General features: G+C 44.4%; 100 protein-coding genes, 1 tRNA gene and 1 other RNA gene (2 of these 102 cut by a window edge). 68 read left to right on the plus strand and 34 right to left on the minus strand.

Annotated features, from left to right (window positions below; translation table 11 throughout):
- Nucleotides 1-1400, plus strand: partial view of an Ig-like domain-containing protein gene (locus CYQ88_RS02360; RefSeq protein WP_101839743.1) — the 3' portion only. The gene continues 502 nt to the left of window position 1, outside the view; 1400 of the gene's 1902 nt are visible here — the last part of the coding sequence; its start codon lies off the left edge, out of view; it ends in the stop codon at nt 1398-1400.
- Here CYQ88_RS02360 and argF read toward each other — a convergent pair.
- Both argF and CYQ88_RS02370 read right to left on the minus strand, forming a co-directional pair.
- Complete coding sequence (argF, locus tag CYQ88_RS02365) at nt 1390-2301, minus strand: ornithine carbamoyltransferase (protein ID WP_101839744.1); 912 nt, start codon at nt 2299-2301, stop codon at nt 1390-1392. The genes CYQ88_RS02360 and argF overlap by 11 nt on opposite strands.
- 34 nt (nt 2302-2335) lie before the next feature.
- Nucleotides 2336-3514 carry an aspartate aminotransferase family protein gene (locus CYQ88_RS02370; RefSeq protein WP_233188789.1) on the minus strand — a complete coding sequence of 393 codons (1179 nt, stop codon included), beginning with the start codon at nt 3512-3514 and terminating at the stop codon, nt 2336-2338.
- Nucleotides 3515-3790: 276 nt separating this feature from the next.
- On the opposite strand from CYQ88_RS02370, the gene CYQ88_RS02375 reads away from it, so the two are divergent.
- Together CYQ88_RS02375 and CYQ88_RS02380 are read left to right on the plus strand one after the other, a co-directional pair.
- Complete coding sequence (locus CYQ88_RS02375; RefSeq protein ID WP_199170147.1) at nt 3791-4717, plus strand: branched-chain amino acid transaminase; 927 nt, start codon at nt 3791-3793, stop codon at nt 4715-4717.
- 53 nt (nt 4718-4770) lie between these two features.
- Entirely contained in the window at nt 4771-4959 is a 189-nt protein-coding gene (locus CYQ88_RS02380; RefSeq protein ID WP_101839745.1) for a zinc-finger domain-containing protein, read from the plus strand.
- A 99-nt stretch (nt 4960-5058) separates the two neighbouring features.
- Here CYQ88_RS02380 and glnA read toward each other — a convergent pair whose 3' ends face one another.
- Entirely contained in the window at nt 5059-6465 is a 1407-nt protein-coding gene (gene glnA / locus CYQ88_RS02385) for a type I glutamate--ammonia ligase (RefSeq protein WP_101839746.1), read from the minus strand.
- A 447-nt stretch (nt 6466-6912) separates the two neighbouring features.
- Between glnA and CYQ88_RS02390 the strand changes: the two genes are divergently transcribed.
- From CYQ88_RS02390 to phoR, 6 genes are all read left to right on the plus strand, one after another.
- Entirely contained in the window at nt 6913-9180 is a 2268-nt protein-coding gene (locus CYQ88_RS02390; protein WP_101839747.1) for an ABC transporter permease subunit, read from the plus strand.
- Nucleotides 9181-9190: 10 nt separating this feature from the next.
- Nucleotides 9191-10834, plus strand: coding sequence for a phosphate ABC transporter permease PstA (gene pstA / locus CYQ88_RS02395; protein ID WP_101839748.1), 1644 nt, complete (start codon nt 9191-9193; stop codon nt 10832-10834).
- An 85-nt stretch (nt 10835-10919) separates the two neighbouring features.
- On the plus strand, nt 10920-11690 hold the full coding sequence (gene pstB, locus CYQ88_RS02400) for a phosphate ABC transporter ATP-binding protein PstB (RefSeq protein WP_255408739.1): 771 nt from the start codon (nt 10920-10922) through the stop codon (nt 11688-11690).
- A gap of 53 nt (nt 11691-11743) precedes the next feature.
- A complete protein-coding gene (gene phoU, locus CYQ88_RS02405) occupies nt 11744-12487 on the plus strand; it encodes a phosphate signaling complex protein PhoU (protein WP_101839750.1) in 744 nt (247 codons plus the stop codon).
- A 3-nt stretch (nt 12488-12490) separates the two neighbouring features.
- Entirely contained in the window at nt 12491-13186 is a 696-nt protein-coding gene (phoB, locus tag CYQ88_RS02410) for a phosphate regulon transcriptional regulator PhoB (RefSeq protein WP_101839751.1), read from the plus strand.
- Between the two features lie 12 nt (nt 13187-13198).
- Nucleotides 13199-14500, plus strand: a complete 1302-nt coding sequence (gene phoR / locus CYQ88_RS02415) for a phosphate regulon sensor histidine kinase PhoR (RefSeq protein ID WP_101839752.1) — start codon at nt 13199-13201, stop codon at nt 14498-14500.
- Here the strand turns inward: phoR and CYQ88_RS02420 are convergent.
- Nucleotides 14487-16058, minus strand: coding sequence for an inorganic phosphate transporter (locus CYQ88_RS02420; protein WP_101839753.1), 1572 nt, complete (start codon nt 16056-16058; stop codon nt 14487-14489). The genes phoR and CYQ88_RS02420 overlap by 14 nt on opposite strands.
- A gap of 244 nt (nt 16059-16302) precedes the next feature.
- Between CYQ88_RS02420 and CYQ88_RS02425 the strand changes: the two genes are divergently transcribed.
- On the plus strand, nt 16303-17274 hold the full coding sequence (locus CYQ88_RS02425) for a PstS family phosphate ABC transporter substrate-binding protein (RefSeq protein WP_101839754.1): 972 nt from the start codon (nt 16303-16305) through the stop codon (nt 17272-17274).
- Between the two features lie 81 nt (nt 17275-17355).
- Here CYQ88_RS02425 and CYQ88_RS02430 read toward each other — a convergent pair whose 3' ends face one another.
- A complete protein-coding gene (locus CYQ88_RS02430) occupies nt 17356-17607 on the minus strand; it encodes a 2Fe-2S iron-sulfur cluster binding domain-containing protein (RefSeq protein ID WP_101839755.1) in 252 nt (83 codons plus the stop codon).
- A gap of 135 nt (nt 17608-17742) precedes the next feature.
- Between CYQ88_RS02430 and CYQ88_RS02435 the strand changes: the two genes are divergently transcribed.
- Nucleotides 17743-18582 carry an ion transporter gene (locus CYQ88_RS02435; RefSeq protein WP_101839756.1) on the plus strand — a complete coding sequence of 280 codons (840 nt, stop codon included), beginning with the start codon at nt 17743-17745 and terminating at the stop codon, nt 18580-18582.
- A gap of 8 nt (nt 18583-18590) precedes the next feature.
- Here the strand turns inward: CYQ88_RS02435 and CYQ88_RS02440 are convergent, their stop codons facing one another.
- Nucleotides 18591-19118 carry a DsrE family protein gene (locus CYQ88_RS02440; protein ID WP_101839757.1) on the minus strand — a complete coding sequence of 176 codons (528 nt, stop codon included), beginning with the start codon at nt 19116-19118 and terminating at the stop codon, nt 18591-18593.
- Nucleotides 19119-19215: 97 nt separating this feature from the next.
- On the opposite strand from CYQ88_RS02440, the gene CYQ88_RS02445 reads away from it, so the two are divergent.
- Complete coding sequence (locus CYQ88_RS02445) at nt 19216-19533, plus strand: BolA family transcriptional regulator (RefSeq protein WP_101839758.1); 318 nt, start codon at nt 19216-19218, stop codon at nt 19531-19533.
- A 36-nt stretch (nt 19534-19569) separates the two neighbouring features.
- Here the strand turns inward: CYQ88_RS02445 and CYQ88_RS02450 are convergent, their stop codons facing one another.
- Nucleotides 19570-20289: an arylesterase gene (locus CYQ88_RS02450; RefSeq protein WP_233188790.1), complete on the minus strand. Its 720-nt coding sequence runs from the start codon at nt 20287-20289 to the stop codon at nt 19570-19572.
- Here CYQ88_RS02450 and CYQ88_RS02455 point away from each other — a divergent pair.
- The 6 genes from CYQ88_RS02455 (at nt 20281) to CYQ88_RS02480 (ending at nt 26842) form a co-directional block, all read left to right on the plus strand.
- On the plus strand, nt 20281-20988 hold the full coding sequence (locus tag CYQ88_RS02455; protein ID WP_101839759.1) for an ABC transporter ATP-binding protein: 708 nt from the start codon (nt 20281-20283) through the stop codon (nt 20986-20988). The two genes, CYQ88_RS02450 and CYQ88_RS02455, sit on opposite strands and share 9 nt — an antisense overlap.
- Nucleotides 20985-23468, plus strand: coding sequence for an ABC transporter permease (locus CYQ88_RS02460; RefSeq protein ID WP_101839760.1), 2484 nt, complete (start codon nt 20985-20987; stop codon nt 23466-23468). The genes CYQ88_RS02455 and CYQ88_RS02460 overlap by 4 nt, the downstream gene beginning before the upstream one ends.
- A 41-nt stretch (nt 23469-23509) precedes the next feature.
- Nucleotides 23510-23586 (plus strand) — tRNA-Pro (locus CYQ88_RS02465).
- Nucleotides 23587-23773: 187 nt separating this feature from the next.
- The gene (locus CYQ88_RS02470; RefSeq protein ID WP_101839761.1) at nt 23774-25243 is read left to right on the plus strand and encodes a lytic transglycosylase F; all 1470 of its coding nucleotides are present in this window, start codon (nt 23774-23776) and stop codon (nt 25241-25243) included.
- A complete protein-coding gene (locus CYQ88_RS02475) occupies nt 25240-26313 on the plus strand; it encodes a DUF1566 domain-containing protein (RefSeq protein WP_101839762.1) in 1074 nt (357 codons plus the stop codon). Before CYQ88_RS02470 ends, CYQ88_RS02475 begins: the two co-directional genes overlap by 4 nt.
- Nucleotides 26303-26842, plus strand: a complete 540-nt coding sequence (locus CYQ88_RS02480; RefSeq protein ID WP_158235991.1) for a DUF1566 domain-containing protein — start codon at nt 26303-26305, stop codon at nt 26840-26842. Before CYQ88_RS02475 ends, CYQ88_RS02480 begins: the two co-directional genes overlap by 11 nt.
- 50 nt (nt 26843-26892) lie before the next feature.
- Here the strand turns inward: CYQ88_RS02480 and CYQ88_RS02485 are convergent, their stop codons facing one another.
- Genes CYQ88_RS02485 through CYQ88_RS02505 form a run of 5 tightly spaced genes read right to left on the minus strand, consistent with a single transcriptional unit; the run spans nt 26893 to nt 31437 of the window.
- Entirely contained in the window at nt 26893-27792 is a 900-nt protein-coding gene (locus CYQ88_RS02485) for a 3'-5' exonuclease (protein WP_101839764.1), read from the minus strand.
- A gap of 35 nt (nt 27793-27827) precedes the next feature.
- A complete protein-coding gene (locus tag CYQ88_RS02490) occupies nt 27828-28298 on the minus strand; it encodes an HIRAN domain-containing protein (RefSeq protein ID WP_101839765.1) in 471 nt (156 codons plus the stop codon).
- 3 nt (nt 28299-28301) lie between these two features.
- Nucleotides 28302-28835 (minus strand): hypothetical protein, encoded by a 534-nt coding sequence (locus CYQ88_RS02495; protein WP_101839766.1) that lies wholly within the window; start codon nt 28833-28835, stop codon nt 28302-28304.
- Nucleotides 28832-29686 carry a 2-oxoacid:ferredoxin oxidoreductase subunit beta gene (locus CYQ88_RS02500; protein ID WP_101839767.1) on the minus strand — a complete coding sequence of 285 codons (855 nt, stop codon included), beginning with the start codon at nt 29684-29686 and terminating at the stop codon, nt 28832-28834. Before CYQ88_RS02500 ends, CYQ88_RS02495 begins: the two co-directional genes overlap by 4 nt.
- Nucleotides 29683-31437: a 2-oxoacid:acceptor oxidoreductase subunit alpha gene (locus CYQ88_RS02505; RefSeq protein ID WP_101839768.1), complete on the minus strand. Its 1755-nt coding sequence runs from the start codon at nt 31435-31437 to the stop codon at nt 29683-29685. Before CYQ88_RS02505 ends, CYQ88_RS02500 begins: the two co-directional genes overlap by 4 nt.
- A 141-nt stretch (nt 31438-31578) precedes the next feature.
- Here CYQ88_RS02505 and CYQ88_RS11485 point away from each other — a divergent pair, with 141 nt between their 5' ends.
- Nucleotides 31579-31752, plus strand: a complete 174-nt coding sequence (locus tag CYQ88_RS11485) for a hypothetical protein (RefSeq protein ID WP_158235992.1) — start codon at nt 31579-31581, stop codon at nt 31750-31752.
- A gap of 54 nt (nt 31753-31806) precedes the next feature.
- Here CYQ88_RS11485 and CYQ88_RS02515 read toward each other — a convergent pair whose 3' ends face one another.
- Nucleotides 31807-32709: an RNA pseudouridine synthase gene (locus CYQ88_RS02515; protein ID WP_101839770.1), complete on the minus strand. Its 903-nt coding sequence runs from the start codon at nt 32707-32709 to the stop codon at nt 31807-31809.
- Nucleotides 32710-32821: 112 nt separating this feature from the next.
- Here CYQ88_RS02515 and CYQ88_RS02520 point away from each other — a divergent pair, with 112 nt between their 5' ends.
- A complete protein-coding gene (locus tag CYQ88_RS02520; protein ID WP_101839771.1) occupies nt 32822-33541 on the plus strand; it encodes a M48 family metallopeptidase in 720 nt (239 codons plus the stop codon).
- On the opposite strand, the gene CYQ88_RS02525 is transcribed toward CYQ88_RS02520, so the two are convergent.
- From CYQ88_RS02525 to CYQ88_RS02535, 3 genes are read right to left on the minus strand one after another with little or no spacing between them, the layout of a single operon-like run.
- Entirely contained in the window at nt 33527-34843 is a 1317-nt protein-coding gene (locus CYQ88_RS02525) for a bifunctional diguanylate cyclase/phosphodiesterase (RefSeq protein WP_101839772.1), read from the minus strand. The genes CYQ88_RS02520 and CYQ88_RS02525 overlap by 15 nt on opposite strands.
- Nucleotides 34776-35804: a HAMP domain-containing protein gene (locus CYQ88_RS02530; protein ID WP_101839773.1), complete on the minus strand. Its 1029-nt coding sequence runs from the start codon at nt 35802-35804 to the stop codon at nt 34776-34778. Before CYQ88_RS02530 ends, CYQ88_RS02525 begins: the two co-directional genes overlap by 68 nt.
- Nucleotides 35805-35807: 3 nt before the next feature.
- Nucleotides 35808-37898 (minus strand): DctP family TRAP transporter solute-binding subunit, encoded by a 2091-nt coding sequence (locus tag CYQ88_RS02535; protein WP_101839774.1) that lies wholly within the window; start codon nt 37896-37898, stop codon nt 35808-35810.
- A gap of 305 nt (nt 37899-38203) precedes the next feature.
- Here CYQ88_RS02535 and CYQ88_RS02540 point away from each other — a divergent pair, with 305 nt between their 5' ends.
- From CYQ88_RS02540 to CYQ88_RS02550, 3 genes are all read left to right on the plus strand, one after another.
- A complete protein-coding gene (locus tag CYQ88_RS02540) occupies nt 38204-39064 on the plus strand; it encodes an HDOD domain-containing protein (RefSeq protein ID WP_101839775.1) in 861 nt (286 codons plus the stop codon).
- A gap of 126 nt (nt 39065-39190) precedes the next feature.
- Nucleotides 39191-40222, plus strand: coding sequence for an efflux RND transporter periplasmic adaptor subunit (locus CYQ88_RS02545; RefSeq protein ID WP_101839776.1), 1032 nt, complete (start codon nt 39191-39193; stop codon nt 40220-40222).
- Nucleotides 40219-43281, plus strand: a complete 3063-nt coding sequence (locus CYQ88_RS02550; protein ID WP_101839777.1) for an efflux RND transporter permease subunit — start codon at nt 40219-40221, stop codon at nt 43279-43281. Before CYQ88_RS02545 ends, CYQ88_RS02550 begins: the two co-directional genes overlap by 4 nt.
- A gap of 67 nt (nt 43282-43348) precedes the next feature.
- Here CYQ88_RS02550 and CYQ88_RS02555 read toward each other — a convergent pair whose 3' ends face one another.
- Entirely contained in the window at nt 43349-44215 is an 867-nt protein-coding gene (locus CYQ88_RS02555) for a universal stress protein (protein ID WP_101839778.1), read from the minus strand.
- On the minus strand, nt 44215-45708 hold the full coding sequence (locus tag CYQ88_RS02560) for a SulP family inorganic anion transporter (protein WP_101839779.1): 1494 nt from the start codon (nt 45706-45708) through the stop codon (nt 44215-44217). Before CYQ88_RS02560 ends, CYQ88_RS02555 begins: the two co-directional genes overlap by 1 nt.
- A gap of 213 nt (nt 45709-45921) precedes the next feature.
- Between CYQ88_RS02560 and CYQ88_RS02565 the strand changes: the two genes are divergently transcribed.
- Nucleotides 45922-48738: a PD-(D/E)XK nuclease family protein gene (locus CYQ88_RS02565; RefSeq protein ID WP_101839780.1), complete on the plus strand. Its 2817-nt coding sequence runs from the start codon at nt 45922-45924 to the stop codon at nt 48736-48738.
- A complete protein-coding gene (locus tag CYQ88_RS02570) occupies nt 48702-52379 on the plus strand; it encodes an exodeoxyribonuclease V subunit beta (protein WP_101839781.1) in 3678 nt (1225 codons plus the stop codon). The genes CYQ88_RS02565 and CYQ88_RS02570 overlap by 37 nt, the downstream gene beginning before the upstream one ends.
- Here the strand turns inward: CYQ88_RS02570 and CYQ88_RS02575 are convergent.
- Together CYQ88_RS02575 and CYQ88_RS02580 are read right to left on the minus strand one after the other, a co-directional pair.
- Nucleotides 52376-52747 carry a YraN family protein gene (locus tag CYQ88_RS02575; RefSeq protein WP_101839782.1) on the minus strand — a complete coding sequence of 124 codons (372 nt, stop codon included), beginning with the start codon at nt 52745-52747 and terminating at the stop codon, nt 52376-52378. The genes CYQ88_RS02570 and CYQ88_RS02575 overlap by 4 nt on opposite strands.
- 5 nt (nt 52748-52752) lie before the next feature.
- Nucleotides 52753-54294 carry a penicillin-binding protein activator gene (locus CYQ88_RS02580; protein WP_101839783.1) on the minus strand — a complete coding sequence of 514 codons (1542 nt, stop codon included), beginning with the start codon at nt 54292-54294 and terminating at the stop codon, nt 52753-52755.
- A gap of 94 nt (nt 54295-54388) precedes the next feature.
- On the opposite strand from CYQ88_RS02580, the gene rsmI reads away from it, so the two are divergent.
- The 3 genes from rsmI (at nt 54389) to CYQ88_RS02595 (ending at nt 58481) form a co-directional block, all read left to right on the plus strand.
- Complete coding sequence (rsmI, locus tag CYQ88_RS02585) at nt 54389-55312, plus strand: 16S rRNA (cytidine(1402)-2'-O)-methyltransferase (protein ID WP_101839784.1); 924 nt, start codon at nt 54389-54391, stop codon at nt 55310-55312.
- Nucleotides 55313-55412: 100 nt separating this feature from the next.
- Nucleotides 55413-57299: a glutamine--fructose-6-phosphate transaminase (isomerizing) gene (gene glmS / locus CYQ88_RS02590; RefSeq protein WP_101839785.1), complete on the plus strand. Its 1887-nt coding sequence runs from the start codon at nt 55413-55415 to the stop codon at nt 57297-57299.
- A gap of 72 nt (nt 57300-57371) precedes the next feature.
- Entirely contained in the window at nt 57372-58481 is a 1110-nt protein-coding gene (locus CYQ88_RS02595; RefSeq protein WP_101839786.1) for a Wzz/FepE/Etk N-terminal domain-containing protein, read from the plus strand.
- Between the two features lie 58 nt (nt 58482-58539).
- Here the strand turns inward: CYQ88_RS02595 and CYQ88_RS02600 are convergent, their stop codons facing one another.
- The gene (locus CYQ88_RS02600) at nt 58540-58974 is read right to left on the minus strand and encodes a DUF3010 family protein (protein WP_101839787.1); all 435 of its coding nucleotides are present in this window, start codon (nt 58972-58974) and stop codon (nt 58540-58542) included.
- A 25-nt stretch (nt 58975-58999) separates the two neighbouring features.
- The gene (locus CYQ88_RS02605; protein WP_233188791.1) at nt 59000-59458 is read right to left on the minus strand and encodes a DUF2062 domain-containing protein; all 459 of its coding nucleotides are present in this window, start codon (nt 59456-59458) and stop codon (nt 59000-59002) included.
- Nucleotides 59459-59591: 133 nt separating this feature from the next.
- Between CYQ88_RS02605 and rnpB the strand changes: the two genes are divergently transcribed.
- The 17 genes from rnpB (at nt 59592) to folA (ending at nt 77960) form a co-directional block, all read left to right on the plus strand.
- An RNA gene (gene rnpB, locus CYQ88_RS02610) (RNase P RNA component class A) lies at nt 59592-59960 on the plus strand.
- A gap of 279 nt (nt 59961-60239) precedes the next feature.
- Nucleotides 60240-60698, plus strand: a complete 459-nt coding sequence (mraZ, locus tag CYQ88_RS02615) for a division/cell wall cluster transcriptional repressor MraZ (RefSeq protein ID WP_101839789.1) — start codon at nt 60240-60242, stop codon at nt 60696-60698.
- 1 nt (nt 60699) lies between these two features.
- Nucleotides 60700-61647, plus strand: coding sequence for a 16S rRNA (cytosine(1402)-N(4))-methyltransferase RsmH (gene rsmH, locus CYQ88_RS02620; protein ID WP_101839790.1), 948 nt, complete (start codon nt 60700-60702; stop codon nt 61645-61647).
- A 44-nt stretch (nt 61648-61691) separates the two neighbouring features.
- Entirely contained in the window at nt 61692-62864 is a 1173-nt protein-coding gene (gene ftsZ, locus CYQ88_RS02625) for a cell division protein FtsZ (RefSeq protein ID WP_101839791.1), read from the plus strand.
- 50 nt (nt 62865-62914) lie between these two features.
- Nucleotides 62915-63274 (plus strand): cell division protein FtsL, encoded by a 360-nt coding sequence (ftsL, locus tag CYQ88_RS02630; RefSeq protein ID WP_101839792.1) that lies wholly within the window; start codon nt 62915-62917, stop codon nt 63272-63274.
- Nucleotides 63243-65018 carry a penicillin-binding protein 2 gene (locus CYQ88_RS02635; protein WP_233188792.1) on the plus strand — a complete coding sequence of 592 codons (1776 nt, stop codon included), beginning with the start codon at nt 63243-63245 and terminating at the stop codon, nt 65016-65018. The genes ftsL and CYQ88_RS02635 overlap by 32 nt, the downstream gene beginning before the upstream one ends.
- Complete coding sequence (locus CYQ88_RS02640; protein WP_101839793.1) at nt 64996-66555, plus strand: UDP-N-acetylmuramoyl-L-alanyl-D-glutamate--2,6-diaminopimelate ligase; 1560 nt, start codon at nt 64996-64998, stop codon at nt 66553-66555. Before CYQ88_RS02635 ends, CYQ88_RS02640 begins: the two co-directional genes overlap by 23 nt.
- Nucleotides 66552-67946, plus strand: a complete 1395-nt coding sequence (murF, locus tag CYQ88_RS02645; protein WP_101839794.1) for a UDP-N-acetylmuramoyl-tripeptide--D-alanyl-D-alanine ligase — start codon at nt 66552-66554, stop codon at nt 67944-67946. Before CYQ88_RS02640 ends, murF begins: the two co-directional genes overlap by 4 nt.
- Before the next feature lie 10 nt (nt 67947-67956).
- Complete coding sequence (mraY, locus tag CYQ88_RS02650; protein WP_101839795.1) at nt 67957-69042, plus strand: phospho-N-acetylmuramoyl-pentapeptide-transferase; 1086 nt, start codon at nt 67957-67959, stop codon at nt 69040-69042.
- A gap of 30 nt (nt 69043-69072) precedes the next feature.
- The gene (murD, locus tag CYQ88_RS02655) at nt 69073-70416 is read left to right on the plus strand and encodes a UDP-N-acetylmuramoyl-L-alanine--D-glutamate ligase (RefSeq protein WP_101839796.1); all 1344 of its coding nucleotides are present in this window, start codon (nt 69073-69075) and stop codon (nt 70414-70416) included.
- Nucleotides 70413-71573 carry a putative lipid II flippase FtsW gene (gene ftsW / locus CYQ88_RS02660; protein WP_101839797.1) on the plus strand — a complete coding sequence of 387 codons (1161 nt, stop codon included), beginning with the start codon at nt 70413-70415 and terminating at the stop codon, nt 71571-71573. Before murD ends, ftsW begins: the two co-directional genes overlap by 4 nt.
- A 16-nt stretch (nt 71574-71589) precedes the next feature.
- Nucleotides 71590-72648, plus strand: a complete 1059-nt coding sequence (gene murG, locus CYQ88_RS02665) for an undecaprenyldiphospho-muramoylpentapeptide beta-N-acetylglucosaminyltransferase (RefSeq protein ID WP_101839798.1) — start codon at nt 71590-71592, stop codon at nt 72646-72648.
- Nucleotides 72649-72723: 75 nt separating this feature from the next.
- Nucleotides 72724-73527 carry an SDR family NAD(P)-dependent oxidoreductase gene (locus CYQ88_RS02670; RefSeq protein WP_101839799.1) on the plus strand — a complete coding sequence of 268 codons (804 nt, stop codon included), beginning with the start codon at nt 72724-72726 and terminating at the stop codon, nt 73525-73527.
- A gap of 112 nt (nt 73528-73639) precedes the next feature.
- Nucleotides 73640-75664, plus strand: a complete 2025-nt coding sequence (locus CYQ88_RS02675) for a methyl-accepting chemotaxis protein (protein ID WP_101839800.1) — start codon at nt 73640-73642, stop codon at nt 75662-75664.
- 83 nt (nt 75665-75747) lie between these two features.
- On the plus strand, nt 75748-76548 hold the full coding sequence (lgt, locus tag CYQ88_RS02680; RefSeq protein ID WP_101839801.1) for a prolipoprotein diacylglyceryl transferase: 801 nt from the start codon (nt 75748-75750) through the stop codon (nt 76546-76548).
- 33 nt (nt 76549-76581) lie between these two features.
- On the plus strand, nt 76582-77415 hold the full coding sequence (locus tag CYQ88_RS02685; RefSeq protein WP_101839802.1) for a thymidylate synthase: 834 nt from the start codon (nt 76582-76584) through the stop codon (nt 77413-77415).
- Nucleotides 77412-77960, plus strand: a complete 549-nt coding sequence (gene folA, locus CYQ88_RS02690) for a type 3 dihydrofolate reductase (RefSeq protein WP_199170148.1) — start codon at nt 77412-77414, stop codon at nt 77958-77960. Before CYQ88_RS02685 ends, folA begins: the two co-directional genes overlap by 4 nt.
- A gap of 27 nt (nt 77961-77987) precedes the next feature.
- Here folA and CYQ88_RS02695 read toward each other — a convergent pair whose 3' ends face one another.
- The gene (locus tag CYQ88_RS02695; protein ID WP_233188793.1) at nt 77988-78845 is read right to left on the minus strand and encodes a metal ABC transporter permease; all 858 of its coding nucleotides are present in this window, start codon (nt 78843-78845) and stop codon (nt 77988-77990) included.
- Entirely contained in the window at nt 78781-79530 is a 750-nt protein-coding gene (locus tag CYQ88_RS02700) for an ATP-binding cassette domain-containing protein (RefSeq protein WP_101839804.1), read from the minus strand. The genes CYQ88_RS02695 and CYQ88_RS02700 overlap by 65 nt, the downstream gene beginning before the upstream one ends.
- A gap of 25 nt (nt 79531-79555) precedes the next feature.
- Here CYQ88_RS02700 and CYQ88_RS02705 point away from each other — a divergent pair, with 25 nt between their 5' ends.
- The 14 genes from CYQ88_RS02705 to argJ all read left to right on the plus strand — a co-directional run bounded on the left by CYQ88_RS02705 (nt 79556) and on the right by argJ (nt 96159).
- Nucleotides 79556-80500 (plus strand): zinc ABC transporter substrate-binding protein, encoded by a 945-nt coding sequence (locus CYQ88_RS02705; protein WP_158235993.1) that lies wholly within the window; start codon nt 79556-79558, stop codon nt 80498-80500.
- Nucleotides 80501-80510: 10 nt separating this feature from the next.
- Nucleotides 80511-81242, plus strand: coding sequence for a GTP-binding protein (locus CYQ88_RS02710; RefSeq protein ID WP_101839806.1), 732 nt, complete (start codon nt 80511-80513; stop codon nt 81240-81242).
- A 106-nt stretch (nt 81243-81348) separates the two neighbouring features.
- Nucleotides 81349-82836: a Fe-S cluster assembly protein SufB gene (gene sufB, locus CYQ88_RS02715; protein ID WP_101839807.1), complete on the plus strand. Its 1488-nt coding sequence runs from the start codon at nt 81349-81351 to the stop codon at nt 82834-82836.
- A gap of 46 nt (nt 82837-82882) precedes the next feature.
- On the plus strand, nt 82883-83662 hold the full coding sequence (sufC, locus tag CYQ88_RS02720) for a Fe-S cluster assembly ATPase SufC (protein WP_101839808.1): 780 nt from the start codon (nt 82883-82885) through the stop codon (nt 83660-83662).
- Between the two features lie 7 nt (nt 83663-83669).
- On the plus strand, nt 83670-84977 hold the full coding sequence (sufD, locus tag CYQ88_RS02725) for a Fe-S cluster assembly protein SufD (protein WP_101839809.1): 1308 nt from the start codon (nt 83670-83672) through the stop codon (nt 84975-84977).
- Nucleotides 84978-85033: 56 nt separating this feature from the next.
- Nucleotides 85034-86248, plus strand: coding sequence for an aminotransferase class V-fold PLP-dependent enzyme (locus CYQ88_RS02730; protein ID WP_101839863.1), 1215 nt, complete (start codon nt 85034-85036; stop codon nt 86246-86248).
- A gap of 69 nt (nt 86249-86317) precedes the next feature.
- Nucleotides 86318-86632 carry a hypothetical protein gene (locus CYQ88_RS02735; RefSeq protein ID WP_101839810.1) on the plus strand — a complete coding sequence of 105 codons (315 nt, stop codon included), beginning with the start codon at nt 86318-86320 and terminating at the stop codon, nt 86630-86632.
- Nucleotides 86633-86735: 103 nt separating this feature from the next.
- Nucleotides 86736-88139, plus strand: coding sequence for a UDP-N-acetylmuramate--L-alanine ligase (gene murC / locus CYQ88_RS02740; RefSeq protein ID WP_101839811.1), 1404 nt, complete (start codon nt 86736-86738; stop codon nt 88137-88139).
- Nucleotides 88123-89070 (plus strand): D-alanine--D-alanine ligase, encoded by a 948-nt coding sequence (locus CYQ88_RS02745; RefSeq protein WP_101839812.1) that lies wholly within the window; start codon nt 88123-88125, stop codon nt 89068-89070. Before murC ends, CYQ88_RS02745 begins: the two co-directional genes overlap by 17 nt.
- A 10-nt stretch (nt 89071-89080) precedes the next feature.
- Entirely contained in the window at nt 89081-89812 is a 732-nt protein-coding gene (locus CYQ88_RS02750; RefSeq protein ID WP_143483751.1) for a cell division protein FtsQ/DivIB, read from the plus strand.
- 14 nt (nt 89813-89826) lie between these two features.
- A complete protein-coding gene (ftsA, locus tag CYQ88_RS02755) occupies nt 89827-91080 on the plus strand; it encodes a cell division protein FtsA (protein WP_101839814.1) in 1254 nt (417 codons plus the stop codon).
- 65 nt (nt 91081-91145) lie between these two features.
- A complete protein-coding gene (gene lpxC / locus CYQ88_RS02760) occupies nt 91146-92066 on the plus strand; it encodes a UDP-3-O-acyl-N-acetylglucosamine deacetylase (RefSeq protein WP_101839815.1) in 921 nt (306 codons plus the stop codon).
- 126 nt (nt 92067-92192) lie between these two features.
- On the plus strand, nt 92193-94934 hold the full coding sequence (gene secA, locus CYQ88_RS02765) for a preprotein translocase subunit SecA (protein WP_101839816.1): 2742 nt from the start codon (nt 92193-92195) through the stop codon (nt 94932-94934).
- 19 nt (nt 94935-94953) lie between these two features.
- A complete protein-coding gene (argJ, locus tag CYQ88_RS02770) occupies nt 94954-96159 on the plus strand; it encodes a bifunctional glutamate N-acetyltransferase/amino-acid acetyltransferase ArgJ (protein WP_101839817.1) in 1206 nt (401 codons plus the stop codon).
- A gap of 52 nt (nt 96160-96211) precedes the next feature.
- On the opposite strand, the gene hisC is transcribed toward argJ, so the two are convergent.
- A complete protein-coding gene (hisC, locus tag CYQ88_RS02775) occupies nt 96212-97279 on the minus strand; it encodes a histidinol-phosphate transaminase (RefSeq protein WP_101839818.1) in 1068 nt (355 codons plus the stop codon).
- A gap of 141 nt (nt 97280-97420) precedes the next feature.
- Between hisC and CYQ88_RS02780 the strand changes: the two genes are divergently transcribed.
- A complete protein-coding gene (locus tag CYQ88_RS02780; protein WP_101839819.1) occupies nt 97421-98371 on the plus strand; it encodes a Nudix family hydrolase in 951 nt (316 codons plus the stop codon).
- A gap of 15 nt (nt 98372-98386) precedes the next feature.
- On the opposite strand, the gene CYQ88_RS02785 is transcribed toward CYQ88_RS02780, so the two are convergent.
- Both CYQ88_RS02785 and coaE read right to left on the minus strand, forming a co-directional pair.
- Entirely contained in the window at nt 98387-98788 is a 402-nt protein-coding gene (locus tag CYQ88_RS02785) for a hypothetical protein (protein WP_101839820.1), read from the minus strand.
- A gap of 122 nt (nt 98789-98910) precedes the next feature.
- A complete protein-coding gene (gene coaE / locus CYQ88_RS02790; RefSeq protein ID WP_101839821.1) occupies nt 98911-99498 on the minus strand; it encodes a dephospho-CoA kinase in 588 nt (195 codons plus the stop codon).
- A gap of 115 nt (nt 99499-99613) precedes the next feature.
- On the opposite strand from coaE, the gene CYQ88_RS02795 reads away from it, so the two are divergent.
- Together CYQ88_RS02795 and grxD are read left to right on the plus strand one after the other, a co-directional pair.
- Entirely contained in the window at nt 99614-101446 is a 1833-nt protein-coding gene (locus tag CYQ88_RS02795; RefSeq protein ID WP_101839822.1) for an N-acetylglutaminylglutamine amidotransferase, read from the plus strand.
- Between the two features lie 93 nt (nt 101447-101539).
- Nucleotides 101540-101887: a Grx4 family monothiol glutaredoxin gene (grxD, locus tag CYQ88_RS02800; protein WP_101839823.1), complete on the plus strand. Its 348-nt coding sequence runs from the start codon at nt 101540-101542 to the stop codon at nt 101885-101887.
- A gap of 54 nt (nt 101888-101941) precedes the next feature.
- Here the strand turns inward: grxD and CYQ88_RS02805 are convergent, their stop codons facing one another.
- From CYQ88_RS02805 to argA, 3 genes are all read right to left on the minus strand, one after another.
- On the minus strand, nt 101942-104434 hold the full coding sequence (locus CYQ88_RS02805) for a methyl-accepting chemotaxis protein (protein WP_101839824.1): 2493 nt from the start codon (nt 104432-104434) through the stop codon (nt 101942-101944).
- Between the two features lie 88 nt (nt 104435-104522).
- Entirely contained in the window at nt 104523-105143 is a 621-nt protein-coding gene (gene rnt / locus CYQ88_RS02810; protein WP_101839825.1) for a ribonuclease T, read from the minus strand.
- Nucleotides 105144-106430: an amino-acid N-acetyltransferase gene (gene argA, locus CYQ88_RS02815; RefSeq protein WP_101839826.1), complete on the minus strand. Its 1287-nt coding sequence runs from the start codon at nt 106428-106430 to the stop codon at nt 105144-105146.
- Nucleotides 106431-106614: 184 nt separating this feature from the next.
- Here argA and ilvD point away from each other — a divergent pair, with 184 nt between their 5' ends.
- Complete coding sequence (ilvD, locus tag CYQ88_RS02820; RefSeq protein ID WP_101839827.1) at nt 106615-108483, plus strand: dihydroxy-acid dehydratase; 1869 nt, start codon at nt 106615-106617, stop codon at nt 108481-108483.
- A gap of 16 nt (nt 108484-108499) precedes the next feature.
- On the plus strand, nt 108500-108898 hold the full coding sequence (locus CYQ88_RS02825) for a TerB family tellurite resistance protein (protein ID WP_101839828.1): 399 nt from the start codon (nt 108500-108502) through the stop codon (nt 108896-108898).
- Between the two features lie 124 nt (nt 108899-109022).
- Here the strand turns inward: CYQ88_RS02825 and soxA are convergent, their stop codons facing one another.
- The 4 genes from soxA to soxX form a co-directional block, all read right to left on the minus strand.
- Nucleotides 109023-109853: a sulfur oxidation c-type cytochrome SoxA gene (soxA, locus tag CYQ88_RS02830; RefSeq protein ID WP_101839829.1), complete on the minus strand. Its 831-nt coding sequence runs from the start codon at nt 109851-109853 to the stop codon at nt 109023-109025.
- A gap of 113 nt (nt 109854-109966) precedes the next feature.
- The gene (gene soxZ, locus CYQ88_RS02835; protein WP_101839830.1) at nt 109967-110278 is read right to left on the minus strand and encodes a thiosulfate oxidation carrier complex protein SoxZ; all 312 of its coding nucleotides are present in this window, start codon (nt 110276-110278) and stop codon (nt 109967-109969) included.
- Nucleotides 110279-110337: 59 nt separating this feature from the next.
- Nucleotides 110338-110805: a thiosulfate oxidation carrier protein SoxY gene (gene soxY / locus CYQ88_RS02840; protein ID WP_101839831.1), complete on the minus strand. Its 468-nt coding sequence runs from the start codon at nt 110803-110805 to the stop codon at nt 110338-110340.
- Between the two features lie 33 nt (nt 110806-110838).
- Nucleotides 110839-111213, minus strand: coding sequence for a sulfur oxidation c-type cytochrome SoxX (soxX, locus tag CYQ88_RS02845; RefSeq protein ID WP_101839832.1), 375 nt, complete (start codon nt 111211-111213; stop codon nt 110839-110841).
- Between the two features lie 438 nt (nt 111214-111651).
- Between soxX and pcnB the strand changes: the two genes are divergently transcribed.
- The 4 genes from pcnB to panC form a co-directional block, all read left to right on the plus strand.
- Entirely contained in the window at nt 111652-113112 is a 1461-nt protein-coding gene (gene pcnB, locus CYQ88_RS02850; protein WP_101839833.1) for a polynucleotide adenylyltransferase PcnB, read from the plus strand.
- 1 nt (nt 113113) lies between these two features.
- Complete coding sequence (folK, locus tag CYQ88_RS02855; RefSeq protein ID WP_101839834.1) at nt 113114-113608, plus strand: 2-amino-4-hydroxy-6-hydroxymethyldihydropteridine diphosphokinase; 495 nt, start codon at nt 113114-113116, stop codon at nt 113606-113608.
- A 104-nt stretch (nt 113609-113712) separates the two neighbouring features.
- Complete coding sequence (gene panB, locus CYQ88_RS02860) at nt 113713-114501, plus strand: 3-methyl-2-oxobutanoate hydroxymethyltransferase (protein ID WP_101839835.1); 789 nt, start codon at nt 113713-113715, stop codon at nt 114499-114501.
- A protein-coding gene (gene panC / locus CYQ88_RS02865) for a pantoate--beta-alanine ligase (protein ID WP_101839836.1) crosses the window boundary here: on the plus strand, nt 114502-115343 show its 5' portion. The gene runs 40 nt beyond the window's last position; the window shows 842 of its 882 coding nt (coding positions 1-842); it begins with the start codon at nt 114502-114504; the stop codon falls past the right edge of the window.

The raw sequence follows: 115343 nt of genomic DNA on the forward strand, positions 1-115343 counted from the left end.
CGGATCCAACCTATATCGGTTTAAAAGATATTGGCGGCCTAGATTTGTCCCAACAGTCTAATGTGACCTTTGCGGTTAAAGATATAGATGGTAATCCGGTGAATAATCATTTGGTCAATTTTAAATTAGCTACTGAAATTGGTGGTTTGAGTCTCTCAGTAACGGAAGGTTATACCAATCAAAATGGTGAGGTTTCAACACGCGTTCTATCTGGAACGGTTCCGACAACGGTTCGAGTCATTGCTTATTTCACATCAGGCGAGGTGGAAATCTCTGCCCCCTCAGATCAATTAACCATTGGCACTGGGCTGCCTGACCAGAATAGTTTTGAAATCACTGCCGATACTCTTGCACCTCAAGGCCTTAACTACAGTGGTGAAGTTGTGAATATTACTGCGCGATTAGCCGATCGGAATAATAATCCAGTTCCAGATGGAACCAGTGTCTATTTCACGACAGAAGGGGGCGCGATTGATTCAAGTTGCGAAACCACGAAAGGCAGTTGCTCGGTTGAATGGCGGAGTCAGGCGCCTCGTCCTAGCGATCATCGAGTCACCGTACAAGCTTATGCAGTAGGGCATGAGTCCTTTTATGATCGTGTTAATGCTGCTAATCCATCGAATGGTCAGGATGGGGTGTTTGATGGAGTGGATGTATTTGATGATTTGGCTGAATCCTTTCGAGATGACGATGAAAATGGCACCTATAATCCAAGTGCAACAACGGGTTTTACATATAATTTTGCGCTAGATGAGCGGTATCAGGATTACAACAGCGATGGTCGCTATAGTGCCGCTGATGGGGTTTTTAATGGGGTGCCCTGTCAACACACAACAAAATGTGCGGCTAATCCATCCTTAACCGATGTCAAAACCACCTTAGTACATGTCCGCGCCAGTAAAGTGCTAATTTTGACATCAAATTATCCAAAGATTCATCTATATCAGTTGAATTCTGGGAATAGTTGTTTAGATTCAAATGGAAAAATTTCAACGTTAAATTGTACTAATATAGCCAATGGCATCGTTAATTTTGCCGCAGGGGTTCAAACATTGCAATTTTGGATTATGATTGAGGATACGGCTGCAAAATGCCAGGCCAGTGTCAACGATGCAAGTCGAGTCGATGAAATTAATCCTGACAGTGCGGCTTGTTTAGTAGCTGTTAGACAGTCAGCCGCAACTGGTTCAACGATTGGGGTGACGTCAGAGGTCGGCGCGGTTTCAGGCGTGCCCGAAGCAGGTATAGCTAATACCTTAAGTCACCGTGAGTTTGTGTTGTCAGTGACTTCAGATGATGCCAATACCGCACCAGTTTCGGGACCATTGGAGATTAAGGTGACCGCCCCTAAAGGTGAGATTCAATCTGTGTCAACGACACTGGTTGACCCTAGTGGTTAGCCATTAAGGCTTCAAGTAACGCTTTTTGTGCATGGAGTCGGTTTTCAGCTTCATCCCAGACCACGCTGTTAGGGTCATCCATTAATTCAGCCGACACTTCTTCGCCACGGTGTGCTGGTAAACAATGCATAAATAAAGCCTCATTGTCTGCTTGCGCCATTAAATCACGGGTGACTTGGTAGTCCTTGAACGCTTTTTCACGTTTCTTCTGCTCTTCTTCTTGTCCCATGCTCGCCCAAACATCGGTCACCACCAAATCAACGCCTTCTGCGGCTTCCATTGGGTTGCGAATCAGTTCAATCCGGTCTTCATTGCCGCTGATAAAGCGCGGATTGGCTTCATAGCCTTCAGGGGTGGCGACTCTTAGTTTGAAGTCATACTGTTTGGCGGCATTAATATAGGAGTGGCACATATTATTGCCATCTCCGACCCATAACACTGTTTTACCGGCGATACTGCCGCGGTGTTCATAATAAGTCTGCATGTCGGCTAACAACTGGCATGGATGAAAATCATCCGTCAGGGCATTGATAACTGGCACACGTGAATGGGCAGAAAGCGTTTCAACTGTTTCATGAGCAAAGGTACGAATCATAATGCCATCAGCCATACTAGAAATAACCTTGGCGGTGTCCTCTATAGGTTCGCCTCGACCAATCTGAGTTCCCTCTGGACTTAAAAACAGCGCATGCCCCCCTAATTGGGTCATTCCGATTTCAAATGAAATCCGGGTGCGGGTTGATGATTTTTCAAAGATCATTGCTAGGGTTTTGTTTTTTAAGGGCTCAAATATTTCCCCGGCGTGTTGCATTTTCTTCAACTCGATTCCACGAAGTAATAGCTGATGGAGCTGCTCGGGGCTAAAGTCTTGTAAGGTTAAAAAATGTTTTGGTTGTTTCATAGGTAATCTTCTTTCATTTAGCAATCGTTTAGACTTAATTCGGTTGAGTGAAGCTTTGAATTAAGGAAGAAAGTGTGTCAATCAGTTGATCGGTTTGATCATTTGACATCACAAAAGGAGGCAATAGACGAATGGTATTACCTTGGGTGACATTAATTAAAAGGTGTTGCTCTAGCGCAAGTTTGACGAGTTCGACACAGGGACGATCCAGTTCAATGCCAATCATATAGCCTTGGCCTCGAATGGAGACAACTGCATCAAAGCTTGAAAGGGCTTGATTCAGTCTGTCTAATAGCAATTCCCCTCTGTCAGCAATATAAGCAATATAGTCGTGATATGTCAGTGTTTTTAGCACAGCAAGGCCTGCGGCACAGGCCAAAGGGTTTCCACCAAAAGTGGTGCCATGGTTGCCCGGAACTAATAAGCCAGCTGTTTTATTCCCAGCTAGACAGGCGCCAATCGGAACACCATTGCCTAAGGCTTTTGCAAGGGTCATAACATCCGGTAAGATGCCTTCATGCTGGTGCGCAAACCATTCACCGGTCCGGCCGATACCTGTTTGAATTTCGTCAATCATGAGTAGCCAATCATTTTGGTCACAAATTGCTCGAAGCGATCTTAAATAGCCTTTATCTGGAATGTTGACCCCGCCTTCACCTTGAATGGGCTCAACCAAAATCGCAACGATTTCTTGATCATCATTTAATGCTGTGATCGCGTCAATATCGTTAAAGGGGACTCGAACGAATCCTTCCACTAATGGGGCGAACCCTTCCTGAACTTTTGGGTTACCCGTGGCGGAGAGCGTTGCTAAAGTTCGTCCGTGAAAACTGTTTTCCATCACAATGATTTTGGGGTGGCTAATTTTTTTTTGGTGAGCAAATTTACGAGCGATTTTAATAGCGGTTTCATTGGCCTCAGCGCCAGAGTTACAAAAGAACACTTTTTCTAAATGTGACCGTTCAATTAAAGCATCGGCAAGCTGAGTTTGTTTTTCAATATTGTAAAGGTTTGAAGTGTGTATGAGTTGCTGACTTTGCTCACAGATGGCATTGGAAATTTCCGGGTGAGCATGTCCCAAACTACAAACCGCAATACCGCTGACGGCATCTAAATAGGCTTGACCTTTAGCATCATAGAGCAATGCGCCTTTTCCAGAGTGGAAGCTAACAGGCAATCTTGCATAGGTGTTCATTAAGTGATCTTGTGCCATGGTAAAACCGAAATCCTATCTTCTCTTATATTAGGGCTATAAATAAAAAAGCAATCGAAAGCTGAACTTGCGATTGCTTTTTTGAATGGTGTTGTTATTTGAAGTCGTATTCAAAAGAATGATTTTAAACAACCCTCATAGAATTTCAAGCAAAATGTTGTATTTACCCTGGTCTTTCAATCGGTCGTGGCCGTTAATTATTATGTTTTACGAAATAATATAGGATAAAATATCCAAAATATTTTTTTAATGAAATGGAAACAAAAGGCTTTTGCAATGCAAACAATGAATGATCGCGATGGCGTAATTTGGTTAGATGGAAAAATGGTGGACTGGCGTGATGCAAAGGTGCATGTTTTAACCCATACCCTACATTATGGAATGGGGGTCTTTGAAGGTGTTCGCGCATATCATGCTGAACAGGGGACCTCAATTTTCCGATTGGAAGCGCATACTGACCGATTGTTTAATTCTGCCAAAATCATGAATATCTCCATGCCTTTTTCAAAAGCAGAAATTAATGAAGCTCAAAGAGCTGCGGTTCGAGAAAATGGTTTAGATTCGGCATATATTCGTCCAATGGTCTTTTACGGGTCTGAAGGAATGGGATTACGTGCCGACAATTTAAAAACCCACGTGATGGTTGCTGCTTGGGAGTGGGGCGCTTATATGGGAGAAGAAAATTTGCAAAAGGGCATTAAGATTGCCACTTCATCTTTTACCCGTCATCACGTAAATGTCACTATGACTAAAGCCAAATCGAATGGCGCTTATATGAACTCGATGCTGGCATTGCAAGAAGCGGTTAGTCATGGTTGTGATGAAGCTTTGTTATTAGACACTGAAGGCTATGTTTCGGAAGGCTCTGGCGAAAACTTTTTTATGGTTAAAGACGGTATTATTTATACACCTGAACTGACTTCTGCCTTGGATGGCATTACCCGTAAAACGATTATGAAGTTAGCCAATGAAGCAGGGTATGAAGTGCGAGAAAAACGTATTACACGTGATGAAGTCTATATTGCAGATGAAGCCTTTTTTACGGGCACAGCAGCAGAGGTAACGCCGATTCGTGAACTGGATAATCGCGTGATTGGTGAAGGGTGTCGTGGCCCTATAACTGAAGTATTGCAAACAAAATACTTTGATGTGGTTCACGGCCGTTCTGCGGCTCATTTGGATTGGTTAAACACGGTTGCCTAATATATCAATCTGTTTGGCGGATTGTACGATAGTGATTAGAATAAGGAAGGATTATGACACAAGAAACTATTGACGTGACTTATGATGATTTGCCGCTCACCTGTCCGATGCCAGGGGAGGCTCAATGGAATGCGCATCCAAGAGTGGCTTTGCCAATTGAAGAACAAGGTAACGCAAAGTGCCCCTATTGTGGCAAAGAGTATGTATTAAAAGACTGGGATCCAAATCATTCGGCACATTGAGTCGCGTGAGATGAAAACAACCAGGCCTGGTTGTTTTCATCGATTGTAGATATAAAAAAACCCGCAAAAGCGGGTTTTTTTATGGAATGCAACTTTGCCTTATGCAGAGTAGTACATATCAAACTCAATTGGGTGAGTTGTCGCACGCATACGAGTAACTTCTTCCATTTTAAGGTTGATGTAGGCATCAATCGCTTCATCTGTAAAGACACCACCTGCTTTAAGGAAGTCGCGGTCTTTATCTAATTCATCAAGTGCTTCTTCAAGTGATGCACAAACAGTTTTATACGTAGCTTCTTCTTCAGGAGGAAGATCGTATAAATCTTTCTCAGCAGGCTCGCCTGGATCAATTTTATTTAAGATTCCGTCAAGGCCGGCCATTAATGAAGCTGAGAAGGCTAGGTATGGGTTGGCTGTTGGATCAGGGAAGCGTAATTCAACACGACGAGATCTTTCTGAAGGCGCATACGGAATACGAATAGACGCAGAACGGTTTGAACCAGAGTAAGCTAATAAGATAGGCGCTTCGAATCCTGGGACAAGGCGCTTATAAGAGTTAGTTCCTGGGTTGGTGAATGCGTTTAGTGCGCGTGCATGCTTCATTAGACCACCAATATACCAAAGTGCTTCTTGGGATAGGCCTGAGTACACATCACCCGCAAAAATATTCTTGCCATCTTTAGAAAGAGACTGGTTAATGTGCATCCCAGAACCATTGTCACCTACGATAGGCTTAGGCATGAACGTTGCTGTTTTACCCAATGCATGACAAGTATTATGTACGGCATATTTAAGAATTTGTACTTCATCAGATTTTGCAGTCAAGGTGTTACCGGCAACAGCTAGTTCACACTGACCACCTGAAGCTACTTCGTGGTGATGGGCTTCTAGTTTTAAGCCCATTGCTTCTGCCATCGCGCAGATGTCAGCACGGACTTCATGAAGTTGGTCAACAGGCGGAACTGGGAAGTAACCTCCTTTAACCTTAGGACGGTGTCCAATGTTCCCGCCTTCAAATACTTTCTCTGAGTTCCAAGAGGCTTCGTTACCGTCAAGTTTTACAAAACAACCAGACATGTCGGCACCCCAGCGTACATCATCAAAGATGAAAAATTCAGGCTCTGGACCAAAGAAGGCGCTATCGGCAATACCCGTTGAGGCTAGGTAAGCTTCTGCTTTTTTAGCGATACCACGAGGATCTTTTTCATAAGGTTCCATGGTTGAAGGTTCAACAATCATGCAACGGATAATTAAGGTTGGATCGTTAGTGAAAGGATCAAGGACAAACCCGTCTGTTTGTGGCATTAAAATCATGTCAGAATTGTGGATGTTTTTCCAGCCTTGGATAGAAGAGCCATCGAAAGTTTCACCATCTGAGAAAAAATCCTCATCAACGGATTCAGCAGGGATGGTAACGTGTTGTTCTTTACCTATGGTGTCGGTAAAGCGTAAGTCTACCCATTTAACGTCATTTTCTTTGATTAGATCAAAAATTTCTTGCGACATAATAGTGTCCTTTTCGATAGTTTCAGAATTCAGTGGAGTTAAGTGTTTTGAGTGCAAAAAAACAATTCAATGTTTAAATAAACTTGTTTGAAAGTCAATAGCAAAGAATTGTTGCTCATTATCTTCCTAAGATGTGTTTTTATTTTGGCTAACATAATAGGAGACAGGCCACTTTTAAACCCTATGATAATAGCTTGAACCGTGCCAAAATACCAATATTTTTTAAAACAAATGTAACTAATTGAAACGGTTTATTTTTTTGTTAGATAGTTTAGCAGTGACACTGGCGCGACATTTCATTAATGCTTTATTATGGTGCAATATCGCTTTTTTTTAGTGAATAGGTACTCGTGTATTTTGCCATTTTAATTGGTTTATGAGTTTCATTTAACTGTCATATTGTTGCTGTATGATTGCCAGCAATCAGTATATATTGGATGGAATTGAATGGAACAGCAAACGCAGAAGGCGCTCGATCAAGCTCTCAAAGGGCCTCGATTTGAGAAGCGTATTAAGCGCCGTAACTTGGTGGATAGAAGTTGGGCTTCCAGTATCTCCGTTGGCGGTGTCGGGGTTATTTTTTCAGTATTACTGATCATGTTCTTTTTAGTCTATGTGGTGGCACCTTTATTCGTTTCAGCTAAAGTTGAGCCCACAAAAGTTTATGCTTTGCCAGGGAGTCCACAAGCCCAAACTTTATTTTATGGTATGGATGAATATAAAGAAACGGCAATGCGGATTACCGATGAAGGTGATTTAGTCGGGTTTACGATTGAAGATGGCTCCTTGTTAAAACAAGATGGGCTGCCGCTAAATGGTGCTCGCATTACCAGTTTTGCAAAGGTGAGTGAGAAAGATAACATTCTGGCATTCGGACTGTCAGATGGCCGCTTACTTTTAACTCAGTATGATTATGATGTTTCCTATCAAAATAATGTGAGAACGATACACCCTAAATTAAGCTATCCTTTTGGAAAACAGGGCGTTGAGCTTGCAGAAGAAGCCATTTGCCAATTAGCAGCTAGGGTCGATGATTCACAGTTGGTTATAGTGTATCGACTTGAAGGCCAGGATGAAATTCAAATTCGTCAGTTTGATAAGGTAGAATCGATGTTTTCGGATGAAACGGTTCTAGAAGAATACGCAGCAGGTCAAATCCCGGTTACCGACTCAGTTGAATGGTTGAAGTTGGGCGGCTATATGCGTAACTTGTATTTAGTATCAAAATCTGGCGAGGCAAATTATTACGATATTCGAAATGCCAGTACGCCGATTCATTTACAAACTGTTCAGTTGGTTCCAGATGGGCAAAACATTAGGTCACTCAACTTTTTGCTGGGCGAGTATTCTCTGATGGTTGGAACGGATGACAGCCGTGTTTTGCAGTGGTTTCCCGTTCGAGATGAGCAGAATGAATTTAGTCTACAACTCATCAGGTCGTTCGAAGTCGAAGGTGAGAGCGTCAGCTTTGTCGGGATTGAGCATAATCGCAAAGGGTTTGTGACATTAGATGATTCAAATCAGTTTAATTTATTTCATTCGACAGCAGAGCGTCATTTGGCGTCAGTGAACTTTTCAGACCCTTTAACATATATTGAAATGGCACCACGAGGCAATGGCGCTTTGGTGGAAACGGCCTCTGGCCAATTGCATGTGTTAGAGATTGAAAATGAACACCCTGATGTATCGTTTTCAAGCTTATGGGGTGAGGTTTGGTATGAGGGCTATGAAGCGCCCGATTATGTTTGGCAATCTTCATCTGCCAGTACCGATTTTGAACCCAAATTTTCGATGGTGCCTTTGACGTTTGGTACCATTAAAGCCGCTTTTTATGCCATGTTATTTGCTGTGCCGATCGCGGTAATGGCGGCCATATATACTGCCTTTTTTATGGAAGGGAAAGCCCGACAAACGGTTAAGCCTGCCATTGAGTTAATTGAAGCTTTGCCAACGGTGATATTAGGGTTTTTGGCGGGGCTTTGGCTTGCACCCTATATGGAATCACATTTGGCGGGCTTTTTTTCCATTCTACTGGTCTTGCCGGTGGGTATCCTATTGTTTGGTTATGGTTGGTCAAGGTTGCCTGAACCGATTAGGTTGTTAGTGCCAACAGGGCAAAGAGCGATTTTAATGTTGCCAGTTGTGGTTATATTAGGTTGGATGGCGCTATCAATGAGTGGCCCGATTGAACATCTGTTCTTTAATGGTGATATGCGTCATTGGTTAACCTTTAATGCTGGAATTGACTTTGATCAGCGTAATGCCTTGGTGATTGGCTTTGCTATGGGGTTTGCACTCATTCCAACCATTTTTTCTGTTTCAGAGGATGCCATTTATAACGTTCCAAGCTATCTAGTGAATGGATCCTTGGCATTAGGGGCCAGTGGTTGGCAAACATTAGTCGGTGTGGTCTTGCCAACCGCCAGCCCAGGTATTTTTTCGGCGATTATGCTTGGTTTCGGCCGGGGGATTGGTGAAACTATGATCGTGTTAATGGCGTCTGGAAACACTCCATTAATGGATGGCAACCTTTTTCAAGGGATGCGCACCTTATCGGCTAATTTGGCTGTTGAAATGCCAGAAGCCGAAATCTATAGCTCGCATTACCGTGTGCTGTTTTTGTCTGGATTAATCTTGTTTATTTTTACGTTTGTGCTCAATACCTTAGCGGAAGTTGTCCGTGAGCGTATGCGCCGTAAATACGGATCACTATAAGGAATTTGACATGAAAGCATGGTTTAAAGAAGGCGAACATTGGGTTTGGTTTAGTGCAGCATCGGTCAGTATTAGCGTGGTACTCGTAGTTGGGTTGCTATTAATGATCTCGATTCGCGGGCTAGTCCATTTTTGGCCACATGAAGTCTATGACTATCAGCTTCAATCTGAAAATGGTCAGACAGAGCAGATAGTTGGTGAATTACACGATACCAAGTTGAAAGAGATTAAAAACTCAGAGTCAGGAATGATTGAAAAGATTCCTCAGTTCCTGATGAAGGTTGGCAACCGTGATATTTATGGAATTGATTTTCGGTGGATTAATACGGCAGATATTATTGGAAGACAGGATCGCCTTGATAACGGAGTCACTGTTATTGAGCGCTTTGAATATGGAAATGTGTATGGCCATCTTCAAACAATTATTCAAGAAGGTCAAGTAGTCGCTGAACAGAAGCAGGTTTTGCCAATGATGCATCAACTGGTAGAGGCCTCTCAAACACTTTACCAACGAATTAACCATATTGAAAAAGTTACTTTAGGCGGTATCAACTATCAACTAGAACAATTGCGCCTTGAACAAAAGAAACTCCAAGCAGAAGATCAATACGATACAGAAGCCGAGTCGGCACTCAACCAACAACGAGATGAACTCAATGCAGAGTTTAGAGAACAGCAAGCCGTATTAAAGGGTCTCTACAGTCAGCTCAACCGGATGGGAGAAGTTTCGTTGAGTTTAGCTGGCGGACAGGTTATTCAGGTTCCTTTTAAGTCGATTGTACGCTTTTGGCAACCCAACAATATGTCGGTTTTTGAGAAGACAGGGTTTTTCTTTAATTCCATTGGTCACTTCTTATTTGGCGAACCGCGTGAGGCCAATACTGAAGGAGGTGTTTTCCCTGCAATTGTCGGAACCATCACTATGGTTATATTAATGGCTATTTTTGTTACACCGATGGGCGTGATTGCGGCAGTATACATGAGCGAATATGCCAAGGAAGGTTTGGTGCTTAAGATCGTGCGTATCTCTATTAATAATCTTGCGGGGGTTCCTTCCATTGTTTTTGGTATCTTTGGTTTAGGTTTTTTTGTATATATTATCGGCGGTTCAATTGATGATCTGTTTTATGAATATGCCTTGCCAAGCCCAACCTTCGGAACGCCAGCATTATTGTGGGCGTCTTTAACCATGGCATTATTGACTTTACCGGTTGTGATTGTCTCAACGCAAGAAGGGCTTTCTAGAATCCCGACCGCATTGCGGGAAGGTGGTCTAGCCCTTGGCGCTACACAATCAGAAACCATTATGAAAATTGTATTACCCATGTCAATGCCAGCAATTATGACAGGATTGATTTTAGCCGTTGCACGAGCGGCCGGGGAAGTCGCTCCCTTAATGTTGGTTGGGGTCGTTAAGTTGGCGCCAGAGTTACCCATTGATTTTAATGCGCCATTTATTCATTTAGATCGAAAGTTTATGCACCTAGGGTTTCATATTTATGATGTTGGCTTTCAAAGCCCCAATGTGGAGGCATCGCAACCACTTGTTTATGCAACCTCATTATTGTTGGTATTGATTATTGTCGGTTTGAACTTGGGTGCGATTACCATTCGTAATAGATTGCGTGAAAAATATAAAGCGCTTGGAAATTAAGCAGCTGCCATCGGATTAACAGAAATAGGAATCAAGTATGAGTGAACAAAATATGAGTGTCGCTTTAGATCGAGATCATAGAGGAATGACGCTTGAAGGTGAAGAAATCGCCATGGAGGTGAAGGATTGGAACCTCTATTACGGTAGTAAACAAGCATTGCAGAATATTAATATGCAACTGCCCAAAAACCGAGTCACAGCGTTTATTGGTCCCTCTGGTTGTGGTAAATCGACTTTATTACGCTGCTTTAACCGTATGAATGATCTGATTAGCATTGTTCGTGTCGATGGCGAAATGACACTCTATGGTGAGGATATGTACGCCAAGCAAATGGATGTTGCCGCCTTGAGACGTCGAGTTGGGATGGTTTTTCAAAAGCCAAATCCTTTTCCAAAGTCGATTTATGAAAATGTCTGTTACGGGCTGAGGCTACAAGGGCTGAATGATAAAGCGGTGTTGGACGAAACGGTTGAATGGGCTTTAAAAGGCGCTGGCCTTTGGGAAGAAGTGAAAGACCGGTTGGATGAAAACGCGTTAGGTATGTCTGGGGGCCAGCAGCAGCGTTTATGTATTGCACGGGCGATTGCGATTAAACCGGAAGTGTTGTTATTGGACGAGCCAACATCGGCTTTAGACCCAATTTCAACCTTAGCGATTGAAGAATTGATTTTTGAACTTAAAAAAGAATTTACGATTTTAATCGTCACGCACAATATGCAACAAGCAGCACGTGTATCAGATTATACTGCTTTTATGTACATGGGAGATTTGATCGAATATACCGATACTGACTCTCTGTTTACCAATCCACAGTTCAAACGAACTGAAGATTATATTTCAGGGCGCTATGGCTAGAGCAAAGCTGAGCAGTTGATTGGATTAAATTAAAAATTTAGGGAGTGGGTAGTATGGAAAAAAAGGAATTTGGAACACATATTTCTGAGATGTTGAATCAGAATCTTGAAGCACTGTTTAACCATATTCTTGCAATGGGCGGCATGGTTGAGCGTCAAATGGATAATGCTTTGCAGGCACTGGGTACATCGGATGTGGCAAAAGCAAAAGAAATCATTCTATTCGATAAGATGATTAATGATGCCGAAATGGAAATTGATCGCTTATGTGCTCGTGTCCTTGCTCGACAGCAACCGACTGCTTCGGATTTACGACTTATTTTGGTTGCCATTCGGGTCGCTATTGATCTAGAGCGAATGGGCGATGAAGTGGTTAAGTTGGCTAAAATGGTTATTGCTTTTGACCAGATCAATCAAGTCAAATGCTCAGATGTTGAAGGGTATATTGAGCTGGTTGATATTTCGAATCGTTCTAACCAGATGCTGAAAGGTACACTGGATGCCTTTGCTCGGGTTTCAACCGATGGCGCGAGTCAAATAGTTGCTGAAGAAGAATCGATTGATCGAGTTTTTTCCAACATTATGGATCAATTGAAACGATCAATGCAGAGTCAACCTGATTGCTTTGAGTGTCTAATGGAAATGATTATTGCGCTGAGAGCGGCAGAACGGGTTTCGGATCATGCCAGAAATATCGTAGAAAGCATTGTATACTTAGTCAATGGTCAGGATGTGCGAAATATGGATGAAGATCGATTGCAGGCCTTATTAACAAAGTTGCAAGCTGAAGAAGGATAACTGATGGAAGACGCACAGTGCATATTGGTGATAGAGGATGAAGCAGCCATTCGAGATATGCTGAGCTTTACGTTAGCGGCAGCGCATTATACCGTTATTGAAGCGCCCAATGCTGAACAAGGCTGGCAGTTGCTTTTGGAACATCAGCCAGACTGCGTGTTGTTGGATTGGATGTTGCCCGGTGTATCGGGCGTTTCTTTAGCTCGGCGGATTCGTCAACATGAGCAAACTCGTACAACCCCAATCATCATGTTAACGGCAAAAGGGGAAGAAAATGATCAAGTCCAAGGCTTTGAAGCCGGTGCGGACGATTATGTTGTAAAGCCCTTTTCGCCGCGAGCGCTGGTGGCAAGGGTTCAAGCCATTTTAAGGCGGCAGTCGCCAGATAAAATGCAGTCAGAACTTATTCAAACTGGCAAACTAAAACTGGATTTGTCCAGCTATCGTTTCACGGTTGATGGTCAGGAGGTTAAGCTAGGGCCTACTGAATTTAAACTGGTCCATTTTTTTATGACACATCCGAACCGAGTGTATACTCGGCTACAGTTATTAGACCAAGTCTGGGGGGAATCGGTCGTGGTTGAAGAACGAACGGTTGATGTTCATATTCGCCGTCTTAGAAAACTGTTGGATCCGGTTAATGCTGCAGACGTCATTCAAACGGTAAGAGGTGCAGGTTACCGGTTCTCGGCAGAATAGGGAAAACAATTCGTGTCGAATGGCGTTTCCCGAGAATTAACCTGGATTGTGACCAGTTTATGGGTCGCCCTATTTCTAGGCTGGATAACAGAACAGTGGATCTGGGTATTGGTTGGATACCTTGTTTTTTATATAACGCGCCAATTATTCAGTATGGTTCGCTTTGAACAGTGGATGCGTGGAAGTGCAAAAGTTCCTTATCCGCCCACATCAGGGTTATGGGGCGAGCTCGGTTATTTAGTCTCTTATAAACAGAGGTTGCTGCAAAAACATGCCGATATGCAACTGGCAAAATCTGAGCAGTTTTTGGCGGCTTCAATGGTGGTGCCGGATGCGATTATCTCAATCGATGGCGACCATCAAATTGAGTGGTTTAATGCGTCTGCCAAAAAACTGTTTAAGCTAAAACAAAGCGATACAGGACGTAAGCTCGAGACCTTACTGCGCCATCCGGATTTTATTCAATATCTTAAAACTTTTCAGCCGAGAAAAGGGCTGATCCTCACGACACTGAAGGGCAATTCAAGGGCCTATCAGCTTAGACTGTTTCGTTATTTCGAAGACCATAGTTTACTCATTGTTAAAGATATTCATGAGCTCTATAGTTTGGCACAAATTCGCCGTGATTTTATCGCCAATGCCTCTCATGAATTACGTACTCCTCTAACGGTTCTGAATGGCTATATTGAAGTCATGCAAGACTCTTTGACAGAGATGTCTCTCTGGACAAAGCCCTTGAAGCAAATGGCGCAGCAGTCTCATCGTATGCGTTCGATTATTGATGATTTATTAACCCTTTCTGCCATGGAATCCGAAACGCTGACCGAAAAACCACAAAAAGTCAGGATTGCAGAGGTGTTGCAAATGCTACAACAAGATGTCGCACAGATGAGTCAAGATAATCATCAATTTGTATTTAATATAGATACGAATTTGGTCATTAAAGGCTATCTAGAGCCTTTAAAGAGTGTCCTAACGAACTTGGTTTCAAATGCAGTTCGTTATACGCCGGATGGGGGCAAAATTGAAGTTAATTGGTATCAAGACGAAAAAGGTGCCCACTTCAAGGTAACCGATACCGGAATTGGCATCGCCTCGGAACATCTTAGCCGTCTCACTGAGCGATTTTATCGAGTGGATACGGCGCGTTCACGGGATACAGGCGGAACAGGGCTTGGGCTGGCCATTGTCAAGCATGTTCTTGAACGGCATCAAGCGAAGCTTTATGTTTCCAGTCAACTCGGGAAGGGGTCTACCTTCCGTTGTGACTTTCCCAAAAGCATTGTTGTTTCAGACTTGATTAAGCCATCATAAAGCTGTGAATAAGCGTGTAAAGCAATGCGGCTAATAACGCAGATGCGGGTACGGTAATGATCCAAGCCGCGACAATTTTGAGGAAGGCGGAGCGTTTTACCAGCTCTTTTTGGTACACTTTATTTAAAGATTTACGATCCTTTTTACTCAGCTCAATTTCTGCTTTGTTTTGCTTAAGTTCCGATAGCATGGTTTTTTTCTGGTGAAGACTGGCTTGGCTAAATTTTTGGATAAATTGTTCAATTTCTTCCGAGTCAGACCCTTTGTGATGTTCGCGAATTTTTTGCAAGGTTTTGGCGTAGTTTCGTTTTAAATATTCTCTTAAAAAGCCAACCCCAAAAATTCCCCCAACGGCTATGTGCGTTGAGCTGACAGGTAAGCCTAATTGTGAGGCAATAATGACGGTGATCGCTGCTGCCATGGCAATTGAGAAGGCGCGCATTTGGTCAAGTTCTGTAATTTCAGAACCGACGGTGCGAATAATTTTCGGACCATATAGCAACAATCCAATGCTGATACCCAGTGCCCCAATTAAAAGAATCCAAAAAGGAATCGTCGCTTTTGTGGAAACGCCATGAGATTGAATAGCATCATTAATAGCAGCTAAAGGCCCAACGGCATTGGCAACGTCGTTAGCACCATGTGCAAAACTCAATAAGGCAGCGGCAAAAATAAGCGGAATAGTGAACAGGGTATTGATACTAGATTTATCATTATCAAGTTGTTCTGCTTGTCGACTTATACGAGGACGAATCAGTAGGTACAGTGCGAAAGCAATCAAAAATCCAATGGTTAGAGCCGTTAAAAAATCTGTTTTCCAAATATGTTTGAGACCCTTTAAGATTAAATAGGTCGAAAAAGCCCATGCCATAATGGCAATCAAAATCGGAACCATGGTTTTCGCGGCGCGAATCATGTCACTTTGATAGGTGATACTGCGTTTAATCCAAAAGAGGAAGGCGGCTGCGATGGCTCCCCCAATGAGTGGCGAGATTACCCAACTTGCAGCAATGGCGCCCATTTGATCCCAGTTAGCGACTTGCCAGCCAGCCGCCGCAATCCCGGCGCCTAAAACGCCACCGACTATCGAGTGAGTAGTTGAAACAGGTGCTCCTAACGCCGTTGCTAGGTTCAGCCAAAGTGCTCCTGCTAGCAGTGCGGACATCATTAGCCACATAAAAACTTCACTGTCATCAATTAAGGCTGGGTCAATAATGCCCTTCTTGATGGTGCTAATGACTTCACCGCCTGCAATAATGGCTCCGGATGATTCAAAAATGGCAGCCAGAATAATCGCACCTGTTAAGGTTAGGGCTTTAGAGCCGACCGCTGGTCCGACATTATTGGCGACATCATTGGCACCAATGTTCATTGCCATGTAACCACCAATCATTGCTGCAATGACTAGTTCAACACTGAAATCAGCTGTATCGGGTTGCAGTTGTGTTGAAAAGAGCATTATTGCAATGATGAAAAGCAATGCGGTTCCAAACCGAAACATCTCTTTGCGGCTTTTGGTGGTCGCCGTTTCAATGTCATTGATATCTCTAAATTCCATAAGTGTCTCTCTAAATATTTACTCACTATTGCAGGAGCTGGAATTGTATAAAAAATGGCAGCAATATTGTGATTATATGTCACTTTCATTGCAATGAAGAGGGGCAAAATTGAGTGAGTTCAAGAAATCAAGCAGATGAGTACTGTCATATAACTGTCATTTTTGTTTCACTTGGTTGTTACAGCTGGGCGGCATAATATGCCGAGTCGATAACGATCCTTTTAATTTTTTGGAGAAGAACGTAATGAAAAGCAAACTTTTAATGGCAATGGGTCTCGCAGCGACCGTCGTCTCTACACCGGTGTTGTCCGCAGCGCAAGTTGATGCAGCCATTCCTGCATACGAGAAAGTTTCAGGGGTATCCGGTAAGCTATCTTCGGTTGGTTCTGATACTTTAGCAAACTTAATGACACTATGGGCTGAAGAGTTTAAGCGTACCTATCCGAATGTAAATATCCAAATTCAGGCAGCAGGGTCTTCAACTGCGCCACCAGCACTTTCAGAATCTGTTTCAAACGTAGGGCCTATGAGCCGTAAAATGAAAGCCAAAGAATTGGCTATGTTTGAAAAAGCACAAGGATACAAGCCAACTGCTATAGGCGTGGCGATTGATGCACTTGCTGTTTATGTTCACAAAGATAACCCAATTAAAGGTTTAACGATTCCACAAGTGGACGCAATTTTTTCAAGCACACGTAAGTGTGGTGCCAAAGATGATATTACCAAGTGGGGGGAAGCTGGCTTAACGGGTGACTGGAAAAACAAGACGATCCAGCTTTATGGTCGTAACTCTGTTTCTGGGACCTATGGCTACTATAAGAAAAAAGCCCTATGTAAAGGGGATTACAAGTCTTCTGTGAATGAACAACCCGGTTCAGCGTCTGTGGTGCAATCGGTTTCTTCTTCATTGAACGGGATTGGTTACTCAGGGATTGGTTATAAAACAGCGGGTGTAAAAGCCGTTGCGTTAACGAAAAAAGCCGGAAGAGCTTTTGTTGAAGCCACGCCTGAAAATGCGCTGAATGGAACCTATCCATTAGCACGTGTACTTTATGTTTATGTAAATAAAGCGCCGAATAAGCCATTAGAGCCAGTCGTAAAAGAGTTTATGAACTTAGTTCTGTCACAAAAAGGTCAGCAAGATGTAGTCAAGGACGGTTATATTCCGCTACCAGCGAAAATGGTTGAAAAATACCGTAAGATGATCAATGACTAATTGATGATTAAAATGTAGTACCCTCGTTAATAAAAAAAACCAGGCCTGGCCTGGTTTTTTTATAGCTGAAATAAGGCTTTATTAAACCAGTTCAATCACAATATCTTCTAAAGGAATGACGCTACACGTCAAAATATTGCCTTTTTCGGCTTCAAACACGGGCTCCTGGATCGCTTCAACTTGACCAGAAATCAATTTGACTTCACAAGCACCGCAATTTCCGCCTCGGCAGCTATAAGGCATATCAAATCCAGCATCATCTAACGCATCTAATAATGAGAATTGGTCATCAAAATCACATTCGCCTTGACCCACCACATGAACTTTTGGCATTTTTAGTCCTTTTTTTAAATTAATAATCTTGATTATTTTAACAATTCAATTGGAATATTATGCAGTAAAATATCGCCACATTATAAAATCCATTTATTTGTTAGTTATTTTTTTATTTATATAAGAGTGATTGTCATGGCAACATCTCCATTCCAAGTGAAATTTCAGGCTATTCGCGATAATAAGGCGTTTGAACTGTTTGTCATTACCATTATTATTTTGTCATCTTTGATGATAGGAGCGAAAACCTACGCGTTACCCGAAACGTTTGTGTCGGTATTGTGGGTCATGGATTATGGGGTGACCCTGTTTTTCTTAATCGAAATTCTTATTCGAATGGCTGCAGAAGATCGTCTAACCGAATTCTTTAAAAAGGGCTGGAATGTTTTCGATTTTGTCATCGTTGTGGTGAGTCTTATTCCATTAGACGATGCCGAATATGCCTTAATTGCTCGGATGTTACGTCTGTTCCGGGTGATGCGTTTGATTTCGTTTATCCCAGAGTTAAGAGTCTTGGTAACGGCGCTCATTAGCGCTCTGCCGAGAATGGGGTATGTGGCACTGCTGATGTTTATTATTTTTTACCTCTATGCCGTGGTTGGCAGTCTGCTGTTTGGTCATATTAATCCGGTATTATGGGGAGATCTTGGTATTTCACTGCTAACCTTGTTCCGTGTGGCAACCTTTGAAGATTGGACTGATGTGATGTATGAAACCATGGCGGTTTATAGCCTCAGTTGGATTTATTACATCACCTTTATCTTTTTTTCGGCGTTTGTATTTTTGAATATGATGATTGGCATCGTGGTAGAGGTGTTGGATGAAGAGCATAAAAAAATGCAGATAGAACAGGAAGGCGATTTACAGGCTGAATCGATGGCGAATCAGGATGAATTGGCACATCAAGTCGCTGATTTGCACCGTAAACTCGATGTGTTGCTTGCCGCCCAACAAACGTCAGACAGCAAGCGCTAAGTAACAGGCTACCAAACCAACAGTTTAAAGCCTTCTTCCTGTAACTCCATTAAGGCGGCAGCGCCCACTTCGGTGTACTCCGCAAAGGGGCGCATGTCTTGATCCGTCCAGTGCAGACTGTTCATGGTGTTGCCACAGGCAATCCAGCGGACATTATAATCCTTCGCAAAGCTGGCAATGCGTTCGTAGGTGAGCGACTCGACGGGTCTTTGGGGCTTTTGACTGAGCACATGAATACCAGGGCCAATGGCCACCACAGCAATTTCCACATTATCGCCATACTTGCGAATCATCGCTTGGATAGAATTCAATATACTGGTGTGATAAGCGGCATCTGCTTGGTTCCACATATAAACGGCTTTATGTTCAGCAGGATCTCCCGGGAAACGGTCAGAAGGCGGATCTTGTAATTCGGGCACCCGTTTCAATTGAATGGTTGAATCGGTGGTGCTATTTGCAGTAGCCGCCAATAAAGCGGGGCTGACAAATAAGCTAACCAATGCTATGAAAAAGGGTGGAATCAAAAATCGAGACATGCTGTTCTCCTTCGCGAGCGCTTCGAACCAAATGGGTTACACTGAAATGTAAGTGATGAACGTGTGGCAATCATTATAACGAGTTTAAAGGAAGTTTATGAACGACAATCAAGCATCCATTGCACAGCAGATAGAAACAGCAATACATCAAATATTTGAGGTGACCGAGTTTCAACTGCAAAATGAGAGCCATATGCACTCAGGGCCAGCCATCGAATCCCATTTTAAATTGACTTTAGTGAGTGATGACTTTGACGGGGTGCGAAAGGTCAAACGACATCAATTGGTTTATCAAGCTTTAGCTGATTTAATGCCACAGTTTCATGCATTGGCACTGCATACCTATAGTCCAGCAGAGTGGTCGCAATCGCCGCAAGTTGTTGAGTCGCCACTTTGCCAAGGCGGCGGAAAATAGGGCGAAAGTCGTCTAAGGTGCCCAGGCCTGGTTATTTTAAGGCGCAAGCAGATCCTTGCCAATCAGCATTTGAATGCGAGGCCAAAGTCGTTGCAAAATTTTAGGTTGTGCTTGAGCATTCGGATGAAGGCCATCGGCTTGTATCCATTGCGGATCAAGCGCCAATTCGGCTAAAAAGAAAGGGTCAAACAACAGTTGGTAGCGATCTGCTAAGTCTTGATACAGTTGGCTTAATGCCTCGTCATAGGCCGGTCCATAATTGGTCGGTAAACGAATACCTAGCAACAGCACTTCAGCGCCCGCTTGTTGGCCCTGTTCGATGATGGTCGTCAGATTCTTTCGTAAGCTTCGGAGTGATTGGCCGCGCAAAGCATCATTCGCGCCCAGTTCTAAAATCAGCCAATTGGGTTGATGTTGTTTTAACAAGGCAGGCAATCGATTTTTACCCCCGGAGCTGGTTTCGCCGCTAATGCTGGCATTGACGATGGTAATCGAAGGGTGTAGTTTTTGAGAGAGTAGGGCAACCCAACCCTGTTCCACGGCCATGCCATAAGCGGCACTGAGACTGTCACCGAGCACTAAGAGTTTGGCGGGGGAATTTGTGTCTTTAGCCGTTATTTCAGTCGATTGCGCCTGTGTTACACTGAGCGGGTTTAATAAAGCCGCCATTGACACCAGTAGAACCCATTTTTTGAAGGGGTGGTTGGTTAACCGTAAAAACTTTAAACTCAAGATGAGACCTTTAAAATGATTCATGACGCGCCTGTTTTGTCTTTAAATAACGTACATTATCGCATTGCCTCGGATGAAGAGACCTTGTCTATCATAAAGGGCTGTGATTTAACTGTCCAGTCGGGTGAGTCGTTGGCCATAGTCGGTCGATCCGGTTCGGGTAAATCCACTTTATTGTCGTTAATGGCGGGGCTTGAACGCCCGACAGACGGCGATATTCTATTATTAGGTCAGTCGTTAAAATCGCTCAACGAAGATGCCCGAGCACAAATTCGTGCCAAAGCAGTTGGCTTTGTGTTTCAAAACTTTCAACTTATGCCCAGTATGACCGCTTTGGAAAATGTGTTGATGCCTTTAGAACTGTTTCAATTTCCCAATGCGCTTGAAGCCGCCACCGAAGCCCTGCATAAGGTGGGACTGGATCATCGGTTAAATCATTGTCCTGCGGAACTGTCTGGGGGAGAACAACAAAGGGTTGCTTTGGCGCGCGCCTTTGTCACGGAACCTAAAATCCTATTTGCCGATGAACCGACGGGCAATTTAGATGAAACCACTGCGCAACAGGTTCAACACTTGCTTTTTGAATTAAATAAAGCCTACCGCACTACCTTGATCTTAGTCACGCATGATAGTCAATTGGCTCAACAGTGTGATCGAACGCTCACCCTTCAGCATGGACGGTTAGAGCACCTAGAAACAGAAAATGAGCATCGGTCAGAATGAAAGCGTTTAATGAAATGGTGACCGCGCAACGCTGGTTTTTCCGAGCCTTAAAAAAGGGGGATTGGTTGTGGTTATTATTGGCTATTCTAATTGCCAGTGCGACGGTCACCTTTGTTGAAACGCTGGGTAGTACTTTGAAAACCAGTATGCTGCGACAAGCGGCCAATCATCTTGGTGCCGACTTGGTGATTCGCAGTTCTCGCGAAATCCCGGCAAAATGGCAGACTTTAGCGAAAAGCTTAAATCTTGAAACCGCTCAGGCCCAAAGTCTGACGACCATGGCCGGTCACCAAGGGCAGTTTCAACTAGTACAACTCAAAGCCCTGTCGGAGACGATGCCACTCCGACAGTCACCGACCCAACAATCACTCGATTTTACCCCCTCAGGGCAACCAGGCCTGCCAGTCGTCTGGGTTGAAGATGCGTTGATGCCACTAATGAATCTTAGCGATAACAGTGTGATTACTTTAGGTAAATCACAGTTTCGTCTTGCAGGCGCCTTTAAAGCAGCAGGGGGCTTTTCCGGCATGGGCGGTTTTGCCTATCAAATGCAAATCCGGCTGAGTGAGTTGGCAGCAACAGCATTAAAAGGGCCTGGTAGTCGTATTCGATATGAACTGGCCGTGGCGGGCAATGCTGCTGCATTACAACAGTTCTCCCAACAACTGGCGGCAGAAAACAGTCCCCATCTTCAAGTGATTTCGGCGCAGGCGCCTTCACAAGATTTGGCAAAATCGTTGGACACGGCTTGGTTGTTTTTAGAATTAGCAGGCTTGTCTGCGGTATTGGTAGCCGGACTTTCCATATTGATTGCCAGCCGCTTTTATTTGCAGCGTTGGCAAAATACCATCGCCTTAATGCGAGCATTTGGTGCGACTCAAGCGCAAATGAGTCGATTGTTTGGCTATCAAATGACGTTATTGGCCATTTTGGGCAGTGGCCTAGGCGTATTGTTAGGGGCGGTGCTTTTACAGTTGAGTGTGCCCTTTCTCCATCAGTACTTTGAGGACTTGGTGTTGCCCAGTTTTCATTCGGCTTACCTTCAAGGATTTTTGATGGGTGGGTTGGTCTTGTGGAGTTTTGCTTGGCAAGCCTTCCGTCAAGCGGTGCAAACTTCTCCAATGCAATTGCTTAAAAACACGGTGATTGCCCCGAAAATGCAACCTTGGCTCATCAGTCTCGGACTGATTTTGTTGTTGGTGATTTCGATGACCAGTGCGGTGACATGGATTTTGTTAGGGCTAGTAGTGGCGGCAGGCGTGCTTTATGGTGCATCACAGCTATTGATTCATTTTCTGCAAGTGTGGCAAACTCAAAGTCGGGGCTGGCTGAAATTGTCGTTGGCCGCACTGACAAAGTCACCAGGCCTGGTCAAAATTCAACTGATTTCCATTGGCTTAGTGTTATTTGTGTTGATGGTGATGACCTTTGTGCGTCAAGATTTGATGCAAAGTTGGCAAGCCGCTTTACCGGCGGATACACCGGATACCTTTTTAATCAATATTCAACCAGATCAAAAAGCGGCTGTTGAAACGCTCTTGGAAAACCATCAGATTGAAACCGAATTGGTGCCAATGGTTCGAGGGCGTCTAGTTGCCATTAATGACACGCCCATCCAAGCGCAACAACAAACCGAAGATCGGGCGCGTCGCTTACTGGAAAGAGAAGCCAATATCGCTGTGCTCCCCAAACCGCCTAATTACAATGAAATTGTCGAGCAGGCAACTGTGTCCAGTTTAACGGATTCAATGCAAGTGCTGCCGACGGTTTCGGTGGAGCAGAGTATTGCAAAATTATTTAATTTACAGCTCAATGACCGTCTAACGTTTAGTTTGAGTGGTCAGCAAAGGCACTATCGATTGGATACCATTCGCCAAGTGGAATGGCAAAGCCTGCGACTGAATTTCTTTTTTGTGATACAGCCAGAAGCGGATGTGGCTTTGCCTATTTCTTATATTGGTAATTTTGCGCTCAAGCCGCGCGCCATTCAAGCCAATGAACTGACCCAACAATTGGCCGAAACAGCACCTGGCGTGCTATTGATTGACGCCGAAAAAATTCTGGCGCAGATTCAAACCATTATGACCCAAGCCAGTTGGGGCGTCTCTGCGCTCTATGGTTTTACGCTGATGGCCAGCCTAATTGTATTGTTTACTGCGACGCTCGCTAGTCAGCAAAGTCGGGTGCAGAGCTGGATGTTGCTGAGAACTTTAGGTGCTAATCAGGCTACCTTGGTGAAGGTTGGGTTGACAGAATTTATGATCCTTGGGGCCTTGGCAGGGTTTTTAGCCGCAACGTTAGCACAGTTCGCCAGTTTTTTGATTAGCCAATGGCTATTAGATTTGCCGCTGCATTTTAACCCATTGCTGTGGTTGACCAGTCTGCTGGCAGGTGTTTTGATCTTATTGACGATCGGCTGGCTGACTCAGCGGCGCTATTTAAAACACTCTTCTCGTCACATGGCGCAAAAATGGACTTGATAAAAAACAGAATCCCCCTATAATACGCCTTTCAATGGTTTCGGGGCATGGCTCAGCTTGGTAGAGCACCGTCATGGGGTGGCGGGGGTCGTAGGTTCAAATCCTACTGTCCCGACCAATCTTTCAAATGCTCGGCTAGAGCGTTATCTTTTGATTATCCTGCTTTTTCAAAAATAATTTTTGATCTGGTTTTTACACAGATTAATATCGATTTTGACTGTCCAATTTTGTTCTATACTTTTAAGCATTCGTTCAGAAAATTGCTTTACAATTTGAACTCGAAAATACTGCATGAAGGGTTGGGTTTGAAAAACGTTTTGACAAAAGTTTGGCTACTAATCTGTCTTGCTTTTTTAAGTGTGTCGTCTGTCTGGGCGAATGCGACAGTGCCGCAAAATACTTCAATAAACAGTCGCATTTTAGATAAGTTTCAAGGCGACCTGCCAGAGCTTAGAAAGCGTAATATGATTCGAGTGTTAGTCAGCTATACTCGCACCAATTTTTTCCTATCGGGTAAGGGCTTTCGCGGGTTGGAATATGATCTGTTAAAAGCCTATGTGGACTATTTAAATCGTGGTCCCCGCAAAACTCGTTATCAAACGCATCTGACTTTTATTCCTGTGCCCTTTGGCGAAATTCTTGAAAAACTCGATGCCGGTTATGGCGATTTGGCTGCGGCAGGATTGACCATTACCCCTGAGCGAGAAAACCTAACCGACTTTACCAAACCGTATATTGAGCATGTGAACGAGATTCTGGTCTCTAGTCGACAGGCCAAACCGATTCGTCGTCTTGAAGATTTTTCAGGAAAACGGGTTGTGGTAGTAAATAACAGTAGTTATGTGATTCATTTGGTGGCCATTAATCAGTCATTGGGACAACTGGGGTTGCCGCCAATGGAAATTGTACGTGCCGATCCGATTATGGAAGCGGAAGATATTTTAGAGTTGGTGAATGAAAATATGATTGCCTACACCGTGGTGGATGATCATATTGCGCATATTTGGAAGCGGGTATTAGACAATATTGTCTTGAATGAAGAAATCGTGGTGCATCATGGCGGTTCCATTGGTTGGGCGGTTCGTAAAGGCATGCCTAGATTTAGGCAATCACTCAACCGTTTTATCCACGATTATGCCAGGCCGGGTCATTTTTTAGGCAATATGGTCTATAAAAAATATTTTGAGGATGACTATTGGATTAGAAACCCACCTGCACATGATTTGCTCAATAATGTCAGTACCTTGAAAACCTATTTTAAAAAATATGCCGATCTGTATGATTTTGACTGGAAGCTCATTGCTGCATTGGCCTATCAGGAATCACGCTTTAATCATAAAAAACGCAGTCCGGCAGGGGCGATGGGCGTTATGCAGATTAAACCGTCCACTGCACGAGATCGTCAAGTCAATTTACCGAATATTAAAGATTTGGAAACTAATATCCATGCAGGCGTAAAATATTTGGCCTTTTTACGAGATCGCTATTTTAGTGATCCGAAATTAACCCGTGAAGAACAAGAAAATTTAACCTTAGCAGCTTATAACGCAGGGCCAGCAAAAGTGCGAAAGCTTCAGAAAAAAGCGGAAAAGATGGGATTAAATCCACATAAGTGGCTTTACAATGTGGAAGTTGCTGCTCGTCAAATTATCGGATCTGAAACGGTTAATTATGTCACCAGTATCCAGAAGATGCGTATCTTTTTGGACGCGTCTAAACGGTTTGATAAAACGAAACGCCAATTTCTTCAAAATACGGTAGCGACTAATCCATGAGTGTTGTGATGTATCGTGTTGTGAACAAGCCTTTGCTAAAAAACATAACCGCTTGGATCGGGTTTTTGTGGCTAGCAGGGTTGTTATCATCCTGTAGTCTGCTCGAAAAAGCACCTGAAGCCCCTAAAACACTTCCTGATAAAGATACCGAAGCACCGAAAATTCAATTGAATGGCGGGGATTTGGTCATAGAACGCCATCAATATTTTACTGATCCGGGTGCAACCGCAACCGATGATTTTGATGGTCAGGTGGCGGTGAAGGTGTCAGGTAAGGTGAAGTCCCATGCTTTGGGAAGCTACACCTTGACCTATACTGCAACTGATCAAGCTGGGAACCGTGCTGAACGGCAACGTCAGGTGAAAATTGTCCCCTATTCAACGGTGCCCCCTTTAAATGATACCGGTATCGCTTGGGCAGCCAACTATCCTCAAGGCAATGAAGAAAAGTGTCGTGGCGAATTGGCAGCTATGCAAGATTGTGCTCATGGCCGTGATGGGTTTAATTTTACAAAATTAGACGCGGAGGGGCGACCTTTGCCTCGCTCTGCAAAACGTTGGTCTTGTGTCAAAGATAATCATACCGGCTTAATCTGGGAGGTGAAGACCAGGCAAAGCAAAAGAGCGGGTTTGCATTCCCGAGAAGATCAATACAATTTGCGCAATCTCATTTGGGCTAGTAATGGTGGTGCAACGGGATATCGCAATCATGATGGACATATTTGTACTGGTTTTATCGCGCGCAAACAAGATACTTACTGTAACACCCATGCGTTTGTTCAGCGAGTGAATAAAAAGGGACTGTGTGGTGCGCATGACTGGCGCTTACCCAATATTCAGGAATTAACATCACTCTTAAAGCTGAGAGAAAGAGGCGCTAAAATTGATCGACGGTATTTTCCTAATACTCGTCGGGGCGGTTATTGGTCAAGCACGCCAGTTGCCTTTGATAAAAGTATGAACTGGCAGTTAGACTTTAGCAATGGCCGAGATACCGTAACGGCACGAAGAGATGAACTTTATGTGCGGCTGGTGCGCACAGCCTTGCCTGGAGGGGCAGATGCAAATTAGGCCAATCATTTCAGTCTGGATGCCGTTAGTATGGGCTGTGAGCCTCGTCCCCAGTGTCGAGGCACAAACCTGTAAGCACAAAAACACTTTGCCGCTGACGCCGACGAAGGATTTTAAATCGCATCAAGATGGCACGGTGACGCATCTTAAGACGGGATTGATGTGGCAAGTGTGTAGCCTTGGTCAAAATTGGCAAAAAGGCAAATGTGTCGGTAAAGCCAAGGCTATGACTTGGCAGCAAGCCATGTTGACAACGCAACAACAGAATCAACAAGGCGGTTATGCAGGGCATTCAGATTGGCGGTTGCCAAATTTTAAAGAACTGAAGTCGATTGTTGAGTATCAATGTTTTGATCCGGCGATTAATCAGCGCGTTTTTCCCAATACCCCCAGTGAGTATTATTGGTCGTCAACGCCGGATGTGGATAGCCGATACGGTGCCTTCGGGATTGGCTTTGATCGCGGTGAGAGTTTCAGTGATTACCGGGATGATTATTATTTCATTCGCCTCGTCAGAGAAACCCATTAGTTGAGTGTTTTAAAATGACCAGGCCTGGTCATTTTGACAGCCGATTTTTGTTATTGCGCTCGAATCGAAAAACTATCGGTGGCTTTGAGTTTGATGACTTCTGGTGATGGCACATTTTGATCCTGAAGCCAGGCCAGTTCTGATTGTTGTTCTGAGGCGTCAAACACCTTTTGCCAAACCCTCAGTTTGGCTTGCCAGCGATAGCCTCGTTGTTTTAACGCATCTTTTAGATCGAAAGGCGCGCCTGTCGCTTTGATTAATACCTTTTGCTGACGCACGGTTTGCAATAAAAAATGCAATGCAGGTTGGGCTGTCTCAGAAATCGGTTGGCTTAAAAGGTGCGTCAGAGCCTGTACATCATCTAAAGCACGGTGCGCTTCATAATAAAAATGCCCAACTTTCCAGCACAAAAATTCCTGGCTACGTGAGCCAACTTTAGCCAAATGAAACCAGTCAATTTGGCTGGCTGAGCAACCCCAGACCTTATCGACAAAACACGAATGGTAACGTTCTAAAATCGGTCGATCAAACCCTGCATTATGGGCGATGCAGAGCTGAACTTGGCTGATATCGGCAACCACTTCATCCCAGGGAATGCGGTGACCTTTGACATCATCAAAGGTCAGTCCTGTCACTTGGGTAACTTCAGCGGAGATGTCTCCTTCCGGTTCATTCAAGAAGTTTTTGGCACAAACCACTTTGTAGAAGTGGCCGTTCGAATCAAACTCAACCAATTGATAACCCAATTCAATTATTTCACAACTGTCGGTATTGAGCCCAGTCGTTTCAGTATCAATAATACAAACTAAGTGGTGTGCAATCTGCGGATCGTCCGGGAGATATTGGGAGATGGGTTGAAACTTCTTTAAGACTTGATATTGGCCAGAGGCTTCGAGTTGCTGTGCAAGCTGCTCCAACTCCGCAGGCGCGGCCGATTGCGATAAAGGCATTTTTTCTCCAAGGATTGATGTGGAATAAAGCTATTTTAACGGTTTTTTGACCGATGTTTGGGGCGTTTTAATAAGGATAGACGAAGCCTTTGCCAAAGATTAAGGTGCGTTTGAATGAGGATAAATAAATGTAAACGTTGGTATTGCCGATAACCATTAAACAGTTTGATTGTCATGGGGGCTGTTAGATGCGTCTCGTTTAGCAACCAAGTGAGCGCTCGGCTATGGGTATATGGAATATAGCCGATTAATGCGGGTGGATTGCCCTGGGCAAGCGGTAAGTATATTTGGATGGCCTGGGAATCATATGGGTTGTCCGATTCAGGACTCAGCCGCAGTTCCTGACCAATAACCAGCCAACCCGCGGCTTCAGCCAGTTCAGCATCATAATAAAAGTGGCCTTTAATCGGTAATATCCAATGCCAAGGCTTTGGTTGAAAAAGGGATGTGAATCGTTGAAAGAACGCATTAATCTTTTGAGTGAATGTCATTCGACCATTTCGCATGGTTTAGCTCTGTGCAACAGGCGCATCTAAATCATCAATGGGATCTTGTGGGTCATCGCTTTTTGTTGGCACTCTTTTGGTCGCGCAAATCTTTTCACACTTTAAGCAGTGTGTTTGCAAAGACGTAATCAGATCAATCACTTCTTTTTGTGAGCTATTCGCAATTAAATCGCGATAGAAACAATGGTGCACTTGGATCATATCGGTCACGATTTGCCAGGCTTCATGCTCTGTCATTAAATAATGTGCCTGCATCAAGGCATTGGCCGGATGCTCATAGTCTTGGTGCGGAATTTCCCATGGGGGAATGGCCGGTAGATTTTGTTCGGGTAGTTTCGCCAACACGATTTCTTGCTCGGATTTAAAATAAGGACTTAACGCTGAAAAAATAGCCGCGGCCGTTTCATTATGGTGAGCTTGTAAGGTGTGAGCAAAGGTATCGCAGTAATAGATCGATTCTTCAATCATTTCATTAACCGCCGCTAATACCCAAGCCAAGTGTTTGTTATGGGTTTTTAAAAAAGGATGTGTTTTCATACCAAAAGCGCCTTTTCAATGATGTCCATTTGTTCTGAGGCAGTGCCGTTTTTTTTGCTAGAAGCTTCTGATCTATAAACCGGTGAGTCCGCCTGGTAGTAAATACCTGTGTCAAACCCATCACTGCCATAAATGGCCTGTGCAGCTTCCATCGGATTGGCGAAAGGCGTTACATTCATCAAACGCATCGATTTATGCCAATCCTTTTGCTCAGGCCGAAAGGTCACACAGGGGCTTTTGATTTCGACCAGTGAAAAGCCTTGGTGTTGAATGGCTTCTGTTAAGATTTTAGTGAGTCCATTGGGGTCACCGGAAAAGCCGCGGGCAATAAAACTGGCACCAGAAGCTAAAGCGATGCCCATTGGGTTAAAACTGGATAACCCCGTGCCATTCGGAGCCAATTTGCTGTGCCATTCCGGATCGGTCGTCGGAGAGGGCTGGCCTTTGGTCATGCCATAGACTTCGTTGTCCATCACAATATAGGTGATGTCCATATTGCGTCGACAAGCATGAATAAAGTGATTGCCGCCAATTGAATAGCCATCGCCATCACCTCCCGCGGCAATAACCGTTAAATCAGGCCTGGCCAACTTTAAGCCGCTGGCCAGTGCCAAAGCTCGGCCATGAATGCCATGAAAACCATAGACATCTAAATAAGCAGGTAATCGCGATGAACAGCCAATGCCGGATACCAATCCAATATCCTGTTTAGATATGTTCAGCCAGGCCAGTGCTTTGGTCAGTGCGCGTAAAATAAAGAAATGGCCGCACCCAGGACACCAAACCGGATGCTCATTGGAGGTGTAATCATTGGGGCGTGCTTTTTTAACGGGAATTTGTTCAAGGCTCATAACTGACCCTCCATCCAAGTTTGAATACGGGGCATTAAATCCGTGGGCTTAAACAATAAGGGGCCGGGTTCTGCCAAGGCATCACTGTCAATGGGGATGGCTTTTTGCGACAGTAGATAATGGTATAGCTGCGCGGAATCGTTTTGTTCGATGACCAATACCTTTTGTTGTTGGGTTAATTCTATCAAGGTCTCAGTGCGTAACGGCATAATTAATCTGAGCCCAATTAGGCTAATGGCGGCTCCTTGTCGGTTTAACGTTTCGACCGCTTCCTTAACAGCTTCGAAACTGGACCCCCAAGTGATAATGGTGAATTTTGCCTTGGCTGTTGGTATCGTGCAGGCCCATCGATCGCCATATTCAAATTGGCTGAGTTTATCGGCACGCTTATGGAGTTGTTGTGCATGATCCTCAGCCCGTGAAGAGGGTAGCCCCGATTCAGAATGAGTGAGTCCATCGGCGGTGTATTGAAGCGCCGTCATTCCGGGAATAGACATGGGGGAAATCGCAGTCTCCGTGAGTTGGTAACGCTGATAGGATGTCTCTTCGTTCGCGGCACTCGGTTGTGAGCGCTGTAAATTCAAATCCAAGGCTTCAACAGGATTCATAATCATCCGTGTTTGTCCCAGATGTTGGTCTGTCACTAAAATAACGAGCGTTTGAAGTGCTTCTGACAGCCTCAACGACCATTGGCTAACCGTTGCCGATTCTTGGATATTGAGGGGAGCAATGACCAGATGCGGGGCATCGCCATGCAAGGCATAAAGTGCTTGGTTCAAGTCGGATTGTTCTGATTTAGTGGGGATGCCGGTAGAGGGGCCGCCACGCATAACCGTTACCACCAATGCTGGAATTTCGGCGGCAACAGCCAATCCCATCGCTTCGGTCATGAGTGATAAACCAGGGCCGGAGGTCGAGGTCATGCTGGGGACGCCACCAAAGGACGCACCAATTACCATATTCATCGCTGCCAGCTCATCTTCGGCAATGAGCAAGTTGCCACCGGTTTGTGCCAGTGGCTTGGCCAAATATTCGACAATATCGGTGGCAGGGGTGATCGGATAAGCGGCCGCGAACTTTAAGCCGCCACGAAGTGCTCCTAGCCCACAAGCCTCATTTCCACTAATGTTCCAGCGAGGCGTTTGAGTAGGATGCCAGTCAGCTAATCCAGGTAAGGGGGTGTCTGTCAGCAATGTCATGCCTGCTGACACGGCGGCCATTGAGGTTGTCACCACTTCTGGGCCTTTTCGTCCCAAAGTTTTTTGTAGGGCAGCTTCAATAAAGTGACTGGCTAAACCGATTTGTTGAGCAACAACGCCCAATGCCACCATATTGAGGCGACTGCCTTTCAAGGTTTTGACGATGGCCTGCAAATCGAGTCCAATGAGCGTTGCCCCTGACTCTTTGACTAGGCCTGGTGGTTTTTCACGGCTATTATCATAAATAACCAAGCTTGACGAAGTGAGTGGAATTTCGTCTTCAAATCGATCAAATTTTACCCAGTCTAAAGCGAGATGTAGTTCAGAAAACTCAGCCAGTGTTTCGATGGGCTGATCAGAAAAATGCAGCATGACGGCCGATTCACCACCGCGAATCTGAGGGCCAAAGGCACGGGTCATATTGCCATAAAACCCCGCTTTGGCAACTGCATCTAATAAAATGAGTCCGACTGTGACCGCACCGGTTCCACCCGATCCAGAAATAGAAAGTGCTAAACGGTGTTGATCCGTTTCAAGCAAGCTGTTAGCCATGAACTGTCCTTGTTTTTGAGAAAGGTTTACCGTATTCTAGAACAACTTTTAAAAGGGAACAAACCTTTCCGTTGCAAGGGGCGCAGGCGGTACTTAGGATCCTTGGCAGAAGAGCGTTTTTTAATTAAGTTGGATGACGATATGAAAAAATTAATTTTAGTAAGTTGGGTGGCAGCAGCCATCAGCCTAATGGGATGTAGCTCGGCAGAGAAACAGGCTGAAAAAGCAGCCCAACAACGCGCGGCACAAAAAGAATATCAAAAACAGGCGGCGGATAAAGCCCACCGAGAACTGGATCGAGAAGTTGCACAATAATCCAGGGGGCGTCTTTTGTCCTATCCCTAATGGACAGTCTTCCAGAGACTAAGGCTATCCAAGTCGTAGCGACTCAGGCAGTTGGTAAGTCTTGAGTGGCTGGTCCGCGTTTGGCAATAGCGTCAGTTTGACTGCCGTTAATTGTAAATCTATATCCTCTGAACTGGCCTGACCATAAAGGCGATCACCGATAATGGCAAAGCCCGCTTCAGCTAGGTGGATGCGAATTTGGTGTTTGCGGCCTGTATGGAGCTTGATGTTCAATAAACTTCGATTTTGCTCAGCATCATAGTGGCAACCCTGAACTTCAGTGTGTGCTGGTTTATCCTGAACGGGAGTTTGGATGTGGTGCGGCCATGCCGGAAAGGCGGCGCAAAAATTTCCTGACACCCACGCCTGATAGACTTTTTGAAGGTATCGTGATTCGAACTGCTGTGCTAATTGCTGTGCGCGCTTTTTGCTATGGGAAATTAACATCAGACCATCGGTGGCCTTATCGAGCCGATGCACTGGCCAACAGGGCCTTTGTGGTTGGATTTCAAATGGTTGGTTGCGTTCTATCCAGCGGTAAAGTGTGGTGTGGTCACCCCATTTTGAGCCTTGTGACAACATCCCTTTCGGTTTGTACCAAACGCTAAAATCGCCTTCATCCGCAATTAATAACGGGGTGGCAACCGTTGCATTTAACACCTGACTATTGATGTAAACTGACACTTCCGAATTGATGGGTAAGCGCTTTTTAGCACGCCGAAATCGACCAGGCCTGGTTGTTTTTCCTGTTTTTGGATGCGGTTGTGCAACCCAAACCGCGCCCATTTCACAAAGTTGCTTGAATTGTTGATTGGAGAATGACACCGAACTGGGGCAATGGTTTTGCAGTGCTGTCAATAAAACGGTATTGGCTTCCGTTATTTTGAAATGATATTCAATGGCTTGGGTGTCAGGAAAAGGTGTCATGGCTCTATTTTAGGCGATTTTCGTTTGGGACGTTTTGTAGATTTCGACTTGAGTACAATGGAACTGCCCTATAATAGTCGCTTAATTTTAAATCGGTACGAGTCAGTAATAGATGGCACAACAAATACAACTGGGTGAACACCAACTAACGATTGTTAAAACCTCTCGACGGGGGTCGATTGCATTAAAGGTATCGCCTGATGGTGCTAGTTTGAGAGTGCCCAAGCAGTTTTCCGATCAAACCATTGCTGAATTGGTGGCTTCGGAAGCTGAATGGTTATTAGCAAGTATCAAGCAGCAACAGGCTGAACTGCCTGACTCGATGACACGCGAATCCGGTGGTACCGTGCCGCTATTCGGTGAGCCGATTCGTTATATAGAAGACCACACCACACCCGTGCGCAGCTTACAAGTGCGGCTAGACAATAATCAAGTGTGTGCCTTTTTAAAAACGCACCGCCAGTTGAAATCCCCCAAAGCAACCTTGCAAAAAAAATGGGCCGCTTTTTACACTGAGCAATTAGCCGAGTATCTTCTGCCACGATTGGCTGTTTTAGCCGCTGAAATTGGGGTGACACCTGCCGATGTCACCATTCGCAACTATCGGTCTCGGTGGGGTAGTTGTTACAGTGATGGGCGACTACAGTTTAATTGGCGTTTAGCAATGGCACCTAAGCCGGTTATTGATTATGTGATTCAACATGAATTATGTCATCTTATTCACCCGAATCATTCCCCCGCATTTTGGCAGTTGGTTCAGCAATATTGCCCTGATCTGGCTGAACATAAAGCTTGGCTCAAACAGCAGGGCCCAGCGTTAATGGCTTTTTAAAAAGACTTCAAAGTCGGTTTTAGTCAGTGGTTTACTATAATAAAATCCTTGCGCTTCATAGCAACCATAATTAATCAGCATCTCAACTTGATCCTGGGTTTCGACCCCTTCGGCAATCACGTCCATCTCTAAGCTTTTGGCGATATTAATAATGGCTTTCACCAAGTTCGCATCGTCTTTATCTGTGGTCATATCATGGACGAAGGATTGATCAATTTTGAGTTTATCAATGGGGAAGTTTTTAAGATAGGATAAAGATGAATGGCCTGTGCCAAAGTCATCAATCGCTAACGAGAGCCCGAGTTCTTTCAAATGGGTCAAGGTTCGAGTAGCCTGTTCCGGGTTGCGCATAATTTGGGTTTCGGTGATTTCAAAGATGAGATCTTGCGGTACCATTAAGCTTTGAGCAATCGCATGTTGAACCGATGCCAGAAAATCAACTTGATTGAGTTGAATCAGCGATAAATTCAGGGACAACTTACCGGGTCTTAGGCCTTGCTGCTGCCAACGATAGACTTGTTTCATCGCCACTTCCATTGCCCAGCGATCCATTTCGACGATGAGACCAATTTCTTCTGCAAAAGGAATAAATTGATCAGGCGAGATGAGTCCTCTTTGAGGATGGTTCCAGCGCATCAAGATTTCTAACCCTAAAACCTTCTGCGTGCTCATGTCAATTTGTGGCTGGTAATAAACTTCCAGTTCATTATGAGTTAGCGCATAGCGCAGTTCACGTTCTAAATTGACACGTTCATAGGCTTGCTTAGTCATGTCATGGTTGTAAAATTCATAGCGATTTTGGCCATTTTTCTTCGCTTTGTACATGGCTGCATCGGCATTTTTCATTAATGTAGATGCATCCGCGCCATTTTCTGGGAAAGTGGCGATGCCAATCCCACAAGTAGAAAAGAGCTGGATTTCATCAAAAATAAAAGCTTGTCTAAATACGGATAATATTTTTTCAACCACAATAATCAAATCATGGGGGTGATGATATTGGTGAATGAGTATTGCGAATTCATCACCGCCAAAGCGGGCAATGGTATCTTCGTCTCGTAATTGATGTCGAATTTCGATGGCGACTTTTTGAATGAGTTTATCGCCCATTTCATGGCCAAAAGAGTCATTGACCTCTTTAAACCGATCTAAGTCTAGAAACAAAACGGCCAGCTTTTGATGCAGTCGTTTACGAATGGATAAGGTATGTTCTACACGGTCAACGAATAATAGTCGATTAGGCAGTTGGGTTAAGGCATCGTGTTGTGCTTGGTGCTTGGTGCTGGATGTGGTAAGTTTTTTCATCAAACGCTTGAGCAAGCTCGTCTAATTCATCATACGTGCCTAAAGGACTACATAAAGCAGTCGCATCATTAGTGGTTTCTTTAACACGTCTGAATAATTCTAAAATCGGTTGAGTAACCGAATTAGCCACATAATGAGCGGCAAAAAGGGTAATAATCAAGATCATTAGCCCGATAAATATGATCTTGGAAGTGGCTTCAATAATGGGTTGAAAGAAGTGTACTTTACGAATGCCAATGCCGACGGAAAGCCCTAATTGTTGGACAATATTTTCAGAGTGATGGTCATTAGCATGGCTTAAATAGAGGTAATCCTTCTCAGGGTCGATAGTTTTTTCATATAGCAAATCCTCATTATGCGTAATGTGAGTAAAAGCGTATTTTAGTTTGGATGTATTATTTTTGATAATAGTGAATAAATCGTATTTCACCATTATAGCCCCTTGAGTGGTGTTGTAATATTCAATAGGTGATATGACAAAGAGAAACCCTTTTTCAATAAAATAAGACGTCTGAGTCATGATCAGTGCCGTACGTAGGTGCGGTGATTGATTGTATTGAATGTCGCTTTGTTTCGTTGGGAAAATCGGATGGCCATCATAATCCAGTAAACTGACGGCAAGGGTATCTTGATGATGCGTAAAGTTGTTAATTAATGGCGGTAGATATTGATCGCGACCCACGCTGTCGGTTAGAGCATTTACGATCAATTTATTTTTTGCTAGTTGGTGGGCATATTCAATTAAATGGTTAAAATTCTGTTCCAGACGATGATGGAGGGTATCTGCCTGGTTGAGATAGTAAGCTTTGCCTTGAGAATTCATCTGTTGATAGGTTTGCAGAGTGGCTGTGGTGGTGATAATTAATATACCGAATAGCACCAGCAGGTTAATCATCCACACAATACGGCTATGAATGCCTTTTTGATGCGTCGTTTTTTTAAAAAAAGGAATAGAGGGCATTGGCTATTGACCTTCCGTTTCAGTTTTAACCAAACGGCCATCCGGAAGGAGTTTCACCATGAAAATATCCTTTTCATTAAGGGCATCATGATCTTTGGCCGAAAATGCTTGTTGATAATATTTAAGCACGCCTTGATACGGTGGCAAATTTTCAAGCGCTTGTTGGATGGCCTGTCTGTCAGTAGATTTTGCAGTCGTGACGGCTAAAGCCAACAGCTTGACGAGGTCATAGGCTTGAACCATCCCATTAACTGCATAGGGTGAGTCAATGGTTTTATAAGCCTGTAAATAGCGCTGCCATATCGGAGCCTTTTGTGTTTGGTTGGAAAAAATCCAAGTTTGAATTAAATGAAGGTTGAGTTTGGAAAACAAGGACTTCGTTTGATTAAAGAAGTCACCACTGGCGATCCCCCAATGGGAAATAATGGGAAGCAGTGTTTGAGATTGGCTGAGGGATTTGACCAGGCCTGTTGCTTCTTTAGAGTTTGCCACTAGAATGATCGAATCAGCCCCTGATTGTGTTAGCTGGTGAATAATCGAATCAAAGTGTTGCTGACCTCGATTTAAGGTGACTTCCACGGCAATGGGAATTGATTTTTTAGCGAGATGATTTTTGATTTGTTCCAGATTGCCGCGACCCCAAATCGAGTTTTCCACAATGACGGCGGGTGAAGCGCATCGCAGCTCGGCACTAAAGTCTGCTAATTTTTTAGCCCCAATGTCATCATCGATGGATAATCGAAATAGAAAGTCATGACTTCCATCCAGCTTTGTGATTTCTGATGCGGCAGCCCAAGGGATTAAATAGGGTATTTTCAATTGATTGATTAAAGGGCGCTCCGCCATAACAACAGCACTATGTACCCCCCCCATGACCGCAATCACCGGTTTTTCATTGGCGAGGTGCTTTAAGTTTTCTTGCCCTCGGCTAGCGAGGGTTCGGTGATCCATCGGTAGTAACACCAGCTCTTTACCTAATAGGCCGCCTTGAGCATTGATTTCGGCAATGGCCAGCTCCATGCCGCGTTTTATAGCAAGGCCTGCTTGGGGCGCTTCCGCAGAAAGATCCGCATTTAGGCCAATGGCTAGTTTGTCGGGTGTTGTCAATGCATATTTCTGATTCAGGTAGGTTTGGGTATAGCTAATAATGTCGCTACCAATGATCGGTTCAAATTGCTGAATGAGGTGAGTTGTTTTTTGAGCCAATGTTTGGCGTTGTGCGGGTGTGAGTTGGGTAATTTGTACGCCTTCCGCTTGAATCTGTTGTAAGAAGGTGTTTTCGCGCCGTTGGGTTTCTTGGCGTTCCCAGCGGGTTAAATCGCGAGCCGTTTTTATTAACAGCGTTTTTAAATCTTGTGGTAATTCGGGAAAAGTATGTTGGCTAAAGGCAAATACATAACTGAGATAGCCATGGTCACTGAGAGTTAAATGAGATTGCTCTTTGTGAAACCCCATGCTGGCAATCGAAACCAAGGGGTTTTCCTGGCCATCGACTACACCATCTTTTAAGGCTTGATAAGTGCTGTGAAAATCAATAGGGATAGCTTCAGCCCCTAAGGCGTTGAATTGGGATTCAAGCAGTCGGCTTTTCATAATGCGAAATTTTTTGCCCACAAAATCATCGGGGTGGGTATAAAATTGATTGCCAGTAAAGTGCTTGAAACCATTCTCCCAAAAAGTGATGCCCAGTAATCCGATGCTATTCAATTTCTGTAGCAGTAATTGACCTGGTTCGCCATCCAAGAGTTGATAAGCATCTTCTCGCGTCGGGAATAGAAATGGTATGTCCGGGTATTGCATCGAGGGGATGGAAATACTCAATTTAGCGGAAGGAATCAATAAAATATCAAGTTGGCCCTTGCGGGTCATTTCAATCATTTGATAAACATTCCCCAATACTTGATTGGGAAAAATCTCTACTTGTATTCGACCGTGGCTTTCTGTTTGAACCCGTTCAGCAAATCGTAAAACGGCTTGATGAAGCGCAGTGTTTTCCGGGGCGTCGAGTCCCAATTTCAAATGAAAAACAGAGGGTGTTATGGCAGTCAGCGGGGCTGGCTGGCTGGCTGGTTTGATACCAGCTAGAAAACTCATACAACGTCAGTGCAAATATCGCGAACACACTCATCGCAGCACTGATGGCTAAAATGGGCACTTTATATAATAGGGCTTTTATGCGGAGCATATCCATACCTGATATTTATAGACGCTACAAAGTATTCTAGTATACCCTTGGAGATGCAACAAGCAAGCAAGAAGCTGTTTATGGGGGTGATTATATTTCAGGAGTTGCGTTCGATTAAGATGCGATAGAGTGGTCGCATAATTGGATCACTTGTGATTGTTTTTGCTTAGTTTTAGCGCTATGCTATAGCTTGTTTAAATTTGGGGATAGGGTGATGCAGTCCTTAATTGAAAAGGCTTCTGAAATTTTAAAGAGTCAATCCGTGCCGAATGTGCCGGAAGAAGTGCTGTTATTGCAAGCCGAACTCAATTTTAAATATCCTAATACGGTTAAGGTGGCGAACTTGATTAGCCATAATCCTGAATTGTTGGCAGGGTTTTTAAAATTGGTTAATACCAACATTACCTCAGAAGATCGTAAAGTACAGGATGCTAAAGCGGCCGTTAATGTTTTAGGCTTGGATGAGATTAATAATATCTTTTTATCCTCTGGGATGGTGACTGTTCTGGACGCCACGCCATCAGAAAAGCCTATTTTAGTACAGGGTGCGAAATGCGGCATTGCAGCAGCCGAACTGTCTTACTGGGTGTTTGATGTCTCTCGTTCTGAGGCTTATATGGCTGGTTTAATGCAGAATGTGGGTGCTATCTATATGGGGCGCCACGACTCTGAAAAATACATGGAAATTTTTAAGTCACAACAAGCCTATCCGTTCAGTGGTTATGAAAAAGAAATTGAAACCTATCATACCAATCATGCTTTTATAGGCTGCCTAGCTTGCAAAAAATGGCATATGGATCCGGATATTTATAAGGCCATTTTGTTTCATCATGATCAGGATTTTGCTAAAAAAAATCAAAACAATGACCGCGTCCGTCACTTAACGGCGCTGATTATGCTGAGTAACTATATTGTGGTTGAAGCCGAGGATGATAACTATATTACTCAGCAGTTGAAAACCTGCCGTGATTTAGCTTTAAAGGAATTGGCGTTGCCAGAAAATGCACTAAACTCTGCCCGCGCGGCGGTTAACAAGTGGGGCAATGGTATGGGATTGGCCATGGGCTCCCACTAGATCTTTAATTCTCTGTCGTTTCAACCAGGCCTGGTTGGATTTTCCTTACGATCTCTTCCCTTTAGCGTGACATTAATCGGTAATTCTTTTATTATGATTTGCTGATATTTAAGTAAGGATGTGTCTATGCGTTTTATTTGGGGTGTCTTGGTTTTGCTTGGGTGTTCGGTGACGGTATTTGCGGCTGAACAACGGGCTGTGGTTTCCACCGTTTCGGTACAGCCTGCTAAAGCAAAGACATGGCAAGTCACCGGGCAGGTCGTGTCGCGTTATCAGCTGCCAGTTAGCTTTCGAGTGGGGGGCCAAGTAGCCCAACGTTTTGTCGAAGTGGGTGAACCGGTTAAGGCGAATCAGTTATTGGCCACTTTGGATGCGGCTGATTTGCAATTGGCTGTTGAGCAACATAGAGCCAATTTAGCCTCCGCTCAATCCCGTCTTGAAAATGCTCGTCGAGAGCGCAAACGCCTTGGTAAGTTGTATGACAATAAACTGATCAGTTTGCAGGATTTGCAACGTGCTGAAACCTTTGAAGTGGAAAGTCAGCAAGCCGTGATTGCCGCTGAATCGGCTTTAAAATTGGCGATTAATCAACATCGTTATAGTGAATTACGTGCCCCTGAATCTGGGGTAGTGTCACAGGTGAATATTGAAGCTGGGCAAATGGTTTCCGCTGGACACCCCGCCTTTCAACTATTGGCTGGTGCAACGGAAGCAGAAGTGTATTTACCTGCGACTGCTTTGCAACAATCTTATCAAACCGCAACCTTAACCAGTATCGATCAACCGATTCAATGCCAAGCACAACTGCGTTTAAAAAGCCCGATGAGTGATCAAATAACCCAGCAGACCCAGGCGAGATATCGGTTATCAGACTGCAATGGTACCTTAACCTATGGTAGCGTGATACAGTTAGACTTTACGGAACCCGTTGTGTCAGAGCAACGGCAAGTGCCGATCACAGCGATTTTCAATCAAGGCCATCAAGCTTATGTTTGGAAACTGATTGATGGACATGTGAAGGCGACACCGGTCACAGTCGTGCGCATGAATCATGCTTCAGCGGTTGTGCTCTCAGATGTATTAGCGGTGGGTACTCAAATCGTATTACAAGGGACACATCGTCTGGTCGCTGGACAGTCAGTGAGTGTCTTAAAATGATGCAGCGCTGGAATTTATCGGAACTGGCCGTCAAGCATCAAGCCATTACCTTGTATTTTATTATATTATCGTTGCTGATCGGCACTTTTGCGTTTATCAATTTGGGGCGAGCGGAAGATCCTAGTTTTACGATTAAGGTGATGGTGGTCTCGGCAAAGTGGCCAGGGGCGACGGCTGAACAAATGCAACGCCAAGTTGCTGACCCGATTGAGAAAAAACTCCAAGAAGTTGAGTATTTTGATTTTGTGGAAACCACGTCACGCCCGGGTGAAGTGAATTTGTTAATTACCTTTAAAGAATTTACGCCCGCCGATGAAGTCGAAAATCAATTTTATCAGGTACGAAAACGCATGTTGGATATCCAAGGGTCTTTGCCTTCTGGGGTGTTAGGGCCGTTTGTGAATGATGATTTTTCGGATGTCTATTTTACGCTCTATGCATTAAACCCCGGTGAATTGCGGTATCCCGAATGGGTGGCGTTAGCCGAACAAACGCGCGATGCCATTTTACGCGTCGACGGCGTTCAAAAAGTGAAGCTATTGGGTGAACAGCAGCAGCAAATTCAAATCCAATTTAATGAAGATAAATTGACGCAACTGGGGTTAACCCAAGCACAGCTATTACAGACATTAAATGCTTATCAAGCTATTTCACCAGCGGGGTTTATCGAAACCGATGGACCGCGCGTTTATATCAGAAGCCACCAACAAGTAACCAGCCTAGAAGCCATTCGCAATATACCTGTTGCTAGCCAGAACCAAGTGATTCATTTGGGCGATGTCGCTCGAATTGAACGTGGGTTTGTATCCCCCAGCAACTTTATGATTCGTAATCAAGGTGAAGAAACTCTCCTTTTGGGGGTGGTCATGAAAGCCGGACAAAATGGTTTGAATTTGTCAGAACGGCTGAATCAGTTTAGTCAACAGTGGCAAACACAATTACCTGAGGGTGTGGCTTTGGAAAAGGTAACCAATCAAGGCGATGCCATTGAACTGGCCGTGAATACCTTTCAAATGAAGTTTTTAATGGCGGTGGCGGTGGTGATGCTGGTCAGTTTTATCGCCTTGGGGTTGCGAGCAGGTATTGTCGTGGCACTGGCCATTCCCTTGACCTTAGCTTTAACCTTTTGGCTGATGCAGATGACCGGTAAAAATCTGGATAGGATTACGTTGGGAGCCTTGATTTTAGCATTAGGGTTGCTGGTGGATGATGCCATTATTGCCATTGAAATGATGCTCGTTAAAATGGAAGAGGGTCTAGATCGAACGAAAGCGGCAGCCTATGCTTGGACGGTGACGGCTTCTCCTATGTTATTTGGAACCCTAGTCACAGTGGTCGGGTTTGTGCCGATTGGCTTTGCGGCTTCCAATGTGGGTGAGTATGCCGGTAATATCTTTTGGATACTGGCGTTTGCACTATTAATTTCCTGGTTAGTGGCGGTGACGTTTACCCCGTATTTAGGGTTTAAACTATTACCGAATGTGGCAGCCAATCAGCAACATGCATCCGATTTCGTTCCAGAAAATGTTTTTACTCGCTCTCTATCAAAATGGGTGCATGGTTGTGTCCGGTATCGAAAAACAGTGGTGTTGGCGACACTGGCACTATTTGTGGTATCGGTGGTCGGCATGGCTAAGTTGGTCGAAAAGCAGTTTTTTCCCAGTTCAGATCGCCCCGAACTCATGGTGGATATTTATTTGCCTGAGGGCTCAAGCCAGCAAGTGACTAATCAATTGGCGCACCGTATTGAAAATTATGTGCGTCAACAGCCCGAAGTCAAAACACTGACCAGTTATATTGGCCAAGGCGCGCCGCGCTTCTTTATGGCGTTGAACCCAGAGTTGCCCAATGCCGGTTACGCTAAGCTGATTATTGTGACCGATAATGCCGAGCAAAGGGATCAATTAAAAAGTCGGTTACAAGCGCAAATTGATAATGGGCAATTTAATGAGGCCAGAGTCAGGGTGCATGGCTTGCTTTATGGACCACCTGTAGTTTGGCCGGTGACCTTTCGTGTGGAAGCACCGACTGTTGATTTATTAACCGAATATGCGGAAAAGGTGCGTCAAGTGATGGCGCAAAACCCTCATATTCGAGACCCGCATTTGGAATGGGGTGAGCAATCGCCTGAAATTCAACTCAGCTATGATCAAGATCGGTTAGCCTTATTGGGCGTGAGCCCGGTTAGTTTGTCACAACAATTGCAAACGGCGTTAAGAGGGCAAACTCAGGCGGTGGTGAGAGAAGGCACACGACAAATTTCGGTAACGCATTTTAGTCAAATTCAAGCGCAGGACCTAATGGCTAATTTGGCACAACTGCCCATTGAAATCCAAACAGGGCAAAAGGTTCCCTTACAGCAACTCGCTACTCTAGACGTGGTGTTTTCCGATCCGGTGTTGAAACGTCGTAATCGAACGCCTTTCATCAATGTAAATGCGGAGGTGGAGGGCGCGCAGCCGCCGGATGTCACTATGGCAATTTGGCAGCAAATGCAGCCGTTATTGAACGAATTACCGAAAACGGTTCAATTAAAAATTGGTGGATCAGTAGAGCAGTCAGGCAAAGCTCAGGGCTCGATTAAAGTCTTAATGCCGGTGATGGTGTTGTTAATGATTACCATGGTGATGCTAAATATGCAGAGTTTCTCCGGCACCTTTATGGTGTTGGTGACGGCTCCATTGGGAATGATTGGCGCCGTGGCGGCACTGCTATTATTTTCGCAACCCTTTGGCTTTGTGGCCACGCTAGGATTAATTGGTTTAGCGGGCATTTTAATGCGCAATACGCTGATTCTAGTGGGACAGATTAACGATAATCAGAAGCAAGGGATGCAGGGGCAAACGGCTTTGATTGATGCGACCTTACGACGTGCTAGGCCGGTGTTATTAACCGCCTTAGCCGCGATGTTGGCATTTATTCCATTAACCACCAATACCTTTTGGGGGCCTTTGGCCTATGTGTTGATTGGAGGGATTGGCGTCGGAACCTTACTGACCTTACTGTTTTTACCAGCGCTTTATGCACTGTGGTTTAGGCTACCAAAAGCAGTTGGCTAGTTTTATTCGAGCGAATTCCCCCAGGCCTGGGGGAATTTGGCATAAAAAACCGGATAACTAATCTTGATTAACGAATCAGTAAAACCGGTTTTTGATTGTTTTTCAGCATTTTCAAGGTGAAACTGCCAAAGAATAAGCTACGAAGCTTGCCATGATTAAAGGCTCCCATCACCGTCATATCCAAGTTATGTTTAGCTTGATAAGCTAATAACTCGGTTTGCGGATCACCAGTTAGCACAGCCGTTTCGAAGTGTCGACCCGATAGCGATAGCTGTTCACTGGCTTGTTGGAGAATGCCATTGTCTGTGCCGCCTTCTTTGACCGCATGAACACAGTGAATGGTCATGTCTGCAAATAAAGGACTGCGACAGATCATATCGAGCGCTTTGCGCGCGCCATCGGTATCGTTATAGGCCAGCATTAAAGATTTTGGCGCTGTAAACTCACCATTGACGATAAAGATCGGTTTATGCAGAGCGCGAATTGACTCTTCCAGCTGATCACTGATGCCGGCTTCATCTTCAGCGGTGGCTTTGCCACGAAATCCAACCACTAACACCCGAATCTCATCTTCCAAATCCATTAAGCACTCACTTAAGCTGCCATGTCGTTGTTTGGTCGTGATCTCTTTGATTGGACGGTCGGTCAGCCGGGTTTTGGCTTCAGCCAATAAGGCTTTGCCTTCTTGAATATGTTGTTTGTTTTCTTTGGCTTCTTCTTCTGATAAGACCACCATTAAGTTGTCTGCCATATTTGGCACCAGATTACCGGTTTGATCGATATTAGCTAACAGCAGACTGTGTTCAATGGAGTGAAAAAGTTCTAACGGTGAATTCACTTTTTCAGCAATCCAAGCGGCGTAATCGACGATACCGTTGGTTAGGTTTGAACCATCGAGACAAGCCGTGACCCATTGTTTTTCTAAGGACTGCATTAGTGACCTCCCATAACTTTTTCAATTTTTTCTGGTTTGTCGTGTACTGCGAATTTATCCACCAGCGTTTCACTGGCTTCATTTAAGCCAACGATTTCAACATCCGCGCCTTCGCGACGCAATTTAATGACGACCTTATCGAGGGCGTGGATGGCGCTGATATCCCAAAAGTGTGCACGATGGACATCAATGATAATCTTGTCGACCGCTTCTTTAAAATCAAAATAATTTATAAACTTCTCAGAAGAATTAAAGAATACTTGGCCGACGACGCGATAGGTACGGGTTTGAGAAGCTTCGTCAAATTCGCTGCTGATATACATGTATTCGCGCAAACGACTGGCCATAAACAGTGCCGCCAATACCACACCGGTAATCACACCAAAGGCAAGATTATGCGTCCAAACGGTGACGATAACGGTACTGAGCATGACAATGGTTGCATGAGCCGGGTTAGTACGAATATCGCGAATGGATCCCCAGTTAAAAGTCCCGATTGAGACCATAATCATGACCGCAACCAGCGCCGCCATAGGCACAACTTTTAAATAATCGGAGATAAACACGACCAGGATCAGTAGAAAACCGCCAGCAACAAAGGTGGAGAGTCGTCCACGGCCACCGGATTTGACATTAATGATCGATTGGCCAATCATGGCGCAACCGGCCATACCCCCAATAAGTCCGGAACCAATATTGGCAATCCCTTGACCTTTACATTCACGACGTTTATCACTGTCAGTATCGGTCATTTCATCCAGTACCTGCGCGGTCATTAAAGATTCCAATAGGCCAACAATGGCAATAGCAGCGGAATAAGGCAAAATAATCCATAGGGTTTCAAGTGTGAAAGGGACATCTGGCCAAAGGAAGATGGGTAGGGTATCAGGCAACTGCCCCATATCGCCAATGGTGCGCACATCTATGCCTAATGCAACCACTAGAATCGTTAACACGATAATCGTGACTAAGGGTGAAGGAATGAGTGTGCCGATTTTAGGGACATAGGGAAATAGATAAATAATCGCTAACCCTAATGCCGTGAGGGCATAAACATGCCAAGTGACATTGGTTAATTCCGGTAGTTGCGCCATAAAGATTAAGATGGCTAATGCATTCAAAAAGCCAACCATGACTGAGCGCGAAATAAAGCTAATGAGGTTGTGGATATTTAAATAGCCAGCGAGTATCTGTAATACCCCAGCAAGAATACTGGCCACTAATAAATATTGTAAACCATGGTCCTTAACCAGGGTGACCATCAATAATGCCGTGGCGGCAGTAGCGGCTGAAATCATGCCAGGACGTCCGCCAACAATGGCAATAATCACGGCAATGGCAAAAGAAGCATAAAGCCCGACTTTGGGATCGACCCCGGCAATAATGGAGAAGGCAATGGCTTCTGGAACCAAGGCTAAGGCAACAACAATCCCAGCAAGGATGTCGCCGCGAATATTGCCAAACCAATCTTGTTTACGTTGAGATAACAGCATAAAACCCTTTAAAATCCTTTGTTTTTGACTGGATAACTATTTGATTATTCGAAAAAAATGAGCGCGTATTATGCCGATTTGGATGGCTGAATGCAAGTTGAACCGTTGCGAATCATTATGAGAGACACCCCAAGTTTGCATTGAATTGAGCTGGGTTTATTAAAGAATTGCATTAGAATAGTTGACTTCAAGGCGTTTAAAAAAGGAAGGTTTATGGCGCAACACCTGCATATTGCGGTCAACAGTCGGTTGAGTCAATTGCTCAAACAGCAGCTGCTAGCAGAGGATTGGCAAACCCAAACCGTTGCCAAAACACCCGCTGTGATGACGATGTCTCAGTGGTGGCAGCAGTGGGAACAGCAATTAGTGTTGCAAGCAGACCTGACTGATTTGACGGCACTGCTGTCGCCAACAAGACTGTCTGTTTTTGAGGCGGAGATGCTTTGGCAGGATTTATTGGCAGAGAAGATGCAACAGCAACCTGAATTGCGATTATTAAATACCAGGGCGACTGCCAAACAACTTTACCAGGCCTGGTGCTTTTTGCTGGAATATGAAGCCGAAGAGGCTTTGCATAATCATTTTAAAACAGCCGAAGTCAGTTTGTTTTTGGATTTGAAGCACCGTTATCAGGAACGTTTACAGCAACTTCAATTGCTTGATCCGCCATTGTTACAAAGTCGGCGGCTTGATTTGTTAGAACGTTTGGCAACCCATTGTGAGCAGGTGCATATCTGTTTACATGGGTTTGATGAGTTGTCGCCGTCCGTTCAGCAGTGGCAAACAATCCTGACTAAGTCGGGGGCTAAGATTGAAGTAATGGCGGCCTTGCCGTTGGCGAATGAACCTAAACAACAGTTTTGCCAAGCTGAAACGCCTGAGCAAGAGGCACAGCAAGTCGCGCTTTGGTGTGCTGACTGGTTAGATGGTTGGTTAAAGCAGTCTCAGTCAGCGACGCAGACGTCTTCGGTTCCTTGCTTGGGTGTTGTGGCACCGAATATTGAATCAGTTCAATCTGCTTTAACCTGGGCATTTGATGAAACTTTCTATCAGCGTTTCGGGCAGCCATTGCCGTTAGCGTCAGGACGACAGACGCTTTACAATATTTCATTGGGGCAGCCATTGACACAATCGGCCCTGGTTCAAAATGCTCTTCAAACCTTACAATTGGCGTTGATGCCGCAACAAATCTTACAGTATGAAGCCTGGTCTGATTGGTTAACCTCACCTTATACTTTGGGGGATTTGCAATATCGGCAACAAGCCGATAATCGGCTCAGAAAATTACAATGGGCCAGTTTTAAATGGCCGACCTTGCTGGCACATTTGCAAAAGCGTGCTGAAGAACAGGATGACATGCAAGCAGGCGATAATCTAATTTCAAATCCGTTACCGAAAAAATTAACGAAGGTGTTGCTCAGCCAATCACAAACACGCTTACCGACTAAGGTCAGTTTGGCGCAATTTGTCCAGCAAGCACTCACTATCTTAAAAACCTTTCAATGGGGGCAGACTTTACAACTGGGGGATGCTTCTCGAGCACTGAATACGGTTGAAATGCAGCAGAAAGAGGCCTTTTTGCAGGCGTTAACGCAGTTTGAAAATTGCTTTTTTCAAGCCAATCAGGCCAGCTATGCCGATTGGCTGGGGCGGTTTCAACAGCAGTTGCAGGCCACTGTGCATCAACCGCAAACGCAGGGTTGGGTGCCGATTCAAGTGATGGGTATGTTAGAAGCGTCTGGTCAACAGTTTGATGCTTTGTGGGTGATGGGTTTGACTGATGAGGCCTGGCCGAGAATGCCCAATCCAAACCCCTTTTTACCCATTGCCCTACAACGTGATCTGGCCATGCCACGCTGTGATGCTCAACGTGAATTGCACTATGCTGAGCAGGTGACACATCGGCTAATCGAGGCGGCACCCATTCAAGTCTGGTCGTATGCCCGTCAGTTAGAGGATAAAGAAATGTTGCCGAGCCCGTTATTATCGAAGGGCTTAAGCGTGGCCATGGAAGTAGCCGATTTTTCAAACCAACCTTACTGTGCTTTGGCTGAAAAGCTGAAGCAACAGGCCAGCCCGCTAGTTTGGGTTGAGGATGCGCAAGCCCCTGCTTTGCCACTCAATACCCGAGTACCCGGTGGAACAGGGATTTTAAATGCACAAAATAGTTGCCCGTTAATGGCGTTTATTGACTATCGTTTGGGTGCGCGTTATCAGTTGGAGCCCGTTGAAGAGGGATTGCAGGCCAATCATTTAGGCACTTTGGTGCATCACGTTTTAGAAGTTTTCTGGCAAGAAACGGTGACTCAGACCCAATTATTAGCATTGGATAAAAATGCGCTGGTGATAAAACTATCCGATTTACTTGAGACGGCAATGACGCCTATGCAATCTCAATATGATGCGCATTATTTGGCGCTGGAAAAGCAGCGCATTTTGCAGCTGATCTTAGATTGGTTAGTGCTGGAAAAAGCTCGCCCGCCCTTTAAAGTCATTCAAACGGAAGCAGAACATCAATTGGCCATCGGTGGGTTATTATTTAATACCAAAATTGACCGGGTGGATCAACTTCCGGAGTTTGCTAATCAGAAACTGATTGTTGATTATAAAACCGGACGAGCCAATGTAGCGGATTTGCTGAAAGAGCCGATTGAAGCACCGCAGCTAGCGGTGTATCTACAGGCCTACACCACATCAGACATCGCCGGACTAGGCTATGGCATTTTGCACAGTGATGATGGAGTTAAGCTGGATATGCTCGTGGCAGAATCGGAGGTATTACCCAGTAGTCGACACGCTTTTAGCAAGCTCGCTGAAAAGTCGGGCGGAGACTATGAAGGTCAGGCCTGGGAGGATTTCTTACAGGCGTTGCAATCTGAAGTGGATACGTTAGCGCGCAGTTTGCAGCAAGGCGATGCTGCGATGCGGTATCGGGATGAAGCTGCATTAGCCTATGCGGCGGGTCAATTGGCGTTGCGCTTGCCGGAAGTAAAATGGCAGAAAGCCTTGAATTTAGAGGCTTCGCTATGAATCTAACGCCTTCTCAGTATCAAATGATTGACCCGTTGCAGCAATGTCAGCCAGATCGTGATTTGGCAGATGGCCCAGCGCGTTTTCAAGCTATCTCACCAGCAGACTCCTTTATTGTGCAAGCGCCGGCCGGATCGGGAAAAACCGCGTTATTAACACAACGGTTTTTGGCTCTACTGTCTCAAGTTGAGCAACCGGAGCAGGTGGTGGCGATGACCTTTACTAAAAAAGCCGCTGCTGAAATGCGTAATCGGATTCTGCAGGCCTTGCAATTTGGATTGCAGTCACCGCCATCGGCAGCGGCCAGTTTGTTTGAACGCAATAGTTGGCAGCTAGCACAAGCGGCCTTGCACAATAATCAACAGCGCGGATGGCAACTGCTCGATAACCCGAATCGATTACGCATTCGGACATTGGACAGTATGAATGGTTATTTGGTGCAACAGATGCCATTGCTATCGCGTTTGGGTGCCCAGCCACAATTAGCCAGTATGCAGGATCGGCTTTATATTCAAGCAGCACGTAGTGCGTTACAAGATACCGAAACAGCAGAAGCCAGTACCGAACTGCTGAGATTAGTGAATGGCAAGTTGCGCCGAGCAGAAGCACTGTTGGTGTCGATGTTGAAAAAACGCGATCAATGGATGAGCAGTTTATTGGGTTATGGTGCCGATACACTGGAAGAGTCGGCGATGGCGAGAGAAGTTCTGGAAGCCGCAGTGGCAGATTTGGTTGCGCAAGAGCAACAGGCTGCTTGGAAGCACATCTCACCTATTGCCGATCGTTTATCGAAGATGTGTGCGTTTTCAGAGTTTGCGGAAGCCAATGTTGAGGAACCGTTAAAATCAAACTTACAGCAGTTAATAGCTTTTGATCAGTCGGGTCAGTCATTGTGTGTCGATACCGATTTGGCGGTATGGCGTGCCTTGACAGATTGGCTTCAGACCAAGCAAGGCACTTGGTTAAAAACAGCCAATAAAAATAAAGGCTTTCCGCCAGGGAAAGGTGACAATAAAGCGCAAAAGGATGCGTTTTTAGCGGAACTGGAAGCCATTCGTACTGCAGACTTTCAAGATAAGGCGGCTACAGCGTTTGCACAATTGAGTCAATTGCCCGACGCTACCTATTCGGATGCAGATTGGCACAGTTTGCAACAATTGATTCGATTGTTAAATCGGTCAGTAGGGCATTTAAAAGTCTGTTTTCAGCAGGCGGGTGAAACCGATTTTATTGAAGTTGCACAAGCGGCTGCGTTGGCATTAGGAGAGGACTCCGCCCCGACCGATTTGGCGCAGCAGTTAGATTATCAGATTCGCCATTTATTGATTGATGAATTTCAAGATACCAGTGTCGCTCAATTTCGGTTGATTGAAAAACTGGTGACTGCCTGGACACCAGGGGATGGCCATACGTTGTTTATTGTGGGGGATCCCATGCAGTCCATTTATCGCTTTAGAGAAGCGGAGGTGGGGAATTTTTTGCAGGCATGGGAAGATGGCATTGCTCAGGTCGATCTGATTCCGTTACAGCTTTCGGTGAATTTTCGTTCCAGTGCGGGAGTGGTGGATTGGGTCAATCAAACCTTTCAATCGGTTTTCCCGTCAGACAATCAATTGGAGCTGGGTGCGGTTTGTTATTCGTCAGCGGAAGCTTCGCCTTCGGCTATCAAATCTCATTCGACCAATCAGGCAGTCTTTAACCATTGGCAATTAGAAGCCTCACAATCAGAGGAAGTGAATGATGTGTTGTCAGTTATTCAGTCTCGCTTGGCTGACAGTGATTTTTTAGCGACGGAATCGATTGGGGTTTTAGGGCGCAGCCGCTCGCACTTAATGCCGATTGCTTTTGGGTTAAAACAAGCAGGGATTGCTTTTAAGGCTGTTGAATTGGAAGGCTTAAAAGACCGTCAGGAAATTCAAGATTGCCAAGCTTTAACTCGAGCTTTGATCCACTTAGGGGATCGGCCAGCTTGGATTGCTTTATTGCGTTCACCTTTGATTGGGTTAAGTTTAGCCGATTTAAACACCCTATTAACCGAAGACGGACGTCCTAAAGTAGGCACTGCTTGGCAACAGTTGATGGCTTTTCCTACTGATGAAACAGATCAAAATGACCAGGCCTGGGCGGATTTTAAACCGGGACTCAGTGAGGCCGGTCAAATGCGCTTGGCAGAAACCTTGCCTGTTTTACAGCAGGCTTTGCAAAGTCGCGGTTCGCTTGAAGTTTCGGTTTGGTTACGACAAATTTGGCTAGCATTGGATGGGCCTCAGACCGTTTTAGACGATAATGCATTGCAAAATGTCGAGGCTTATTGGCAAATGCTTACCGGTTTGGCTGCTCGTTCATCCTCGTCATCCGGAGGCACCTCCTTATCGATTGCGGTTTTGGAGGAAACATTAGAACAACTGTTCGCGCAGCCAGATGCCTCACCTGATGCAAAACGGGTGGAATTAATGACCATGCATAAATCCAAAGGACTGGAGTTTGATACCGTTATCTTACCGAGTTTAGGGCGTAAGCCGAGAGTGAATGAACCCCCATTGGTATCTTGGTTGTCGTTTAGAGGTGAACAGAAAGAACAGTTGGTGATTGCGCCATTGGTACAAAAAGGCAAAGCCAATGGCCAAAAATCACCGTTGGTAGAGTTAATTAAGCGTTATGACGCGCAAAAACAGACTTATGAAGACGGGCGGTTGTTATATGTGGCCTGCACACGAGCGAAACGTCAATTGCATTGTTTTGGATCAGTGGCGGTGAGTGATAAGGTATTGGCGGGAGATGTTGCACTAGCGGCGACCAACAATAGTTTATTGAGTTGTTTATGGCCATTGGTGGCAACTTCTTTTGAAGGCTTGTTACAGGGCTATCAACCCAAGGAAGCGGAGGGGGGCGAAAATGACTTTGTCGCTAAAGTAAGTCGATTGCCGCCAACTCGAAAAGGTTTTCATCAGATGCAGCCAGAGTCGTTCATGTCAGCGCTCTTGCCGAAGAAAGAAGCGGCTCAGGCTGTGACGCAATTGCCTGCAGAACCTTTGTCAAAGTCAGCGATGGATGTAAGTCAGCAAACGCCTTCCCAAACAGCCGAAATGGCGAAATTGGTGGGTGTTTGGGTGCATCAAGTACTTGAACAGTGGTCGAAAAATAACCCAATAATCCCTAGTGTCGAAGCCTTAGCATCGCAATCAGAAAGGCATGCGTTGGGGTTAATGCAATTGGGTTTACGAGGACAGTGGCTGACAGAAGGGATGCGTCGGGTGATGGTGTCGTTACAGAATAGTTTGCAAAATGAGCTGGTATTGTGGGCCTTGCGCTCTGATCATGCTGAAGCCGCAGCTGAATTGCCGTTAAGTTCACTTGAGTTGCTGCCGCTGGGACAGGTGCAACAGAACCATATCGTTGATCGAACCTTTGTCGATGAGGAGGGCACTCGTTGGATTGTGGACTATAAAACCAGTTATGTGGAATTGAATGATGCCAAAGAAGTCGATGCATTTATTGAGGGACAAGTTTCAATTTATCGGCCACAGTTACAACGTTATGGTCAGCTATTTTCAGTTCTAGAAAATCGGCCGCAAAAATGGGTGCTGTATTTTAGTCATTTAGATCGTTGGGTTGAAGTCGCTGATCAGCTTAGCGACTAAAAAGCGTCTACGCCAAATGCATTTTGAATCCAGGTGGGTTCGGTTTGCTGTGCTTCAAAGGTTATGACATCAAACCGTTGTGCATGGTTTTGATACTGGGGATGCTTGAGTAAAAAAACTTGCGCGCTTTTGATGAGGCGGTTTTGTTTTTGTACTGAGACAAATTCGCTGGCATGGCCATACGCCACTGATTTCCGGTATTTCACTTCAAAGAAAATGAGTGTTTGCTGAGGGTCTAAGCCAATTAAATCGATTTCACCGCCTTTAATGCGAAAGTTTTGCTCGAGCAGTTGAATCCCTTGTTGTTGAAGCCACTGAGCGGCAAGCTGTTCCTTTTGCTGTCCGGTTTGGTGGCTGGTTGTGGTCATAAAAGCTAAGGAGTGCTTGGCGAGCTAACGGCAGTGGAAAGCGGAATGGCCTGGCCTCGTTCATTATAGCGGGCCCAACTAAAGAGATGGTCGACTTGGTGATCGTGTACTTTGAGTTGTCCCATTAAGCCAGTGTTTAAGCAAAGCCCAGAGTCAAGGCGATTGAGGTTTTGTACCAGCGTTAAGCTGTCCCAACCATAAGCTTCAAATGGCGTCTCAACACGGGTAGGATGAGTCACCGCAGGAAAAGTTGGAAAAATGAGCCCAGCTAAGTCCGGATTTCGGGGTGTTTGAGCTAATTGAGGCGGGGTAATTTTGGATGACCCATAAGTGGGTAAATTCAAGTCAAAAAACTCAAATTGCGGTTTGAAAACTGCCAATCGACGTTCATTGCCAACCAGGACGATGGCATCCAAATCTTGGCGTAGTCGGGGTGTAAAATGCAGGTTCTGACCGAATAGCCAGCGTAAATTGTTATTGCGTGCTTGGCTCTGTTTTTCATTAATTAAACTGCCTAGCGCATTGCGTAAATTCGGATTGCGTGTTGGATAGGTTTTTAATATCGCTGTTTGGCTTCGGTTTTGGCTCTGTTGGCGCCAATCAAATAGGATTTCTTGTGCCAGTCGGGTATCGGCATCCATGGTACTGCTTAAAATACCGATTCGCTGATAGTTTTGTTGGCAGAGTTGTTGTGTGATTTGGTATGCTTCCGATTCTGATTTGAAGTTGAATTGCCAAATGGAGGCTAAATCAACTTGATTGAGTGCCAACACATTGGAGGGTGCTAGTGGCGTGAGTTGTTCTATGGCGGCCTTACGCAAGGGTCCTAGCACCCATTCAGCTCCTTGACTCATCGCGGTTTGATAAATTGATTGGATTTGCGTGAGGTCTGAGCTGTCATAAAAAGTGAGTTCTAGCTCTGAACTTTCTTGCTGACGTTGTTTGAAATAGTTTTTAATAATGCCATCGCGGATTTGTTGGCTGATGCTGGCATATTGCCCTGTAAACGGGAGCATAACCGCAATATGACGAACAGGCTGGCGATGTGCTAGCTTATTTAATAATGCGGGTAAAAGGTGGTGATTGTATAGCGCCTGGGGGTTGTCAGTGCTAAAGTCATGCCAATCTTGCAGGCGTTGTTTTTGCCAAATAGGGTGTTGTTGTGTGACTTCAGTAAAGGTTACCCAATCGGCAACTTCCGGTGTTTGTTCTGCTAGGTTGGTTAATGTCTCCGCAGGCAGTTGTTTTAGTGTAAACCAAATTTGATATTCAATCGCAGCTTGATTGTCTGAATCGCTGAGTTGCCATAATTGTTGGCTAAACTGGATAAATTCTGCCCAGGCCTGGTTGTTTTTTGCAAGTCGTGCTTTATGCTCCAAAGTTACCATTTGACTTTGCTGAGACTCTGCAACGGGTTGCTCTGGCGGTTGTACTTCTCGTTGTGGTTTTTCTGGTGCGGGTCTAGGTGGTGTGCTACAGGCGGATAACCCAAGAAAACCACTTAGGATGACAACAGAGATAATCGTTGAAACAATGGATTGATACATTTGAAACCATTTCTATAGAATAGGAAACTTATTGATGCGGGTCATTATAACGATAAATGGCTCGAGGTTGGTATTGAATTTATGAGAGAAAATAATGCAAAACAAGAACTTTAAGTCGGGCTCGGATGAGTTGCCGATAGCGGGCGACTCTAATAACGGCGCTGAAGGTGGTGTGCTTTATATCGTTGCGACCCCGATTGGTAATTTAAAAGATATTACCTTACGCGCACTGGATGTTTTGGCAACTGTGGACTGGGTTGCAGCAGAAGATACGCGCCACTCTAAACGTTTGTTACAGCATTATGCGCTACATAAGCCAATGGTGAGTTTGCATGAACATAATGAATTCGACAGGCGGCATGAATTGTTGCAAAAACTGAAAAAGGGTGAAAAAGGCGCATTGATTTCCGATGCAGGGACGCCCCTAATCAGTGACCCGGGTTATCACTTGGTGAATTTATTGCGACAAGAAGGCATTCGGGTGGTCCCCATTCCTGGTGCTTCTGCCTTTGTCAGTGCATTATGCGCGGCAGGGTTGCCGACGGATCGGTTTGCGTTTGAAGGATTTTTGCCTGCCAAAAAGAACAAACGTTTGTTGGCGCTGCAAGCGTTGTGTAATGAAACGAGAACATTGATATTTTATGAATCTCCTCATCGGTTACTCGACAGTTTGGCCAGTTTTCAGGCGGCTTTTGGTGGCGATCAGGAAATGGTGGTCGCGAAGGAGATTACAAAACAGTTTGAGCAGTTTCAGAGTGGAACCGTGAGCGAAATACTACAGTATTTTGAAGTGCATCCTGACAAGGTTCGGGGCGAATTTGTGTTAATGGTAAATGGCACGTTAGCTGAGTCATCGGAAAAATCGAAAAGCGAGTTAGGTGAAAAGGTCGATTCAGCTATCTTAGTCTTGTTAAAACAAGAGTTACCCGTCAAGCAAATCGCGGAAATTGTTTCACAATGGCAAGACGTTAAAAAGAAAGCAGTTTATGAACGAACCTTGCAACTTAAATCGGATTGAATAAAGCAGGATCTCGATAAATTATTCAGGCTAAAGAGCTTCAAATGCGGTAAGATACCCGCTGAATTTTTTTGTAATAAACTAAAAGAGCCCTCTTTTTATGTGCGGAATTGTTGGCGGCATTGCAGAACGAAATATTGTTCCAGTTTTATTGGAAGGTTTAAGACGACTGGAGTATCGGGGCTACGATTCTTCTGGTGTGGCGGTTCTGGATGCAGGGCATACAATTCAACGAACGCGTGCGCTCGGCAAGATTAAAAATTTAGCGGAAAAAATTGATCTCAATCCGCAAACCCTTTCTGGAACTATTGGTATCGCTCATACTCGTTGGGCTACTCATGGTGTTCCCGCTGAAAATAATGCCCATCCTCATATTTGTAATAATCAAGTGGCCGTGGTTCATAATGGCATTATCGAAAATTATCAAGCTTTAAAACAACAGCAATTGGCTGCTGGTTATCGGTTTACTTCTGAAACGGATACAGAGGTGGTTGCGCATGCCTTGCATGAGTCGTTACAGCATTTGATTGACGCTAAAGATCATACGTCACATCTACTGTTAAATGCAGTGAAGAATGCGATTCAACAGTTTGAAGGCGCTTATGCCTTGGGGGTGGTGTCGATTCATGATCCTGATACTTTGGTCGCAGCACGTAAAGGTAGTCCGTTGGTGATTGGTGTTGGGATTGGAGAATATTTTATCGCTTCGGATGTTTCTGCTTTGTTACCCGTTACTCAAAGTTTTATCTTTTTAGAAGAAGGGGATGTCGCCGAAATTAAACGTTCCAGTTTGGTTGTTTATGATTCGGCAGGTAATCAGGTTGAAAGGCCGGTTAAAGAGTCCAGTGTAAGTATGCACTCAATTGAATTAGGTGACCATCGACACTATATGCATAAAGAGATTTTTGAACAGCCGCAAGCGGTTGTTGATACTTTGGAAGGTCGAATTACCCAAGAGCATGTTTTAGTTTCCAGTTTTGGGTATGAAGCTGAAGCGTTATTTTCGGAGATTGAACAAGTGCAAATTATTGCCTGTGGAACCAGTTTTCACGCAGGTTTAGTTGCTAAATATTGGTTTGAAGATATTGTTGGATTACCTTGTATGGTTGAGGTGGCCAGTGAATATCGCTACCGCAATCCAGTGGTTCGTAACCATACGTTATTTGTGACAATTAGTCAGTCAGGTGAAACCGCCGATACGTTAGCGGCATTACAGAAAATTAAGCAGGTTCGAAAAAACGCTACTGGTCAGAGTTTACCAACCTTGACAATTTGTAATGTACCGGAATCTAGTCTAACGCGAGAATCAGATTTAACTTTCTTGACTCAGGCTGGGCCAGAAATTGGGGTGGCTTCAACCAAAGCATTTACTACTCAATTGGTTGGGTTGTCATTGTTAGTGACGGCCTTGGGAAAATCTTTAGGCCGAATGTCAGAAGCCCAAGAACGTCGCATTGTGTTAGGGTTGCAAAAACTACCCGGTCTGATAAAAAATGCTTTATCGCATGAGGATGAAATTAAATCTATTGCGAATGAATTTGCAGATAAAACCAGTGCTTTGTTCTTAGGGCGAGGCACCATGTATCCAATTGCTATGGAGGGCGCATTAAAACTCAAAGAAATAAGCTATATTCATGCTGAAGCCTATCCTGCAGGGGAGTTAAAACATGGTCCTCTAGCATTGATTGACGAGCATATGCCTGTTATTGCGATTGCGCCTCATGATGATTTGCTGGAAAAACTCAAATCAAATTTGCAAGAGGTGAAGGCCAGAGGTGGCAAAATGATTGTATTTGAAGATGAAGTAGCGAGTGTCGGGTCCGGTGAAGGGTTTGATGTGGTTAAGGCGACATCAAATGTTGGCAGAATTACAGCACCTATTGTGTTTAATATCCCTCTACAACTTTTAAGTTATCACGTAGCTTTAACAAAAGGAACCGATGTGGATCAACCTCGGAATCTAGCGAAATCTGTTACTGTAGAGTAGTCATTTTATATAAATAACGGATTGTGTATATATTTATTTTAACAAGAATAGTAATAGGGAGTAAATGGGGGTATGGGGTCTAATGACAATGGTGAGTTGTATTCAACAAAAGGCACTAGTATCGTTCATAGCGATGAAATTGATTTACTTGAAATATGGAATAATCTCGTCAGTGAAAAGATGGTTGTTGGCTTAACGACAGTCGGTTTAATCTTGTTGTCTACCATTTATGCGTTCTCGATGAAACCGATTTATAAGTCGGAAGCATACTTTTTCCCCGTCGAAAAGGAGTCAATTCAAGGGTTGGTGGATTGGGACTTGATATTAGACCGGCAGAGTAGTTATACGTCATTAGAGTTATTTAATATTTTCAAACAAAATATCATGTCACGAGCTAATTTATGGACTTTTTTTACAAAAAATAAATTGTATAAAGTCTATGATGAATCGTTATCGGGACTCGAAAAAATTGTGACATTAAAGGACAGACAAAAAGTTCAAAAAGCTTTTGATCAATTTTATCAAAATTTTTTAGTTCAAGAGTCTAAAGAAAATGAAATTGGCCAATATCTTTCAGTTGCGCTTGAAATGGCCTTATCTGAAAAGGATGTGCAATTACTTTTAAGTGAGTATCTTGTTCAGGTTAGGAATAATACACGTCATGAAATATTGGCTTCAATTACTAACGAACAGAAATCAAGACTTCTGCAAGCTCAGAAAAAAATACGTTCAATGAAAGAAATTGCTGAAGTACAGAGATCTGACCGACTTGCACAACTTGATGAGGCTATTAGCATTGCTCGTAGTCTAGATTTAAAAGAACCTCCTACAATTGGTGCAAAGGCAACAATTCAGGGGGTTTCAAATCAGGGCTTGCCTTTGTATTATTTAGGGTATCGTCTGCTGGAAGCCGAAAGAGATGCGTTGGATGATCGTAAGTCAAATGATCCATTTATTAATGGGCTAAGAGCGATGCAAGAAAAGGTGGCTTTATTAAGTTCTTATAAGCTATCCATGCAAGATTTTGCAATCGTTCGATTGGATCAGGATGCAAATATTGGTGAAAAAATTAAACCTAATAAAGTTCAAATTGTAGCTGTATCAGGAGTATTAGGTTTTATACTAGGGGTGTTTATTGCTTTGATTAAAGTTTCTGTTGTTAGGCGTAAAGAAAGAAATTAAAGCACTCCCTTTTATTGGAGTTGGACGGTCTACGTTAATGAATATCTAGGTTGATTTTTTACCACTCATGTTGTTCTGCAATGACTGCGAAGGCAGCAATGAAGGCGGGCTCTTGAAATTTCTTTAGGCCTGTTTCGTTAAAGGAAATGGGTAGTGGATATTTTTTGAGGGCGGCTTTCTGAGTAGACGCATCTATTAAGCGCACTTTGATTGGAGTGAGCAGTTGCAATGCAGCTTCAAGTTTAAACCCATTGGCTCCGCCCGCAAATTTTCCTTTCTTTTGGCGTGCACGTATCACGACTTCATCCACTTGATAATCTTCAATTAGTTTGGTAAATGTTTTCTGAAAATACTGAAGTTCATGAGCTGAATCAGGATTAATGCAGCTAATCTTCCGAACGCGGCAATCTGGTAGGTTGAAGATATCGGCATCGAAGTGAACCAGACTAATAATGGCGTCATTGCCAGAGAGTTCTACGCCACAAATCATCATGGTTTGTTTCCTTTATATTTTCGGTTTAATTACGGTTTGGTTTTTTAGAGGTATGAGTTAAGAAGTTGAGTCGGAAATAGCCGATGATGACGTAAAACACTGATCCAATGATAATACCTAATAAAAAGTTTCCAAGAAAGAAGGGTTGCCATATATAGGGGAATATTTCTATAAACCATTGCTGAGAGGCAATCGGAATATTGGCATTAAGGTTTTCAATGGGTGGGGTTGCAAGTACCCAGGTGCCGAACTGATAGCCGCCGTACCAGATAAATCCCATGGTTAATGGGTTGGTAATCCAAGCCAACGCGGTTGCTAGTGGGATATTGGCACGCGCATAATAGGCGATAATAGAACCCAGTACCATTTGAAAAGGCACTGGTAGCATCATACAAAAAGCGCCAATAAACCCTGCTCGAGCAAATGAGAGTCGGTCGCCTGCCCAGTAGATCCGATCTTGAAATTTTGGGAAGTATCTATTCAAAAAGGCAGATCTTTTTGCTTTGCGACCGATTTGATGGATTTGGAGTTTTATAAATCTTAACATCTTCTAATTTTAGCAGGATTTATCGATAATGATTGGACATTTGTTAAGGGTTAGAGTACATTGCGCACTGCAAGAAGATTGGGCAATCGCGAGGGTTTCGACTTTCGAGGAAAGTCCGGGCACTATAGAGCAGAATGCCAGCTAACGGCTGGGCGGTGAGAGCCGACGGAAAGTGCAGCAGAGAGTAGACCGCCAATTTAATTGGTAAGGGTGAAAGGGTGCGGTAAGAGCGCACCGCGCAACGGGTAACCGTTTGTGGCAAGGTAAACCCCATTCAGTGCAAGACCAAATAGGGAAACAGGTTTAAGCTTGCTTAAGCAAGGTGTGGCTCGCACCTGGTTTTCGGGTAGGTTGCTTGAGGGGAGTAGTGATGCTTCTCCTAGATGAATGATTGTCACCCGTAAGGGTACAGAACCCGGCTTATAGATCTTCTTGCATTTTTTCATTTAATTAATAGTCAGCGTTCTGCTGTTTTTTCTTAAAAATTATTATTGAGTTATTGTCATAACTTAAATTCAATTCCCTGTTTTATCGATATCATATTGATTAATATCTCTTTAATTTCCAATTTGTTTCTTTGTGTACTTTTTAAGCCTTATCTAAGTTGTTCATCTGTAACTATAAGTTCATAAAAATTCATCTTAAGACGGCTTGACAGACTCTACAAAAGTTAATATAGTGGCGACAAGTGGGGTAAAGTGGTGAAAAGTGGTAAATAATGTTGTTCTTTCGTGGCATCAACTCAATCAATATGGATACAAAGGGACGTTTGGCAATTCCCAAGCGCTACCGTGAATCTATTTCAGAGGCCAGTGATAACCAGTTAGTCGCCACGATTGATTTACAAAGCCCATGCCTGTTGGTTTACACAATGGATGAGTGGGAAGTTATTGAGCGAAAATTAATGGCATTGCCCAATATGGACAGCAAAGCGCGCTTGGTACAGCGATTGTTACTCGGCCATGCATCTGAAATGGAAATGGATGGTAGTGGCCGGGTTCTATTGCCCCCTTTGTTAAGAGAACATGCAAAGTTAGAAAAAGAAGCAATTTTACTCGGGCAAGGCAATAAGTTTGAATTGTGGTCTAAATCGGCTTGGGATGCCAGTCGTCCAGATATGTTGGATATAGCTTCGGTTGGTGATGTCTCAGAATCTCTAGCCAGCTTGAGCTTGTAGGATGACGCACTCAAAGGAAATTGAGCAAACAAGTCACTATCCAGTGATGTTGCAAGAGGCTGTTTCAGGTCTGTCAATTTCTGATAAGGGAGTTTACATTGATTGTACCTTCGGGCGTGGTGGACACAGTCAACTGATTCTATCGCAACTGAGTAAGAATGGTCGCTTGCTAGCCATTGATCAAGATCCAGAAGCCGTTGCTTTTGCCAAAGAATACTTTTTGGCGGATCAGTTTGAAATACAGCAAGGCAGTTTTGAAGCGCTAGAATCCTATTGTCAGTCACGGAATTGGCTAGGACAAGTCGATGGCATTTTAATAGATTTAGGGGTGTCATCTCCACAGCTTGATGAGGCCGAGCGAGGATTTAGTTTTATGCGATCCGGCCCGCTCGATATGCGGATGAATCCGCAAAGTGGATTGAGTGCTAAAGAATGGCTAGTGCAAACGGATGAAAAAACTTTAGCAAAGGTTCTTCGGCAATATGGTGAAGAGAAATTTTCAGGGCGAATCGCTCGACATATTAAAGAGGCTTTAGCAGAAGGTATTTTGAATACCACATTGGATTTAGCAGCTGTTGTTAAAAAGGCATCACCAAAAACTGAAAAACATAAGCATCCAGCCACGCGAACCTTTCAAGCTATACGGATTGCGGTCAACCGAGAGCTGGATGTATTAAAAACCGTATTAGAAGCTTCAGTGCGTGTATTAAAACCGGGTGGACGGCTTTCCGTTATTAGCTTTCACTCGTTAGAAGATCGCATTGTTAAGCAATTTATTCGAGATCAATCTCGAATAAAAGATTTGTTTCCGGATTCACCGATAGAGTTGGAAGTCGTTAAGCCTGTATTGAAAAAAGTAGGAAAACCGATATTTCCAAGTGCTAAAGAGTGTGAAGAAAATCCGCGTTCTCGAAGCGCGGTGCTGAGAGTCGCAGAGCGACTTGGCTGAATCATTATTATTAATTAAATTGTGTTGACTAAGGGGAGTATCACATGAAGTTTAATTTACAGGAAACCATTTCCGATGAGGCAGGTATGCCAAAGATTATGGTCATTGGTCTGGGTGGCGGTGGAGGTAATGCCGTCGACTATATGGTGCGCTCACAGGTAGAAGGTGTTGAGTTTATTTGTGCTAATACCGATGTTCAGGCGCTAAAAAAATCAAAAGTTGCAACTTGCATTCAATTGGGCGCAAATGGTTTAGGTGCAGGCGCTAACCCCGAAAAAGGGATGGAAGCTGCTAAGGAAAATATTGAACAGGTCAAGGAAACCCTTAGAGGTGCAGATATGGTCTTTATCACTGCTGGCATGGGTGGAGGGACTGGCACCGGCTCTGCTCCTGTTGTGGCACAAGCCGCGCGCGAGATGGGTATTTTGACAGTGGGGGTTGTGAGTCGTCCATTTAATTTTGAACGACGTGGAAAAATTGCGGATGCAGGTATTGAGCAGCTTGCAGAACATGTTGATTCCCTCATTACCGTCCCTAACGACAAGTTGTTAAAAGTGCTAGGACGTGATTTTGTGTTAGCTAAAGCTTTTGATTATGCAAATGAAGTACTTCATGGCGCTGTTCAGGGGATTTCTGAGTTGGTGACTCGTCCAGGCATGATTAACGTCGACTTTGAAGACTTAAGAACCGTTATGACGGAAAGAGGCGTTGCAATGATGGGTGTTGGTCATGCAACGGGTGAAGACAGAGCGATCAAAGCTGCTGAAAAAGCGATTGCAAATCCGTTACTTGAAGATATCTCCGTATCTGGTGCGCGTGGATTATTAGTGAATATTACCTCTGGATTAGATTTTACTTTAGGTGAGTTTAATGAAGTGGGCGATGTCATTGATCAGGTTGCCTCGGAAGATGCAAAAGTCATTATCGGAACGTCCATTGATGAAAGTATGACTGATGAAATTCGCGTGACAGTGGTTGCGACGGGCTTATCTGAAGCGGGTGCAGCAAAACGACCAGAAGTTGTTAAACCCAATTTGCAAGCCGTTGAAGCCAGTAAGGCCGAAGAAAAAGCCAGTTTAAATAACCAAGCTGAGCCTAAGCCTGAACCTGAAGTGGTTCGCCCGAAGATGGTCGTTAATGGCGGTGTTACCGGGAGCGTGGACTCAAATTCAAACTATTTGGATATCCCGGCCTTTCTTCGTCGACAAGTCGATTAATGCCAGTGCAGCGCTGTTATTAATTCCGAACTTGAGCACTTGAGTTAAACGTGTCGGTGCAAAAACTCCCCAGCCTTCGCCAGTTTAGACAGTTCAACTGGCAAGGTTTCTTTGTACCTATGTTAGTGGTTATTTTAGTCGCCTCCCTGATTGCAATTGTAGAGGTCCAGCATCAAGTCAGGCATCTAGAGACTCAAGTCGCTCAATCTCTAAAAAAACAAGTTGCGCTGCATCAAGAATTCGGGAAACTTACCCTAGAAAAACACCATCTTACTGCCCTAGCAAGGGTTGAATATTTAGCGAAGACTCAGTTGAATATGACGCTGGAGAAATCGCCAGAACTTCAAAACTTTCAAATCATTTTCTTGGAAAAACGCAATGCCAACGATGCATCAGAATCCAATCATTAGACGAGATTCGATTGTTTTAATCGTGGTGTTGATGTTATTTTTGGCGCTCATTGCCAAAGCCTTTCATGTCCAAATTGTCCAAGCAGAATTTTTACAAAATGAAGGGAATAAACGTCAAATTCGAACGTTGGATATTCCCGCACCTAGAGGCGAAATATTAGACCGAAACGGCAATGTCTTGGCCTTGAGTACTCCCATTGATTCTATTTGGGTGGATCCTAAAACATTATCTTTTTATCTTGATCCAGTTGCTCAGCAAACGCAATTGCTTTCAGAAAACCTGACCCCAGCCCAGTTGCAAAAGAGACAGCAAACGATAGAAAAGAAATATCGTGCATATCAACAGATGCTGTCAATATTGGAATTAAGTCCTTCAACCTTTACGCCGCAAGTCCTTGCGAAGCGTGAACGACGATTTATGTATGTCAAACGTGGTGTACTGCCTGAACTCACCGAAAAGATTGAATCCTTAGATGTGCCTGGATTGTATGTTCAAAACCAATATAAACGCTATTATCCGGCTGGAGAGGTGGTGAGTCATTTGATTGGCTTTACCAATATTGATGATGTTGGGATCGCAGGAATCGAAAAAACCTATGATGCTTGGCTATCGGGACAAGCCGGGAAAAAACAGATTGTAAAGGACAGAGCAGGTCGAGTGGTCGAGTTTGTAAAAGATCTTCAGCCGGCTAAACCTGGGAAACAAATTCATTTAAGTATCGATAAAGACATCCAGTTTTTCTTATATCATGCGATGAAGAAGAGCTTTATTCAACACCAAGCCACTAGCATGATGTCGGTGATTCTAGATGCTAAGACGGCAGAAGTCATCGCCATGGTGTCGCTACCCGCATTTAATCCAAATGATCGCAGTCAACTCCAAGGTGCGCGTTTACGGAATCGAGTGGTAACCGATGTCATGGAGCCGGGTTCGCCCACTAAGCCATTTATTATTGCAAAGGCATTGGATTTAGGGGTACTAGATATTCAAGACAAAATTAATACTGCACCCGGCTCGATGTTGATTCAAGGTCAGCGTATTACCGATACTCGAAATCACGGGACGATTACCCCCGCTGAAGTTATTCAGTATTCCAGTAATATTGGTGCCAGTAAAATTGCGTTTAGATTGACCCCACAACAGCAATGGCAAATGTTCCATGACGTTGGCTTTGGGCAGGACTTAGGTCTGTTTTTACCCGGCGAAACCATGGGGTATATTCGACCTGCGGCAGAATGGCAAAAAATTGATCAAGCCTCATCGTCATTTGGTTATGGTTTTAATATTAATTTAATGCAATTAGCCCATGCCTATATGGTGATCAGTAACCAAGGTCAGCTTCGCCCTTTGTCAGTCATTCAACGTCAATCAGACCAAGAAAATATGGGTAAGCAAATCATCTCCGCAGAGGTAGCGCAGCAGGTTCTAGAAATGATGGAGGCGGTGGTGGCCAGGGGCGGGACCGCTCCACAGGCGAAGGTTGAAGGGTATCGGGTTGCGGGTAAAACCGGTACAGTCCATTTAACCAAGGCCGGAGGCTATGAAGCGAATCAATATTTATCGCTATTTGCTGGAATCGTTCCCGTTTCTGATCCTCAATATATTATGGTGACCGCTGTCAATAAACCCAGTAGAGGAATTTATTATGGGGGGAAAGTCGCGGCTCCTATTTTTAAAGAAGTCATGACCGATGTTTTGCGCCTAAAAAACATCGTGCCAGATGATGTTTGGCAGGGGGGCTAAAGTGACGCTGGCAGAGATATTAAATGCACTAGGAGGGGTGAAATCGCCTCAACTCAGCCACGTGGATTGGCAATACAGCCCAACGCAACTGGCTGTTGATTCGCGTGATGTCACTGAGGGTGCTATTTTCATTGCGTTAGCAGGGAGTCAGGCTCATGGAATAAGGTTTGCAGCGCAGGCGATTGATCAGGGTGTAAAGTATATTCTGGCTGAAAAATCACCAGGCCTGGTTGAAATGGACATGGTTTTTAGTGAATCAGATCATGATCAATTGAATGCCGTTCCGGTCATCTGGGTGGATCAGCTCAGTAGGCAATGTAAGAGTTTGGCAAGCCAGTTTTATCAGAATCCGAGCCAAAGGGTGAAGGTGATCGGGGTTACCGGAACCAATGGTAAGACGTCTACGGCACACTATATCGCCCAGTTGCTTTCAGCCACTGGAGTGAAGGTTGCGTTGTTGGGAACGTTAGGCAATGGTTGGATAGGGGACTTAACCCCATCACAAAACACGACACTAGAAGTGGTTGCTTTAAATCGGTGGCTGGCCTATTTTGCTGACCAACAAGCCGATGTAGTGGTGATGGAAGTTTCTTCGCACGCGATCACGCTGGGGCGTATTGATGGTATTCAGTTTAAAGGTTTAGCGTTGACCCAGGTGACACGAGATCATTTGGACTTTCATAAAACAGAGCAAGCCTACCAGTCGGTAAAAAAACAGTTATTCCAAGACTATTCGCATCAATTTGAAGTGTTGAACTTAGATGATAAGGTTGGCTTAGAGCTGGCACATCAAAACCGACCTTCAGTTAGCCAGATTAGTTATGCTAAAGAGAATGCACAAGCGGATATTTTTGTGCCAAAAGCGAAACTTTACCAGCGAGGCATTGCCGGACAGATTCTGCTTTCTCAACAACCTATTGCATTTGATGTGCCTTTAATGGGTGAATTTAATTTAGAAAATATGTTATGTGCGATTGGGGTTTGTGTTGGACTAGGACTTACAGTGAGTCAGCTTGAAAAGGCTCTAAACCAACTCAAGCCTGTAGCTGGAAGAATGCAGTGCCTATCGCATCCTGGGCAGGCAACAGTTGTTATCGACTATGCCCACACTGCAGACGCTTTGCAGGCGCTCTTGATCGCTGTCAGAGCACATTTGTCATTGCCAAATCAACAACTTTGGGTTGTTTTTGGGTGTGGAGGTAACCGTGATCAAGGCAAAAGACCCTTAATGGGAGAGGTCGCACAGCGTTATGCCGACAAGGTGGTGATTACCGATGATAATCCACGCGATGAGTCACCTGAGGCAATTGTTCAGCAGATTACGAATGCCATGGAGACTCCCTTCACCGTGGTTCACGATCGGGCACAAGCAGTTTCATCCACTTTAACGCAAGCGAATCCGCAAGATGTGGTTGTGATTGCCGGAAAAGGGCATGAATCCACCCAGGAAATCGCAGGGCAGAAAATCCCGATGCAAGATGAAAGGCTGGTTAAGCAGGCTTATGCAGCCTATGAAGCAAATAGGAGGCCGCTGTGAGTTGGTCATTGAATGAGGTAGTGCAAGCCGTTAATGGCGTGTTAATTGGCGATAATTTGGGCGAAGCAGATGTGGTGTTAGATAGCATCAGTAGCGACACGCGAACCCTAGAGGGCGGAGCCTTATACGTTGCATTAAAAGGCCCGCAGTTTGATGGACATGATTTTATCGACGCGGCAGTTAGAGAAGGTGCCGTTGCACTACTGGTTTCAGAGCCTGTAACCTCCGCCGTACCTGCCATATTAGTGGAAGATACCCTTATTGCCTTTGGACAACTAGCCGCTTGGCATCGCCAAAATATGTCGTTAAAGGGCGTGGTTGGCATTACTGGATCAAATGGAAAAACCACGACCAAAGAAATGATTGCCCATCTATTGCAACAACAGGCCTCCGTATTGGCAACCCATGGAAATCTGAATAATGAAGTCGGTGTGCCCAAAACCCTGTTGCAGCTTGAAGAGGAACACGATTATGCCGTCGTGGAAATGGGGGCGAACCATCTAAATGAAATTGGCTATCTAACGCAATTGGTAAAACCGGATGTCGCTGTTATTACTTTAGCGGCTAACGCCCACTTAGAGGGTTTTGGCTCACTGGAAGGGGTGATTGAAGCAAAGGGTCAAATATTAGACGGTGTCCGTGCAGGTGGAACCGCTATCTTGAACATGGATTCGCCCGGTTTCGATGAGTGGCAACAATATGCAAAGAACTTAGGATTGAACATCATTCGCTTTGGTCAACACCCGGATGCACAGGTCCGGGTTTCGCAAATCACTCAAACAATCAAAGGGATTCAATTTGCCTTAGAAGTGACCTATCAACAAACGCATTTTATTGAAAGCGTCGAAATGCCCATTTTGGGGTCACACAATGCGATGAACGCAGCCGCTGCGGTTGCAGTTTGTTTGGCATTGGGTCAAACCTGGTCCCAAATTCAACCAGGCCTGGTTGAATTTAATGGGGTTACGGGTCGAGGACAAACGCATGTTTTGCCTCAGGGCGTTTTAATTGACGATAGTTACAATGCCAACCCAGCCTCGATGCGAGTCGCAATTCAAATGTTATTACAGTGTCCAGGCGAAGGGCTCGTTTGCTTGGGCGCCATGGCGGAATTGGGCGAAAAATCAACTGTTCATCATCTTGATTTAGCCGAATTTGCCAAGTCAGTTGGCGTGAGAAACTTATTTTTAACAGGTCAATTGACGCAACCGATGGCAGCCAAGTTTGGTGAAGGTGCTCGCTGGTTTGAAACGCCAGAAGTCATGGCTGAAGCGGCATGGCAAATGATCGCAGATAACAAAATTCAAAATGTTCTGATCAAAGGATCGCGCTCCGCGAAAATGGAGCGCGTCGGTCAGGCAATATTGGCTCAATTGGCCTCATCACACTAAGGAAACCATCATGCTGATTTATCTAACCGAATATCTATCCCAGTATATTTCAGGATTCAGTGTCTTTAACTATATCACCATGCGCACCATTATGAGTGTGTTGACGGCTTTGGGGATCTCATTTGTGATTGGCCCAAAAGTGATTCGTTGGTTGATTCGCCTCAAAGTTGGACAAAGTGTTCGTTTGGATGGTCCTGAAACCCATCTGGTAAAAACTGGAACTCCGACCATGGGCGGGGTGATGATTTTATTCTCAGTGTCGATTGCCGTTCTGCTTTGGGGGAATCTCAGTAATCACTATTTGTTAATCGCATCCTTGACCATGCTGGGGTTTGGTTTAATCGGTTTTGTCGATGATTATCAGAAAGTGGTTTATAAAGATCCAAATGGCATGCGTTCGCGCACCAAGTTTTTTTGGCAATCTTTGGTCGGATTGGTTGCAGCTTATAGTTTATTTGCTTTTGCAAAAGTGCCTGCCGAATCACAGCTATTGATTCCTTATATGAAAGATACGTTTATTTATCTCGGCGCTTGGGGCATCGTGTTTAGTTATTTTGTGATAGTCGGAACGTCTAATGCGGTCAATCTGACGGATGGATTGGATGGATTGGCCATTATGCCAACGGTGATGATTTCCGCTGCTTTAGGGGTATTTGCTTATGTATCTGGTCACGTCTATTTTGCCGATTACTTACAAATTCCTTATCTGCCGGGTGTGGGAGAATTAACGATATTTTGTGCGGCTTTGACCGGCGCTGGATTGGGCTTTCTATGGTTTAATGCACATCCCGCACAAGTCTTTATGGGGGATGTGGGTTCCTTATCAATTGGTGCCGCCTTAGGCGTGGTCGCGGTCGCAGTCAAACAAGAATTAGTGTTATTTATTATGGGCGGTATTTTCGTCGCTGAAACACTATCGGTTATTTTACAGGTAGGATCCTTTAAGCTTAGAGGGGGCAAGCGTATTTTCTTAATGGCGCCGTTACATCATCACTATGAACAAAAAGGTTGGCATGAATCTCAGGTTATCGTGCGCTTTTGGATTATTACCATCCTATTGGTATTAATCGGTTTAGCCAGTTTGAAAATTCGTTAATAAGAAAGTCGGAAAATAAAGGAAAACGCCGTGTATCTAGTTGCTGGTTTAGGGATAAGTGGGCAAAGTGTCTTGCGCTATTTTGAGAACCAAGGGGAACCTTGTTATGCATTTGATACGCGTTCTGACCTGGATATCGCACCCTTACAGGCACAGTATCCACATGTAACCTTTGCCACAGGAACCCTGCCCTCGGATTGGGTAAAAAAAGTCGATAGCTTGGTGTTAAGTCCGGGGATTGCCAAATCGTCAGAGTGGGTGAAACCTTTTTTAAAGGCTGGAAAGGAAGTGATTGGCGATATTGAGTTATTTGCCCGTTCGGTCGGTGAACCCATCGTTGCTATTACGGGATCAAATGGCAAAAGCACTGTGACGACTTTGGTGGCAGAGGCATTGCATAAAGCGGGCTATGCGGTCGGTGTCGGTGGAAATATTGGTGAACCTGCATTAGAGTTATTAACTGAAGACAAAGAGTTTGATGTTTATGTTTTGGAGCTGTCGAGTTTTCAATTAGAAACCACTTATTCACTACAAGCAACCAGTGCCGCATTACTCAATATTTCAGAAGATCATATGGATCGATATGATTCTTTAGAGGCTTATATCCAAGCTAAATTAACCATATTAAATAATGCCGAATGGGCGGTGATACCTAAAGGATTTCAATCGGTTACAGGAGTGACCTTAAATGAATTACACTTTAGTCTCGAATCGACCACTCCGCTGATGCAATCTCATGACTATGGTTTGGTACAAAAAAATGGCCAGGTCTGGCTCGGCTGGGGCGCGCATGCTGCTGTGCCTATTTCACAAATGGCGCAGCAAGGAGTACATCATCAATTAAATGCCTTAGCAATGATGGCTCTGTGCCGTCCTTTTCAAGTGCCTGATGCAGTGTTTGCGAGTGTTTTACGAAATTTTAAAGGGCTACCCCATCGTAGCCAAATCATTGCCGAGCAAAATCAAATCCAATGGATTAATGACTCGAAAGGCACCAATGTCGGCGCTACGCTGGCAGCCATCACAACGACCTTATCAATGATTGATGGCCAATTGATTTTAATTGCGGGTGGTGTTGGTAAAGAAGCGGACTTTTCATCTTTGGCGCAAGCATTAACTCATCGTTGTCGTGCCATTATTTTATTTGGGCGAGACAATCAGCAAATTGCCGACGTATTTTCTGAGGGAGATGTTCAATTGGTCGAAACCTTGTCAGAAGCGATACAACTGGCAGACCAACAAGCACTGCCCGGCGATGCTGTTTTGTTTTCACCTGCCTGTGCTAGCTTTGATCAATTTAAAAATTATATTGATCGTGGGGAATGTTTTGAACGTTGGGTGACACAACAGCTTGAAAATGGGAATATGGAATGATTTTGTCTAATCAGTATCAGCAATTGGTTCATTGGCGCACAGCTTCCAAACAATGGCCTGTCGATTATTTGCTACTCGCCGGATTGTTGTTACTGATGATTTTGGGTTTGACCATGGTTGCGTCGAGTTCGATTGCCATTAGTGAGAAGCGATTTGATGATCCGTTACACTACTTATATCGTCAAATATTCTCCTTGGGACTCGGAGGCATCGCGGCCTGGATCATGTTCCAGTTTCCTTTGGCTTTTTGGCGAAAACACCGGGGGAGCTTATTTATTGGTGGCTTGGCGTTATTGTTATTGGTATTGATTTTTGGTCGAGAAATTAATGGGAGTCAAAGATGGTTGCCGCTAGGTGTGATGAATTTTCAGGTGTCGGAGTTTATGAAATTAGCAGTCGTGCTGTTTATGGCTGGCTATTTAGACCGACATGGCCATGCTGTACGTGAAAGTTACGAGGCGGTATTTCGGCTGGCGTTACCCTTTGGTGTGATGGCGCTATTATTGTTAATGGAACCGGACTTTGGTAGTACTTTTGTGATTGCGGTTATTCTGACGGGAATGCTGCTGATCGCTGGTGCGCCTTGGCGTTTCTTTGTGATTACCGTACTACCCATTGCCATGCTGTTGGTGACCATGATTATTACCTCTCCCTATCGTATGGCAAGGGTGACCAATTTCCTAGATCCTTGGTCAGACCCTTTCGGACAAGGTTATCAGCTCACTCAAGCACTTATCGCGTCAGGCAGAGGGGAATGGTTTGGGGTTGGATTAGGCGAAAGCGTCCAAAAACTCTTGTATTTACCTGATGCACATACTGATTTTTTATTTTCAATTTATGCCGAAGAGTTAGGGCTTATTGGGGTCGTGGGTTTGATTTGCTTATATGCCTTTATATTATGGCGTTGCTTTCGAATTGGACGCAAAAGCTTAGAACAACAACAGGTATTCGGCGGTTTAATTGCCTATGGCGTTGGCATTTGGTTAGCGCTACAAGCCATTATCAATATGGGCGTGAATTTGGGGCTTTTCCCCACCAAAGGTCTAACCTTACCCTTTATGAGTTATGGTGGTTCCAGTGCCATGATTTTGCTGATTGCATTGGCGATCGTATTTCGGGTCGATGTGACGTCGCGTGAAAATGTCAGTACGGAATAAGGCAAAAGGGGTAAATATGAAAAAAATTCTCATTATGGCTGGTGGCACAGGCGGACATGTTTTTCCTGGTCTTGCGTTAGCTGAAGCCCTAGCAAAGCGACGGATTGAAACGGTTTGGCTAGGAACCCAAAACGGTATGGAGCAGCAGTGGGTCACGGCTGCTAAGGTGCCTTTTGATACAATTGCCATTAGTGGATTGCGTGGCAATGGCATAAAAGGCTGGCTCATGGCACCGATCAATGTGACGAAAGCTTGGTGGCAAGCACGTCAAATTATAAAACATCAAGCCCCTGATCTGGTTTTAGGTATGGGCGGCTTTGTATGTGGGCCAGGCGGTCTGGCAGCATTATCACTCGGTATTCCGTTAGTATTACATGAGCAAAATGCCATTGCCGGTTTAACAAATAAATTGCTAGCCTCATTTGCTAAGAAAGTGTTGTGTGCGTTTCCTCAGGCGCGGTTTTTCCGCGCCCATACAGAGGTCGTAGGTAACCCCGTTCGCGCTGGTTTAGAATCGATCCCTCCTGTGGCTTCGGGGGCGGAGGATCGGCCGATTCATTTACTGGTATTAGGCGGAAGTCGTGGTGCACTAGCCTTAAATGAAATGGTGCCAGCGGCTTTGGCAATGCTACCAGAATCAGTAAGGCCTAAAGTGCTTCATCAAACTGGCGCTAAAACCCTAGTCGCAGCTCAGCAGGCTTATCAACAGGCGGGCGTGACGGCAGAAGTGGTTCCGTTTATTGATGATATGGTTAGTGCTTATCAGCAGGCAGATATGGTGGTTTCTCGTGCCGGCGCACTGACCGTGTCAGAATTATTAGCCGCAGCCAGGCCTGCGCTGTTAGTACCTTATCCTTATGCAGTTGACGACCACCAAACGGCCAATGCAAATGCTTTGGTCGAGATTGGTGGCGGTGAGGTGGTGGCTCAATCACAATTAACCCCCACTTTTTTGCTGGAAAAATTACAGCCTTGGTTAAGCTTATCAAAATGTGAAACGGCTTCACAAGCTATTCGTCAGCAGGCACCGCAGAACGCGACCGAAACCATTATTGAAAAGCTCTTCAATCTATAGTCTGTACCGTTCATTGCATTCACCAAAAAACTGTCAATATGTATCATTGGCGCATTTTCTTAACAGGGGGCGATCATGACCGAATCTATTTGTCACTATGCGGATTTAGCGGGGAAACGTATTTTTATTACTGGTGCGTCCAGTGGTATTGGTGCGGGCATGGCAGAAGTGCTGGCTGAGCAGGGCTGTGATTTGGTTTTGCATTATCATCAAAATCAGCAGGGTATCGAAAAGACCCTAGAAACGGTATTGGCTTCTGGTATTCGAGCCGAGGTTGTGCAGGGGGATTTTCGGAATTTGGACTTGGTTCAGTCCGTTTTTGACCAGGCCTGGTCAAAATTTGCTGGGCTTGATGGTCTCGTCAATAATGCAGGGGTTGTCACAAAATCATTAAGTTTGAAAGACGTTGAAGGCCGTGCGTTTCAAGAAACGCTGGCTGTTAATCTTCAAGCCCCTTATCTCCTGAGTACGGCTTTTGCGGAAGCGTGCAAAAAGCAACAGTTGCCAGGTAATATCGTCAATAACAGTAGTATTCACGGTCAGGCGACTTGTGAATGGTTTAGCGCCTATGCGGCTTCGAAGGCTGGGCTGGATGCATTGACCAAGGTTCAAGCGGTCGAATGGGGGAAGCTGGGGATTCGTGTCAATAGTTTGGCACCTGGTGTGGTGCCTGTGGAGCGAACCTTTGATGTGCTTTATCAACCAAAGATGCAGAAGAAATGGGTATCGGCCATGCCTGCCGGACGCTATGGCACTGTTCAAGATATGGGCATGGCAACCGCGTTTCTACTATCAAAAGCCTCAGAATGGATGACGGGCAGTGTCCTAACCTTAGATGGTGGTTTAATCGCTAGAGGCCACTATCCTTACCGAGATTAAATTCCTTGTTGTGATTATTGGCATTTTTGTTGCTTTGAGGGTTGCAAGCAATTAAAAATCACTGTGAAGCACCGATTTCACAACGAAATAAGTCAATAAGGCTGACAGGGTTATGGAAAAATTTCTACAAAAATTAACCATTAAGCAAAAAATGCGTTTTGGTTTCGGCGTCATCTGGGCGGTACTGGCCGTGATTACCATTCAAGCAGCGGTTAATTTGTACATTGTACGAGAGGATGTCAAAAATGTGGTGGAGGTAAAGCAGCCCATTGCATTGCAGGCCAACCGAATGATGAGCGAGTTGGAAAAGGGCATGAACGCGCTGGGTATGTATCTACTGACGACCGATCAGGATAATTTAACCTCTTACCAAGACTCTATTCGTTATTCTGAACACATTCTGTCGAAATTAAAACACCAAATTGCTCAGCAAAATTCGCCAGAGGAAATGGCGATTCTAAAAGGCATTGAAACGCAATTGGCGAAACTACCGGCACTTATTGAACAGGTCACAGCAACTCAAGCGGATGTTGAAAAAAAATTCCCTGCCTATGCTTATTTTAATGCCGAAATGATGCCTATTTCAGACCAAGTACAGCAGTCTATCAAGCACTTGTTAGCCAGTGAGTTGAGTCAGCTCACTATGGAAAGACAATCAATATTGGAAGCATTAATGACGTTGCAAACCAATTGGTTAAACGCAACCAAAGGGGTAGCGGGTTACATTGTCTTTCGTGAAGAGGGTCGAGCGGCTGAAACGGAACACTACTTAAATCTGTTTGAACATGCTCTGGATCAATTGTCATCCCAGTATGAAGGGCTTTTAAATGAATCTCAACAGTCGATGGCATTGCAGTTAAAAGATCAGTATGAATACTATCGTGAAAGTTTTATGGCGCTGAAACGTACCCATCAAAGTCCAAAGTGGCGGATGGATACCTGGGTTATGAAAGCGCGAATCCAACCGGTTTTCCATGACCTTGAGACTAAGTTAGAACAGATTGCCACTCAATCAGTTGCAGATATGCAGCAAACCAGTCAGAAAGTGGTGGACAGTACACTCGGGAACTTAATTTTACTGTTAACGCTTTCGGTATTAGGGCAACTAACAGGGATGATGATTTCTCGCAAGGTCACCAATTCGGTGGTCAAACCCGTGCTTCGATCCGCTCAAGCGATGAAAGATATTGCTTCTGGTGAAGGGGACTTGACCCGTCGCCTAAATGATAAAGGCAAGGATGAGCTGGCAGAAATGGCACGCTACTTTAATGAGTTCGTTAGCAAGATTCAAAGTACGTTAAAAGAGGTCACTGCAACGGTTAAAGATTTGGAAGTGTCGTCTAGTAGCCTGTCTGAGGTGACGCATGAAAGTAAGAATGGCGTTGAGCAACAATTGACTGCTACCAAACAACTGAATAAGTCGATGGAAACCATGTCGCAAAAAGCCAAAAGTGTTGAGGATCATTCGCATAATACTTCTAGAGCAACCCACCAAGCTGCTGAAAGTGTGAAAAAAGGGGGCGAAGTAGTTAAAAGTGCCGCACAAAATATTTGTAAAGTCTCTGAGGGCATGGAAGAAATTACCCGTGCGGTAATGCTGTTGAATGAAGATGGTCAAACCATCAGTACGGTGATCAATGTTATCCGAGAGATTGCCGAGCAAACCAATTTATTGGCGTTAAATGCGGCAATTGAAGCGGCTAGAGCAGGGGATTATGGTCGCGGCTTTGCCGTGGTGGCCGATGAGGTTCGTAAATTGGCACAGCGTACCCAAGAATCGACTGTGCAAATTGAAGATGTGATTGAAAAAATACGTAAATCCACCAGTGAAACGGTGAAAGTGGTCGATTCCGGGCGTGAAACTACCCAATTGGGCTATGATTCCGTGATGCAAGTAGAGCGAGTATTGAGTCCGGTGGTGGTGTTGATGGATGACATTAATCAAATGAGTACCGAAATGCTGACGGCAGCGCAATCGCAAACCAGTCTTGCCGAAACTGTCAATCAGCATATTGATCAGATTCAGACGGTCACAGAAAAAACCGTAGAGGGATCGGTTAATAATGAAGCGTCCAGTCGGCGTCTAGAAGAAATTGCTGACAAACTCAAAATGCTGGTTCATCAATTTAAGATTTAATCTCCTATCTAATTCGAGCAAAAAGCGGCCAGGCCTGGTCGTTTTTTAGTATCATTATGGCTTTAATTTAAGAGCCAAAACGCATGTGGACTTACCCTGAAATCGATCCTATTGCCCTGTCATTGGGGCCTTTAACCATTCATTGGTATGGACTGATGTATCTGGCCGGTTTTGCCTTCTTTTGGGCCGTTGGTAACGTTAAAGCCAAATCGTCAAACTATTGGACAGCCGATCATGTCAGTGACTTTCTGTTTTACGGTGCTTTAGGGGTTATTGTCGGTGGTCGCTTAGGCTATACGTTGTTTTATGATTTCAGTCATTACATTCAGAACCCTGTTGAAGTTTTTTATATTTGGCAGGGCGGCATGTCTTTTCATGGCGGATTGATCGGCGTTTCGGTCGCGATGATTTGGTTTGCCCGAAAGATTAAAGCGCCCTTGTTTGCGGTAACCGATTTTGTCGCACTGTTAGTACCAGCCGGTTTGTTTTTTGGCCGGGTCGGCAACTTTATTAATGGCGAACTTTGGGGTAAGGTCACAGAATCTCAATGGGGTATGCAAGTCTACGACCCTTTGTTGAATCAAGTGGTTATTAAGTATCCAACACAATTACTAGAAGCCTTATTGGAAGGCGTTGTACTCTTTATTGTTTTGTGGGTATACGCGAGTAAACCACGTCCTATGGGCGCGGTGACGGGGTTGTTTGTTGCGCTGTATGGCGTTTTCCGTTTTATTGTCGAGTTTTATAGAATGCCTGATCCTCAACTGGGTTATTTGCTTTGGGGGTGGCTAACCATGGGGCAAGTGCTCTCACTACCGATGATTTTATTGGGCGGCGGTTTGTTGGTTTGGGTACTTCGTCGTGCCAATCAGCGTGCGTGTTAAACCTGTTATTGTAAAAAATGTAAAGGCGAACTGATGAAACCCTATTTAGCATTATTAAGTCATATTTTGGATCATGGCGTTGCCAAAGGCGATCGTACCGGGACAGGAACGCGTTCCGTTTTTGGGTATCAAATGCGTTTTGATTTGCAAGAAGGCTTTCCCATGGTAACCACCAAAAAACTGCATTTAAAATCGATTATTCATGAATTGTTGTGGTTTTTAAATGGAGATACCAATAACCGCTATTTACAAGACAATGGCGTCCGTATTTGGGATGAATGGGCAACGGAAACAGGCGATCTAGGGCCTATTTATGGCAAACAATGGGTTTCCTGGGAAAAACCTAATGGTGAAACCATTAATCAAATTTCCGAGGTGATTCAGACTCTTAAAACCAATCCCAATAGTCGACGTATGTTGGTTTCTGCTTGGAATCCAGCTGACTTGCCTGATGAAAGTATGAGTCCTCAGCAAAATGTTAAAGAAGGTCGAATGGCATTAGCCACGTGCCATGCTTTCTTTCAGTTTTATGTGGCGGATGGCCGTTTGTCTTGTCAGTTATATCAGCGCAGTGCCGATACGTTTTTGGGTGTACCGTTTAATATTGCCAGTTATGCGCTATTAACACACATGATTGCCCAACAAACCGGTTTGGATGTGGGGGAGTTTATCTGGACAGGCGGTGATGTCCATTTATATAACAACACCTTGGAACAGGCTCAGTTGCAGTTAACGCGAACGCCTTATCCTTTGCCAAAGTTGAAGATTAAGCGCCAACCCGATTCCATTTTTGATTATCAGTTTGATGACTTTGAAATTGAAGGTTATCAAAGTCATCCACACATTAAAGCCCAGGTGTCAGTATGAGTGATCTGCTTCAAAAGTTAATTGAAGATGGGCTGCAAATTTCAATGATTGCAGCTTTAGATAAAAATCATGTCATTGGATCGGATAACGCCATGCCTTGGCATTTACCTGATGATTTAAAATTCTTTAAAGATAATACGTTGAATAAAACGGTGGTGATGGGTCGTAAAACGTTTGAGTCGATTGGCTCGCGGCCGTTACCGAATCGGCGGAATTTGGTCATTACACGTAATGCGGATTTTCAAGCGCCCGGTATAGAGGTGTTTACCAGTATCGAAGCGGCAATGCAAAGCTGTGTTGAGGATGCTGACGAGGTCATTATTATGGGCGGTGGTCAGCTGTATCAACAAATGATGCCTTATGCACAGAAACTGTATTTGACCTTGGTTGAAGCCAAAGTAGCAGGTGATACGGTCTTTCCAGAGTGGTCTTTAGCGGATTGGCAAATCACGTCACAATATTATCATCCACAAGATGAACGGCATGCCTATGCTTTTGAGTTTGTGATTCTGCAACGGACATCGCACACCAGTCGCATGGCTTAATCGTATTTGATTGAGCCGCGGCTTCGATTAACGGCGATGAATTAAGCTGATCATAAAAAATACAGTCGCGACAGCCACAATGCTGGCACCAGTTGGGATATCCCAAAAAAGTGACGTTACCACGCCCAAGATAACGGAAAGTGCGCCAAAAATCAGGCTAAACCCGAGCATCTGTTCGGGTGAGGTTGCATATTTTCTCGCGGTTGCGGCTGGAATAATTAAGAGTGATGTGATTAATAAAGCGCCGACCATTTTCATGGCCATGGCAATCATCAGTGCCAGCAGTAAAACATAATAGAGTTGTACTTTTTGCGTTTGAATTCCTTCGATTTGTGCCAGTTCTGCATTTAAAGTCGTATTGAGTAAGTCCTGCCAGTGACGCTTAAAAAACCAAGCTACGCCAAGCGCTAACAGGCCAATGAAAATCAAATCGAGCTGATCAATACTTAAAATGTCACCAAACAGAAAAGCCATGAGATTGAGTTGCGCTTGAGGCTGCAGACTGAGCAGGATTAACCCGAATGCTAATGAACTATGAGCCAGAATGCCCAGTAGGGTATCAGAGGACAGTTTTGAGTAGGCTTTTAGCAGATGAACGACGACGGCAATACTAAGCGAAACTAGGATAACGCTGAAAGAGAGGTTGATGGATAATAAAAGCCCCAACCCTAAACCAAGTAGAGCGGAATGGGCCAATGCAGCACCAAAATAGGATTGCCGCTGCCAAACCATAAACACCCCTAAAGGAGCGGCAATAATGGCAATGAGCAACCCGCCTAGTAATGCATAGATTAAAAATAAGGGTGGATCTAACAAGAGTTCAATCATGGGTATGCTCGCAGGCGGAATGGTCATGGCGATGTTCATAAAAAGCCACTTCTTCATAGCCTTCGCCAAATAAAGTTTGAAATGCGGGGTCAGTTGAAATCGCTTGCGGATGGCCTGAACAACAAATGTGTTGGTTGAGACACAGTACTTTGTGGGTGCTTTTCATAACAACATGCAGATCGTGACTCACCATTAGAATGCCGCAACTATATTGTTGTTGAATTTGGTTAATCAAGTGATAAAGTTCGGTTTGGCCATTGAGGTCGACGCCCTGAACGGGTTCATCGAGGACCAATAATTCAGGGGAGCGTAACAGTGCACGCGCTAATAACACCCGTTGCATTTCACCGCCCGACACTTGCTGTATGGGCGTGTCCAATAGTGGTTGTATGGATAAGGTGTCAATCGTTTTCTGAAGAATTGTGGTATCATTCCGCTTTTGTGTGTCGCGGCTCAGTCCCAGTTCAAGAAAGCGTTTTACCCGTAATGGCAGAGCGTCATCAATGTGGATTTTTTGGGGCATAAAGCCGATGCGCAGTTGCGGTTTGTGCCAAACACTGCCCTGAGAGGCGGGTAATAACTTTAGCAAGATTTTGAGTAGAGTTGACTTGCCTGCGCCATTGGGGCCAATTAAGGTGACAATTTCATTTGGTTGCAACGTTAAAGAGATGTCGTGTAAAACCTTTTTACCATCAAATGAATGGTGGATATGTTTGGCTTGAATTAAGGGTTGATCGGTCATGGTTGCTGTCTTAAAAGGAATAATATTGAGATATTTTAGCTTATTGTTCGGGCTTTGTTTAAGTTTACCGGCGGCGGCGTTACAGGTGACGGTCACGATTCCGCCTTTGGCAGGAATGGTGCAGCCTTTTTTGACTGAACAAGACGAATTGGTGGTGCTGCTGGAGCCAGGAACATCACCGCATGGTTTTCAGTTTCGTCCCTCCCATTTAATGGCGCTACAAAAAGCCGACTTAGTGATGACGCTGGGTAATTCGGTCGATGCCTGGATAGAAAAGCCCGTGAAGCAACGATTGTTTGAAACAAAAACATCAGGGCAATCTTTTAGCGTGATTCGCATGCAAAAGCAACCAGGCCTGGTCGTTTTGCCAAGATCTAAGCAAGATTTAGGGGGTATTGGTAAGTCTTCGGCAGAAGATCACCGACATGATGAGCATCAACACGAGCATGAATATGAGAACTTGGATCCTCATATTTGGTTGTCGATTGTCAATGCCCGTTTAATGTTATCGGCCGTAGCGGCGCAATTAACCCAGCTACAACCGAATAGATCCACAGAAATTTCGGCTATTGCTCAACAATTACAAGCAGACTATGAACAGTTGGATCAGAAAATTGCCAATTGGTTGGACCCCGTAAAGGCATCGCCTTATCTCGTTTTGCATGATGGTTATCAATACTTTGAACACGCTTATGGACTTCGGCATGAGGGGGTGGTTCAGGTGTCAGAAGAGTTGAAGCCCAGCATTAAACAGGTGCTTGCGTTAAGAAAAGTGATTAAAGATTTGGGCGTAAGGTGTGTGTTTAAAGAACCACAATTTTCCGATAAACAATTGCGCTACATTATTCAAGGGTTGCCTGTGAAGGTGGGGAAGCTTGATCCACTGGGTCAAGATGTGATGGATTATCGTCAATTGATGAAGCGGCTTGCAATGTCAATGGTGCGCTGTTTGCAGCCGTCATCACCGTAAGGGTTATTGAGTGTCAGATTCGATTGTTTTAGTTGGGTTGCCAGGAGCGGGTAAAAAAAGGTTTCAGCGAGCTTTTTGTCAAACCTTTCCGCAAGTGACGGTCGAAAGCGTTGGCAGTAAGCATTGTGCTGACGCTAGCCTCCATTTGCGCAGTGAATCTCAGATATGGTGCGTGATAGATTGCCGGTCACCTTTGCTATCAACAACCGCCGAAGCATATTTAAAGACCTTATTGGCCGAGTCTACTGCGGTCGTATTGAGCTTTGTTTCTGAAGCTGAGTTGTCGATGCAAGTGTATTGGCAAAATTGGCTTAAAAAAAACGATTCTAAACAGTTGCCTCGAAAGCGTTGGCAAGGTTTGGAACTTGTTGATAAGACTGGCTGGCAGTCAGTTTCACAGCCAGTGAGTTTAGTCTCTCTCAAAGCGATTAGGCAGGAGCAGAAGCCATTTCAAACGCATTCGATGGCGTTTGGTGATTTATCGACGTCAAAGCGGTTCCATCTGGAACACCTATTGATGGTATTAGATGCGGCAAAAAATAATTTAGCAATGGATTTGTGGCGGGTAAAAGGCTGTTTGTTCACCTATGATTATGATCATCCGGTCGCCATTGAAATGACGCCAAGCCGTTGCGATGTGTTTGCCGCAGATTCCGAAAGTGATCAAGCGTTTTTAGAGCTATTGGGGCCACAATTTGACCAGGCCTGGTTAGATCAGGCGATCGGCGCATGCCAATTATAAGCCCGCTTTCTAGCTGTTTTGTCATTGAGCTAAACTGGACAAAAAAACAATAACCGACTAGAATAGTCAGAAATTAGATTAACGATTATATAGATGAATAGAGCCTATGTCAGAAACCACACAATATCAAGAGATTAATGACCTTTTGAGTAAAAATAGCGGCTACAAGGAAGGCTTTTTTACACAAACAGTTGTGGATACTTTTGCAAAAGGCTTAAACGAAGACGTTGTTCGAGCCATTTCGGCCAAAAAGAATGAGCCGCAATGGATGCTCGATTTTCGCTTGAAAGCATTTGCTCATTGGAAAACCCTCGAAGAGCCACATTGGGCTAAAGCCAGTTATGATCCGATTGATTATCAAGATTACAGCTATTATTCCGCACCGGAATGTAATAGTTGTAGTAGTGATTGTCCGACGGGTAATAAGGGGATGTCAATGGAAATGGATCCTGAAGTGGCAAAAGCCTTTTCCAGTTTGGGTGTGCCAGTGAATGGTGAGGGGTCTGCTCAGAAAGCCAATATTGCAGTCGATGCGATTTTTGACTCCGTTTCAGTTTCGACGACCAAGCGGGAGGAATTGGAAGAGTTGGGGATTATTTTTTGCTCCTTTTCCGAGGCGGTGCATGATCATCCTGAATTAGTTCAGCAATATTTAGGCACGGTTGTTCCCTATCATGATAACTATTTTGCCGCGCTGAATTCAGCCGTGGCTTCAGATGGAACCTTTGTCTATATTCCAGAAGGGGTTCGGTCACCGATTGATTTGTCCACTTATTTCCGCATCAACGAAGCCAAAACGGGACAGTTTGAAAGAACCATTTTAATTGCCGATAAAAATAGTTACGTCAGTTATTTAGAAGGTTGTTCTGCCCCCGTTCGTGATAGCTATCAACTACATGCGGCTGTCGTGGAAGTCATTGTGCATGAAAATGCGGAAGTAAAATATTCTACAGTGCAGAATTGGTATCCTGGCGATGACAATTGTGAAGGCGGCATTTTAAACTTTGTTACCAAACGGGGTATTTGTGAAGGAGCACATGCCAAATTGTCATGGACTCAAGCTGAAACTGGTTCTGCTATAACCTGGAAATATCCAAGCTGTATTTTGAAAGGGGATCATTCGATTGGCGAGTTTTACTCAGTCGCTTTGACCAATCGCCGTCAACAAGCTGATACCGGAACCAAAATGATTCATATTGGTAAGAACACGCGGAGCACCATTATTTCAAAAGGGCTATCAGCGGGGAAATCAGACAATACCTATCGCGGCTTAGTGCGAATTTTACCCTCAGCTGAAGGCGCTCGGAATTTTACCCAATGTGATTCAATGTTGATTGGCGATCAGTGCGGTGCGCATACGTTCCCATATATTGAAGTGGAAAATGCCTCTGCCAAAATGGAGCATGAAGCCACGACATCACGGATCGGTGAGGATCAGCTGTTTTACTGTCAGCAAAGAGGTATTAGTGAACAGGATGCGATTTCCATGATTGTGAATGGTTTCTGTAAAGACGTCTTTAGCGAGCTGCCATTGGAATTTGCACAAGAAGCCGAAGAACTTTTAGCTATTAGTTTAGAGGGGTCGGTGGGTTAAGCCAATGCGCTAACTTAGATGATCCAAAAATGAAATGAGAAGCACTATGTTATTATCAGTTGAAAACCTCCACGCGCAAGTGGCAGATGAACCGGAAAAGGCAATTTTAAAGGGCCTGAATTTAAATGTAAAACCCGGCGAAGTCCATGCCATTATGGGACCAAACGGGGCAGGTAAAAGTACGCTATCCAGTGTGCTTGCCGGTCGAGAAGATTATGAAGTTACTGCCGGAACTGTGTCTTTGTCGGGAGAAGATTTATTAGAGCTATCTGCTGAAGAACGCGCTCGTAAAGGGGTGTTTTTGGCCTTTCAATATCCGGTAGAAATTCCGGGTGTCAGCAATAAATTATTCATGCAAACCGCTGTCAATGCCATTCGTGATGAACAGGGTTTGCCTGCGCTGGATATGTTCGACTTTGATACTTATGCGCAATCGAAGATTGATTTGCTGAAAATGCCAAAGAACTTGTTAGATCGGTCGGTCAATGTCGGCTTTTCAGGCGGTGAAAAAAAACGTAACGATATTTTTCAAATGGCTTTGCTAGAGCCAAAGTTGTGTATCCTTGATGAAACGGATTCGGGGTTGGATATTGATGCGATGAAAGTCGTTGCCAATGGCGTGAATTCGTTACGGTCATCGGATCGTAGTTTTATTGTGGTGACGCATTATCAGCGACTGCTGGATTATATTAAACCGGATTTTGTGCATGTGTTATTTGATGGGCAGATTATTCAGTCAGGCGGTTTTGAATTGGTTCATGAGTTGGAAGAGAAGGGCTATGATGACCTGATACAAGCCCACCAACAGCAGCAAACCCAGAAATGAGGGTATTATGAGTTCGAAGACCTCCCCTAAAATGAGTCCCGCTGCCCGTCAATTTATCGATAAGGTTATCGGGTTGTCTACATCCTTAAATGCACAAACCGAAGCGGATGCGTTAGTTGTCAAACGCGAAGCCGCTCAGCAGCAATTGTTGTCATTGGGGTTACCAACGCGCAAGGACGAAGATTGGCAATATACGTCGATTCAACCACTCTTGCAGCAAGATTTTCGTTTGAGTGAAACGGTGTCAACAGCTGAACTGAGCTTGGCACAACTGGAGCCTTTTTTACCGGATTTTGAAACGATTCGTTTGGTGTTTGTGGATGGTGAATTTTCGGAATCTTTGTCCGCGGGTTTTGAGTATATCCCGGATGGGCTGTCTATTGAGATGGCTGATGCTGATGCCATTCAGAGTATTGCCTTGCCCGAAACGGCTGATGCATTTCAGTGGATCAACGAGTTGTTGCTCGATCAAGGCTTGACCATACAATTGGATGCACAGATAGTATTAGAGGTGCCTTTGCATATTCTGTTTGTTCAAACCCAATCTGGAACAGTATTGACTCCAAGACTGCAGGTGCATTTGGGGGAAGCGGCACAATGTCAATTGCTGCAACACTTCGTTTGCCTAGCAGATGAAACGTTGACCTGGGTCAATGGCGTTGGTCAAATCACGCTTGAGGCAGGTGCGACTTGTAAACAAGTGGTATTGCAGGACTTGAGTGACAGTAGTTTTTACTTTAACCATCAAACGACTACTCAAGCAACGAATTCAAACTTTGAAAGTACGTATCTGGCTTTAGGCAGTCAATTGTCACGACATCATAGTGTGGCACAGCAACAGGGCGACGCGGCTGAAACAACTCAGGACTCCATTGTGCCCGGTCGTGATCAGCAGTTGTTGGATACCCGCACCTTGACTCAACATCATGCTTTGCATGGACAAAGTCGTCAACTGCATAAAATGGTCTTAGGTGACGCAGCGCGAGGTGTCTTTGCGGGCATGATTGAGGTGGCAAAAGGTGCACAAAAGACCGATGGTCAAATGGATATTAAGAGTTTGTTATTGTCTCCGCAAGCAAAAGTGGATGCTAAACCACAGTTAGAAATTTATGCAGATGATGTTAAATGTTCGCATGGATGTGCGGCAGGACAAATTGATGAAGATCAGCTTTTTTATGCTCAGGCCAGAGGGATCAGACGGACAGATGCGATGCAGTTGATTACCCAAGCCTTTTTATTAGAACCTTTAGAGAAATTTCAGGTTCAGCCAGCTATGCAAGCTTGGTTAACACAGCGAGTTGTGGATAAATTATAGTCGACAATCGACTTATGCCCGCACCCGTAAAATTTGAACTGCTTTGGTATAAACTTATGAACTTCGCTGATATCCGAAATCAATTTCCCATCCTAAAACAATCTGAAAATGGTCACCCGTTGGTTTATCTAGACAGTGGCGCGACGTCCCAAAAACCGCAAAGCGTGATAGATTGTATTACTCAGTATTATTCGATGGATAATGCCAATGTTCATCGTGGCGTCTATGGTTTAAGTGAACGAGCGACCGAAGCTTATGAAGCCAGCCGTGAGAAAACCCGTCAATTTTTAAATGCCGCTTCTAGCAAGGAAATTATCTTTGTTCGCGGTACGACTGAAGCCATTAATTTGGTCGCTCAAACGTGGGGGCGACAAAATCTTCAGCCGGGAGACGAAGTTTTAATTACCGAAATGGAGCACCATTCCAATATTGTGCCTTGGCAAATGTTGCGTGACGCTTTGGGGATCAAATTAATGGTGTTGCCGATAAATGATCTCGGAGAGATATCCTTAGCAGAGTTTGCCCAGTCTTTAACGGCAAAGACTAAACTGGTATCAGTCGTCCATATGTCCAATGCTTTGGGGACGATTAATCCGGTTAAGACGATGACTCAAATGGCGAAAGAAGTGGGTGCGACCGTGTTGATAGATGGTGCACAAGCGGTTCCACATATGTCCGTGGATGTCCAAGACATTGGCTGTGATTTTTATGCTTTTTCAGGGCATAAAGTCTATGGCCCGACGGGCGTGGGTGTCTTATATGGAAAAGAAGCTCTACTAGAGGCGATGCCGCCTTATCAAGGCGGGGGGGATATGATCTATTCCGTGACCTTTGAGAAGACCGAATATAATGTACTGCCCTATAAGTTTGAGGCAGGAACGCCGAATATGGCTGGGGTAATTGGCTTGGGAGCGGCCATCGATTTTGTCAATCAGATTGGTTTGACAGCCATTGCTCATTATGAGCAAACGCTCTTACAGTATGCCACTGCAAAACTTCAGGCGATAGAGGGTTTAAGAATCGTTGGGCAAGCCTCTGAAAAAGGGGGGGTGATTTCTTTTGTGATTGAGAGGGCTCACCCTCATGATCTTGCCACCTTATTAGATCAAGAAGGCGTTGCGGTTCGTGCCAGTCATCATTGTGCAATGCCCGTGATGCAACGCTTTCAAGTGCCGGCAACAGTCCGCGCTTCGTTTGGGGTTTATAATAATGAAGAAGATATTGATCGATTGATCTCAGCCCTTCATGAGGCACTGGACATGTTGCGTTAATAAATACTAGCAGTTAGCTGAGTTAGGTTAACTGGCTACTGTGGTCAACCCGGTTAGGAGGGTATTTAAGTGGCGGAGCAAGAAACAGATGTTTGGATTCGCATTGAGTGCTTGCCTTTACCGCATTCTGATTGGCCTGCCAGAATTCTGTTTTGGAATCCAGTAACGGAAACCTTGCAGGGGGATGATGTAGCACAAATATTGCAACTAGTCGACGAAGCGGTTGAGCAAGGCTTTGTCAGTGGTTCAACCTTCTCTCACTTTGAAATAGTCCATCCTTTACAGAAACCCTCAGAACTGGCTGCGGTACTGGGGCAACATTACTGGTTAATTCCGCAAGCCGTTTCCGCGCCTGAAGAACCCGAACATACCTGGCTTCATTAGCGTTTATTTTCTAAATCAAGCTCAGGTTTTTATAACAAGGGATTCGGAAGTCGGTATCATATCTAACATCAGATGATGTTGAGAAAGTTAGAGTAAAAATAGAATGAAAGATCAGGTAAAGCAAATCCACTTTGTCGGGATTGGTGGTGTGGGGATGGCTGGTATTGCTGAGGTTTGTCTTAGTTTAGGGTTTTCGGTATCCGGTTCAGACATTAAAGATAACCCAACCGTGCAGCACTTGCGATCATTAGGCGCCAAAATTCAGCTTGGGCATGATGAAGCTTATATTCAGCAAAGTGAAGTGGTGGTGGTTTCAACGGCCATTTCAGCCGACAACCCTGAAGTCGTTTACGCTAAGAAATGTCGTATTCCGGTGATTCCTCGGGCGGCCATGTTAGCCGAGTTGATGCGTATGCGCTTTGGTATTGCGATTGCTGGAACTCATGGTAAAACCACTACGACTTCTCTTGTCGCCGCCATTCTCACTCAAGGCGGGTTAGATCCCACTTTTGTGATAGGGGGAAAGCTTAACCAATTTGATTCCAATGCCCGATTAGGGAGTAGTCAATATTTGGTGGCGGAGGCTGATGAGTCGGATGCGTCATTTCTTCATTTATCGCCGATGATGTCGGTGGTGACTAATATTGATGAAGATCATATGGCAACTTATCAAGGCGATTATCAAAATCTGGAAAATACCTTTATTGAGTTTATTCATCGTTTGCCCTTTTATGGGGTAGCGATTTTATGTGGTGACGATCACAATATCCAAGCCTTACTCCCCAAACTGTCTCGTAAAGTCCACACCTATGGTCAAGAGGTGCATAATGATTTGCGGGCAACGCAGATTGTTCAAACGGCTTTAAAAATGCATTTTACCGTTGAGCAAGCGGATAAGTCCAGTTTTGATGTTACTTTAAATCAGCCAGGCAAACACAATGTACTGAATGCATTGGCAGCGATCTCGGTGGCGTTAGAATTAAAAGTGCCCATTGCCGATATTCAGCAAGCCTTAGCCAATTTTGGCGGCGTGGGGCGTCGTTTTGAAGTTTATCCAAATTGTTATCTTGGTGGGAAAAAAGTCACACTGGTTGATGATTACGGTCATCATCCAACTGAATTAACAGCAACCTTAGAGACGGCTAAGCACGCTTTCCCTAATCAACGATTGGTTTTAGTATTTCAACCGCATCGATATAGCCGAACACGAGATTTGTTTGATGATTTTGTGCTGGCGTTGATGAAGGCGGATTTGGTAGTCTTGTTAGATGTGTATGCTGCTGGTGAGCTGCCCATTGCAGCCTTTGACTCAAAAGCGTTATTGCAGGCTATGCGTTTGAGGGGGCATAAAGATAATTTGCATGTCGAGACGCCTGTGGAACTTGAAGAGCTGACTGAAAACCTGTTGTTGGATAACGATGTGGTGTTAGTAATGGGAGCAGGGGATATCGGCGGAATTGCCAAACAATGGAAGCAAAGGGTTGAGGTCAATGACGAGCCAAAATAATGAGCAACGTTTGATTAAAAAATTTGGAAAGGTTGCCGTGTTAATGGGGGGCAACTCCGCTGAAAGAGCTATCTCACTGAAAAGTGGTCGAGCCGTTACGAAAGCTCTGCAAAGCGCTGGAGTAGATGCCCGAGGGTGTGACGTCACTTCAGTCGCGCAGTTAAATAAGATTGCTGAAAACTATGACCGTGCTTTTATTGCGTTGCATGGTCGCTGGGGGGAGGATGGTGGCGTTCAGGCCGTATTGGAAGCTTTAAAGTTACCCTATACCGGTAGTCGAATGACGGCTTCGGCTTTAGCGATGGATAAGCTTAGAACAAAATGGTTATGGAAAGGAGTTGGCTTACCAACGCCGCCATTTAAAAGGGTTTCCTGGACATCACCGTTAGTTTTATCCGAGTTCGATTTAGATTTTCCAGTGATTGTTAAGCCAAGTCATGAAGGCTCGAGCATTGGCATGCGCAAAGTGAATGACGCCTCCGAATTACAAGCTGCTGTGGCCTTTGCTCAACAATATGATGATGAGGTTTTGATTGAACAATGGATCGACGGCCGAGAGTTTACCTGTGCGGTCGTTGATGGCGAAGCGCTACCGTTGATTGAGCTTAAAACGGATCATGATTTTTATGATTTTGATGCCAAATACCAATCTTCTAGCACTCAATATATTTGTCCCTGTGATTTGCCAGGAGATCTGCAGGCCAATATCCAACGGTGTGTGCTGGAAGCTTTTGATGCCATTGGGGCGCGACATTGGGGGCGGGTTGATCTTATTTTGGATAAAAATGACCAGGCCTGGCTCATTGAAGTGAATACCGTGCCCGGAATGACCGATCATAGTTTGGTGCCGATGGCAGCAAAAGCAATGGGAGTTGGCTTTGATCAGTTGGTGTTGAGACTATTGACCCTAACATTGAATTCGGATTCCTAAAGGCGATAATGTGAAAAGAGTTGCGTTCATCACTGGGATGATCGGGTTAGTCGGTATGGTGACTTGGGCAGCGGTATCGAGCACCTCTACCCTTTCAAAAGTACAGCTTAAAGGTTCGGTTGAACAAGTCAGCCAAGCGCAGGTTCAAGAGGTGGTTGAGCCCTATATGGGGAAATCCTTTTGGCGTGTCGATTTAGAACGACTTCATGCGGATCTGGTCAGGATGGAGTGGGTTTATCAAGCGCAGGTCACCCGACGTTGGCCTAATCAACTCCGGGTCGAACTGATTGAACAAACACCTGTTGCACGTTGGCAGGATGAAGGGCTATTAAATCAATTGGGTGAGATTTTTTATCCACATCAGATTGACCCTTTTCAACAGCTTGTCAAGTTGGATGGCAATCCGCTGAATGCGGCCAGTATTTTGCAAACTCTGTCGGATTTTCAACAGCAGTTTAGTCAGTTGGGTTGGCACATTGAAAAACTGTCGCAACAGCCTGATCGCAGTTGGCAATTGGACTTTTTGTCGGGTATTCGGTTATTAGTGGATGATACGGATCAAAAATCTAAGATTGACCGGTTTATGCGCGCGTTTGCCAAGACGGATCCAGCACTAAGAAAATTCGCACAAGTTTATGATTTACGCTATAGTAATGGGTTTGTAATTAAGCGTGCTACACGCACCCCTGAAAAGCAAATGGATACCAGGGCGCAAACAAATCCTAATAGCATCGAGCAATAAAGGTGAAACCACGAATGGCAAGAAAGCAACAGACTTCAAACGCTAATATCGTTATCGGACTGGATATTGGTACCTCAAAAATAGCAGCAATTATTGGCAAAGTTAAAGAGGACGGCGGTATTGAAGTTGTGGGTCTCGGAACTCATCCATCAAAAGGCCTTAAAAAAGGCGTTGTGGTCAATATCGATTCAACGGTTGAATCGATACAGCGCGCTATTGATGAAGCGGAAAGAATGTCGGGCATTAAAGCCACATCGGTTTCAGTCGGTATTGCAGGAAGCCATATTGGTAGCTTTAACTCGAACGGAATGGTGGCCATTAGTCATCAAGAAGTCCAGCAAGAAGATGTACAGCGTGTGATTGATGCGGCGCAAACGATTGCCATTCCGGGAGATCAAGAGGTTCTGCATATTTTGCCGCAAGAGTTTATGATTGATAGTCAAGGCGGTATTCGGGAACCTATTGGAATGTCCGGCGTTCGTTTAGAAGCCAAAGTTCACATGGTGACGGGATCGGTTAGCGCAGCTCAAAATATTACCAAATGCGTTGAGCGTTGCTCATTAAAAGTCGACAACTTGATTCTAGAACAGTTAGCTTCTTCGGAAGCGGTGTTGTCAGAAGATGAAAAAGAGCTGGGTGTTTGTTTGGTGGATATTGGCGGTGGAACGACCGACATTGCAGTTTTTCAAAATGGCGCCATTCGTCATACAGCGGTTATTCCCGTTGCGGGTGATCAGGTCACAAATGATATCGCAATGGCGTTAAGAACGCCAAAGACGGCGGCCGAAGAAATTAAACGAAAATATGCGTGTGCCCTGCCGCAACTCATTTCTAAAGACGAAGAAATTGAAGTGCCTAGCGTGGGGGATCGGCCAGCTAGATGCTTGTCACGCCATACCTTAGTCGAAGTCATTGAACCGCGCTATGAGGAGTTATTTCAATTAATTCAAGCCGAGTTAAGACGAACTGATTTCGAAAATAAAATCGCTGCGGGTATTGTATTAACTGGCGGAAGCTCGTTAGTTGAAGGCGCTGTCGAATTGGCCGAAGAGGTGTTTCACATGCCAGTGCGTCTAGGAATCCCACAAGAAATATCAGGATTGAAAGAAGAAGTCAGAAGCCCTTCTTTTGCAACCACGGTTGGATTGCTTATGTATGCAAAAGAACACCAATCTTATCAGCCCGCAAGCGAGAATCAACGCGCGTTAAGTCAGGATGCAGGGTCGATACTGGCGAAAATGAAAAGTTGGTTTAGTCAGAATTTTTAGAAATTCGCGAGCGTGCTTTGTGATAGAATTCGCCGCTATTTATTTTTGAACAAAAAGAGTCATTTGTGAAACAAAGAACACTTGCCAATACGGTTAAAGCAAAAGGCGTCGGGCTGCATACTGGTCATAAGTCAATTATGACATTGCGTCCTGCACCCGTTAACACCGGGATTTGTTTTCGTCGTATTGACGTTAATCCCGTAGTGGCCTTTCCCGTTTCTCCGAGTTTAGTCAAAGAAACCATGCTTTGTACCACGATCGTGCAAGAGCGTGAGAGTGAACGTATTAAGATTGCGACAATTGAACACTTGATGTCAGCGTTGGCAGGGGTGGGGATTGACAATCTTTATATCGATATTACCGCAGATGAAGTTCCGATTATGGATGGTAGCGCCTCTCATTTTATTTTTCTTTTGCAAGCAGCGGGCGTCAAACTACAAAATGCTCCGAAAAAATTCATTCGCATTAACAAAGAAATTGAAGTGACAAATGATAAAGGCGGTGTCGCTAAGTTCATGCCGTATAACGGGTTTCGACTCAATTTTTCGATTGAATTTGATCATCCTGCGTTTGATCAGACTGCCGAAAAAATGACCTTGGAGTTTTCATCGACTTCTTATTTTAAAGAAGTCAGTCGAGCAAGAACCTTTGGGTTTGTGAAAGATATGGAAACCTTAAGAGCTCAGAATCTCGGCTTGGGCGCAGGTCTTCATAATGCTATTGGTCTTGATGATAATGGGGTTGTTAACCAAGAAGGCTTACGTGACAAAGATGAATTTGTGCGCCATAAGATTTTAGATGCGGTCGGTGATCTTTATATGGCCGGGCATCCTATTATTGGTGAGTTTACGGCTCATAAATCTGGGCATGCGCTGAACAACCAATTGTTGCGTGCTTTAATGGCCGATACCTCCGCCTATGAAGTGGTGACCTATGAAGATGGTGAACCCCCCATACAATACGGAAGCAGTAAAATTTTAATCTAACCATTCCTCTCATTTGCCTTTCATTATCGCTATGCTATTCCGTTCTGGAAATGTGTTAGAATGCTAATCATTTTTTAAAAAAATCAGCCGCTTCAGGCTCTCTTTAATTATTGGATTTCAGTAAGAATGGCTTTAAAACTCTTCAAGAAAATTTTTGGCAGCCGAAATGACCGGCTAATTAAGCAATATAAGAAAAAAGTTCAGCAGATTAATGCATTGGAAGATGCATTATCGCAGCTAACGGATGAAGCTCTCAAACAAAAAACATTGGCATTTAAGCAGCAACTGTCAGAGGGTGACACCACTCTTGACCAATTGTTGCCTGAAGCGTTTGCTGTGGTGCGTGAAGCCAGTAAACGAGTGATGGGCATGCGTCACTATGATACCCAGTTAATTGGGGGCATGGTATTGCATGAGGGCAATATTGCTGAAATGCGGACAGGGGAAGGGAAAACCTTGGTTGCTACCTTGCCAGCTTACTTGAACGCGCTGACCGGAGAAGGGGTTCATGTGATTACGGTCAATGATTATTTGGCCTCACGTGATGCCGAGTGGATGGGGCAAGTATATGGCTTCTTAGGGCTGACAACAGGGGTCGTATTATCCGGTCAACCGCCAGCTGAGAAACAAGCCGCTTACCAAGCCGATATCACTTATGGGACCAACAATGAGTTTGGTTTTGACTATCTACGCGATAATATGGCGATTTTTGCAGAAGAGCGTGTGATGCGGGGCCAAAATTTTGCCATCGTCGATGAAGTGGATTCGATTTTAATTGATGAAGCCAGAACGCCGTTAATCATCTCTGGGCCTGCAGAAGATAAGTCAGAACTTTATGAAAAGATGAATCCGTTAGTTGATCGTCTAGAAAAAGGAACTGAGGATTTAGAAAATAAAACCTCAACCGGCGATTACACTGTAGATGAAAAGACCAAACAAATCCACTTGACCGATGACGGTCACGCCAAAGTGGAAGCCATGTTGGTTGAAGTCGGGATTATAGAGGAAGGTGATTCGCTTTACGATGCAGAACACATCAGTTTAATGAAGTATGTGAATGCATCTTTAAGAGCCAATCTGCTTTATGAAAAAAATACCGACTATATTGTCCAGAACAATGAAGTCATTATTATCGATGAATATACCGGTCGTAAAATGGCGGGGCGCCGATGGGGCGATGGGCTGCATCAAGCCGTTGAAGCGAAAGAAGGGGTTTCCATTCAAGCGGAAAGTCAAACCTATGCTTCTATCACTTTCCAAAACTATTTCCGTCAATATCAAAAACTGTCTGGTATGACTGGGACAGCAGATACTGAAGCAGGTGAGTTTTTGTCTACCTATCAACTAGAAGTGGTGGTCGTACCCACTCATAATCCGCCGCAAAGAGATGATTTGCCGGATTTAGTGTTTTTAGATATACAAGGTAAAATGTCGACGATCGTGAAAGATGTGAAGGCCATCGCTGAAAAGCAGCAACCGATTCTGATTGGGACGGCGTCGATTGAGATGTCTGAGATTTTGTCCGGTTTGTTCAAAAAGGAAGGCATTGAGCATAATGTGTTGAATGCCAAACAGCATGACAAAGAAGCGACTATTATTGCGAATGCCGGGCGTCCTGGCGCGGTCACGATTGCGACCAACATGGCTGGCCGGGGGACGGATATCGTACTGGGTGGTAACTTAGATTTGGAATTGGAAGGCTTAGAAGATCCGACACCAGAAGAAGTTGCCCAGGTCAAAGCCGATTGGCAAGCGCGACATGATGCGGTCATTGCCAGCGGTGGGTTGCTAGTACTGGGCTCTGAACGACATGAATCTCGCCGAATTGATAATCAGTTGCGTGGGCGTTCAGGTCGTCAAGGTGATCCAGGGGTGACCCGTTTTTATCTTTCTTTAGATGATGACTTGATGCGTCGGTTTGCTTCTGAAAAAGTTAAAAATATGATGCGTCGATTAGGCATGAAGTCCGATGAACCGATAGAGCATAAAATGGTCTCTAAGTCGATTGAGCGAGCTCAAAAGCAAGTTGAGCGCATGCATCAGGATGAAAGGGCTAACTTATTGAAGTTTGATAATATTGCCAATGAACAACGTAAAGTGGTTTATGCTCAGCGTAATGAGCTGATGGAAGAAAATGATGTTTCTGAGATTGTTGATTCTTTACGCAGCAATGTTATTGAATCAACGATGGCTGGATTTGTTCCACCCGGTTCGATTGAAGAACAGTGGGATATTGCTGGGTTGGAAAAACAGTTGCAAGAAGACTTTGGCGTAGAAGTGCCGATTGCTGAGTGGTTAAGCGAAGATAAAAGTTTGTATGAAGAAAAACTCAGAGAGCGCCTAGTTGAAACGATAAAAACTCAATATCAGCAGAAAATGGCGATGATTGATGAAACCACCCGTCATCATTTTGAAAAAGAAGTGCTGTTGAGAACCATTGATAAGCAATGGCGTGAACATTTAAATGAAATGGATTATTTACGGCGTTGGATTCACTTGAAAGGATTTGCGCAAAAAGATCCTTTCCAAGAGTATCGTACTTCTGCGGCACAGATGTTTGAAGCCTTTTTGGATGAAGTGATGTTTGAAACCATCCAAACGCTATCAATGGTACAAATCCGGGGCTCAGAAGACGTTGATGCTTATGAGCAGCAGCAATTGGATGAGCGGCCTCAAGATGTTGAAGCGGTTCATCCTGCTGCGAAAACCATCTCTGACAGTTTAAAAGAATCAGCAGCGGACGATCTAAAGTCGAATCAATCAGAGGAAGGCACCTACCGGCGTGAAGCCCCAAAGGTCGGTAGAAATGATCCTTGTCCTTGTGGTTCTGGGAAAAAATACAAACAATGTTGCGGTAAGCTGACTTAATAATAAGGAACGGCTAAAAATGAATTTGGACTCGATGCATCCAGTTGCAGGTGTCTATTTAGGCACAACGGCAGCCAAAATTAAAAAATCTGGTGCGGAAGACTTGTTAGTCGTGGCATTTCACCCAGGCAGTCGTACCGCAGCGACGTTTACCCAAAATGCTTTTTGTGCGGCTCCGGTTGTTCTAGCAAAGCAACATTTGGCATCACAGGCTACCGAAGCTTTAATTATAAACAGTGGCAATGCGAATGCAGGAACTGGTGAGCAAGGCCTTGCAGATGCAAAGCAATCTTGTCAGTGGGTTGCCTCAGAGTTAGGTATCGCGCTAGAGGCTGTTTTACCCTTCTCAACGGGTGTGATTGGCGAAAACTTGCCGATGGAAAAACTAGCATTGGGTGTCCCGAATGCCATTGCCAATCAAGCTGTGACGGGGTGGGATGCCGCTGCAAAAGCTATCATGACCACCGATACCTGTGCTAAAAAGCTTTCACGCCAATTTGAAATTGACGGCCACTTGGTGACCTTGAATGGGATTGCTAAAGGTTCCGGTATGATTCATCCGAATATGGCAACCATGCTGGGATTTGCGGCAACCGATGCCAAAATTTCCCAGGAATGCTTGGATCAAGCATTAAAATCAGCGGTCGCAGTTTCCTTTAACCGGATCACTGTTGATGGTGATACCTCAACCAACGATGCCTGTACTTTAACCGCGACCCAATTAGCCGATATGCCGGAAATCACTGATATGGATTCAGAGGCCTATCAGTGCTTTTATCAAGCACTCGAAGCGATGATGATTGAATTGGCGCAAATGATCGTTCGGGATGGTGAAGGCGCAACCAAGTTTGTGTCGGTGATCGTTGAAAAGGGGGCGACTGCTGAAGAATGTTTAAAAGTGGCGCATGCCGTGGCACTCTCACCACTCGTCAAAACCGCACTATTCGCTTCTGATCCTAACTGGGGGCGAATTCTAGCTGCGGTTGGCCGTTCAGGCCTGGTTGATTTTGATATTAATGCCTTACAGATTTATTTAGGGACCGTGCTATTGGTTGAAAATGGCGGCAGAGCCGATTCGTATACCGAAGCGGCGGGACAGGCAGTGATGAATGAAGCTGATATTACGATTCGAATTGTCTTGAATCGGGGCGAGGTCTCCGAAACGGTATGGACGACGGATTTTTCCTATGATTATGTTCGAATTAATGCCGAATATCGGAGTTAGCGCAGTTTGGTTGAATCATTCTATTAAAAAGCGGCACTGAGCCGCTTTTTTTTTATGGATTTGAAATTAAACTACCAATGACGTCACATAAACGTTTATTTTGAGCATCGGTGCCGATCGTGATTCTAAGGAATTGATCGATACGGCCGTGCTTAAAGTGTCGAACGATGATTGACTGCTCACGCAACTGGTTAGCAAGTTTAGCCGCATCATAGTGTGGGTGGCGAGCAAAGACAAAGTTGGCTGCTGAGGGTAGGACTTCAAATCCCTGTTGTTGCAAAAACTCGGTCAGGGTTTGGCGAGTTTTAATAATCTGTTGACAGCAAGATTTAAAGTAATCATTGTCTTCTAATGCAGCCACTGCACCGACAATGGCCAATTGATCTAATGGGTAGGAATTAAAGCTGTTCTTAACCCTCTCTAAGGCTTCAATTAAATCAACATGACCTAGTGCGTAGCCCACTCTCAAACCGGCTAAAGAACGAGATTTTGAGAAGGTTTGCACCACCAATAGATTTGGGTATTGATTGATTAACGCACTGGCCGAAACGCCACCAAAGTCAATATAGGCTTCATCGACCACCACCACTGAATCGGGATTGTATTTTAAAATACGTTCAATGGCGTCAAGTGTTAGCAACCGACCTGTGGGTGCGTTAGGGTTCGGGAAAATAATGCCGCCGTTGGGTTTTTGATAGTCCTCTGGGTTGATGGCAAAATCCTTATCGAGTGGAATTGTTTCATAGTCAATTTCATACAATCCGCAATACACTGGATAGAAACTGTAACTGATGTCCGGAAATAAAATGGCTTGATCTTGTTTCAATAATGCCAGAAACGCATGTGCCAAAACTTCATCAGAGCCGTTGCCGACAAACACCTGTTGTTCGCTAAGCTGATAGGTTTTTGCCAATGCGGACTTGAGCAGATCGGCATTGGGATCAGGGTAAAGCCGAAGTTTATCAGCGGCAAGCTGTGTATTAATGGCCGTGTGAACCGATGGTGAGGGTGGGTAGGGATTTTCATTGGTATTTAGTTTAATTAGACTATCGCCTTTGGGTTGTTCGCCCGGCACATAGGGGGTTAGGGTGTGAACCAATTGGCTCCAAAATTGACTCATGAAAATCCTCTCTCACAATGGTAACTATCGATAAAGATGCCATTTTAACGTAAACGCTCAAAAAACGCCCAGGCCTGGGCGTTTTTTTGTAAGAATAATGGTTTTAATTCGACTAGCGGTTAAATGATAGGAGAGTTCAGAATGAAAGAGCCAGTCCAAGTGGTGGTCGGCGTGCTTCGTCAAGGCAATAAACTGTTAATTGCAAAACGGCAAGCGGATCAGTCTCACGCACATTGCTGGGAGTTTCCAGGCGGAAAAGTTCAAGACGGCGAATCGCTGGAAAGTGCTTTACAACGGGAAATGTTAGAAGAAGTTGGGCTTACGACGGCCAAATGGCAGCCGCTAATAGTTATTCCTTGGGACTATGGTGACGTTCAAGTGCGCTTGCATGTGTATGTCACGGCACATTGGTCAGGGGAAGTGATGGGTAAAGAGGGACAGCAAATTGCTTGGAAAGCTTTATCTGAACTGGATGCAACAGATTTTCCAGCCGCCAACCGAGGTATTTTTAAGGCGTTAAGTCTAGCCGACCTCTATATGGTTTCGGGTAATTTCCATGATGCACAAGACGCGTTGGCAAGATTGCAGGTTGCATTGGATGACGGTGTGAGATTGATACAGTTACGCGCCAAGAAACTGGAAGAAACTGAATTTTTAGCCTTAGCAAAAAAGGCGATTACATTGACACATCAAACACCTGGCGCAAAAATTCTGATTAATGGTAAACCGGAGTGGTTGGCGAAACTTCCCGATGCAGATGGCATCCAATTACCTTCTACGGCTTTGATGGGGTTAACCGAACGGCCTATCCCAGAAGATAAGCTATTGGGAATTTCAACGCATACGCCCGTGGAAATGGCAAAAGCCATTGAATTGGATGCGGATTTTTTATTACTTTCACCAGTGAAGAAAACCGCTTCACATCCGGAGTTAGAGGGTTTAGGCTGGCAGACTTTTGCAGAGTATGTCGCCGATATTCCCGTACCGGTTTATGCATTAGGTGGCATGAAACCACAGGATGTTCAGGACGCAAAACAGCATGGTGGCCAAGGCATCGCCGCTATTTCAGGGATTTGGCCAGAACCGATTTAATTTGTCTTATCTAAATTATGAGTCAACAGCGATTTTGCGTTTTACAAAATACCGTTGATTGGGGGTCGTTAAGGTGCTGACATCAATTTGATATTTTTTTAGCTCTGAATTCAGCACCTGCCAATTAGTATTGGAAACCGTCCAATTGGTATGGAAATAGAGCCGTTGATGGTTTTTTAAGGTCATGGCTTCATAAATCAACGTCATTTCAGGGTGAGCATCTGCCAGTTGTTGGAAGGCCGCATCACTTAAAATGTGCGCGGAATTGAGTTGACTTTGTTCTAGCAGAGACTGGTAATCATCAAGTGTTGCGCCTTGATCTCGTAAGGCTTTAATAATGGTGTATGCTAGCTCGCTTCGAGGAACGATGGCTTCATAGCGGAAGTCGTTGCGAATGACCGTAACTTGATAAGGCATAAACCCCTCCGATAACTTAGCTTGGCTCAATTGACACAAACGTCATTGAAATTGAAATCCAGCATAGCATACTCGCCTTAAGCCTCCCTGAATTGACCCATTGAATTGGTCTTAACAAAGGCTTAAGAAATGATTAACAGTGGCTGAAGTTGGGCCTTAATTCGCGTAAGGGATTGAGAAGCATCAATGACATGGTCGGCGATGGCAAGGCGTTCTGCTCGACTGGCTTGTTGTGCTAAAATTTGCGATACCTGTTGATGACTGCAATGATCTCGATTCATCACGCGTTCGATTTGCACAGCGGGAGGCAGATCCAGAACGATCACCTGGTCAATATAATCGGGTACGCCGGTCTCAGCCAATAATGGGATTTCAATAACCACTAATGGCTTTTTTTCAGCGGCAAACTGTGTCAGTTGGCGTTGTGTTTCGGCACGAATTTTTGGATGCAGAATCGCTTCCAGTTGACGCTTTGCTTGCGGGTCTGTGAAAATTCTGTCTCGTAATTGAGCTCGATCCAGTTGACCATTTGACTGCAAAATGTCTGCCCCAAAAGTCTCGACAATTTCGGCCAGTCCTGGTTGTTTTGGCATCACTAATTGGCGTGCAATTTGGTCTGAATCAAGGGTTGCGATCCCTTGTTGAGCAATCCACGAACAGATTGTGCTCTTGCCACTGCCGATACCACCTGTCAACGCCATCACTTTCATATGGGGTTCCCAACGTTATAATTGCTTTGACTGTAAAGTGTGTTGAGGAATCAGTCAAACCTTTTTGATCAGGATTGTATAAAATGACCACCAAAATGATAAGGGGTAAATAACCATGTGTGGTATTTGTGGTGAAATTTATTGGGATGGACAAACGGCTAGTTCAGATCGAATTGTCAAAATGTTAACCCAGCTGGAGTTGCGAGGACCGGATGATCATGGAATCTGGCATCATGATCATGTGGGGTTAGGACATCGACGATTATCGATTATTGATCTAACATCGGCAGCTCACCAACCCATGATTGACCAAGAAATTAGCTTGGTATTTAATGGTTGTATCTATAACTATCAAGCGTTAAGAACAGAATTAATTGAGTTAGGCCATGATTTTCAGTCGCACTCTGATACCGAAGTGATTATCAAAAGCTATCGACAATGGGGGATGGAGTGCGTTAGCCGATTTGAAGGCATGTTTGCGTTTGCCATTTGGGACGACCACCAACAACAGTTGTGTCTCGCGCGCGATCGGTTTGGTATTAAACCGCTTTATTATGCCCCCGTGGCTGGCGGTGTGCGCTTTGCTTCTAATACCCAGGCACTGCTCGTTTCTGGTGGGATTGATACTCGCATTGATCCGATCGGATTACATCACCAATTTACTTTACATGGGGTGGTGCCAGCGCCATCAACCTTGTTAAAAGGGATTAAAAAACTGGAACCAGGCCATTGGTTGATCGTCAATCCCGATGGGCAGATGATCAAAAAATCCTATTGGCAGTTGGCGGCGAAACGTCCGAGAGATGTGGATGCCCCTCAAACTGAACAGGAGTGGGTGGATAGAGTCCATGAGTCGCTGAAACAAGCGGTGATGAAGCGTATGACGGCATCTGATGTGCCGGTGGGTGTGTTGTTGTCCGGTGGATTGGATTCTAGCTTAATTGTCGCGTTATTAGCTGAAGCGGGTGTGAAGGATTTGCATACGTTTTCTATTGGCTTTGAAGATGTCCCGGAAGAAAAGGGCAGTGAGTTTGAGTATTCAGATCAGGTGGTGGCACAATATCAAACCCATCACCAAAAATATTTAGTGCCGAATGAAACGGTATTGCCGCGTTTAATTGAGGCGGTTGATGCCATGTCTGAACCGATGTTCGGACAAGATGCGATTGCGTTTTATCTGCTCTCTGAGCAGGTTTCTAAAGATGTCAAAGTGGTGATGTCCGGTCAAGGGGCTGATGAAGTGTTTGGTGGCTATTTTTGGTATCCGCAAATGGCAGAAGCCGCTGAAAATTTGGGGGACAATGAGCCACCCGTGAATGCCTTCGCGCCTTATTATTTTGATCGAAGTCATGAAGAATGGCTAGAGATGATTGCGCCGGAATATCATACTGCTGATGTGACTCGCGCATTGATTAATGATCGTTTATCTGAGGCGGATGCGGACTGTTATATCGATCAAGTCTTGCGCCTGGATGCGACGACCCTAATTGTCGATGACCCTGTTAAGCGGGTTGATAATATGACGATGGCTTGGAGCTTAGAAGCACGCGTGCCTTTCTTAGACCATCAACTGGTCGAGCTGGTGATGTCTGCGCCACCAGAGCTCAAGTTACAGGATTTTAAATATTTGTTGAAACGGATTGCCCGTGGTCTGGTGCCTGATAGTGTGATTGATCGTCCCAAAGGTTACTTTCCCATGCCAGCATTGAAATACGTACGCGGCGCGTTTTATGACATGATGAAGTCGGTGTTAACTAGCCCACAAGCCCGGGCACGAGGGTTGTTTAATCCTGACTATATTCAGAAGTTATTAGATGATCCGGAAGCTGAAAGTAGTTTTACGGCGATAAAAGGCAGTAAATTGTGGCATGCGGCGTTATTAGAGCTTTGGTTGCAACGCCATGTCGATCCGTATCAAACAGAAAATTGTGACAAGCCATCCATTTAACCAAAGGCTTTGTTATAATAACCAAGTTATTTAGTCGGGTATTCTGTACGTTCAGTGAACTACCCGTTTGTTAGAAGATGTTAGGAGTTAAAAATGGAAAACCAAGAACAAGAAATTCTTGCCAAAATTCATGAGCAAGTCACTCAAAACCCAGTGGTTTTATATATGAAAGGCTCACCGCAAATGCCATCTTGTGGTTTTTCGAGTCGTACAGCGGAAGCCTTGGTACAAACAGGTGAGAAATTTGCTTTTGTTAATGTGATAGCGGATCCTGCGATTATGACCTTTTTACCGAAATATCAAGATTGGCCGACCTTTCCCCAGCTTTATATTGATGGTGAATTGCAGGGAGGGTGTGATATTACCTTGGAACTCGCTGAATCAGGCGAATTGAAGCGCTTAATGGCTGAAGCCAATGCGAAGGTCGCTTCAGAAGACTAAACTCTATAAAAATGGCCAGGCCTGGCCATTTTTGCGATGTTCCACGTTTCCGTATTAAGCAGATTTAGCATCAATGGTCAGTGGGATGACTTGATTTTCTGTCAGCTGATTGGGTTTGGCTTGGCGTAATTTAAAGTCGAGTAACCGGTCTTCAACTCCCTGTACGGAATCAATAATGGCGGCAGAGGTGTGAGATACTTCTTCAACCAAAGCGGCATTATGTTGGGTGGCTTCCCCAATTTTTTTCAGTGAATGGTTTACCTCGTGAATACCTTGGTTTTGATGTTTTAATGATTCATTCATATCGATCATGAGGCCTGATATCTCGTCAATTGCAGTGGCATTATTTAAAAAGCTTTTACGTGTCAGTTCACTCAGTTCAGTGCCTTTTTGCACTTTTTCTAAGCTTTTCTTTGTAATGTCTCTTATGTGGCTTGCGGCTTCTGCTGATTTACTCGCAAGGCTTCTGACTTCGGTGGCGACAACGGCAAATCCTTTGCCTGCTTCTCCTGCTCTGGCGGCTTCTACTGCGGCGTTGAGCGCTAATAGATTGGTTTGAAATGCAATACTATCGATGACTTGGGTAAAGTCGGCAATTTGTTGGCTGGCTTCAGAAATTTCATTGATGGAATCGGCCATTTGGTTAACAATCACCAGGCCTGATTCAGTTTCTGTTTTAGCTGACTGACTCTTTTGACTGACAAAAGTGGCGTTCTCTAGGGAATTGTTGACTCGTTCAATCATCTCATTCATATGGTTCATGGTGGTTTCGACGATGACAGATTGTTGGTTGACTCGTTGGCTTAAATCCTGATTGCCAGCACTGATTTCTCTAACACCATGAACGGCTTCAGAAGAGGCGGTTTTAACCTGTTGCAACATATTGCTAACATGTTCGGCCATATCGTCCATATTATTGCGCAGTTCATTCAGCTTACCTTTAAACTGATGATTCATTTCTACGGAGAAGTTACCTTCCCGGAAGGCCGATAGGGTGGTGGATTTCTGGTTAATTGCGGCTTCTAAGTTATCCAATGAATCATTTAAAAAGGTCTTTAATTGTGCCATGTCTCCAGGCATTTCGAGCTGGATTCGCTCTGAGAACTTGCCTTCTTTCATGGCAGCCATAACTTGTTCAACCGCACCAATGGCATTGCGTTGGGTTTGTATTGCGGCTTGCAAGCTCGAAATGACTTGGCGATAATCGCCCATAAAGGTGGTGTTACTTTGTTCAAAGGAAAGGTTGCCTTCCTGCAATGCTTGACTCATTTGCTGGATCGACTTCATCGTGAGAGCAATTTCATGGATGCTTTGATTGAAATGATTTTTGAGTTTATCAAAATCCCCTGGGTAATCTTGCTCAATTTTGTGGTGAAAATGTCCTTCTGAAAGTGACTTTCCAGCCATCATCAGTTCGTCGGTGATTTGACTGAAAGTCGTGATGAGTTGCTGTAGGCTGTGGCTCATCTCAACCAACTCATTATTACCTGTAATTGGCTGCCATTGATTGAGTCGACCCGATTTCGATATCTGTAATACATTCCGTTGAATTTGCTTGAGTGGTTGTACAATCGATGAAACGATGACGGAATTCAGAAGTAACATCAATAGGATGGCGGCTGCAATAATGGTAATCGCAACCTGGGTTTTCTGCTGCACCAATAGCGTCAATTGGTCAATAAGCTCGATATTTTGTGTGTCAGCGTGGGTTGAGAGTTGATGGATAATGCCATTGGCTCGTTGAATCAATGAAATTAAGGATGCATTGTTATCGGATGTGGTGGTCAAATAGTCCTTTATATCAGCGTAAGACTCATAGTACCCATCTCGGCTTTGTTCAAGGAGGGACAGGGTGCCCATTAACATGAAATTGCCAGATAGATTATCTAGCAGGGTAGAGATGGATTTATCGGCACTGTCACCCAAGCCCGTTTGGTGAAAAGATTGGTAAAAATCAATATTACTTGTCGAAATCATTTTGCCGAGTAATAGTTGTGAGGTATTCAGCCTTGCGACCAGGTCTTGTACGGCATCATTGACTTCTGGAAGCGAATTTTCTTGAGCAAAGTCCAGCAACTCTTTGCTGACAAGCGTTAAATCTTTGGCGGTCGGTTCTATGCCATATTCAATGGTGTTTTTGGTTTCTGTTTTTAAGAATACATTGGAGTTGGTTGCTTTTTTATATTGGCGCAATGCGACCTGTAGCTGTTTAATCAATTGTTGGTGATTCTCGGATGTTAAAACGGTCTTTAGGGATTCAGCCTGAGCTTTTAAGGTATCGATTGCGGTATTAAATTTTTGATTCGAAGCCTGTGAAAGCGTCAGTAAATATTCATTGGAAAGTTGTGTTGTGTGAATCAGGGTTTGTTGAAATTGTGCAATTTTGGCAGTTTGTTCAATTTGAATACTTTTAAGTTCATGAGATTGATTCTCGACCTGTTTGAGTGAGATCCAGGTGACATAAGATACGGCGGCTAAGAAGCTCATCGAAATCAGTAAATTGAGAAATAACCTTGATCGTATTGAAATGCTATTTAAAAAACGCATCTAGCTTCTTATCCTTTTGCTCTATAAACGGGCAGTTCAGTTTATAGAGCAAATTTTAAGTTAAGAAGACGGTTATATTAACGTTTTATTAAATATCGGATTGTTTTGATAGAGGCCATTGATTGACAATCTTACAGAATAGATCGGCTGTTTTAAGAGTGTCGTATTCTGCAGAATGAGCCTTGCTGTTATCCCAGTCAATATCAGCTGATTTTGCGGCCTTTGCAAGAACGGTTTGACCATATGCGAGCCCAGCAAGTGAGACAGTATCAAAAGTGCTGAATTCATGAAAAGGGGATTTGAGCTTACAGCGCTCAGCAGCTGCTTTGACAAAGCTAAGATCAAAAAAGGCATTATGACCAACGAGAATCGCGCGCGTGCAATCAGTTGCTTTCAGTTGCTTTTTGATGGGATCAAAACACTTTTGGAGCGCTTCTTTCTCAGAAATCGCCATCCGAAATGGGTGAGTGGGGTCTTCAACGCCGATAAATTTTAATGCACTGGGATCAAGCTTTGATCCTTTGAAGGGAAGCACATTGGCTTGAATGACTTGGTCTTTTTCAAGTAGTCCTTGCGCAGTCATTTTAAGGGTGACAGCAGCGATTTCAATGAGTGCATGGTTTTGGGCATCAAAACCGGCCGTTTCAACATCAACAACAACAGGAAGAAAACCACGAAAACGATCTTTGATATGGGTAATAGGATTCATTTAGAGACTTTTTTGTAGGACTTTTGATTGTCTTTGATTGTTGTATAAAGCTTGTCGTTGGATGGGTAATTGTGCGGGGCTGCATTCAATAAAACCATGTTCGATAAACCAGTGATGGGTGTGGGTTGTTAACAAAAACAGGGTGTCGATACCGGAGGACTGGGCTTTTGACTGAATGGCATTCAGTAGCTCTTCGCCAAGTGATTGGCCACGGTAATGTTGATCTACCGCCAGGCAGGCGAGTTCAGCGTGACTGTTGTCGATTGGGAAGAGGGCTGCACAGCCGATAATATGTTGGTCGATTTCTAACACCATATAGTGTTGAATTTCCAGCTCAAGTGAGGCTTGGGTGCGTGGTGTCAGGATGCCTTGTTCTTGAAGGGGCTGTATCAAATTTAAAATGCCAGCTACATCTTCTAGTTGGGCTTCTCTCAGCTGGTGATAACGATCCGTATAAATGAGTGTGCCAAATCCATCTCGACTAAAAAGTTCTAAAAGGAGTGCACCAGGGCTGTTTTGAGGCATCAAGTGTATTCGGTTAATAGTTTGACCGCTGTTGAGCGTATTTTCGAGTAACCTGAGGGCTTGTACTGGCAAGGTGGATTGGTTCGTGATGGCTTTTGTTTGTTGCAAAGACAATGACTTAGGGAGTGTCAATAAGGTTTCTTCAGGGGTAAAGATCATTAACTTTTCAGCTGAAAGTGCCGACGCAATCGCAAAAGCCTGGTCTAATGTATTTAGGTTGAATACTTCACCAGTTAATGAATATGCCAGAGGGGTGATCAGCGCAATTTGACCGCCAGCAAGTGTGCTCTCGATTGCTGAGTTGATTTTACGTAAAGTGCCGGTGTGCTGGAAATCAATGCCATCAATGATTCCTTTGGGCTGGGCAATAACCCAATTACCGGAGACAACGGTGACGTGGGTTTTTTGCTCCGCACTGGCTAGGCAAAACGCCGCCTCAACCTGTGCGCGGACACGGCCTATGATTTCTTGAAAATAAGCTAGATGCTCGTTTTCTGTAACTCGGGTGCTGTGGTGGGTTTTCCATTCCAATCCATGGCGCTTGAGTGTGGCATCAATTTGTGGGGTGGCCCCTAACGTCAAAACCACTTTAATGCCAAGATTATGCAATAAAACCAGATCCTTGCACAGCTGTTGCAATGCCTTTTGATTGGAAATGAACTCACCCGGTAAATAGATGACCAAGGTTTTATTGCGGTGCTGGGCAATATAAGGCGAAGCCTGACGCAAGTTATTGGTAAAATCTAATTCAGATTGATGCATAGATATGAGAAAATGTTTTAAATTAATAGCAGCAGTATAACAGCCTCTGTTTTAAATCTAAATATATCGTTTAACCTTTGATGAATTTATCGTATTGCAATTTTATTTGCTTTAATGGGGTTTATGGTCAAAGCCGAGCTGTTAGATTAAGTGCTGCTTTCAGTCGAGTTACTAAGGAGAAATCATGCCAGCATATCGTTCTAAAACCAGTACACATGGCCGAAATATGGCCGGCGCACGCGCATTATGGCGGGCGACTGGAATGCAAACCGAAGACTTTGGAAAGCCGATTATCGCCATTGCGAATTCATTTACCCAGTTTGTGCCAGGTCATGTTCATTTGAAAGATATGGGGCAACTGGTGGCTAGAGTGGTTGAACAGGCTGGCGGTGTTGCAAAAGAATTCAATACAATTGCAGTCGATGATGGGATTGCAATGGGACATGATGGCATGTTGTACTCATTACCGTCTCGCGATCTAATTGCGGATTCAGTTGAATATATGGTGAATGCACATTGTGCAGATGCTTTAATCTGTATTTCAAACTGTGACAAGATCACCCCAGGAATGATGATGGCCGCTATGCGTCTCAATATTCCTACCATTTTTGTATCCGGTGGGCCGATGGAGTCAGGTAAGACTGTATTGGGTGGGGTTGATATCAAGTTGGACTTAGTTGATGCTATGGTGATGGCCGCAGATGATAGTTGCTCTGATGCCGATGTGGATGCGGTTGAAGTGTCCGCCTGTCCCACTTGTGGTTCTTGCTCCGGTATGTTCACTGCCAATTCAATGAATTGTTTGGCTGAAGCCTTGGGGATCGCCTTGCCGGGTAATGGCTCAACCCTTGCGACGCATGTCGATCGACGTCATTTATTTGAAGAAGCCGGGCGTCGTATTGTCGAGCTTGCCAAACGGTATTATGAACAAGATGATGCCACTGTATTACCACGTTCGATTGCAACTTTCGAGGCCTTTGAAAATGCCATGTCCTTGGATGTTGCGATGGGTGGTTCAACCAATACGGTATTACATTTATTAGCCATTGCCAAAGAAGCCGAAGTGCCATTTACCATGGCGGATATGGATCATATTTCGCGACGAGTGCCTTGTTTGGTTAAAGTTGCACCGAATTCCAAGCAGTATCATATGGAAGATGTGCATCGTGCAGGCGGTATTATGCGTATTCTAGGTGAGTTAGAGCGTGGTGGATTATTGAATACGGAAGTGCATACCGTTCATGCATCCACTATGGCCGCAGCAATCGATCTTTGGGATATCAGTCGAACTGATGAAGAAGCGGTCGAAACTTTCTTTAAGGCTGCGCCGGGAAATGTCCGAACCACAGAAGCCTTTAGTCAGGATAAGCGTTGGAAAACGCTAGATGAAGATGATGAAAATGGCTGTATTCGCAGTATTGAACATGCTTATACCAAAGAGGGCGGCTTAGCCGTGTTGTACGGTAATATTGCGTTGGATGGTTGTATCGTTAAAACGGCCGGGGTTGATGAATCCATTTTTAAATTTTCTGGCCCTGCGAGAATTTATGAAAGTCAGGATGCCGCAGTAGAAGCAATTTTAAGTGATGACGTTAAATCTGGTGATGTGGTGTTGATCCGATATGAAGGCCCTAAAGGTGGACCCGGTATGCAAGAAATGCTTTACCCGACCAGTTACTTGAAGTCTAAAGGGCTTGGAAAAGAGTGTGCCTTATTAACTGACGGACGTTTTTCGGGTGGAACCTCAGGGTTGTCCATCGGACATTGTTCTCCCGAAGCGGCAGAAGGCGGGAATATCGCGCTGGTTGAGGGGGGCGATGTGATTGAAATAGACATTCCGAATCGTTCAATTCAGGTTAAACTGTCGGATGAGCAGTTGGCTGAAAGACGTCAGGCAATGGTGGCAAAAGGTCAATCAGCATGGAAGCCTGCCCAACCTCGAGCCAGAAAGGTCAGCGCAGCGCTCAGAGCCTACGCAGCCATGACAACCAGTGCTGCATTTGGTGCTGTTCGCAATGTCGAACAGGTAGAGCACTTAACCCCCTCTAAATAAAAGGAAGATTAGCGATATGTTTGCAGATCAACTCACTTCTGAGCAAAGGCAAGTTGTTTTCGATTTAGCCGTCCTGCTTGCCCACGCCGACCATGATGTGTCTGAAGAAGAGCAGCAATATCTTCGAAATTTTAGTGATGCATTTGGTATTGACTATGATTTGGATAAATCGGATATCAATATCAACAATGCATTGATGGCCTTTACGACCCGTAAGGACAAGATTATTTTGTTGCAAGAACTGGTCAAACTTTCCTATAAAGATGGGCATTTTGGCCATGAGGAGCAAGAGAATGTGTTTATGATTGCTCAAAAAATTGGCTTAAATGATCCTGAGCTACTAATGCGCATTGAAACTTGGGTGAGAGAAGGGGTGAACTGGATTTATGAGGGGGAGGAAATGCTTGAATCCTAATCCTAGGTATTGAGCCCCCAAAATAACCAGGCCTGGGCATTTTCTAAGATTGGATCTGTCTTTAAAGGACCTATAAAAAAAACCTGCAATTGCAGGTTTTTTTATAGGTTAATGGGTATTCGAATTATTCGCGATAACCTGGACCATTAATTTCAATGCCATTAGACATATAGGCCTGGAAGAACTCTAAGTTTTTATAGGTTTCACCTTGTACTTTCGCTGGGACAACACGCATATTCTTGTCACAGCCTTCATAGCGACGGTGTAAGGTTCCAAGTGCTTTCCATTTTGCACGATACATTGGAACGTGGCTTGTGTGACCTAAAGCAGGGCCTAAGATGTTTCCACGCGCACGTCTACCGGCATTGTAAACATGACATTCAGCACAAGATAAACCAAATTGTCCTCTTGGCTTAACAAAGTATTCCTGTCCTGCTAGAAATGCCTTTTTAGCAGCTTCTGATTCGATCTTAACATTAATCTTTTGTCCACGTGCCTGATAGGCTAGGTAGCCTGAAAGATTAGCTATATCGCCTTTTTTCCATTTAAAAGGTTTAAGTTTTGCATCCGTACGACACTGGTTGATTTGCCCTTCAAGGGTTTCAACTTGTTGGGTTTTTTCGTTAAATCTTGGGTACATCACACGTACTTTGGTTACGTCTTCACCAAAGCAGTTTTCATAAACAGCTTTATCCTTTTCCCACAAGGCTTCCCCTGCGTCGATAAAGTCTAAATAAGGAGGAAATTCTTCTGCAGCTTGCCATTGAAGCATTTTGTCTGCATCGTAGTTATAAGTACCATTTCCATAATCATTGAATTCGATAGAAGGACTCTTTGCTTTGAAGTAATCAACAAATTGTTGACGGCTTTTTTCTGGGTCCATGTCTGCAGCCATAACCATATTGGCTGTCGCTGTTGCACCTACTGTTAAGGCGACTAGCAATGTTTTTTTCATCCTATTCCTCCATAAAGAAAAGCATATTATAAATATTATTATTTTTAGATTTCTGAATTGTCCTTCCGTACAGGCAAGGACAATTGGATGTCATAACTTAGCCAATAACAAATTTATCTAAGCTTGATTGACTTGGAGCCAGTCGCACCGGTGTTGTCTGTTAGGTTTAGGGTAACTTCATCACCTTTAGCGGCTTTAACCATAATGCCCATATATGGGTTCGCAGAAACAGCGCCAGACCATTGTGCATCAACCGCTTTTGTTCCATTGATTGAAACTTCAACAACGTCAATGAACTCAGCCGGATAAGGCTTGCCCGTTTTCTTGTTCATACGAGCACCTGATTCCATTTTGTGCTTGATTAAGGCTTTTACTTCAGCTACGTCACCTTTAACTTTTCCACGCATTCTGATTTTTATAGACATAATTCTTCCTTTAAATTTTTGCAGTTAGTTGTTCGAGTTAAATCATTGTGGGTCAGTGATTAACCGCCACAACCACCAATGGTGACTTTAACTTCTTGCTCTGCTTTGTATAATTTTCCACCAGCTTTAACAATCGCCATAACATTTTGTGTTTCACCCATTTTGATACGAGTTGAAACATACCCTAGAGCTGGGCCAGAGAAGCTATATTCACAAACTAAAGGGAAAGGGTTTTTTGAAGCTAGGATGGCAATAGATTCAACACCGGCCATTTTAGTCGCATCAACTTTAATAGGGGTTACTGCGCCGTTCTCAGCGATAGCTGGAGCACCTAAATCAATATCAGATGAAGCAGTTGCATTATCCATACCGTAAGCGGCTTTTAGCGCTCCTGAAGCATCTTTAGTGTTAAACGCTGTTTTATTCCATTCTGCTAAAACAGTTGAAGGGGTAAGTAGGCCTGCATTAACGGCTACAGCTGCAGCACCAGTTGCTAGGGTACCTTTAAGGAAAGATCTACGTTTCATAAGGTTTTAAACTCCCAATTGAGGTTAATAAATTTAAAGTTCGTATAAGAAATCAACAATCTTATTGATTTCAGCGTCAGTCAATACCCCACTGTGTCCGAATTGAGGCATCATACTGTATGGAACGGTTTTTTCAGGTTTTCCCCAAATCTTGTCAAACAAGTCACTCTTTTCTGGGAAACGAAGTTTCATAGCGATGAGTGCTGGTCCAATGTTTCCTGGTATGGTTCCGCCAGGAATGGCATGACAAGCTAAACAGTTTCCTTTCGAGCGGGAAAAAGCAAGTTCTTTACCCTGTTCGATATTACTAGCGTTTTTTTCCGCAGCAGTGGCAACTGTTGGTGCTGAAACCATGGCGGTTGTCATTGCTAAAACCGTTAGTAAATGCTTCATTGGTTTTTTTAACATTCTTATCCTCCTAAAAAAAAGCAAGCATTGCTTTTTAATACTATGCATCCCTTATGCTAGGGTTGTAATTTTTAAGGCTTAAAAAGCTCTTAGAAACATAGGTTACTCATATAAAAATCTTTCGCAAGTGTTTTGTGGGGTTCTCTACATAGCAATATTTAATAGTGACCCTATTTTTATTTATAATGAAATGGTAATATTTGTCTTACCTGTTATTAAATCGTTGAAAACAAAGTCTATTTGGTTTATTTGTTAAGGTGGGTCCTGTTGTTCATAAACCGAATTTGTTCTATGAGTGGTTTCTGATCAGGCTTATTAGCGCGGTGATTAATTGTTTTAATGACGGATGAACAAGCTTATTTGCCTATGAAGATTGCAGTCTGAGTAAAAGTGGTTAAAATATTGATTTTACTCTTCAATAGGTATTACCTGCCTTCTATGCAACAATTATTTAATAAAGTTAAGTCTTTTTTCTCGCTCTCAACTGATAAAAACACTTCAAATGAAGAAGCAACGCCAGACTGTTTGGTGGTTCCTCGAAATCAACACCCTATTTCAAGACAGCAGATTGATAAACCTGCGTTAGATGTACTTTATGAATTGAACCGTGCTGGCTATGAGGCTTATTTGGTCGGTGGTGGTGTGCGTGATATCTTACTTGGATTGGAACCCAAAGATTTTGATGTTGCCACGAATGCTGAACCTGAGCAAATCAAAGCGGTGTTTAATCGACGGTGTCGCTTGATTGGTCGCCGTTTTCGATTGGCGCATGTCTTTTTTGGTCGGACGGTAATTGAAGTTGCAACCTTTCGAGGTAGCGGCCTCGCCCAAAGTGCCCAGTCAAACAATCGAAAACAATTGAACCACACACGAGCGGTTGATAAGGCCGGAAAATTGGTGCGAGATAATATTTATGGCACTATGGAAGAGGATGCTTGGCGTCGTGATTTTACCGTTAATAGCCTCTATTACAATGTAAAAGACTTTTCAGTGATTGATTATACCGGCGGGATGGTTGACCTAGAAAAAGGTCAACTTCGATTAATCGGTGACCCTGAGATGCGGTATCGCGAAGATCCTGTGCGTATGATTCGGGCGGTACGATTTTCGGCAAAGCTTGGTTTTGACATCGAACCCACTACCAAAGCCCCTATTTATGAATTGGGTCACTTATTAAAAGATGTCTCCCATGCCAGAATGTTTGATGAGGTTTTGAAGCTGTTCCATAGTGGGGTGGGCGTAGAGGTTTTTGAGAAGCTACGTCATTTTGGGCTTTTTACCTTCCTTTTCCCGCAAACACACCATGTTTTATCACAAGAATCGGAAGGGTTTCCGAGAATGATGGTGATAGAAGCCTTAAAGAGTACTGACCACCGTATTCAAAATGCATTGGGGGTGAATCCTGCTTTTTTATTTGCCGCAATGCTTTGGGAACCGATGTTGCAAAAGATGGAACAACATTTAGCTGAAGGTTTTTTGCGCCAAGACGCGTTGTTTGCCGCTGCTAGTGAAGTGATTGATCATCAAATCACCTCAACATCGATTCCCAAACGATTTACGGCTCAGATCAAAGATATTTGGAGTTTGCAGTTCCGACTATTAAATCGGCATGGAAATCGTCCACCTAGGTTGCGTGAACACCCTCGATTTAGAGCTGCGTATGATTTTATGGGCATTCGGTTGGCAGCAGGGGAGGAGTCCCTTCGTGAAGTATTTGATTGGTGGACAACCTATCAAACATTGAATCCAGTTGATCAGGTCGCTTTTGCGAATGATGTGAAAAAGCCCACGGCAAAGCGCAAGCGAACTCGGCAGAACCGAAATCCTTACCGGAAACGCCATCGAGCTAAAGCGCCTGAAAATAAAACAGAGCAAAGTGTTGCATCGAACGAGGATTAATATGGTGCAGAATGGCTGGGAAATTGTGTATTTGGGCTTGGGGAGTAATTTAAACCATCCTAAGAAACAGTTGGAAAAGGCTATTGAATTGCTTAGAGCGCTAGACGATTGTCAGTGGTTGAAAACCTCCCATTTTGTTGAGTCTCAACCTCAAGGACCCCAAGATCAACCTAACTTTGTCAATGCGGTTGTTTGTTTAAAAACCCGTTTAACTGCAAATAGCTTATTGTTAGCGTGTCAAACTATTGAGCAGACTTTAGGTAAGATAAAGCAGCGAGAGTGGGGTGAACGTATTATTGATATTGATCTATTACTCTATGGGAATGAGGTGATAGAAGAGCCTCATTTACGGGTGCCTCATCCTCAAATGTTGACACGAGACTTTGTTATTCTGCCTCTTTTAGAGATAGAACCCTCATTAAAACTTCCGAATGGGAAGCCGTTGTCATACTACGCTTCACAACTGCCCGAAACCTTTATCATTCATGGTGAATAATCAAATTTTGAACTGTTAACCATTCCAAAATAAAATAGCATAGACCAAGTTGGTAAGGTATTACCTTTCTGGGGTTTAAAAGTTGGTTAAACTGGAGTAATTGCATGATTTCCCTAAGTAAATTAAAAAAGATGAAGCAGCAACATGAGAAAATAGCCTGCTTGACGGCCTATGATGCGAGTCAGGCTTACTGGGCTGCTGAAGCTGGCGTTGAGGTGATATTAGTTGGGGATTCTTTGGGAATGGTCGTTCAAGGGCACGAGACAACCTTGCCTGTGACTTTAGATGATATGGTTTACCATACTCGAATGGTTCAGCGGCAAAACACCCAGGCCTGGTGTATTGCTGATTTTCCTTTTATGGCGGATCAAGATATGACAACCACGCTAACTTCGGCGGGACGACTCATGAAGGAGGGCTTGGCGAATATGGTTAAGCTGGAAGGCGGGCAACGTGTTTTGGATAAGGTTGCAGCTCTTTCCGCTTTAGGTATTCCAGTTTGCGGGCACTTAGGGTTGCTACCGCAGTCAGTTCAAAAAAAGGGCTACGCGGTTGTAGGTAAAGATTCAACGTCTGCATTGATGCTACAAGAAGAGGCGATCGCATTGGAAGAGGCAGGCGCAGAAATGTTGGTGCTAGAATGTGTGCCATCTGAGCTTGCACATCGAATCAGTCAATCTTTAACGATTCCCGTCATCGGTATTGGTGCGGGCAGCGCAACGGATGGTCAAGTATTGGTTTTTCATGACCTCGTTGGATTGACGATGGGTCGATTACCATCCTTTGCTAAAAACTTTTTGCAAGAAACAGACAGTATTCAGCAAGCGATTTCATGCTATGTGAGTGATGTGAAGCAAGGTGTTTTTCCAATTGATCAACCGGGCGTTGTTTAAATGACCCTGTTTGAATCCATCTCAACCATTCGTAACCAACTGCAACAATGGCGCCAGGCAGGATTACGTGTTGCATTTGTGCCAACTATGGGCAATTTGCATGCAGGTCATCTGAGTTTGGTTGACATTGCGCAACAACATGCCGATAAGGTGGTGGTGAGCATTTTTGTCAACCCGATGCAATTTGGTCCAAACGAAGATTACGATCAGTATCCCCGTACATTTGAAGCGGATAAGGCTGCATTAGAACAGAAATCGGTGGATGCGCTGTTTTTCCCTTCCGTGTCTGAGATGTATCCATCCACTGAGTTGGATTCTAAAGTCGTTGCGCCTGTCGCTTTAACGTCTATTTTAGAAGGGGTGAGACGACCAGGTCATTTTGATGGCGTGACGACTGTCGTGGCAAAGCTTTTTCAGATTGTTCAGCCGGATATAGCCGTTTTTGGACAAAAAGACTATCAACAATTTGCTGTGATTCAGTCTATGGTTGAGAGTCTATTTATGCCGATAGAGTTGATAAGAGCAGAGATTGTAAGAGATACGGATGGATTGGCCCTCAGTTCTCGTAACCAATATCTAACGCAATCGCAGCGCAAAATAGCGCCAAAGCTATCTCATGCTTTGGAGGGGATTGAAGCAAAAATGACGATAGGGAACCATGATTACAATAGCTTGTGTCAGGACGCTCATCAAACTTTATTAAAGCAGGGGTTTGATGAGGTGGACTATATCGAGATTCGTGATGCCAAAACTTTAATGCCGGTGACAGAATTAAACGGTGGTCGTTCGTTAGTCATTTTAGGGGTGGCTCGCACGGGTTCAGTCCGTTTGTTGGATAATCG

It is taken from the genome of Hydrogenovibrio sp. SC-1, from assembly GCF_002848135.1.
GTDB lineage: Bacteria > Pseudomonadota > Gammaproteobacteria > Thiomicrospirales > Thiomicrospiraceae > Hydrogenovibrio.

What these genes read in the sequence shown, in the direction of transcription:
- CYQ88_RS02450 (WP_233188790.1), bottom strand. Translation starts at nt 20,289, where the DNA reads ATGAATCATTTTAAAGGTCTCATCTTGAGTTTAAAGTTTTTACGGTTA.
- CYQ88_RS02825 (WP_101839828.1), top strand. Translation starts at nt 108,500, where the DNA reads ATGTTTGCAGATCAACTCACTTCTGAGCAAAGGCAAGTTGTTTTCGAT.
- CYQ88_RS02475 (WP_101839762.1), top strand. Translation starts at nt 25,240, where the DNA reads ATGAGTGTTGTGATGTATCGTGTTGTGAACAAGCCTTTGCTAAAAAAC.
- soxA (WP_101839829.1), bottom strand. Translation starts at nt 109,853, where the DNA reads ATGAAAAAAACATTGCTAGTCGCCTTAACAGTAGGTGCAACAGCGACA.
- CYQ88_RS02670 (WP_101839799.1), top strand. Translation starts at nt 72,724, where the DNA reads ATGACCGAATCTATTTGTCACTATGCGGATTTAGCGGGGAAACGTATT.
- ftsZ (WP_101839791.1), top strand. Translation starts at nt 61,692, where the DNA reads ATGAAGTTTAATTTACAGGAAACCATTTCCGATGAGGCAGGTATGCCA.
- ilvD (WP_101839827.1), top strand. Translation starts at nt 106,615, where the DNA reads ATGCCAGCATATCGTTCTAAAACCAGTACACATGGCCGAAATATGGCC.
- argJ (WP_101839817.1), top strand. Translation starts at nt 94,954, where the DNA reads ATGAATTTGGACTCGATGCATCCAGTTGCAGGTGTCTATTTAGGCACA.
- CYQ88_RS02380 (WP_101839745.1), top strand. Translation starts at nt 4,771, where the DNA reads ATGACACAAGAAACTATTGACGTGACTTATGATGATTTGCCGCTCACC.
- CYQ88_RS02375 (WP_199170147.1), top strand. Translation starts at nt 3,791, where the DNA reads ATGCAAACAATGAATGATCGCGATGGCGTAATTTGGTTAGATGGAAAA.
- CYQ88_RS02505 (WP_101839768.1), bottom strand. Translation starts at nt 31,437, where the DNA reads ATGGCTAACAGCTTGCTTGAAACGGATCAACACCGTTTAGCACTTTCT.
- glmS (WP_101839785.1), top strand. Translation starts at nt 55,413, where the DNA reads ATGTGCGGAATTGTTGGCGGCATTGCAGAACGAAATATTGTTCCAGTT.
- CYQ88_RS02640 (WP_101839793.1), top strand. Translation starts at nt 64,996, where the DNA reads ATGATGTTTGGCAGGGGGGCTAAAGTGACGCTGGCAGAGATATTAAAT.
- CYQ88_RS02600 (WP_101839787.1), bottom strand. Translation starts at nt 58,974, where the DNA reads ATGATGATTTGTGGCGTAGAACTCTCTGGCAATGACGCCATTATTAGT.
- CYQ88_RS02570 (WP_101839781.1), top strand. Translation starts at nt 48,702, where the DNA reads ATGGCAGAAAGCCTTGAATTTAGAGGCTTCGCTATGAATCTAACGCCT.
- CYQ88_RS02455 (WP_101839759.1), top strand. Translation starts at nt 20,281, where the DNA reads ATGATTCATGACGCGCCTGTTTTGTCTTTAAATAACGTACATTATCGC.
- CYQ88_RS02530 (WP_101839773.1), bottom strand. Translation starts at nt 35,804, where the DNA reads ATGCCCTCTATTCCTTTTTTTAAAAAAACGACGCATCAAAAAGGCATT.
- grxD (WP_101839823.1), top strand. Translation starts at nt 101,540, where the DNA reads ATGGAAAACCAAGAACAAGAAATTCTTGCCAAAATTCATGAGCAAGTC.
- CYQ88_RS02500 (WP_101839767.1), bottom strand. Translation starts at nt 29,686, where the DNA reads ATGAGCCTTGAACAAATTCCCGTTAAAAAAGCACGCCCCAATGATTAC.
- CYQ88_RS02795 (WP_101839822.1), top strand. Translation starts at nt 99,614, where the DNA reads ATGTGTGGTATTTGTGGTGAAATTTATTGGGATGGACAAACGGCTAGT.
- phoU (WP_101839750.1), top strand. Translation starts at nt 11,744, where the DNA reads ATGGAAAAAAAGGAATTTGGAACACATATTTCTGAGATGTTGAATCAG.
- CYQ88_RS02565 (WP_101839780.1), top strand. Translation starts at nt 45,922, where the DNA reads ATGGCGCAACACCTGCATATTGCGGTCAACAGTCGGTTGAGTCAATTG.
- rnt (WP_101839825.1), bottom strand. Translation starts at nt 105,143, where the DNA reads ATGAATCCTATTACCCATATCAAAGATCGTTTTCGTGGTTTTCTTCCT.
- sufD (WP_101839809.1), top strand. Translation starts at nt 83,670, where the DNA reads ATGAGTTCGAAGACCTCCCCTAAAATGAGTCCCGCTGCCCGTCAATTT.
- rsmI (WP_101839784.1), top strand. Translation starts at nt 54,389, where the DNA reads ATGCAAAACAAGAACTTTAAGTCGGGCTCGGATGAGTTGCCGATAGCG.
- mraY (WP_101839795.1), top strand. Translation starts at nt 67,957, where the DNA reads ATGCTGATTTATCTAACCGAATATCTATCCCAGTATATTTCAGGATTC.
- CYQ88_RS02580 (WP_101839783.1), bottom strand. Translation starts at nt 54,294, where the DNA reads ATGTATCAATCCATTGTTTCAACGATTATCTCTGTTGTCATCCTAAGT.
- CYQ88_RS02495 (WP_101839766.1), bottom strand. Translation starts at nt 28,835, where the DNA reads ATGAAAACACATCCTTTTTTAAAAACCCATAACAAACACTTGGCTTGG.
- CYQ88_RS02635 (WP_233188792.1), top strand. Translation starts at nt 63,243, where the DNA reads ATGCCAACGATGCATCAGAATCCAATCATTAGACGAGATTCGATTGTT.
- ftsW (WP_101839797.1), top strand. Translation starts at nt 70,413, where the DNA reads ATGATTTTGTCTAATCAGTATCAGCAATTGGTTCATTGGCGCACAGCT.
- sufB (WP_101839807.1), top strand. Translation starts at nt 81,349, where the DNA reads ATGTCAGAAACCACACAATATCAAGAGATTAATGACCTTTTGAGTAAA.
- soxX (WP_101839832.1), bottom strand. Translation starts at nt 111,213, where the DNA reads ATGTTAAAAAAACCAATGAAGCATTTACTAACGGTTTTAGCAATGACA.
- sufC (WP_101839808.1), top strand. Translation starts at nt 82,883, where the DNA reads ATGTTATTATCAGTTGAAAACCTCCACGCGCAAGTGGCAGATGAACCG.
- murG (WP_101839798.1), top strand. Translation starts at nt 71,590, where the DNA reads ATGAAAAAAATTCTCATTATGGCTGGTGGCACAGGCGGACATGTTTTT.
- soxZ (WP_101839830.1), bottom strand. Translation starts at nt 110,278, where the DNA reads ATGTCTATAAAAATCAGAATGCGTGGAAAAGTTAAAGGTGACGTAGCT.
- CYQ88_RS11485 (WP_158235992.1), top strand. Translation starts at nt 31,579, where the DNA reads ATGAAAAAATTAATTTTAGTAAGTTGGGTGGCAGCAGCCATCAGCCTA.
- CYQ88_RS02745 (WP_101839812.1), top strand. Translation starts at nt 88,123, where the DNA reads ATGACGAGCCAAAATAATGAGCAACGTTTGATTAAAAAATTTGGAAAG.
- CYQ88_RS02540 (WP_101839775.1), top strand. Translation starts at nt 38,204, where the DNA reads ATGCAGTCCTTAATTGAAAAGGCTTCTGAAATTTTAAAGAGTCAATCC.
- CYQ88_RS02700 (WP_101839804.1), bottom strand. Translation starts at nt 79,530, where the DNA reads ATGACCGATCAACCCTTAATTCAAGCCAAACATATCCACCATTCATTT.
- soxY (WP_101839831.1), bottom strand. Translation starts at nt 110,805, where the DNA reads ATGAAACGTAGATCTTTCCTTAAAGGTACCCTAGCAACTGGTGCTGCA.
- mraZ (WP_101839789.1), top strand. Translation starts at nt 60,240, where the DNA reads ATGTTGTTCTTTCGTGGCATCAACTCAATCAATATGGATACAAAGGGA.
- CYQ88_RS02425 (WP_101839754.1), top strand. Translation starts at nt 16,303, where the DNA reads ATGAAAAGCAAACTTTTAATGGCAATGGGTCTCGCAGCGACCGTCGTC.
- folK (WP_101839834.1), top strand. Translation starts at nt 113,114, where the DNA reads ATGGTGCAGAATGGCTGGGAAATTGTGTATTTGGGCTTGGGGAGTAAT.
- CYQ88_RS02595 (WP_101839786.1), top strand. Translation starts at nt 57,372, where the DNA reads ATGGGGTCTAATGACAATGGTGAGTTGTATTCAACAAAAGGCACTAGT.
- CYQ88_RS02520 (WP_101839771.1), top strand. Translation starts at nt 32,822, where the DNA reads ATGGCACAACAAATACAACTGGGTGAACACCAACTAACGATTGTTAAA.
- lgt (WP_101839801.1), top strand. Translation starts at nt 75,748, where the DNA reads ATGTGGACTTACCCTGAAATCGATCCTATTGCCCTGTCATTGGGGCCT.
- argA (WP_101839826.1), bottom strand. Translation starts at nt 106,430, where the DNA reads ATGCATCAATCTGAATTAGATTTTACCAATAACTTGCGTCAGGCTTCG.
- argF (WP_101839744.1), bottom strand. Translation starts at nt 2,301, where the DNA reads ATGAAACAACCAAAACATTTTTTAACCTTACAAGACTTTAGCCCCGAG.
- CYQ88_RS02545 (WP_101839776.1), top strand. Translation starts at nt 39,191, where the DNA reads ATGCGTTTTATTTGGGGTGTCTTGGTTTTGCTTGGGTGTTCGGTGACG.
- glnA (WP_101839746.1), bottom strand. Translation starts at nt 6,465, where the DNA reads ATGTCGCAAGAAATTTTTGATCTAATCAAAGAAAATGACGTTAAATGG.
- secA (WP_101839816.1), top strand. Translation starts at nt 92,193, where the DNA reads ATGGCTTTAAAACTCTTCAAGAAAATTTTTGGCAGCCGAAATGACCGG.
- CYQ88_RS02370 (WP_233188789.1), bottom strand. Translation starts at nt 3,514, where the DNA reads ATGGCACAAGATCACTTAATGAACACCTATGCAAGATTGCCTGTTAGC.
- CYQ88_RS02550 (WP_101839777.1), top strand. Translation starts at nt 40,219, where the DNA reads ATGATGCAGCGCTGGAATTTATCGGAACTGGCCGTCAAGCATCAAGCC.
- rsmH (WP_101839790.1), top strand. Translation starts at nt 60,700, where the DNA reads ATGACGCACTCAAAGGAAATTGAGCAAACAAGTCACTATCCAGTGATG.
- CYQ88_RS02440 (WP_101839757.1), bottom strand. Translation starts at nt 19,118, where the DNA reads ATGTCTCGATTTTTGATTCCACCCTTTTTCATAGCATTGGTTAGCTTA.
- CYQ88_RS02785 (WP_101839820.1), bottom strand. Translation starts at nt 98,788, where the DNA reads ATGCCTTATCAAGTTACGGTCATTCGCAACGACTTCCGCTATGAAGCC.
- phoB (WP_101839751.1), top strand. Translation starts at nt 12,491, where the DNA reads ATGGAAGACGCACAGTGCATATTGGTGATAGAGGATGAAGCAGCCATT.
- CYQ88_RS02560 (WP_101839779.1), bottom strand. Translation starts at nt 45,708, where the DNA reads ATGCTGTTATCTCAACGTAAACAAGATTGGTTTGGCAATATTCGCGGC.
- folA (WP_199170148.1), top strand. Translation starts at nt 77,412, where the DNA reads ATGAGTGATCTGCTTCAAAAGTTAATTGAAGATGGGCTGCAAATTTCA.
- CYQ88_RS02515 (WP_101839770.1), bottom strand. Translation starts at nt 32,709, where the DNA reads ATGACACCTTTTCCTGACACCCAAGCCATTGAATATCATTTCAAAATA.
- CYQ88_RS02685 (WP_101839802.1), top strand. Translation starts at nt 76,582, where the DNA reads ATGAAACCCTATTTAGCATTATTAAGTCATATTTTGGATCATGGCGTT.
- CYQ88_RS02390 (WP_101839747.1), top strand. Translation starts at nt 6,913, where the DNA reads ATGGAACAGCAAACGCAGAAGGCGCTCGATCAAGCTCTCAAAGGGCCT.
- CYQ88_RS02575 (WP_101839782.1), bottom strand. Translation starts at nt 52,747, where the DNA reads ATGACCACAACCAGCCACCAAACCGGACAGCAAAAGGAACAGCTTGCC.
- coaE (WP_101839821.1), bottom strand. Translation starts at nt 99,498, where the DNA reads ATGAAAGTGATGGCGTTGACAGGTGGTATCGGCAGTGGCAAGAGCACA.
- panB (WP_101839835.1), top strand. Translation starts at nt 113,713, where the DNA reads ATGATTTCCCTAAGTAAATTAAAAAAGATGAAGCAGCAACATGAGAAA.
- pstA (WP_101839748.1), top strand. Translation starts at nt 9,191, where the DNA reads ATGAAAGCATGGTTTAAAGAAGGCGAACATTGGGTTTGGTTTAGTGCA.
- CYQ88_RS02780 (WP_101839819.1), top strand. Translation starts at nt 97,421, where the DNA reads ATGAAAGAGCCAGTCCAAGTGGTGGTCGGCGTGCTTCGTCAAGGCAAT.
- CYQ88_RS02445 (WP_101839758.1), top strand. Translation starts at nt 19,216, where the DNA reads ATGAACGACAATCAAGCATCCATTGCACAGCAGATAGAAACAGCAATA.
- hisC (WP_101839818.1), bottom strand. Translation starts at nt 97,279, where the DNA reads ATGAGTCAATTTTGGAGCCAATTGGTTCACACCCTAACCCCCTATGTG.
- CYQ88_RS02480 (WP_158235991.1), top strand. Translation starts at nt 26,303, where the DNA reads ATGCAAATTAGGCCAATCATTTCAGTCTGGATGCCGTTAGTATGGGCT.
- CYQ88_RS02535 (WP_101839774.1), bottom strand. Translation starts at nt 37,898, where the DNA reads ATGAGTTTTCTAGCTGGTATCAAACCAGCCAGCCAGCCAGCCCCGCTG.
- pstB (WP_255408739.1), top strand. Translation starts at nt 10,920, where the DNA reads ATGACGCTTGAAGGTGAAGAAATCGCCATGGAGGTGAAGGATTGGAAC.
- CYQ88_RS02730 (WP_101839863.1), top strand. Translation starts at nt 85,034, where the DNA reads ATGAACTTCGCTGATATCCGAAATCAATTTCCCATCCTAAAACAATCT.
- CYQ88_RS02485 (WP_101839764.1), bottom strand. Translation starts at nt 27,792, where the DNA reads ATGCCTTTATCGCAATCGGCCGCGCCTGCGGAGTTGGAGCAGCTTGCA.
- CYQ88_RS02490 (WP_101839765.1), bottom strand. Translation starts at nt 28,298, where the DNA reads ATGCGAAATGGTCGAATGACATTCACTCAAAAGATTAATGCGTTCTTT.
- CYQ88_RS02460 (WP_101839760.1), top strand. Translation starts at nt 20,985, where the DNA reads ATGAAAGCGTTTAATGAAATGGTGACCGCGCAACGCTGGTTTTTCCGA.
- murC (WP_101839811.1), top strand. Translation starts at nt 86,736, where the DNA reads ATGAAAGATCAGGTAAAGCAAATCCACTTTGTCGGGATTGGTGGTGTG.
- ftsA (WP_101839814.1), top strand. Translation starts at nt 89,827, where the DNA reads ATGGCAAGAAAGCAACAGACTTCAAACGCTAATATCGTTATCGGACTG.
- pcnB (WP_101839833.1), top strand. Translation starts at nt 111,652, where the DNA reads ATGCAACAATTATTTAATAAAGTTAAGTCTTTTTTCTCGCTCTCAACT.
- CYQ88_RS02435 (WP_101839756.1), top strand. Translation starts at nt 17,743, where the DNA reads ATGGCAACATCTCCATTCCAAGTGAAATTTCAGGCTATTCGCGATAAT.
- CYQ88_RS02675 (WP_101839800.1), top strand. Translation starts at nt 73,640, where the DNA reads ATGGAAAAATTTCTACAAAAATTAACCATTAAGCAAAAAATGCGTTTT.
- CYQ88_RS02430 (WP_101839755.1), bottom strand. Translation starts at nt 17,607, where the DNA reads ATGCCAAAAGTTCATGTGGTGGGTCAAGGCGAATGTGATTTTGATGAC.
- CYQ88_RS02805 (WP_101839824.1), bottom strand. Translation starts at nt 104,434, where the DNA reads ATGCGTTTTTTAAATAGCATTTCAATACGATCAAGGTTATTTCTCAAT.
- CYQ88_RS02695 (WP_233188793.1), bottom strand. Translation starts at nt 78,845, where the DNA reads ATGAAGAAGTGGCTTTTTATGAACATCGCCATGACCATTCCGCCTGCG.
- CYQ88_RS02420 (WP_101839753.1), bottom strand. Translation starts at nt 16,058, where the DNA reads ATGGAATTTAGAGATATCAATGACATTGAAACGGCGACCACCAAAAGC.
- CYQ88_RS02555 (WP_101839778.1), bottom strand. Translation starts at nt 44,215, where the DNA reads ATGCAGTCCTTAGAAAAACAATGGGTCACGGCTTGTCTCGATGGTTCA.
- CYQ88_RS02525 (WP_101839772.1), bottom strand. Translation starts at nt 34,843, where the DNA reads ATGAAAAAACTTACCACATCCAGCACCAAGCACCAAGCACAACACGAT.